This window comes from Pedobacter sp. 22163 (assembly GCF_052045595.1).
Taxonomy (GTDB): domain Bacteria; phylum Bacteroidota; class Bacteroidia; order Sphingobacteriales; family Sphingobacteriaceae; genus Pedobacter.
Genome location: NZ_JBQEPM010000012.1, coordinates 1 through 115,343 on the forward strand (window position 1 = coordinate 1; position 115,343 = coordinate 115,343).

Here is a 115,343-nt window from a genome sequence, read left to right on the forward strand (position 1 = left end):
ATAGTGCTTAGAGTAGCAGCCGTCATTAAAAGTAAAACTAATTATAAAAACAACTATAAAATAGCAGCATAAAACTTGGATTAGTCATAACAATCATTGCGAGAAGGCTTTTTCAGCCGGTGAAGCAATCTTTATGGCAAGGATCACTAGCGTGAAAGATTGCTTCGTCGTTCCTCCTCGCAAAGACGACCTTTCTTTTGAATCTGTTATTGATAGCGTAGTCGAAGGGCTTTCGTTTGCGATTTATGAATCTTAAAAAATCTTCGATCGAATCATGTATTTGATATACAGAAGCCTACAATGTCATAATCCCTTTGATGTTTCCTACTTGCTTATAAACAGCAATCACCTCATCAGCATTTTGCATTGTCTTTTTCACGGTAATTGAAACATATTTTCCTGTTTTTGAAGCTTGCTCAATAAACTCATCATCAGGCAAAATGGCACGTAAGTCTTGTATTTTATCTAATCCGCCAGTGATAATAAATTTAAAATTATAAACACCCGGAAACTGTTCAACACTTTCAAGTTTCTCTTTTAAATTAGCATAAATATCTCCGCTAGCCCCATCAGGGATATCAGTAAACTCAATATCCTTATTATTTTTATTCTCATCCATAACGCAAGCATATCAAATTCTATACCTAAATAACCAGGGTGCAATTCTGACAGACCAAACGTTTATTTTAGTTGAAATACCGCCATTTAAGCGCATTGAAGAGAAGCTTTACCCTAAATCCCCTAAAGGGGACTTCATACCCAAGTTCAGAATGACGAAAGATTAAATAGGCTGTGGGGTTTAAACCCTCAATAGCAGCACAAACCAAATTTACATAAACCTTGGCGAAGCGGATACCGGCCTTGTGGGCAATGCCTTCAGGCGTATGAGCAAAGCAAAGGACTGCCGAAGCCGATTAAATACAGCTGTGGCTTTACCCCTAAATTCCCTAAAGGGGACTTCATACCCAAATTTAATAGCGTGATGGATTCTGAACCAAGTTCAAAATGACGAATGACAAACTAGGCTGTGGGTTTTAAACTCTCAATAGTAGCACAAACCCAATTTATATAAACCTTGGCGAAGCGGATACCGGCCTTGCGGGCAATGCCTGCAGGCGTATGAGCAAAGCAAAGGGCTACAGAACCATAAGAATTACAGCTTTGGCTTTTCTAAAAACCAAAGGAGCAGATCTACCATTGCCATAGTTAGCCTCATAAAAACAAGGTCCTCTTTACCATATAAGATAGATAAGGGCATATAAGTCAATACGGGATAGATTCTGACCACAAAGTGGCTACCAGACCCCAAAATTAATAAGTATAGCTAATAAAACAAATCAGGAATTAGATCAGAATGACGAACAGTTAGGGCGACCGGCTAGGTTTTAAACTAATTACTAACAACTTTGGCAAAAAGCGATAGGAATTGTTATTTTTGAACCTCAAAAAAACAGGAGCCGATTTGGATTATTTAGCAGGATTAAACCCACAACAAAGAGCAGCAGTAGAGAACACAAAAGGACCAGTAATGATTGTTGCGGGTGCGGGTTCTGGCAAAACCAGGGTAATTACCTTTCGTGTAGCCCACCTTATTCAAACCGGTACCGATCCATTTAACATCCTTGTTTTAACCTTTACCAACAAGGCTAGTAAGGATATGCGCGAGCGTATCAGTAAAGTTGTTGGTGCAGAGGCAAAGAACATTTGGATGGGTACTTTTCACTCTGTTTTTGCCAAGATTTTACGTGTAGAGGCCGAGAAAATCGGTTATCCAAGCAATTTTACCATTTACGATACGGATGATAGTAAAAGTGTAATCCGCGCTATTTTGAAAGAAATGCAGCTGGATGATAAATTATATGCAGCGAATTTTGTTTTTAATAGAATTTCATCAGCCAAAAATAATTTAATTTCCTGGGGTGAATACCAGGCTAACGACCAGATACAAGCCGAAGATATCCAGAATAAACGCCCATTAATTGGCCAGATTTACGAAACTTATGCCAAGCGCTGTTTTAGAGCTGGTGCTATGGATTTCGACGATTTACTGTTCAAAACCAATATTTTATTGAAAGAGCATCCTGATGTTTTAAATAAATACCAGCAGAAATTCAGGTACCTGATGGTGGATGAATACCAGGATACCAACTTTTCGCAATATACCATTGTGAAAAAATTGGCAGCAGCTTATCAGAACATTTGCGTGGTGGGTGATGATGCACAGAGTATCTATGCCTTCCGTGGTGCAAACATCCAGAATATTTTAAATTTCGAACGCGATTATCCTGATTTAAAGGTTTATAAATTAGAACAGAATTACCGTTCCACCCAAAATATTGTTGATGCAGCGAGTAGCATCATTGCCAACAACAAAAACCAGCTCGAAAAAAATGTTTTCTCAGAAAATGCAGAAGGGGAAAGAATTAAAGTTTCGCGGGCTTTTACCGACAACGAAGAGGGTAAATTAGTTGCCGAAGCCATTATTCAAGAACGCAGTACCAAAGGCTACCAACACAACGATTTTGCCATTTTGTATCGTACCAATGCGCAAAGCAGGGCTATGGAGGAGGGTTTACGCAAATTAAATATTCCTTACCGGATATATGGGGGTCAATCTTTTTACCAACGCAAAGAGATTAAAGATTTAATTGCGTATTTCCGTTTAACTTTTAATCCGAAGGATGAAGAGGCGATAAAACGTGTAATCAATTACCCTAAACGTGGTATTGGCGATACCTCTATCGACAAAATTATTGTTGCGGCAGACCAGCATGGAAAAACAATGTGGGATGTAATTTCGAATGCACACGAATACGTAGATGGGCGTTTAGCCAATCAATTGAACGATTTTGCCATGATGGTGCAAAGTTTTCAGGCAGAGGCAAAAAAGCTCGATGCTTATGATACGGCCTTGTTTATTGCCCAACATGCAGGTATTTTAAAAGAATTATACACTGATGATAGTGTTGAAGGACGTGCGCGGTATGAAAATATCCAGGAGTTATTAAATGGTATTAAGGAATTTTCAGAACGCGAGGATATTGAAGAAAAAGGTCTGGATATCTTTATGCAGGATGTTGCTCTTTTAACCAACGATGATAAAGATGGTGATAAAAATAAGGATACCGTTTCTTTAATGACGATCCACTCGGCCAAAGGATTAGAGTTTAAAAACGTGTTTATTGTTGGCTTGGAAGAAAATCTGTTTCCATCACAAATGTCGTTAACCAACCGCACTGATCTGGAAGAGGAGCGCCGTTTGTTTTATGTGGCCATTACCCGTGCCGAAGTAAAACTGACACTTACTTATGCCACTTCCCGTTACCGCTGGGGAACGTTAACCAACTGCGAACCAAGCCGTTTCATTAACGAAATCAGTCCGAAATTTTTAGAATTGGATGTAAAACCAGCCAAGTCGAACAGTTTTGAAGGTAATTTCGACGATGACCGCAAAACATGGACCTCGCAGCCGCGTGATTTCTTTAGCAAACCGAAACCGGCGGCCGGCGCAACTACTTCTGCCCCACCTATCCGCCCGAAAACAACATCTTTATTGGCAAAAGCACACGTGCCGACACCTGGCTTTACCCCATCACAACCGCATGAATTTCAAGGCGGCATGGAAGTTGAGCACGAAAAATTCGGTTTCGGAAAAATTATCAGCTTAGAAGGAACCCTGCCTGATGTTAAGGCTACGGTATTCTTCCAGGGCTTAGGCAATAAACAGCTACTGCTTAAGTTTGCGAAACTGATGATTGTGAAATAAACGCAGATTTCCTTTTTGCCACGGAAACGCAGAGGCACGGAAAACAACGAAAATTACTCATCCTGATTCCGATTTACGTCGGGATCAGGATCTTTAATAGATAAAACGTAAAGATGCTGAATCAAGTTCAGCATGCCGAGTGCCATTAAAATACGCCTAACCAGGCGCTTTCAACTTTTAATAAATAGATCGGTCTTCAAGAAATTCTCCAATCTTGAGTGTAATTAATTGCTCACTGTCCAATGATTTAGCTTGTACATTCCATTCATTTGTTATTTCAATAATTTCTACCATACTACCAAATGGAAAAGATTCGCCTTTATTATCAACTGTAATTTTCACCTTTTCCCCTACTTTTGGCGCTTTAAAGAATAATTGATTTCCGACTATACTCAGCCCTTCAATTTTTTCCAAATCTGATAAAAAATATTTTCGATAAGGTGATTGCGGATTTTGTGAAACCAATACAAAAGACTGGCTCTCCATTTCATATTGAACCTGCATTTTATAGAAAAATTTACCCCTTATTTTATCTCCCAGATAAATTTTCTCGCCTTGCGCTGTAAGGCAGCCAGTATAAAAAGATTCTATATCCATAAATTGATTGATAAGATCTGATTTTCCATTTTAAACACCAAATATGGCTTAAACTTTTAGGATTCTTATTGAAAAAGCACAAAATTATCCTTATTATTGAACTCGGTTCTCCCGATTACAAACCATGCAACTTACTAGGTTAGAAATTAAAGGTTTTAAGAGCTTTGGCGATAAAGTGACCATCAATTTTAATGAGGGTGTTACCGCTATTGTTGGGCCGAATGGTTGCGGAAAATCTAATGTAATAGATGCCATGCGCTGGGTTTTAGGCGAACAGAGTACCAAAGCACTTCGTTCAGAAAAGATGGAGAACATCATTTTCAACGGAACAAAAAACCGTAAGCAAGCGCAGCTTGCCGAGGTTTCATTGAGTTTTGATAATACCAAGAACATCCTGCCAACAGCCTATTCACAGGTTACTGTAACCCGTAAACTCTATAGAAATGGCGATAGTGAGTACCGTTTAAATGATGTTCAATGTAGATTAAAGGATATTACCGATCTTTTTTTGGATACCGGAATCGGCTCTGATAGTTATTCGATTATTGAGCTGAAAATGGTTGATGAAATTATTACCAACAAAGAACATAGCCGCCGTTCTTTATTTGAAGAAGCATCAGGAATATCGAAATACAAATTACGTAAAAAACAGACTTTCAGCAAGTTAAAAGATACAGAAGCCGATTTAGAGCGGGTTGAAGATTTACTTTTCGAGATTGAAAAAAACCTTAAAACCTTAGAAAATCAGGCGCGTAAAGCGGAGCGTTATTATAAGTTAAAAGAGCAATACCGCGAGTTGAGCGTTCAGTTGGCAACACATCGTATTGCCTTCTTCCGTACCGACTTAAATGCCTTAGAAACTCAGGAACAAAATCAGCTAGTAAACCGCACCGAACTCAGTACCAAGATAGATACGGGTGAAGCCGAACTGCAAAAGCTTAAACTAGGCAGTATCAGTCAGGAAAAGAACCTTTCTGTACAACAAAAGGCCACAAACGAGTTTGTTTCCAAAATCCGTGCTTACGAGAGTGAGAAAAAAGTAAAGAACGAACAGATGCGTTTTTTACAGGAAAAAGAAACGCGTTTATCTGGTGAGCTCGAAAAAGATAAAAACCAGGTTAACCACATTAAATACAACATTAAACGTTTAAATGAAGAAGTTTTAACAGAAACAGAAGTTTTTAACCGACTTGAATCTGACTTAAAAAGCTTAAAATCTACGCTTGATACTTTACGCGAGCAACAGCAGACCGAGAAAAACAGGATTGATAACCTGATCAAATCGGTTAACGAGTTGCAAAACCAGGTATACCAGTCGCAGAAGGAAATTGATATCTTAAATATTCAAAAAGATGCGCTGGTGCAGGAGACCAACCGAAATGTTGATGATACCGAAACCAAAACATTAGAATTAAAGGCTTTCGATCATGCTTTGGCCGAACTTGATATTCAGGTTAGGGAGAAACAAGCCAATATTAAAAACCTAACGGAAGCTGAAGAACTTTTAAAAGAAAAACTGGCTGCTTCAGAAACCAATCTAAGTTCGAACAAGGAAAAACTGACGGCCGAAAACCGTAAAAAAGATGCCAAACAGAACGAATATAACCTGACCAAATCGCTGGTTGATAGTTTGGAGGGTTTTCCTGAATCGATCCGTTTTTTGAAGAAAAATAATGCTTTTGCTAAAAGTGCCCTGCTCCTTTCTGATATTTTATTCTGTAATGAAGATTACCGCATAGCCATTGAGAATTACCTCGAACCGGTAATGAACCATTATGTGGTTGACCAGTATGCAGATGCAGTACAGGCCATTAACCTTTTAACCGATGCCAGCCGCGGACGGGCAAACTTTTTCATTTTAGAAAACGTACCCGACAAAAACCCAGTTATTGGTACGCATGAAGGCCTGGTTTCAGCACTATCAGTCATTGAAGTTGATAAAAAATACCAACACCTCTGCAATCTGCTTTTGCAAAATGTGTACATCGCAGTAGCTGAGCAAGAAAATTTGTTTAAAGCCACACCAACAGATAGTTTAACCATCCTGGCTAAAAACGGGAAATATGCCCAAACGAAATTCACTTTGGCGGGTGGCTCTGTGGGTTTATTCGAAGGAAAAAGGATTGGTCGTGCTAAGAATTTAGAAAACCTGGCCAAAGAAATTAAAGCTTCAGAATCATTGATTAATCAGTATGAGGCTGCAATTAAAGCTGAAACTGATAACATATTTAACCTGAAAGAAGCTTCAAAAATCAATCAGATCAATGCTTTGCAACAAGAAATGAACCGTTTAAACAACGAACATATTTCTGTGCAAACCCGTCGCGATCAGTACCAGGAGTTTATTACCACCAGCGAAAACCGTAAAACAGATATTGCCCAAAAGATCGTATCAATAGAAAAAGCCTTATCTGAAAAATTGCCGGCATTGGTTCAATTACAAAAAGACCAGCAAGAAGCACATCGTAATTTACAGGAGCAACAACTTAATTATCAGGAAATTGCCGATCAGGTAAATGAAAGTGCGGGCAAATATAACCAAGATAATATCCGTTTCCACCAACAACAAAATAAGTTATCAGGCTTAGAAAAAGACTTAGATTACCGTTTTGTTCAGGAAGAGGCTTTAAATAAGCGCATAGCACAAAACGATAAAGAATTACAGGAAGCACTGTCCCAAATTACGGCAACGTTACAGCACACTGATCTGAACGACGATACGCTTTTAGAGATGTATCAACAACGTGAAGAAATGGAAAAAGGGCTTGCAGAAGCTGAGCAAGCTTATTTCACGAGCAAAGGAAGTATTAACGAGGTTGAAAACGACCTGACCAATATCCGCAAAACCCGCGAAGAAACCGATTTTTTATTAACGGAGATTAAGGATAAAAAGAATGCATTAAAAATCGATCTGAATGCATTAAAAGAACGTTTAGCCGTCGAATTCAATATCGACATCAACGATCTTTTAGAAACAGATACTGAAATTGAAGCTTTAGAAAGTGAGTTCGATCTGCGCCAAAAGGTAGAGCGAATGAAACGTCAGCTTGACGAATTTGGCGCCATTAACTCCATGGCAATGGAGGCCTTTAAAGAAATGGAAGAGCGTTATACTTTTATTCAAAACCAGAAAAAAGACCTTAATGCTGCAAAAACCGATCTTTTACAAACGATTAAAGAGATAGACGATACCGCTAAAGATAAATTTATGCAGGCCTTTACCCAAGCCCGTGAGCATTTTATCGTAGTTTTCCGTTCTTTATTTAACGAAGAAGATAGCTGCGACCTGATTTTATCAGATATCAATAATCCTTTGGAGGCCGATATTGATATTATTGCCCGTCCGAAAGGGAAAAGACCTTTATCAATCAATCAGTTATCCGGTGGAGAAAAAACATTAACGGCTACAGCGCTGTTGTTTTCACTTTATTTATTAAAACCTGCTCCTTTCTGTATCTTCGATGAGGTTGATGCGCCTTTGGATGATACCAACATCGATAAATTCAATAATATTATCCGTAAATTCTCCGATCAATCGCAGTTTATCATCGTATCGCACAATAAACGGACGATCGCCAGCACTGATATTATTTATGGGGTAACCATGGTAGAGCAAGGTGTTTCGAGGGTTGTAGCAGTAGATTTAAGGGAAGTAGCGGCTTAGCTCTGTGTTTTCGTCATTGCGAGGAGGTACGACGAAGCAATCTTTTATTTGCATTTTTTCAATTAGAAAATGAAAGTTACAGCTCTTGGCAGCCTTCGGTCCTGCTGTACACTATAGCCTCACGAAAAGCTCGGGCTGCCGTTTCCATCAGGTTTATAAACGCAATACAGTACTAAAAACAACGTTTTCCCTTCTATAATCTAATAATTAATATCTTTAAGAAAATTTAACGCGATGGTCGTCCTTTCGAGCGGAGTGCAACGAAGTCGAGAAATCTATTCCGATAGATCTCTCTCCCGACTTAACGTCGGGACGATGCTCCAGTCGAGATGACGACCCTAACTTATTACCAAGAAATATGAAAATCCTATATATCCTTCCCTTAGCCATGATGCTAAGCTGCTGTTCATCAGTAAAAAATCAAAATAATCCAACTTCTGGCAAGTTAGATACCCAATTGTTAAAAGACGTTGAAGTATTATCATCAGATGCCTACCAAGGTAGAAAAACCGGAACAAAAGGTGCTGAGATAGCCAGGGCGTATATTATAGAAAGATTTCAAAAATTAGGACTAAAATCCTATCCTCAGCATGTAAACTACGCGCAGGAGTTTACTTTTAATGGACGAGGCAATACAAAAATAAATGGCACCAACATCATCGGATACATTCCAGGCAAAGGAAGCAATGTTATTGTGGTATCTGCCCATTACGACCATTTAGGTGTAGTAAAAGACGAAGTTTTTAATGGTGCTGATGATAATGCATCAGGAACTGCAGGCTTATTAAAAATTGCCACCTATTTTGCGAAAAACAAACCTAACAACACGATCATTTTCGCTTCTTTCGATGCGGAAGAAATGGGTTTACAGGGTGCAAAGGCATTTGTAGGCAATCCACCAGTGCCTATTAATACTATCGCTATTGATTTAAACATGGATATGATCAGCCATAGTGATAAAGGTGAACTCTATGTATGTGGAACTTTTAAATATCCTGATTTAAAGAAACATATAGATACCACTAAAACCAATATCAAATTACTTTTTGGCCACGACGATCCAAAACAAGGTCACGATGATTGGACAAACCAAAGCGACCAAGGTGCATTTAATGCTAAAAATATCCCATTTTTATATTTTGGTGTAGAAGATCACAAAGATTACCACAAAGCCAGCGACGAATATTCTACCATCACCAAGCAATTTTTTAGCAATGCAGCAAGTGCTGTATTAGATGTTGTAAAAAGTATCGACAAACAAACTGGCTTACAACAATTGTTAAAGGATAAAATGATCATGATGGACAATCCAAGAAAATCGGAAAAATTTTAACAAACTAATTGACATAAATCTAAACCTGCCCTATCTGGCAGGTTTTTTTATGTTTTATAAATCTTAAAACAAAAATTATTTATCTGTATATCAAACAATTACAATAAAAACTATAAAAATAGTTTGCAAACTATTTTTATAGTAGTAACTTCATTTAACCAAACTATAAAAATAGTTGCCATGATAAAAGAACTCACAAAAGCAGAAGAACAGATTATGCTCATCCTTTGGGAAATGGGCGAAGCCTTAGTAAAAGACGTTATCGAAAAGATGAACGAACCCAAACCTGCTTACAATACAGTATCTACTGTGATCAGGGTTTTAGAAGGTAAAGGCTTTGTTGATCATAAAGCTATCGGCAATACGCATATCTACTTCCCCATTATAAAAGAAACTGATTATAAACGCTTTGCATTAGATAAGGTAATGAGCAACTATTTCGAAAACTCTTACGAGAGTCTGGTTTCTTTCCTGGTGAAAGAAAAAAGTATGGGTACTGAAGAACTCAATGAAATTATCCAATTGGCAGAGAAACTTAAAAAAGATAAATGATGGGCTGGTTATATTATTTACTCGAAGCAAATCTATATCTTATCCTATTTTATGGGTTTTATAGACTATTCCTCCACAGGGAAACCTTCTACAGACTAAACAGATATTACCTGATTTTCAGCTCAATACTGGCTTTCATAGTTCCATTTTTTCAGCTGGGATATTTAAAGAAGGAGGTAATAATGGAATATACCGGATTTATTCAAATTCAAGAACAGGCACCATTGTTCAATTTAGAAAATATCTGTTTACTACTGTATTCCGTAGTTTCATTATTTTTTATCTTAAAAATAGTTTGGGGATTGCGTTATATCAAAAGATTGACAAAAAATGCAACGAAAAGTAAAGAAAACGGTATTACATTAATTGAGGTTGAGGACTCAAAAATGGCTTTTTCATTCTTTAATTTATTGTTTATTGACCCTGCTATGAGTCAAAGAAACACCATCGTAAAGCATGAAATGGTCCACATTAACCAGATGCACAGCCTTGATATTCTTTTATTTGAGTTGATAAAAACTTCAAGCTGGTTCAATCCAATCACTTATTTCATCAAAGATGATATCAAACTCATCCATGAATATTTAGCCGATGAGGAAACGACACAAAAGGATATCGCTAAATATGAGTATGCACTATTTTTAATCCAAAATTCATATGGAAATCAAGAAGTTATCCTTACCAATCAATTTTTTAATTCATCAATACTGAAAAATAGAATAAGTATGTTAAGCCAAAAAAAATCGGCAAAATGGGCCAGGCTCAAATTGTTATTTATCATTCCACTAGTTGGATCTATGCTGTTCTTGTCTACAACAGCATTTACAAAAGACTATAATACTATCCAATTAGGGCATAAAAAGGAAAGTTTAAGCATTGTTCTTCAGGACACTATTAAGAAAAAGTCTGATAAAAAGAGATTACCCCCACCGCCACCAAAGGAACCATATACAGCCAAAGCCAAAAAAGTTACGGAAATAACGATAAATGAACCCGTTATTAAAAAAGACGACAAAAGAATACCACCTCCTCCACCGGTAGAACCCGGCTCCTTAAAAGCGAAAAAGCTTAGCGTACCAAAAGTAGACCAAGTTCGTTTTGCTCCTCCGAGAGTTAAAAAGGATGGTAAAAAGTTACCTCCACCTGTTGTGAGACAAGATAAAAAGACATTGCCACCGCCACCGCCGCCGATTGAGCCAAAACCAGAAAAAAAAGGGAATGACAATGAGTCAAATACGATTAATCTTGCTCAAGCTACAGGCAATAAGGCAATTAAACGGGATCACACATTATCCTCAGATCAAAAAGATATTAAGGAGGTAGTTGTAAAGGGTTATCCTACTTCATCTAAAAAAGAAAGCACCGGAATAAAAACAATTATTGTATCGCCTGTTAAAGAAGTCACTGTTACAGGCTATCCTTCTAAAAAGCAATAACTACTGCGGTACGTAAACCACATATTTAGTCTCAAAAAAATCTTCCTCAAAATAAGCTGAAAGCGGGTATAATTCTGCTTTCAGTTTTGATTCTTTGATCTCTTCGGCCAAATCGCCTCCTTTTAAATACAAAATCCCATTCGGAATGGCATTTAACGAGTCTTTTTTAAATTTACCCTGTATCCATGGATAAAATTCGCCTAAACGCGTAACCGCTCTCGATACCACAAAATTAAACTTCTCTTTAATCTGCTCAGCTCTTAAATGGTCGGCCCTTAAATTCTCTAAACCTAATGCCGAAGCCACTTCTTTTACCACTTTAATCTTTTTTCCGATAGAGTCTACCAGATAAAATTCTGTTTCAGGAAACAAGATGGCCAATGGAATGCCCGGGAAACCACCACCTGTGCCTACGTCTAAAACCGATTCACCAGCTTTAAAATTACATACTTTAGCTATCCCCAACGAGTGCAATACGTGACGCTCATATAGCTCTTCGATATCCTTTCTCGAAATTACATTAATCTGTGCATTCCAAAAGCTATATAAATCAAACAATTGCGAAAACTGAGCAATCTGTTTTTCACTTAGGTTAGGAAAATATTTTAAAACGATATCGGGCTTTACATCAAGCATATTGTAATTGCTAAAGGATTATTGAATTATTTCCAGTTTACTTTTTTCTTGCCAAACAAGGCTAAAAATCCGTTCAGGGTTAAAAATAGAAACAAAAGTATGTCTAAAATCGGGAACCACCAACGCAAATCGCTATAGTTTAAGCGTTTCAGCAATTTTGGATAGATAAAACACCTGATGATGATGCTTAATCCGAAGATGCCTAAGGCGACATATTGCGCCTCACGGCTAAAAAACATACATGCGGCAAAGAACGCATAAAACAGAAACTGAAAAACAATCTGAAGGCTTAAAATAAACTTGTGCTTCGATTTATAGAACTTTCCAGCACCAAAATGACGTTTTTTCTGCCTCAGGTAACCTCCCCAGGTATTATTGGGTTCGCTCCAAACATGGCTATCGCGGTGTAAACGGATCTCTGTATTGTATTTATTGGCGTGTGCGTTCACGAATAAATCATCATCTCCTGATGGGATATGCATGTGCGCTGCAAAGCCCTTATTTTTGAAAAAAAGTGATTTTTTATAAGCCATATTACGTCCAACTCCCATATAGGGCATGCCTTTTAAGGCGAAAGCCAGGTAATTTACAGCAGTAAAAAAGGTTTCGAACCGGATTAACGCATTTAGCAGACTTCTTTTCTTCATATAGGGCGAGTAGCCCAAAACAATTTCGGTATTTTCATCATCAGGCTGCTGCATATCCATTAACCAATGCGCAGAAGCTGGCGTACAATCTGCATCGGTAAAAACCAACCAATCGTACTTAGCGGCTTTTATACCCATGGTTACCGCGAATTTCTTACCTGCTATAAATTTATCGTTATCTAAAATTTTAACTACTTTCAGGTTATGGTGTTTCTTCTCTAATTGTTCTAAAAACTCCTCTGTACCATCCCAAGAGCGATCGTTAACCACCACAACTTCGAACTCCGGATAATCCTGGCTTAACAATGCAGGCAGATACTGCTCTAAATTTACAATTTCGTTTCGGGCACAAACAATTACACTTACTGGTTTTTGGGCAGATAAAGGAATCTCCTCGATAGCTACATTGGCCAATTTCAAATGAACAAAAAGTACATAGTAAAGCTGAACCAAAAGGCAAAAAGCCAATATCGAGAGCAGAATAATTTCAAGCAGGGCTAATATCACGATGGTAAAATAAATAGGCGCAAATTTCTCATTTTTAATCTGTAAATCACTTTTATGTGGATAAAAAATTAAACAAAAATATGCCCTCAATTTTTGCTATTTTTGGCAGATTTTCGACGAGAAAAAACACATATAAACCGCCTTCCGTCAAAATAAGAATTAGTTTTAATAAAACGTTATTTGACGGTGGTAAGCTCCACCTAACAATTGGAGAAAAATAAATAGAAACAGATGAAATTTAGTTTACAGGCTAACGATCCACTATCTAAAGCCAGAGCCGGAACGGTAACAACTGCTCATGGCGAAATACAAACCCCTATTTTTATGCCTGTGGGCACTGCAGGAACGGTAAAAGCCGTACATCAGCGCGAACTGAAAGACGATATTGATGCAAAAATCATTTTAGGCAATACTTACCACTTATATTTAAGACCCGGGTTGGATATCCTCGAAAAAGCTGGTGGATTACATCAATTTATTGGCTGGGACCGTCCAATTTTAACAGATAGTGGTGGCTACCAGGTGTATTCTTTAAGTAAAGTCCGTAAAATTAAAGAAGAAGGCGTCACTTTCCACTCCCATATCGATGGATCGAAACACCTTTTTACGCCAGAATATGCAATGGATATTCAGCGTACCATAGGTGCCGATATTATTATGGCCTTTGATGAGTGCACGCCATACCCATGCGATTATACTTATGCAGCGCAATCAATTAAAATGACGCACCGCTGGTTAAAACGCTGTTGCACCCGTTTTGATAGTACAGAACCTAAATATGGCTTCGACCAAACCCTTTTTCCTATTGTTCAGGGTTCGGTATATAAAGATTTGCGCATAAAATCGGCAGAATTTATTGCCAGCATGAACCGTGAAGGCAATGCCATTGGTGGTTTATCTGTTGGTGAGCCGGCTGAAGAAATGTATGCCATGACAGAAGTGGTATGTAATATATTACCAGAAGAAAAACCACGTTATTTAATGGGCGTGGGTACACCGATCAATATTTTGGAGAATATTGCACTGGGGATCGATATGTTCGATTGTGTAATGCCAACCAGAAATGCCAGAAATGGCATGCTTTTTACCAGAAATGGGATTATAAACATCAGGAACAAAAAATGGGAGAACGATTTCTCTCCATTGGATGCGGAGAGCGATCTACATGCTGATTTAGTAACCAGTAAAGCATATTTAAGACATTTGGTACATAGTAAGGAGATGCTTGGCGCTCAAATTGCTACCTTGCATAATCTGCATTTTTATCTTTGGCTGGTAAAACAGGCCAGAGAAAAGATCATTGCTGGCGAATTTTACGAATGGAAAAACAAAATGGTTAAAATATTAGGCAATAAGCTATAAAATGAATCTGTTAAAAGGAAGGATAAAAATCATCGATCAGTATATTATCGGGAAATACCTGGGTACATTTATTTATACCCTGGCCATTTTTGTGATCATTATTGTCGTGTTTGATCTATCGGAAAAGATGGATGATTTTATGAAAAGTGGCCTGAGTTTTTGGGGAATCCTCTCTAAATATTACGCAGGCTCTATTCCTTTTTATGTGAATATGCTTTCACCACTGATCAATTTTATTGCGGTAATTTTCTTTACCGCAAAAATGGCCGATCAGACTGAAATTGTACCTATTTTAAGTGGTGGGGTGAGTTTTAACCGCTTTTTATTTCCTTATCTGGTGTCGGCTACGATTATTTTCTCAGCCAATTTACTTTCAAATCTATACATCCTTCCTTATACCAATACCTTAAAAAATAGTTTCGAGAATACGTATGTAAAACGTAATGATCCTTCCACAAAATCAAACATCCATATGAAACTGGATGACAAAACCTATATCTACATTGATAATTTCGACAACAAAACGAATTCAGGATATCGGTTTTCTTTGGATAATTTTAGTGGAGATGTACTCACCAAAAAGATCGTTGCTGAAAATATAAAATGGGATTCGCTTAAACGCAAATGGCAGTTGAACAACTATTCCATACGCAAGATTGAGGGATTGAAAGAAACCATGATTTACGGTAACGGAAAACAAAAAGATACCATTCTGGATATGCGTCCGGATGATTTTTCGGCCTATGACAATGTGGTGCAAAATTTAACTACGAAGGAACTTTCGGATAAGATCAGGAAAGAAAAAATCCGCGGAACGGGCGTAATGAACGATCTTCAGTTTGAAAAATACAAACGTTATCTACATCCGCTTTCAGCCTTTGTACTAACGCTCATTGGCGTAGCCCTATCGTCGCGTAAAGTACGTGGAGGTGTCGGTGTATCGTTAGGTATCGGAATCTTCATCAGCTTCGCTTATATCGTATTTAATCAGTTCACACAGATGTTTTCTACCAAAGGTGGATTACCTCCTTTTGCAGCTGTTATTATGCCTACATTATTCTTTGGCTTATTAGGTTTTTACCTATTAAGAAAAGCACCAAAATAGCGATGGACGTTACCAAAAAGAATTTACTCATCCTTCATCTTACTGTATTTGTTTGGGGTTTTACGGGTGTGCTCGGCAAATTAATTTCTATCGATGCAGTACCTATGGTTTGGTACCGGGTGTTGATTGCCGCAGCTACACTTTTTGCATGGTTTTTAATCACCAAAAAGAACATTAAGATTACTAAAAAACAGTTCATCCAATTCTTTTTAACTGGAGGAATTGTAGCTATTCACTGGATATTTTTCTTTCATGCCATTAAGGTTTCTACTGTTTCGGTAACCTTGGTTTGCCTCTCTTCCTTCACCTTATTTACTGCAATTTTAGAACCACTGATAAAAAAACAGCCGATACAACTGGGCGATATTCTGATCGGTTTACTGATTATTCTAGGAATATATATGATCTTTAAATTTGAAGGCCAGTATACTTTAGGAATTATTTTTGGTTTGCTGGCAGCAGTCGCATCCAGTCTTTTTTCAACTATAAATTCTACATTGGTACAAAAAAGCGAACCTTCCATTATCAGTTTTTATGAGCTTGTTGGTGCACTTTTCTGGATCACGTTATACCGTTTATATGATGGAACACTATTACACACAGCATTCAACTTAAGTACCAAAAACTGGTTCTATCTTATCCTTCTCGGTACACTTTGTACATCCATTGCTTACGTTGCGGGGGTTGCAGTAATGAGAACTTTATCGGCTTTTAGAGTTGCATTAATTACTAATCTGGAACCTGTATACGGAATAGTTTTAGCCTTCGTTTTCTTTCAAAGCAAAGAGCAAATGACAGGTGGATTTTATATTGGTGCAACCATTATCCTGGCTTCTATTTTTCTCTATCCGATCTATAAAAAGAGAAAGAATCAACTGTAAACACAAACGATAGAAATTTAAATTTTCTTTAAAAATTATACCACCCAAACATACGGTTTCAGTCGTACCTATTCACGGAGCTTAATTTTTTTCCAGACAGCTTAATACTTAAATTCTCTCTATTAAATTTCTTGGTAAAGTTTAAATAAAAGCGCAATAAGGAAGCATATCAAAGCTAGTCAACACTACGCTTACATATAATAAAGCCTCCAGATCGGCTTAAATAGAGATACAAAATCATAAGATTCGAAAGCAGCTAACAACCATTCAAAATATCAGGAATCTAATCTCTGAGGTTATACCATATGGTTACACTTAATCACACCGCAAGAACAAAAACGACAGCTTTAAATGAGGAGAATTACAGCTTGGAAAATGCGATCCATCGGGAAGTGACAGATCAAAAATAAGCACTATCCACTGTTAAGCACATCACCTCGAAGATAGAAAGTGCTCATGCAAAAGCATGCCTAAAGCAAAATGAATCACCGTTCAAAATCATTGAGCTGAACTAATATTTTTGAGTCAAAATCCACGAATCATTAGGCGAAATTTTATTATCATCCCTTGCGATTTCAGCCAAACAAAGAAGATACATAGTTCTGGCATTAAAGATCAGACAGAAGCGAACAAAACCTAAATAGACAGCTTTACATTCGATATTACAACACAAGACTAAGACTCAATCTTTAAGCTTGACAAACAATAAATCCAGCACTAAAAAGCTCTCAAATGAGACCAAATAAAAACTTGATTTAAAGGCCGTATTTAGCGTTAATTAAACAATATATAATTGATCAAAACATCAACAATTTTAAACCAGAAATAGCAGTCTAACTGTAAGCTTTTACTTGGATCAATATCACCTTGTTTCAGTAAAAAATACGCACACAAAAGAAGGCCAAAATTGAAGACAAAAATCAGCAAAAATCCACTACAAAACTGAATAGTCAAAGCAGCCAAAACACGCAACAAAAATTTGATTTAAAGCACCAGGAAATAGAACTAAAACAATTAGAAAAAAAGCAAAATCTATGTTCAAAATCGACATCAGATGCAAGGTGTTTTCTATTCAAATTTCATACAACGCTGAGGTGCCAAATCATAAGTAAAGCAGGATGGCTTGTTTAAAATATTCCAACCTTCAGTTCAGAATAATTTTCAACCACAACAAAAACCTGGCAAAGGAGTACAAAAAGATAAGGTATTTTACAGTTAATCAGCATAAAAATATCGGTAAAAATTACAATCAAAACCTAATTTTCAACGTGCTTTTCCTTATGCAACTAAGGAAAAGTGATCAATTTCGGGTTTCCAGAGGATAAAGCTTAAAAGCATAAAAAACCTTACTTAAATACCATTAGACACACTTTTATCGCAAAAACAAAAATTACCATAAAGTGTACCGAAAACACCATTATTCACGAATATCGTCAGGAAATTGCATTATAAGCTCAAATCATTACAGATTTCGGGGTTTAAAACGACAAAAAAACATACATTTTTAATCTCTGAGATCAAATTTACAGCAAGAAATCGAGGTTAAAAACAAGACTTAAAGCTAGATTAAACCCAAAATTTACAGGGACATTACCTGCATTTTAACTGTATCACATTCATCAGAACTAAGTAACAAATACGAAGAGCGAGAAAAAAATCACCAAAATACTCCACAAGCAATCGCTAAAAAATAAAGACATTTTGTCACATTAATCTAATCCAAAATATTTAGATGGATTTTGGATAAGCAATTTATACCATACATTTTGCTTCAAAACATTACAGACAGAACGCAATTTATAAGCAGATTTCTGCATACTGAAAGTCAATTTTAAAGCAGGTAGTCCTAACTAAAATGTTAGCCATTCTTCCAGCATCTAAAGTAAAAAAAATATTAGTGAGCATTATAAAACCTAGCAGCATTTTAAGCTATTTCCTGAGCGCAATCGGATTCTGAAAAACTATACAAAAATTCAAAAAGCCAATAAATTTTTCGAAGAAAATCGATTAATAAGTGTAAATTAAATCAATAAAATTAACGCAATTAAAAATATTGAATGAAGCTTAAATCAGCTATAAAATTCAATAAAAAACAAAGGTAAAATCAACAAATCTAGGATTTATATGAAATTCATTTATATTTAAAAATCAATAACTTAAATAATTTTATATAAATTAAATATTTACAAATATCGGCCCTTACAAATTTTAAAAAACTAAATATTTTAGCAAAGAATTTAGATGAATTTAACAACACCAAACAAAAAACTAATTATCAAGTACTTAAGCATAGTTACTTTAAGTTTCACATCACTATCGGTTTTTGGGCAGATTTTCAGTACTGCTCAAAACCCACTTAGTGTAAAATGGAACTATATTTATTCAGGCGGCTTTAAAATCATCTATCCAGAAGAACTGGAGAAAGAGGCACAAAGAATGGCCAATACCCTACCCTTCATCTACCCCAAAATAGGATTGGGTTTAAGACAGCAAAAAACCGCTATCCCACTCCTACTTCAGAACCGTGGAACCGTGGCAAACGGCTTTGTTCAACTCGCACCCAAGAAGTCTGAATTCTATGCAACCCCACCTCAGTTTTTCGACAGTCAGGATTGGCTAAACAACCTGGCAGTGCATGAACTCAGGCACATTGCACAGTTTGACAAATTGACAGGAACGCAAGCACATCCCTTTCCTGAACTGGTTTACTTCGCCTACTTTGGCGCGGGCATCCCCACCTGGTTTTTCGAAGGTGATGCGGTGGTTAACGAAACTGCCTTGACTAATTCGGGCAGAGGCAGACAGCCCAATTGGATCATGCCATACCGGACTTCAATTTTGGAGGGCAAAAAAATCTCATATAGTAAAGCTTATTTCGGTTCGAACAAAGACGTAACTCCTGGCTACTACCAAACCGGATATTTGATGGTATCGGATATGAAAGAAAAATATGGGCAGTTCATTTCCGACAGCATACTTAGCGACATTAGAAAAAGACCTGTAAGGCTGTACCCCTTTTCGCAGAGCTTAAAAAAATTCACAAAACAGAATTCCAGAACCTACTTTCTTTCTACCCAAAACAAGCTTGCCGAAAAATGGAAAACACAGCAAGAAAAATCTATTACAGAAAGCTATGAAAGTTTAAATAAAAAAACTGATTTGGCAACCGATTATTTCCTTCCTGTTCGGCTAAATAAAAAACAGGTTTTGGCACTAAAAGAAAGCAAAACAGATGCGCGACATTTTGTAATTATTAACGAGGATAAATCAGAGCAAAAGTTATTCGGAATTGGTTATCAGGAACAGCCTTGGTTTAGCTTAAAAAATGATCTTTTGGTTTGGGATGAAATACGCTACGATCCGCGCTACAAACAACGGAGTTACAGCGTAATCTGTTCGTATAATTTTAAGACTAAAAAATTCGATAAATTAAGCAGCAAAAGCAGACTATTCTCTCCCAGCATTTCTAACGATGGAAAGAAAATCATCGCTTCAAAAGTGGAGCTGAACAATCAGTTTAATCTGGTTGAGTTGGATGCAAGCTCGGGAAAAATTTTAAAGACCTACCCTAACCTTGAAAACGAAATCCTGCAGATGCCTTCATTTGATCAATCAGGAAATAAGGTTACTTATATCAGCGTAAATGAAAAAGGAAAAAGTTTATGGTTGATTGACGGAGAAAAAAAAATGCAATTGATTTCTAACAGCAGACAGCAGCTAAGCCGGCCAATCTTTATCAACGACAAAATTGCTTTCAATGCGCACTTTAATGGGATCGATAATATCTACAGTATAGATCCTGATTCAAAAAAAATAAATGCGCTCAGCGCCTCCAAGTATGGAGCCTTTAACCCTAGCGAAACCGCCGATGGAAAAATCATTTTTAACAATTATAAAATCAATGGTTATGAAATAGCCGAGGCCGCATTAACCGAAAAACCAGTTGGCGAAAACAACTTTGTGGATTTCTCGGCAGCTGCAGAAAAGCAGGAAAACGTTAGGAATGTTTTCGACAACATTCCCGACAGTACCTACCAAACCAACCGCTATCATCAGGCTTTAAATCTTTTCAGTTTCCACAGCATTATTCCGGTTATCGACAACGAATATGTTTTCGGTCTGGAGTTGCAATCAAATAATCTACTCAACACAATGGACTTTTACACCGGCGCAAAATACCACCGCGATTTAAAACGTTTTGAGTACACAGCAGACATTAGCTATAAAGCACTTTATCCCGTATTTAGTGTATTGTATCGCAACCGCCCGAAAAGAACCTTCTACAGAGCTAAAAACGCAATACAACAAGGCGATTGGAGAGAGAACTATATCAAGCTTGATGCATCGGTTCCGCTATCGTTCAACATGCGCAATGAGAACTATGCTTTTACCTTAAATGCGGCAACTAGTTTTACGCAAAGATACATGCCGGAAAACATGCCTACCGGTTTTATCCGAGAGCTTAAATTTCCGATGGAATACAACTTTACTTTCAACCACAGTGTGCGCACTACCGAAAGAGATATTGCGCCCAAATGGGCACAAGTATTTAGGGCTACTTACAATCACCAACCCTTCGATAAAAACTTAAACGGAGAAATCTTAGCACTCGAAAGTTTCCTTTACTTTCCTGGATTTGCAAAAAACCATTCTTTTTTAGCGAGCTTCAATTACCAGAAAGCAAGTGGTGTAAACCAATACGCTACTGAGATTGCAACCGTTTACGGCTACAACAATATTTTAGCGAAAAGTAAACTGCAAAACAGTATGCTTTTTAACTACCGTTTCCCTTTTGCTTTTCCCGATTGGGAGTTGGGTCCTTTCGCTTATGTCAGAAATTTTAGGGCAGGTTTATTTTGCCATTACGAGAACATTGGCAAGGGTACAACGTTTAACGATCCGAAAACTTATGGCGTAGAATTAAATACCAGTGTAAACCTTTTGCGCTATCAACCTGTTGTAGATTTAGGAGCAAGATTGGTTTTTGTTAATCAGATTTACAATCAAAATCCGATATTAGAGTTTTCATTTAATTATAGCTTTTAAAACCATGAGCGCAAAAACAATCTCCATCATTATCCTGACTGCATTACTTACCATATTTTTAATGGTGAATACCGAACCTGTTGATTTCGATTTCCTGGTTACCACACTTCCGGTATCTAAACTTCTGGTTATCGGTATTTGCATCATCATCGGTTTTATCATTGGCTTTGTTGTGGGCCGACCAAGGAAAACGATTAGCAGTTATGATGATGAGATCGAAAGGAACCAACCGGTTTCGAATAAAAAGGAGTTGAGTGATGAGGACAGAGATTATATTAGTTAAAGCCAGGATTGAATAGGATTATTAGATTCCAGGATCATGGCGCTTCAGTATTTCAGGATTGGTGTTTCGGCCAGGATTGAATAGGATTATTAGATTTCAGAGATCATAGCGCTTCAGGATTTCAGGATTGGTGTTTCGGGCCAGGATTGAATAGGATTATTAGATTCCAGGATCATAGCGCTTCAGGATTTCAGGATCATAGTTTCGGGCCAGGATTGAATAGGATTATTAGATTCCAGGATCATAGCGCTTCAGGATTTCAGGATCATGGTGTTCCAGTATTATTTTATTTTAGAATTATATAGTTTATCTTAGTTCACAAAAGAATCCCTATTTCTTACAGTAAATTTTAATTTATTAATATGAAATATGGCGATTTAACAGGCCAAATTATTGGCTGTGCAATGAAAGTTCACTCTTTTTTAGGCTCAGGTTTTCAAGAAAAGATTTATCAAAAAGCCTTGGGTATAGAAATGAGGATAGAGAAATTATCCTACAAGGAAGAAATGACGATGAATATTTTTTATCGTGATATAAAAATTGGGTATAGAAGGGTAGATTTTTTTGTTGAAAATACAATTATGTTAGAATTGAAAGCTGTTTCAGAATTAAACGATGCACATCTTGCGCAGGCGATTAACTATCTTGAAGCATATAAACTGCCCGTAGGATTATTGATCAATTTTGGAAGCAGAAGCTTAACTTTTAAAAGAGTTTATAATACGAAGCACCCTGATAACAAGAGTCGTGATTAGTGTGATTTAAGTCTCGACACAAAGAAGATATAGGCAGGATTGATATGATTTGAGAATGGTAAGATTAGGTTGTCGATAAGAAGTGAATTTTATGAGGCCTGATCTTGAAATCCCATCATCTTAAAAATCCTAGCTTATCGCGGTCATGATTTCACCATATAACAACCCACTACCCCCACCATAATGCTGGATAATTTTCAGGCCTGGGCCTAAGACGAGAAGCTTATTTTTCAGTTCAGCTTCTGATTCCTGATCGATTCCATTTCCAAGTAAAACCAAGTCAATGTGTTGTTCTTTACAAATGGAAATGGCTTCTTCATTTTTACAAACACATAAGCCCTTCCATTCGGGCCTGGCATTTAACAAGCGGTTCATTACTGCTGTAATTTCTGTATCCCGGCCAATATAAAGTATAGTAGTTTGCATAATCTTAAGTTAAAATATATCAAAAAAAAAATCGCCATTCCGACTGATACACCGATTTTTCATCGGTGGCAAAGTGGAGAAATACTTGGTCTCTACTCCAAAATTTCTCCTCCAAAGGAGTTCCTTTGGAACTATTTCTGTCGAAATGACGATTCTTTTATATTAATTCAGTTCCATCGGAACATCCATCAATAAAACCTCTGCATCTGCAGTATTGGCTTTAAAACTAATGCTGTCAGTATCCCAAACGCCTAATCCATCTCTTTTGCTCAACACTTGTCCGTTTATGGTTACTTCGCCATTGATTACGAAAGCATAAACACCGTTTCCAGCTTTTTTGATTTTGTATTCCGTTTCAAAGCCTTCATCAAACTTACCTAACGAGAACCAGGCATCCTGGTGAATCCAAACACCGGCATCTTCAGCATTTGGCGATAAAATCTGCTGAAAGTTATTGTGCCTCGCTGCAACATCCAATGTTTGCTGATCGTAACGCGGCGTAACATTTTTCTTGTTAGGGAACAACCAGATCTGCAATAAGTTTAACTGCTCATCTGCATTTGCGTTAAACTCGCTGTGGCTAACACCTGTTCCGGCACTCATTACCTGGATTTCTCCATTTTTAATTACGGCCGAATTACCCATACTATCTTTGTGGGCAATTGCACCAGCCAATGGAATGGTAATAATTTCCATGTTATCGTGTGGGTGCGAGCCAAAGCCCATTCCACCATCCATACTGTCGTCATTTAAAACCCTTAAAACTCCGAAGTGCATCCTTTCTGGATTGTAGTAATTAGCAAAACTGAATGAATGGTGTGCATTTAACCAACCATGATTAGCATGACCGCGGGTGTTTTCTTTGTGCAAAATAAACTGTGACATAAATTTCCTTTCTTGTTTATGATACAAATTTACAGCAGCTATGTTTACCAAACATTGATGTAGGGTAAGAAAGTAGTTGGGAGTCCAGAGTCCTAAGTCTTGGGTCAATCACCGATTGTGCCTTGCCATTACAGCATCGCTGTTAAGCTCCCTTAACGCATCTAATGCCACCCAATTTGCTTTTTTATTGTTTTGTGCTAGAATGTTGTTTGCGGTTTGGATGGCATGCTCATGAAGAAAAACATTTCGCTTGCCAATTTGCCTCAATGCCCAGTTGATTGCCTTTTTAACGAAATTCCGGTTATCGTAAGCTTCTCTTTCGATGACCGGAAGAAAACCCAGAAAAGTTTCGTCGGGTTCTTTCTTGAGATGTACGGCTGCCTCGGCCATCAACACAAAACCGGTTCGTTTTACAAATTCTGCTTTGGCCTGGGCAAACTCGAAGGCCTTCGACTTAAAATAAGGCGTTTTAACGAAAAGATTTCCGCAAGCCTGATCACATATATCCCAGGAACTAAAATCACTCGCCCACGCATTTATTTGCGTTTCTGTCACCTGTTTATGATCGCCGATGATGGTTGCTAAAAGCTGGGCCTCATGAAACCCGGTCTCCCAAAGCAATAAAGACAGTTCCTGATTCTTGCCAATTTGCCTGGCCAGTTTTCTGATACTGGGCAAACGGGTACCAAATGCTTTAGAAGTATCGATCCCAAAATGAGCCATCTTTTTTAGATAATCAGGCTCGCTGATGGATTTTAATTCGGAAAGGACAAAATCTAGATCATTCATTATACGAATTTAGTGTTTTTGAAAGACTTCCGAAGTTTAGGCAACGCGCAGGCCTTTGAAACTTCGGAAGTCAAAAAAAGGCTGCCGTAAACGATGCCTCATACTGCACTATAACATAACCAATCCTTAATACTGTTTCAGCTTTAAGTTTACATCGATCTTTTAAACTTGTTTAAATTTAACCATAACGACCAACTTTTAAAACCCATGCAAAAAAACATCATATGGATGCTATTAGCGTCTTGCCTATTCACATTTTCCTGCAAAAAGAACAAATTAGCTGAAGAGGGGGCCAGCACAACAAACCAAAAGAAAAATATGCTAATGGCCAACACTACCTTAGCCAGCGCTGCCGCAAGCGTAAATGCCTATTCAAACACATCGGCCTACATCAACACTGGTTTTTCATTTTTAAATCCAACACAAATTGATAAAAACCGCCAGGCTATTGGCGGCAGTGCTTACACCGAGGTATATGGCTTTAATGTCCCAGAAGAAAACCGGGTAAGGGGTATAAGATGGAATGAAGACGATGAAACTACATCGATATGGCGCCCACAGGGAATTGCCGGTTTCTCCAGAAATGGTGTACGTTATTTATTGATAAGCTGGTATGCCAAAGATGCTGCAGAGAGCAAAGGATCGAGAATAACCCTTATCGACATCAGCCCAAGTTCGAGTACTTATTTAACGTACAGGCACATTTTACTGGTACAGCCCACAATTCCGGCCGGCACACTTGATTATACACAATATGGTACTTATGCGCCCTTAAATGTACATGCCGGTGGTGTAGCTTACTTTAATGGTAAAGTTTATTTAAGCAGTACAAGTTTGGGATTAAGGGTATTTGATTTAGACAAAATTATTGAAGTAACTACAGGAACAAGCACTGATGATAAGTGTGGCAAAGATGCCAATGGAAATCTTTACGCTTTTAACTACAGATACATCCTTCCACAAATAGGTTATTATAAAATTAACGATGCAAGTCCTTTTTCAACCGTACAGGTAAATTATGAAAACAATCAATTATGGACAGGACAATATTATGCAGGAAGCGCAGATGCATCGATTGTTCCCAAAATATTCGGGTTCCCGATAAACACATCGGGAGAATTGCAGAATTCGGGCATACAGACAGTGATTCCAAAAAACAGTCTGTTTACTTCGGATCATGCGCATGGCATACAAGGCGTTTTTAGAAAAGGAAACAGAACCTGGCTTTCTTGCACAGGATCGCCCAGCGAATCGTACGGATCTACAGCCCGCTTAGCAAGATATACAGATGGTGATACCAATACCGTTAGATACAGATGGCCATACGGCGCTGAATCGTTATATCTTGAAGCACAATATGGATATTTATGGAGTTTAACTGAATTTGAACCCAATGCCGGAGCTCAAAACGGCAGTCAGGTTAACCGTTGTATTTTTGCTGTAGATTTTTCAAAATACGAATAGCAACCATAATCAAACAATAAAAAGGGAGATTTTTCAAGAAATCTCCCTTTTTATTTATCTATTTTTAAGCATGTATTAAGCTAATGCCTGCTCAATATCAGCTAAAATATCGTTGATATGCTCCAAACCAATTGATAAACGGATGGAACCCTGCTCAATACCAACTTCGTTACGTTGTTCTTCGGTAAGTTTGCTGTGTGTACTGGTAGCAGGGTGTGTTGCAATGGAACGGGTATCGGCCAGATTTGCTGAGATAGAGAACATTTGCAAACCATCCATAAACTTACGTGCAGCATCTATACCGCCTTCAACCACAATGGTTACAATACCACCACCCTGTTTCATTTGCTTTTTGGCAATGTCGTACTGCGGGTGCGAGGGTAAAAACGGATACTTTACCAGTTTAATTTTCGGGTGTTTTTCTAAATATTCTGCAACTTTTAAGGCATTTTCGCAATGACGGTCCATACGGATGGCCAAAGTTTCTAAACTTTTAGATAAAATCCATGCGTTAAAAGGCGATAACGCCGGCCCACTGTGACGGGCAAAAGCAATCACATCTGCAATTAAATCTTTGGTCCCTAAAATAACGCCACCCAATACTCTTCCTTGTCCATCAATATATTTGGTAGCCGAATGAATGGAAATGTGCGCACCATATTTAATAGGTTGTTGCAGATACGGCGTAGCAAAGCAATTATCAACAACTAATAATACATTGTGTTTTTTAGCCAGATCGCCCAAAAATTCCAGATCGATAATATCGATACCAGGATTAGATGGCGTTTCTACAAAAATCATTTTGGTATTGGGTTTAATCAAAGCTTCCCAATCCTGTGGTTTGTCTAAATCCGCATAATCGAAAGTTACACCCCAGTTAGAAAAAACGTTGGTTAATAATTGATGTGTAGAACCAAAAACCGATCTGCTCGAAACCAAGTGATCGCCATTTTTTAAAAACGCACCAAATGTGGTAAAAATAGCAGCCATCCCTGTAGCTGTGGCGAAACCATCTTCAGCCCCTTCTAACAGGCACATTTTCTCTATAAACTCTGATGTATTTGGATTTGAATAACGGCTATATACATTCCCTTCCTTTTCGTTAGCAAACAAAGCACGCATTTCTTCTGCATCTTCAAACTTATAACTCGAAGTAAGGTAAATTGGTGATGAATGCTCTTTGTGTAAACTGCGTTCGGTTTGAGTGCGTATAGCTATGGTTTCAAAATTTTCGGATTTCATTGTATTGTAAGATATGAGTATTGAGATGTGAATGCGAGATTTGAGACGTGAGACATAAGATTTGAGACAAGAGATTTTCCCCTCAACCTTAAACCCTACACCTTAAACCTTCACCCTACGCCTTGTTTATTTTATAAGTAAAATTAATTGTTGCAGAGCGGCCTAAAATGTTCGATACGGAGCAATATTTATCGAAAGTCATGGCTAGTGCACGTTCAACTTTTTGAACGCTTAAATCGCCAAATAAATCGAAGTGAATATCGATTACATCAAAAATAGGCGGCATTTCTTCCTCTTTTCTGGTGGCATTTATAGCGATTTTAATATCATCAAGTGGTTCCTTCTGCTTGGTTAATACATTTACCATATCAATGCCGCTGCAGCCACCCAATCCAATCAGTAACATCTCCATCGGCCTGAAACCTTTTCCTTCGCCACCAATGGCAGCTTTTGCATCCAACTCTACAGTAAAACCGCTCTCGTTTTCTGCTTCAAAATTAAATTTACCGCTCTTGCGGATCAGATTTATGTTCATTTTGTATAGTATCAAGTATTGAGTATCTGGTATCAAGCCCTTAAGCCTTCTACTTCCAACCTTCCACCTTAATTTAAATTTATTATTTAATACCTAACATTTTTGCTGTTCAAACGCTATGCGCTATGCGCCCAGCTTAAATACCATAAAATACTAAGTTATTTTCTTCCAGTTCGGGCAATTTAACCGGATGGTCGAAAATTGCAAAAACCGACGAACCGCTACCACTCATTAAAGCGAATGTTGCGCCTGCATCGTATAAACTGGTTTTTATTTGACGAATTTGGGGATACTTTGCGAATACCGATATTTCGAAATCGTTGATAACCTTATTTTTCCATGTTGTTGGATGCAAATGTATAATTTCTTTTAACGATTGCAAAGGTTTTTGCGGTTTTACATGTGCATAAGCATCAACTGTACTCACGTGCACAGGCGGTTTTACCAAAACTTTAAACCAGGCTGACAAATCTATTTCACACTTTTCAAATTCATCACCTTTATTAAATGCATAAACGGGTTTGTTCTCGATAAAAAAAGCACAGTCTGCCCCTAGCTGGCGGGCATAACCTTCCATTTTATCAACAGACATCCCCAAAGTGAATTTCTCATTTAATAATTTGATCAGAAAAGCACAATCTGCCGATCCGCCACCCAAACCTGCACCAACTGGAATGTTTTTCAATAAATTGATCTGCTGCGCCGGAATATCATAATCCATCTTTACCAATTGATAAGCTTTAAAACACAGGTTATCGTTCGGGTCGCCAGGGATATCAATCCCATGAATTTTGCACGAAGTTACCTCAGCATCGGTAATTTCGACCGAATCTTTAATATTGATCGGATAAAAAACGGTTTCGAGGTTGTGATAACCATCAGCACGTTTTTCGGTGATATTTAAGCCTAGATTTATTTTTGCGTTGGGAAAAGATAGCATGTTAGTCCTGAGTCGTGAGTCTTAAGTCGTGAGTCCATGGTGCCGAAACCAGCAGCCGTCTCATTTGCAAACATACAAAAGTGTTTTTACTGGCTTAGGTTTCTTTGCATTTTATGTCTTTAGTCTTTTTGGAGCGCAATAACAGTAATCATGGGATACTTTGTTCCCGTGTTACGCTTTTACGCTTCGCTTCGTCATACCTCCTCGCATCAGGGTAACGCTGCACCCGGGGCTAAGGGGCCAGTTGCTACTTCTATCGGGGTTGATGAAGAAACCGTAAATTACAAACCTGATTGTAGTGGAAAGCCCACAGCGCTGGACTTGAAACGAAAAGCAGGGCAGGTGGCTGCCATTGGCACAGTACATTCATTTCCAAAAAAACAATTATCAGTACAATGTTAGTAAATGCCCAGTGTGTATAAAAATGATTCCGAACAGCTGATAAATTTTAGATATTTGTAGTTAATTAATTATTTACAATTTAAAAGCCCTTAAGGGGTTTGGGGTGTATGAAACAATATTTAGATTTAATGCAGCATGTGCTTGATCATGGCGCTCAAAAGCACGACCGTACCGGCACCGGAACAATAAGTGTTTTTGGTTACCAGATGCGCTTTAACCTTCAGGAAGGTTTCCCGATGGTGACGACAAAGAAACTGCATTTAAAATCTATTATACATGAGTTAATCTGGTTTTTAACCGGCGATACCAATATTAAATACTTAAAAGATAATGGCGTTCGTATCTGGGACGAATGGGCTGACGAAAACGGCAACCTCGGCCCGGTTTATGGTTCTCAGTGGAGAAGCTGGCCAACACCAGATGGGCAACATATTGATCAGATCACCAATATCATCAATACGATAAAGAACAATCCCGATTCGCGCAGGATTATTGTTTCTGCCTGGAACGTTGCTGAAATCGAAAATATGGCTTTGCCCCCTTGTCATGCCTTTTTTCAATTCTATGTGGCTGATGGGAAGTTAAGCTGCCAGTTATATCAGCGCAGTGCCGATATTTTCCTGGGCGTACCTTTTAATATTGCATCTTACGCTTTATTAACCATGATGGTAGCACAGGTGTGCGGCTTAGCAGCCGGAGATTTTATCCATACCCTCGGCGATGCACATTTATACAATAACCATATCGAACAGGCCAACCTACAATTAAGCCGCGAGCCTAAAGCATTGCCAACCATGAAAATCAATCCTGACGTAAAAAGCATTTTTGATTTTAAATTTGAGGACTTTACGCTGGAAAATTATGAAGCGCATCCGCATATTAAAGGAATAGTGGCAGTATAATTGGTTCATTGGTTAATTAGTCATTCGTTCATTAGCCATTAGTTCATTTGTTTGGGTGCAGAATTGAATGCCCTGTTTTAAAAAAATCATCCCTTTAATTTACTTAATCAAGAGAAATCATGAATTATAAATTAGAGGATTTAGAAGTCTATAATTTGTCAGTTAAAACTAAATGCTTATATAAAATATATTGGAAAAAATTTAAACAAGTCTTAACTTGTCGACGCATGCTGGGATCATACTTAGAAATTATGCTTAATGCATTTGCAGACACTAATAAACAAATGACTAATGACTAATGAACTAGAAAGCCCTTCGCTTTCAATTGCCGTAGCTGTAGGCGAGAACTTCGCAATAGGGAAAAACAACCAGCTTTTATGGCACATGCCAGCCGATTTAAAGTTCTTTAAACTAACCACTTCGGGGCACACAGTTGTGATGGGCCGCAAAACCTTCGATTCTGTAGGTAGACCGCTACCTAACCGCAGAAATATTGTAATTACCAGAGATCCCAGTTTAAAAATAGACGGTGTTGAAGTGGTAAATAGTTTAGATGAAGCTTTAGCAATTACCAAGGCAGAAGAAAAACCGGTATTTATTGTGGGTGGTGCTGAAATTTACAGACAGGCTTTGTCAAAAACCACCACACTTTATTTAACCACCATCCACCACAATTTTGATGCAGATACTTTTTTCCCTGAAATTAACCGGAACGAATGGAAATTAATCAGCAGCGAAGCCCACAAAGCCGACGAAAAAAACAAGTACGATTATACTTTTGAGGTTTTAGAAAGGATTTAACTCAAATTAACCGCAAAGAACGCGAAGAATTTCGCAAAGAGCGCAAAGCATCTTATTTACAATTGATTCATGTGAACAGATACTTCTACGTCAGCAATCTAAACCCGATATACGTGGATGCCGATTTTTCATCGGCAGAAACATTAGCGGAACTGAACCAAAGCCAAAAGCTGCTGCACCTGCTTTTCTAATCATTTGGCAACATAACAACATGAGTATTCAGTAAAACGGTTAGCAGGCAAAAAATAAGATTATTGCCTGATAAAAATTAATGTTAATAAATTATCAATTAAGGGGTTCTATAATTTAAAAATTTAATTAGATTTGCCGACTTGTTAAAAAACAGCGAAAGACAAATTATTTTAAACAAACAATGCAAGGAAAAGGTTTTATTAAGTTTATAGCGATAGTATTAGCTATCGTTTGTGCGTACGCACTTTCTTTTACTTTGGTAGCATCCAAGGTAGAAAAAGACGCAAAAAACGCTGCGAAGGGTGATTTGGCCAAAGAAAAGGCTTACTTAGATTCGATGAGTACCGTTAAAGTTTATCCAGTAGTTGGATTTACTTATCAAGAGGTAAAAGCGAAAGAGATTAATTTGGGTTTAGACTTAAAAGGCGGAATGAACGTAACGATGGAGATATCGTTAGCAGAGTTGGTAAAATCATTAGCGGGCAACCCTACTGATGCTAACTTTAACAAAGCAGTTCAGAACGCACAGATCCAGTTAAATGCCGGTGGTAAAGATTACATCAAAATTTTTGTTGATGAATTCGAAAAATTAAGCCCTGGAGTAAAACTTGCAGATTATTTTTCTAACCAGGATAACGCATCTCAGTTAAAACCTAGCGCAAGCAATGGCGATGTTGAATCTTTCTTGGAAAAAGAAGCAACCAGTGCGATCGATCGTTCATTTACAGTTTTACGTTCACGTATTGATGGTTTCGGTGTAGTTAGTCCGAACATGCAAAAACAAGAAGGTAGCAACCGTATCTTAATCGAAATGCCAGGTGTACAAGATAAAGAGCGTATTGCTAAACTTTTACAGGGTTCTGCCGAATTACAATTCTGGCAGGTATACCAGGTACAAGAAGTTGCGCCATTGTTAGAAAACATTAATAAAATTTTAGCTGCAACATTAAAAACTGATGCGCCTGCAACTAAAGATACAACTGCTGCTCCGGCTGCTGGCGGTAAATTAGCTGGCTTAGAAAAAGCTGCTGCTAAAGACACAACGGCTAAAGGTGGTAAACTTGCCGGTTTGGGTAAAAAGGATTCGACTGCGGTTAAAGCTGAATTACTTAAATCTAACCCATTGTATGCTGTTCTTAACCTTCCTATTTACCAAGGCGAAAACGGACAACAACAATTAATGCCAGGTGCAGTTGTTGGTATGTCGCTACAAAAAGATACTGCAAAGGTTAACTCATACCTAAAACTTCCAGAAGTTGCTGCATCTATTCCATCTACGATGAAATTTATGTGGAGTGTTAAACCTAGAGAAGGTTCGAAAATTTTCGAACTATATGCTATTAAAGTAGTAAGTGCTGATGGCAAACCAGATTTAGGTGGTGAAGCAATTAGCGATTCGCGTGCAGATTTTGATCAAAAAGGCAAACCAGAAGTAACCATGTACATGACCAGCGAAGGTTCTGCTAAATGGAAAAAAATTACCGCTGAAGCTGCTGCTGATCCAAACAACAAAAAATCTATTGCAATTGTATTAGATAACCAGGTTTATTCTGCTCCTACCGTACAGAACGAAATTGCTGGTGGTGTTTCATCAATCACTGGTAACTTTACACAAGCCGATACTAAAGATTTATCTAATATCTTAAAAGCTGGTAAATTACCTGCTCCTGCACGTATTGCAGGTAGCTATGTAGTTGGTCCGACTTTAGGTGCACAGGCTATTCACGATGGTTTAATCTCATTTGTAATTGCCTTTATCGTAATCTTAATCTTCATGGCGTTGTATTATCACCGTGCAGGTTGGGTTGCCAACTTTGCATTGTTGATCAACTTATTCTTCATCATTGGTATCTTGGTATCACTTGGTGCAGTATTAACCTTACCTGGTATTGCGGGTATCGTATTAACCATTGGTTTGTCGGTAGATGCAAACATCCTTATTTTTGAGCGTGTACGTGAAGAGCTTGCACATGGCAAGAATACTGCTACTGCAATTAAAGAAGGTTTTAAACATGCAATGCCTTCAATTATCGACTCAAACGTTACCTTATTTATTTTAGGCGCTATCCTTTACGTTTTTGGTAGCGGTCCGGTTCAAGGTTTCGCAACTACATTATGTATCGGTATCCTTTCTTCATTATTTGCAGCTGTAGCCATTTCGAGAGTAGTTTTCGAATCGTTATTAAACCGCAAAATCGATGTAAGTTTCGATAATAGCATTACCCGTAACGCATTTAAAAACATCAGTTTCAACTTCGTTGGCCGTCGTAAAATTTACTACGTAATCTCTACCATCATTATTATTGCTGGTATTGGTATGTACTTCAAAAATGGCGGATTAAACTTAGGTGTAGATTTTAAAGGCGGTAGAACTTATTTGGTTCACTTCGATAAATCGGTTAACACAGAAGATCTAAAAGCTAAGTTAAACCCGGTTTTCGGTAACGAAACACCTGAGGTTAAAACTGCAGGTGAAGATAGCCAGGTAAAAATCACTACTACTTTCCACATCGAAGATCAGGATATTAAAACTGATAAAGTTGTAGAAGATGCTTTAAACAAAGGTTTAGCCGGTTCTAAATATGAAATTGTAAGCTCACAAAAAGTTACGCCTATTATTGCAAGTGATATTGTAAACGGTGCTTTCTATGCAGTATTGATCTCATGTTTATTCATGTTTATCTATATCGTAGTGCGATTCAAAAAATGGCAGTATGGTTTAGGTGCGGTAATCGCATTGTTCCATGATGTGTTAATGGTATTATCTTTCTACACTATTTTAGACGGTATTATGCCATTCTCATTAGAAATCGGTCAGGATTTCATCGCAGCAATTTTAACGGTAATGGGTTACACCATGACGGAGACAGTTGTTGTATTCGACCGTATCCGTGAGAAATTAAAAGAATCTGGTAAAGAAGATTTACACGGTGAAGAGCGAAACAACTTAATCAACTTCGCATTGAACAGTACGTTAAGTCGTACCATCTTAACCTCATTAACTGTATTCTTCGTGTTATTGGTAATCTTTATTTTCGGTGGCGACAGCATCCGCGGATTCATCTTCGCATTGTTAATCGGCCGTATCATTGGTACATATTCATCATTATGTATCTCTACTCCTATCGTAATCGATTTGGGTAGTTCAGCTGAGAAAAAATAAAAGATTAATTTCTTAAAATATAAGCGCTCCGATTTATCGGGGCGTTTTTTTTTTATGCATGCTTTTTTACTACCAAGGCACAAAGTTTTTTTTTGAAAAGCAAGGGCTGTGGTTCTTCGGTTCCGATAGTCCTGCTGTTCGTTTTATTTCGCTGCGCTCCATGTTCACTCCCATCAGGTTTAATTAACTTAAAACAGTGCTAAGAAAACTACAAAACCCGGCTTCGTCATGCCAGCGTTATATCTTTATTATTAAGCAAGAATAACTGCCAAAACCTTATTTTATAAACCTTTTGGCTATCTTTTTGTTACATTAATAATAGATAAACCGATAAGAAAATGGATTTACAACTTCCTAAAAGCGAATACCCTAGAGTAGTTATAGTTGGCGGTGGATTTGGAGGAATTGAGTTAGCTAAACGTTTAAAAAACAAACCCTTTCAGGTGGTTATGCTCGATAAACATAACTACCATACTTTTCAACCCTTACTTTATCAGGTAGCTACTGGAGGTTTAGAAGCCGATTCGATCGCTTTCCCACTAAGAAAGATTTTTAAAGGACAGAAAAATCTCGTTTTCCGGGTAACCAAGGTTACCGAAGTTAATGCAGCAGAAAACTGTTTACAAACCGATATAGGCAGAATTAATTACGATTATCTTGTTATTGCTACAGGTTCTACCAGTAACTTTTTTGGCAATAAAGAAATCGAGGCAAACTCCATGCCAATGAAATCCATCCCAGAGGCACTGGATTTAAGAAGTTTGATTTTACAAAATTTCGAAAAATCACTAATCGAAAAAGATATAGATAAAAAGAGCGCCCTATTAAACTTTGTAGTGGTTGGCGGTGGCCCAACAGGCGTTGAAACCTCTGGAGCTATTGCAGAGCTTAAAAAACATGTGATTCCGAACGATTATCCAGAGATGGATCTAAGCAGGGTAAACATTTACCTGATCGAAAATTCGCCCGAATTATTAGGTGTAATGTCGCCACAGGCACAGAAAAAAGCCAAAGATTTCCTTACCGATATGGGCGTTCAGATCATGAACGAAACAAGGGTAATGAGTTACGACGGACATACCCTTACCTTGCAGGATAAAGCACCAATTTTAACTTCTACCGTTATTTGGAGTGCTGGTGTTAAAGGTGAAGTTTTGGGTGGTTTAGACAAAGCAGAAATTGTTCGTGGTGGCAGATTGAAAACCGATACGCAGAATTTAGTGGTGGGTTATCAAAATGTTTATGCCATTGGAGATGTAGCCGCTATTATTGATGAAGAAACACCTAACGGTCACCCAGGGGTTGCACCAGCTGCCATACAGCAAGGACACCAACTGGCCAAAAACCTGATCAATATCAAAGAAAATAAACCTTTAGAGAAATTTAAATATTTCGATAAAGGCTCAATGGCTACAGTAGGCAGAAACAAAGCCGTAGTAGATATTGGAAAAATTCGTTTTCAAGGCGTTTTTGCATGGTTTACCTGGATGTTTGTACACTTAATGACTTTGGTAGGCTTCAGAAACAAGATTATTGTTTTCGTAAATTGGGTTTGGAGTTATTTCAGTTACGATAGAGGAACCCGTCTAATTATCAGAACCTTTGCAAAAGACCGAAGCGTGGATTATAGAGACGAGGTACCATCAGTAAAGGAACAAGTTAAAGTATCTTAGTCTTTAGTCTTTAGTCTTTAGTCTTTAGTCTTTAGTCTTTAAGCTAACTTTCGATAATAAAAAATTGTTTCCTTTTTCTTCTTTTCTTTGCGAAAAACTTTGCGCATTTTGCGGTTAAACCAAAAATATGAGCCAAAACAACTTCAGATTAGTAGAATGTCCACGCGACGCCATGCAAGGACTACACGATTTTGTTCCAACCGAACTTAAGGCTAAATATTTGAATCTTTTGCTTCAGGTAGGTTTCGATACGCTCGATTTTGGAAGTTTTGTTTCCCCTAAAGCCATTCCACAAATGGCCGATACAGCCGAAGTTTTAGTACAATTGGATTTGAGCAACACGGCAACTAAACTCTTGGCTATTGTAGCCAATTTAAAAGGCGTAGAGAACGCTGTAAAGCATGAAGCTGTCGATTACCTTGGTTTCCCCTTTTCGATCTCAGAAACGTTCCAGCAGCGTAATACCAATTCAAGCATATTGCAATCATTAAACACGGTGGAAGAAATGCTTTCACTTTGCGCTAAAAACAATAAAAAAGCGGTTGTTTACTTGTCGATGGGTTTTGGGAATCCTTATGGCGACGAATGGAATTATGAAATTGTAGAAAAATGGGCTGATGTACTGGTGGGTAAAGGTGTAGTGATTTTATCGTTAGCTGATACTGTAGGTATTTCTACGCCAGAGAAGATAGAAAGCATATTACCAAAACTGATTTCGAAGTTTAAAAATACCGAAATAGGCATCCATCTGCATTCAACCCCTGCCGAACGGTTTGAAAAAATAGAAGCTGCTTATCGTTCAGGTGTAAAACGTATAGATTCTGCTTTAAAAGGTTTTGGGGGCTGCCCAATGGCTGCTGATGACCTCACAGGTAACATTGCTACCGAAGATGTAATTGCATTTTTGAATGCCAAGGGAGAAAATATCAACCTTAATATGAATAAATGGAATGAGGCAATGGCTTTATCAGGAAAGATATTTAGGTAGAGTGTCATGAGTGATCGTCATTGCGAGGCACGAAGCAATCCTACAACTATGGGTGGGAGTAAACAAATTTAGCTCATGCCTAGCGATCGCTTTAAGATTGCTTCGTACCTCGCAATGACGAATCCACTGTGGAGTACTTCGACACAAAGTATTGATTAATCCAACTCGTCATATAAGTCTTTCCAATTTGGGTTCATAGATTCAATCAAATCTATTTTCTGTTGGCGGCTTCCACCTTTAATTCTCTTTTCTTCATCAATCGCTTCTTCAATATCAGAGAAAAACGAGTAATAAACTAACTTGTAGCATTTATATCTTGAAGTGAAACTTTTTGGAAATTCGTCGTTTTTATGTTGCCAAACCCTACTCTGTAAGTCTGAAGTTACTCCAGTATAAAAAACAGTATTAAAAGAATTTGCCATGATATAAACGCATCCTCCTCTTTCCATTATATTTTAGCTGGTATTGGTAATTGTTATGTCGTCATTGCGAGGCACGAAGCAATCTTACTACTATGGGTGGGATAAACCAAATTAGCCCATGCCTGGCGATTGCTTTAAGATTGCTTTGTATGAAATAACGATTTTTCGTTGAATGCGCTGTGCTTTCTGTATCTCCTGGCAAATTATCCCTAAACCTTCTTCACCATTTTAAAATGCTGTATCCCAGCCTCCTCAAATTGCTCTCCCTCTGCTACAAAACCAAATTTAGCATACAAACTCATGGCATCTAACTGCGAGTTCAGGTAAATATAATGTGCATCTTCTGGCAGATCAGATAAAGCCTCGGCAATTAGCGCACGACCTACACCCTGCCCTCTAAAATCTTTTAAAACTGCGAAACGTTCCAGCTTATAACCATTATCCGTTTTACGCCACCTGCAGGCACCGCAAGGCTGGCCATTATTTGTTGCCAGAAAATGTACAGATTCATCTTCATGCTCCCACTCCAATTCCGGCGGGCAATTCTGTTCGTCTACAAATACAATCTTACGGATCGCAAATACTTTATCTAAATCTTCGGGATGGTTAACTTTTTGAACGTGCAGACTCATTATCGTGGTGTTTAAAGTGTTTATTCGATTTTAATTTCGATTCATTTAATGCCTCAGCAACATCAATTGAATGCGAACAATGAATATCGGCCTCTTTTTTGGCAAGTGTGGCAATCGTAACGTAAAATTTATGTAACTGATCCAGTTCTTTTTCGCTCAAATCTTCTATATCAACCATCCGGTTGCTTGCACCCTGCTGCGCAGCAATTAATTCATTTAATTTTAACTGAATGGCCTTACCATCTTTATTCTGTGCTTTCTGAATCAAAAAAACCATCAAAAAGGTGATAATCGTTGTACCTGTGTTAATCACCAACTGCCAGGTTTCAGAATAATCGAAAAGTGGGCCTGTAACCGCCCAAATCACTACGATTGCCGTTGCCGATATAAATGCAGCAGAGCTACCCGTAAATTTGGTTGCCGCGTTGGCAAATTTCTCGAAAAAATTATTTCTTTTGGTATCGTTCTTAGATTTTGCCATTACAATTTGTTTGCTTAAATATAACCATAAAACAAACAAAAGCGCCATAAGTTTTTAAACCCATGGCGCTTTGTAATTATTGAATGATTGATTTTTTGAGTGACTGAATAGACTTTCAATCTTAAAAAATAACCAAAAAATTATAGCTTATCGTTAACGTTGATGCAGTTTAGATCTTCGAAAGCGGTAGTTAAACGTTTCACAAAAGTTTCTTCACCTTTACGTAACCAAACGCGTGGATCGTAATATTTTTTATTTGGTTTATCATCGCCATCAGGATTACCAATCTGACCTTGAAGATAAGCTTCATTCTTTTTGTAATATTCTAAAATACCTTCCCAAAATGCCCACTGCATATCAGTATCGATATTCATTTTAATTGCACCATAAGAAATTGCTTCTCTGATTTCTTCCTGAGTAGAACCAGAACCACCGTGGAATACGAAGTTGATTGGTTTCTCTGCTGTTAAGCTGAATTTTTCTTTGATAAAATCCTGAGAATTTTTCAAAATTACCGGTTGCAATTTTACGTTACCTGGTTTATAAACACCATGTACGTTACCAAAAGCAGCAGCAACTGTAAAACGAGGAGAAACTTTACTCAATTCTTCGTAAGCATAAGCCACTTCGCTAGGTTGGGTATATAATTTAGAGCTATCTACATCGCTATTATCAACACCATCTTCTTCACCACCGGTAACACCAAGTTCGATTTCGATAGTCATGTTCATTTTAGCCATGCGTGCTAAGTATTTAGCAGAAATTTCCATGTTTTCTTCAATCGACTCTTCCGATAAATCCAACATGTGTGATGAAAACAAAGGTTTTCCAGTTTCAGCGAAGAATTTTTCACCGTGGTCTAAAAGTCCATCAATCCAAGGCAATAATTTTTTAGCGGCGTGGTCGGTATGTAAAACCACGGCAACACCATAATGCTCTGCCAATAAATGTACATGTTTAGCTGCCGATACAGCACCTAAAATACATGCTTGCAATTTCTCATTATCTAAAGATTTGCCTGCATAAAACTGTGCACCTCCATTAGATAGTTGAATCATAACAGGCGAATTTACTGCCTTAGCAGTTTCCAATACCGCATTAACCGTATTTGTACCGGTTACGTTAACTGCTGGTAAAGCAAACTGATGTTTTTTAGCCTGCTCAAACAATTCTTGAACGGCATCTCCGTAAATTACGCCTTTGTAGCCTTTTAAACTCATTTCTTGTTAATTTTATTAAGTCCGAAGTTATAAAAAAAAATAACATTCCAAGCTTTTCTAACAACAGAATTATTTGCCTAACAGCAAAATAAGGCCTATTTAGTGTAAAAAACACATTATCCTTAGTGTAAAAAAGACACACCTTTAGAAATAATCAATTCACAATGATCAATTTTACCGAATCACCAAAAACCAATGTACAATGATCAAATGCCAGCATATAATATCAAATGTCAATAATTAATGTTCCGCCATGCGAGTTTTATAATTGTGATTTGATTATTGGTCATTGCGATTTGATCATTGGTAATTCTTTATCTTAATTTTATTTTTCGTTTCTTTGCAATCCAATTCTTCAAAAAATTATATGGCTTGGTTTAAGAGAGAAAAAAAAGGTATCATTACCACAACAGAAGAGAAAAAAGAAGCACCAGATGGTTTGTGGAATAAATGTCCAAATTGTAAAAAACCGCTACATCAGGCAGAACTTCAGGAAAACAAATACGTTTGTCATTACTGCGATTACCACCTGAGAGTAGGCTCAAAAGAATATTTCGAGGTTTTATTTGATAATAACGAGTTTAAAGAGCTGTTTCCTAACTTAACATCAGGCGATCCTTTAAATTTTAACGATAACAAACCTTACACCGATAGAATTAAAGAAAGCCAGGCTAAAACAGGCTTAAAAGATGCTATCCGTGCCGGTGTTGGTAAAATCGAAGGGCAAGACCTCGTAATTGCCTGTATGGATTTTGCTTTTATCGGCGGTTCGATGGGTTCAGTTGTGGGCGAAAAAATTGCAAGATCGATCGATTACAGCATTAAACATAAAGTTCCGTTCCTGATGATTTCAAAATCAGGTGGTGCACGTATGATGGAAGCCGCATTTTCATTAATGCAAATGGCCAAAACATCAGCCAAACTCGCTTTATTAGGTCAGGCTAAAGTTCCATATATCTCTTTATTAACCGATCCAACTACTGGTGGTGTAACTGCATCATACGCCATGTTAGGCGATATTAATATTGCAGAACCAGGTGCACTGATCGGCTTTGCTGGTCCGCGGGTAATTAAAGAAACCATTAAAAAAGATTTACCGAAAGGTTTTCAAACATCAGAATTCGTTCTTGAACACGGTTTCCTCGATTTCATTGTAGATAGAAGAGCCATGAAAGCTAAATTGGGCGCTTTTATTAAAATGATGAACAACTAGTTGGTTCAATAGTTCATTAGCCATTAGTTCACTGGTCTAAGTATCAAAAAAATCATAATATTTAGAAAAGCAGGGCTTGAATAAATCGGTTAATTCAGTCCTGCTTTTCGTTTCAAGTCCTCGCTACACTTCGGGCTTTTCACTTCAATCAGGTTTAGTTAGTGTGTGTTCGCGGTTCTTTTTAGGGGTAACCCACCCAAAGCATTAACACCACCCCGCCCTGCGGGCAGCCCCTCTAATGATAGGAATAAATAACCATATTTTTCCTTAATTTTAAACTAACCAAACCATAAACTAAAATGAAAAAGTTATTCCTATTAATCTCTCTAATCACCGTTACGCTCGCTATACAAGCGCAGGAGAAAAAAGCCAAAGCCCCTTACGATGAAGCCTTAGCCAAAAAGCTTGGTGCCGACAACTACGGCATGAAAATGTATGTTCTGGTTATACTGAAATCAGGTACGAATACCACAGAAACCAAAGCCAAAACAGATAGTTTATTTGCAGGCCACATGGCAAACATGGGCAAAATGGTCGAGATGCAAAAACTCGTAGTTGCTGGCCCGATGGGTAAAAACGATAAAAATTACCGTGGCATTTTCGTTTTAAATACCAAATCGATCGAAGGGGCAAAACAACTACTGGAAAGCGATCCAGCCATAAAAGCTAAATTATTGGAACCAGAATTATACAATTGGTATGGCTCTGCCGCACTAGCAGAGTATCTGCCATTTCACGATAAGATCCAAAAGAGTAGTTTTTAGGGTTGTTTGCCACGGAAGCACTGAAGGCACGGAGAAGTTAATATAGTGAGGTCAGATATTACCATCTGACCTTTTAGTTTAGTCAGCAGTTTTTGTGCTATTTCTTCAGTATATTAAAAGAACCTGCATCCCACATCAGATCTTCATTAAATTTTGGCACCATTTTATGCACTTGAGTCGGGGTCTTATCTCCGGTGGTTATAAATTTCCACGTTTTACCTTGATCAGTACTGATGGCAAGTAATGTTGTCCTTAAAATCATTAAGCCCTCATCGCCACTACTTTTATTTTCTACCGAAATAGCACAATGAAGTTCTTTTCCCGCATGATAAGCTTTTGAGATACCTATTATTTTTTGACTTACCGTTTTTATATTAATAAGTTTACTATGCTCATCGTTAGATTTTAACAGCGTTACAAACTTATTTCTACCACCTCTATATTTAATTTCTGTAGGGTATAAAAAATTAACATAGTTTTCATAATCTTTTTTTAGATAATTATCTATCATCAATTGTGCTGTACGCTTGGCATTTGCAATAACATTCTGTTGAGAGAAGGAAAATTGTCCAACTAGGAGCAACAATAGTAAAGAGACCGTTTTTTTCATCATTTATAAATTTGCTTAAAATATGGAAATATAGCCAAAAAACATATTAATATAATTAAGGAATTCCTCTTCAAAGGTTAATGGCTCACCAACCTCAATCCCTGTCCCAACTATATATCCTCAGCCCTTACAAACCAAGGGTAAAAGATTGCTTCATCGGCTGGAAATGCCTTCTCACAATGACGATCCTATCTACTGCAACATTTCCATTAACATCCTTCAACCCTACTCCTTATTTCATAAATTAGCTTATCAAATAATCAACCCTAACTAATTATGAATAAAAAACTACTCTTTTCAGCGCTATTGCTATGCACATCAACCTGCATATTTGCGCAAGACAAAAAAATAATCGACAATATTGTTAAAGAAGTGAACGAAAACGCTCAATTGGAGAAACTCGCACATGAACTTTTAGATGTTGTAGGGCCACGCTTAGTTGGTTCACCACAAATGAAACAGGCCAATGATTGGGCCGTAAAAAAATATAGCGATTGGGGGATCTCTGCCAAAAATGAAAAATGGGGCGAATGGGCCGGCTGGGAAAGAGGTATTACGCACATCGATTTAATAAGTCCGCGGGTTAGGACCTTAGAAGGTACGCAATTGGCTTGGAGCCCATCTACAAACGGTAAAACCATTAATGCAGAAGCGATTATTCTTCCGCAAATTACAGATTCGGCATCTTTTCAAAAATGGTTGCCAAGTGTAAAAGGTAAAATCGTATTGATTTCGATGAATCAACTATCTGGCCGACCAGAAAAAAACTGGGAAGAATTTGCCACCAAAGATCTGTTCGAGAAATTTAAAAAAGAAAAAGCCGATGCCGCTAAAGCATGGGCAGCCAGCATAGCCAAAACAGGTTTAACAGCAAAAACACTTCCTGTAGCGATAGAAAACGCAGGTGCAGTAGCAGTAGTGATCAATAACTGGTCGCAAGGTTTTGGCGTAGACAAAATTTTTGGTGCAAATACGAAAAAGGTCCCGACTTTAGATTTATCCGTTGAAGATTACGGCTTGGTTTACCGCTTGGCTTTAAATGGCGATAAACCTAAGTTAAGAATCGAAGCAGATGCTAAGCAGCTGGGCGTAGTACCAACCTTTAATACCATAGCCGAAATTAAAGGCACACAGAAACCAAATGAATATGTAATGCTTTCGGCACATTTCGATTCTTGGGATGGCGCGAGCGGCGCCACCGATAATGGTTCTGGTACCATTTTAATGATGGAAGCCATGCGCATTCTAAAAAAAATCTATCCTAACCCTAAACGTACCATTTTGGTTGGCCATTGGGGAAGTGAAGAACAGGGCTTAAATGGATCGAGGGCTTTTGTAGAAGATCATCCGGAGATTGTAAATAATCTTCAGGCTTTATTTAACCAGGATAACGGTACAGGCCGGGTGGTGAATATTGGCGGACAAGGCTTTGCTAAATCGAAAGATTATATTACCCGTTGGTTGGCTGCAGTACCAGATACCATTAAAAATCAGATCAAAACCAATTTTCCCGGCTCGCCTGGTGCGGGAGGATCAGACTTTGCTTCTTTTGTTGCTGCCGGAGCATTGGGTTACTCCCTAAGCTCTACCAGCTGGGATTATGGCACTTACACCTGGCACACCAACCGCGACAGTTACGATAAGTTGGTTTTCGACGAGATTAGAAGCAATGTAATTTTAGCTGCCATTATGGTTTATATGGCCTGCGAAGATCCTGAGAAAACCTCAACTGAAAAAGCAACCGATTTACCTGTAAACGAACGTACCGGAAAGCCAGCAACCTGGCCGGTACAGACTAAATCGAATAGGAAAGGCGGTTTGTAGATAAAGGATTTGAATAAATTTTTTAAGGAGCATTTGGAAACAGGTGCTCTTTTTTTATACACACATCGTCATTTCGAGCTAAGCGCAACGAAGTCGAGAATGCGAAGATTCTGCAAAGCAAAATCTATCGAACTAGATCTCTCCATTCCACTGCGTTCCAGTCGAGATGACGACGCTTTTTATTGACATCTGTTAATTATTCTTGAGGTCGTCACCCTGAATTTATTTCAGGGTCTTATTGCCGGAAAGATGCTGATCCCGAAACTTCGGGACAGCATGACGATCTCACAATATAAATATGCCTATTCCTCTTTCTTCTGAAATTTATAAAACAAATACCCTAAAAAAGGCAGAATCAATACACTCCCTAATAAAAGTGCTAAACCTAAACTATAAATGGTTTTTTCAGGTCCTGCGGTTTCGAGAAGTGAGATGGCATCACCATTCTTTAAGCGGATAAAGTTTGGAAAATGCGCGTAGCTAATAGCCAAAAGGATCATCGTCACCTGAAAGCCAGCTAAAATGCGTAAAACTTTTGTTTTACCTTTAATTAGCAGGTACCATAACAACACAAGAGATAAACTGGCCAAAATAATAGCCGATAAACCGACATTGCTCTTAAAAACCCAATCTGTCAAGGGAATTTTATCACGCTGTGCAGCAATAAACACCATGGCACCAAAAACTACCGCAGCCACATTCATAAATTCCGCCTTTTTAATAAAACGGCGTTTATCATGTGCTTCTTTTGTTTCACCTATGAGGTAAATCGCGGCAAGAAAACCGCAGAGCGCGACCGTAAATAAGCCCACAGCAACAGAAAACCAATTCAACCAACCCGAAATATAAGCTGTATAAAAATCGTTCGCCTGCGTATCGATATGGCCAGAAATCAGGCTTCCGGCAATAATGCCAAGAAACAATGCCGTTAAAAAACTCGAATACCTGAATATGCGGTTATAAAACCATTGCATATCATCTTTAACGGCATCGTAATGACGGAATACAAAGGCGGTGCCCCGTGCAATAATTCCGATGAGCATAATCGCCAATGGAATATGCAAATAAACTGACATGGTGGTATAAATATGCGGGAAACCCACAAAAAGGATTACAATGGCAATAATTAACCACATATGGTTTGCCTCCCAAACAGGACCAATGGCCTGATACATCGTTTTGCGGGTTTTACTCCTGTTTTTTGTTGAAGTAAACAGTTCAATAATCCCTGCACCAAAATCGGCCCCACCCAATAAAAAGTAGAGCAGAATGGCCATGCATAAAAATGTAATTACAACTTGTTCCATCATTTATTTTTTTACCACAGATTTGCACAGATAAACACAGATTTTGATAATTCGACTGCAAGTCTCAAGCTTTCATCCGTGTTCATCCTTTTTATCTGTGGTTAATTAATTATTTTCTTTCTGGTTTATTATAAAGCACAGGAACCATTTTAATCTGACGATAAAGCAAAAACGTTACAATTAGGCTTAAAGAAACGTAAATGGCCGAGAAGATATAAAACGAATAGGCAATACCCGGCATCGGCGTAACGGCATCCTTAGTACGCATAATGCCGTAAATAATCCACGGCTGTCTACCAACCTCAGTTACTACCCAGCCGGCCTCTAAAGCAATGTAACCAAGCGGAATGGCCACAACAAATAATTTCAACAGCCAGCGTTTCTCGGTTAAAGGTTTCTTTTTAAATAAAGTGAAGAAATAAGTTAAGGATACTAAAAGTAGTAGTGTGCCAATTCCAACCATAATCTGGAAAGCATAATGGGTGATGGCTACCGGAGGATGCTCATTTTCAGGAATCTGATCTAAACCCTTTACCTCAGCGCTGAAATCGCCATGCGCCAGAAAACTTAAAGCACCTGGAATTTCGATTGCACCTTTCACGGTTTTATCTTTCTCGTTCACAATTCCGCCAATCAACAGTGGGGCAGGCTTTTCGGTTTTGTACAATGCCTCCATTGCAGCAAGTTTAGCAGGCTGTCTTGTGGCTACATCTTTTGCCGAAATGTCGCCACTTAAAGGCTGCAATAAAGCACCGATACAAGCAAATGTGGCTGCAATTTTAAAGGCTTTTAAATGAAATTCTTTATTTCGGTTTCTCAAGATCATTAAGGCATGTACACCTGCCACTGCAAAGCCTGTAGCGGTAAATGCGGCCAAGCACATGTGCAATGCCTGACTAAACCAAGCTTTATTGAACATGGCCTGTATGGGATCGATATTCAGGTATTGTCCGTTTACAAAATCAAAACCCGCCGGACTGTTCATCCATGCATTTGCGGCAACCACCAAAATTCCGGAGGCTAAACCACTTACCCCTACAACCATCCCGGTAAACCAATGAAACCATTTATTTAACTTATTCCATCCATACAAGAAAAAGCCGAGGGCTATTGCTTCGATAAAAAAGGCTGTTCCCTCCAGCGAAAAAGGCATCCCGAAGATTGGTCCTGCATGATCCATAAACTTTGGCCAGAGCAGGCCTAATTCGAAAGATAACATGGTGCCTGATACCGCGCCAGTAGCGAAGAAGATGGCTACACCTTTACTCCAGGCCTTGGTGAGATTTTTATATACCTCATCGTTTGTTTTAAGCCACTTATAATGCGATACGGCCATAAAGAAAGGCATAACCATGCCGATACAGGAAAAAATGATGTGGAAGCCTAACGATAAGGCCATTTGGGAACGGGCTGCGATAAAATCATCCATGAGCTGTAGATTTTGAATTGTAACAAATATAGTTGTTAAACACTAAAGCCTATGGTAATTCAATGATGTTGAATGGATTATTTTAAATATAGAACGTTTATAAATTGAAAAAAGATTTGGTTGCTCTTAACACATAAATACTAAATATCGCTGTTTGTCATCCTGAGCGGAGTCGAAGGATTAGCCATGGATTAATGCGCTCAAAAATTAACAGCAAAAAAGTTCTTTCCTAATAAATTAGGACAAGATAATAATCACCGCTTATGAGATTGCTTCGTCGGCTGAAAAAGCCTTCTCGCAATGACGAAAATCTTCTAAACCCCTTTCAGCTCGTCATAAGCAGCACCTAAACTCCTTTGAATCCCCTCTCCCTTCCATTCTGTTGCATTTGGAATTGAGCTTGCTTTTAGAATGTCTTCTTTGCTTTTTCCTGCTTTGATTTCTCCGCTCACAAAAGTTAAAAGGTTCTGCAGGTAATTTTGAAAAGCTTTAACATCTGCTTTGTTTCCGGTTACTTTTTCAGGATCCAGGCTATGCCCCCAGATAAACAGGGTATCGTTATCAAATTGAGTTAAAATTTTATCTAATGCAGTAATCCAATTGCCGATGTGTGCGCCGTTTTCCCGATCAATGTAAGGAAACTTACGATTGAATACCAAATCGCCTACATGCGCAATATTTGCATGTTCAAAATGATAAACGGCATCGCCATTGGTATGACCAGAGCCATAATAATAAGCTTTTATGTTCTCATCCCCTACTTTTGCAGTCCATTTTGTTCCAAAAGTAGTGTCAGGCAATAGCTGTTTGTCTAAATTATTTGCTTTCTCCGCCCCTCTTTTCTGGTTAACTAAGGAATTTTGATGTGCCACAACTTTTTCGGCCAACCCTTTAAAGGAGATATTGCCAGCGGTATGGTCGCCATGATGATGTGTATTAATCAGGTATTTGAAAGGTTTTTCGCCTAATTTTTTTAATTCTTCAATCACATGTGGCGCAGAAGTTGGGAACTGGGCATCTACAACAACGAAACCATTGCTCGAATTTAACCATCCTATTGTACCGCCCTGTTCGGTAAATATCCCCACATTATTGCGTAATGGTTTAAAGTTGTAAGCACGCATTAGCGATTGCCGTGCAAAAACATCTGTTTTATAAACTGAAAGCAAGGCCATGGCCAATGCCGAATTTTTGATAAAATTTCTTCTTTCCATTTTGGGATTTAGCTAAAAAACCACAGCAATTGCTGTGGTTTAAATTTAGTCATTTTGTTCGTAAATTATATTCCGACCAATTATATTCCTGAACCTGGTGTTGGTCCGGGTTCGTGTCCTGGCCCTAATGGATTATTTTTCCGTTTATCCTCTTTGTTAAAAAGATTGGTGGTTATTTTCGATGATTTATTTTCATCTAAAGAATCATGATCTCTCACATCTTCTACTTCTTTATCTAGCAAATCGTTCTCAACAACTTTACCTTTTTCCTTATTTGTTTCCATACTATTGTAAATTGATGTATTAAAGAAACAAGTGAAAAATAAGATTGTTTTTGCTTAGTTGTTTTGGGAATGGGTTTATGTATATTAAATCTATATTTGGTTGCTCACCAAACTCCCGATAGGATTTGTCTATTGATTGGTGTGTCACCAACCACGGCATCAAGAATCGAGATTCTTCAACTTCGCTAAGAATGACAAACGAGAAAAAAATTCTGTGTCTTTCGTGTTTCCGTTGCAAAAAAACACTTAGCTTAAAAGTCCACGTTTAACCTCATGAAATGCGGCATAACATAATCTTATTGGTTGTTGCGCTTTAAACCAAAGCATATCTCATAACACAAAGAATTAAATAGCCTCTCCTTAGAAAAACCAATAGTATTAACTAAACATGCTCACTTTTAGCAAATTACAACATTGCTCCTGGAAGTTTTCCCAATTCGTGAATGCAGCCGAAAGAATGAAATCTTCTTTTATGGATTTTGTTGAAATGGTTTGAAGATTCAAACGAAAATGGATTAAGGATAAACTTGTAAATGTGTTTCCTTTCTTCATTTAATTTTTCTTCCTGCTTTGCGTTCTCTAGATTTTGATTGTTTTGGCTCTTTTCCATGACGATATAGATTGTTGAAAACATGGTTAGTTTTCAGGGTTAACAATTTTAATCAGAATGCTTTTTTCAGCTACTCTATGCAATTGTAAAAAAGCTATTTAAAATTTGCTTAACCTTATACCACGGGGAATTTGATAAGGTTTCGTTCTGGAACAACATTAAAATGGCGTGGATTGCCTTTATCTTAATTAAATATAAGTTTTATTTTTGAGTTTTGCAAGAGTTTTTTTGCCTCACCAAAGCCGTAACTATTCAAACGTGATTTTTCATTTTTTTTCATTTCGGAAATCAGGTACAGTGGTTTTAGGCAAGTACAGTCCTGCTCTTCACTTTATCCCCGATGAAGAATCGGGATGTTCGTTCCGATCAGGTTTAGGTGGCGCAGCCTATGATATTATTTTGGGCTGCAGGGGTGCAGAGATTTGTTTTATAAAATTAATTCTTCTTTTTGCGTATGCTATAACCTTAAATAGCAGCACCGACGCCTGTATGTAAACCTGATTGGAGTGTAAAAGCCCACAGTGCAGCGAGGACTTGAAACGGAAAGCAGGGCTAACTTTAAAATGAAATGCTGTCTTTGCTTTTCCAAAAAATGGAAATCAAACTATGTTTATCGCACAAAAAAAGTCCCGATTCTCACCGGGACGCTCCTATTTGGTTAATGATATTTTAAGCTAAAGCATTTTGCTTTACTACCATTTTAACTTTTTCAATTACATAATCTAACTCTTCCTTTGTAGTGTATTTGCTAAATGAGAACCGCACCGAAGGACGGTTTGGATCGGCATTAATACCGTTTAACACATGCGAACCAATATTCGAACCCGAAGAGCAGGCACTGCCACCAGAAGCACAGATACCATTGATGTCTAAATTAAATAACAACATATCAGCCATATCCATCTCTGGGAATGATACATTCAGTACAGTATATAAACTTTTATCGGCATCGGTTTCACCATTAAAAGCAATACCCGGGATTTCGGCGATTAACTGTGCTTTCAGGTAATCTTTTAAGCCCTGAATATAGGCCTGATGCTGATCCATTTCGGCATAAGCAATTTCTAAAGCTTTAGCTAAGCCAACAATACCATATACATTTTCGGTGCCACCACGCATGTTACGCTCTTGTGCCCCACCATAGATCATCGGTGGAATTTTAATATTACTGTTTACATATAAAAAGCCAACACCTTTAGGTCCGTGGAGCTTGTGTGCTGCGCAAACAATAAAATGTGCTTTAAGCTCACGTACGTTATGTGGGTAATGCCCCATGGTTTGAACAGTATCGGCATGGTAAATAGCATTGTATTTCTCGCAGATATCGCCAACTTTAACCATATCGGTTAGTGTTCCCAATTCGTTATTGGCATGCATTAACGAAACAAAAGTACGTTCATTATTTTGAAGCAGTTCTTCTAAATGATTGTAGTCGATATTTCCTTTTTCGTCAATATTAACGAAACTTAATTTATCGATCTCGCCATTTTTAAGCATTGTATTTAAAGTATGCTCAACAGCATGATGTTCTATTTTCGAAGTAATGGCATGTTTAATTCCATAAGCTGAAATTCCGCAACGGATGGCCGTATTATCGGCTTCAGTACCTCCCGAAGTAAAAAACACTTCGGATGGAGATGCATTTAACAAACCAGAAACGGTTTTACGGGCTTTTTCTACCAGCGTTCTCACCTCACGCCCAAGCGCATGAATGGCAGATGGATTACCAAAGTAGTTTTCCATCACGTTTGTCATTTCTGCGATTACTGCTGCATCTAAAGGCGTTGTGGCCGCATTATCTAAATAGACCCTTTTCATTTCTACGAATATTTAATAGTTAGTGTATTGCAAAGATACCTTGCTAGTGGCCATCTCCGTTTAAAATGTTCAGGGTTTAATTGCTTTATTAAACCCTGAACAGGTATGCTTAATCCTGAAATCCTTTTGGGATTAAAGGTGTAGTATTTCTTTAATATCAGAAATAATCTTATTTGCTAAATTCTCGGCAATAGTTTCATTTTCTGCTTCACTGTAAATCCTGATGATCGGTTCAGTGTTAGAACGGCGCAAATGTACCCAAGTTTTATCAAATTCTATCTTCAAACCATCAATTGTACTGTATGGCTGATTTTTATACTTCTCTTCTACCTGTTTCAACAGATTATCAATATCCATTTCTGGCGTAAGGGTAATTTTGTTTTTAGAAATGTGGTATTGCGGATAACTGGCTCTTAATACTGAGATCGATTTGCCAAATTTAGCTAAATGTGTTAAGAATAAGGCAATGCCAACCAAGGCGTCTCTTCCATAATGCGATTCAGGATAGATAATTCCACCGTTTCCTTCGCCACCAATAATGGCATTTGTTGCCTTCATTTTGTTCACTACATTCACCTCTCCTACTGCTGATGCATTGTATTCTGCTCCTGCTTTTTCGGTCACATCGCGTAATGCACGTGTTGATGAAAGGTTCGAAACTGTGTTTCCTGGTGTATTCTTCAATACATAATCGGCAACAGCAACCAAAGTATATTCTTCTCCGAACATGCTCCCATCTTCGTTTACAAAACATAAACGGTCAACATCCGGATCAACAACAATCCCTAAATCGGCATTTTGTTTCTGAACTTCTTTCGATATTTCGGTTAAATTTTCAGGAAGCGGTTCAGGGTTGTGCGGAAAATGCCCGTCTGGTGTACAATATAACTCTATTACCTTACTCACCCCCAAAGCTTTTAACAGCGCAGGGATAAAAATACCGCCGGTTGAATTTACACAGTCGATTACGACTTTAAAATCGGCTTTTTTTATCGCTTCAACATCAACTAACGGTAATGCTAAAACTTTATCAATGTGTTTTTGAAGATAAGTATCATTTTTAATTACTTTACCTAACTTATCTACATCAGCAAAATCAAAATCAGCGCTTTCTGCCAAATCTAAAACTTCTTTTCCGTCAGCATCGCTAATAAATTCACCACTGGCATTTAATAATTTTAAGGCATTCCATTGTTTTGGGTTATGGCTTGCGGTTAAAATGATACCGCCCCCCGCATTTTCATCGGGTACGGCTACTTCTACAGTTGGTGTAGTAGATAAACCTAAATCGATTACCTCAATACCTAAGCCTTGTAAAGTTCCAATAACCAGGTTATTCACCATCTCACCCGAAATACGGGCATCGCGACCTAAAACTATTCTTTTATTGCCTGTTTTTTGTACCACCCAGCTACCAAAGGCAGCTGTAAATTTCACAATATCAAATGGGGTTAAGCCGTCTCCAGCTCTTCCGCCAATGGTTCCTCGTATTCCTGAAATTGATTTTATTAAAGTCACTGTATATAATTTAATTGAGGCTCAAAAATAAGAAAAAAAACAAGATAGCCGCTATTTAGGAGTGTTTGTGCACTTTAATTTACATTGCTTTTATATCTATTTGCACGATCAATTTTCCAGAATTGAGACTATGGCCAAAAACAAACGTGTGTTTAATTGAATACTGTATTCATAATATTCTTGCAACTTTATTGCATAAAAGTACATTCTAACTTTACTAGCGACTGTAAAACCTTATATTTGCATCTTTTTAAGATACAAACGGCTTTTATATGCAACGCAAGTGGTTTCAATATTGGTTTAATTCGCCATATTATCATATTCTTTATCAACAACGAAATGATGCTGAAGCCGAATTTTTCATCGATAAACTTACGGAGTTTTTACACCCGAGGACCGATGCTAAAATGTTGGATATTGCCTGTGGCAAAGGCCGACATTCAATCTATTTAAACAAAAAGGGCTTTGATGTTACCGGAATAGACCTTTCAGAACAAAGCATAAAATACGCCAAGCAATTCGAAAACGACAAATTGCACTTTCTAGTACACGATATGCGCAGGTTATTTTACATCAACTACTTTGATGTGGCCTTGAATCTGTTTACCAGTTTTGGCTATTTCGATACCGAAAAAGACCATGTAAATGCACTTAAAACCTTTCGAAAATGCTTAACAGCTGAGGGGATTTTGGTACTCGATTATTTTAACACCGAAAAAATTATCCGCAACTTAAATCATTGCGAAACAAAATCGCTCGATGGCATAACTTTTAATATCACCAAAAATGTGGTCGACGGAAAAATTATCAAAAAGATAAATTTCGAAGACAAACAAAAGGTATACAATTTTGAAGAACGGGTGCAGGCATTTAGTTTCGGGGATTTTCAGCGCATGCTTACCAAGGCTGGGATGGTTATCGAAAAAACTTTTGGCAGTTATGGCCTAGAAAATTTTGAGGAAAACAGTTCAGACCGGTTAATTTTAATCTGTAAAAAAGCATGATAGAAAGCATACAACAATTTGACGTAGAATTGTTCTTGAAAATCCACCGTGGGCTTTCAAACAGCTTTTTTGATTGGTTGATGCCTTTAATGCGTAACCGTTTCTTTTGGTCGCCCCTTTACCTTTTTATTGTTGTTTTTTGTATTAAACAGTATAAAAAACAAGGTTATTACATTATCGGTATGGTTCTCTTTACCTTCGCCATGGGCGATTTAATTGCATCGAGAGTAGTGAAGCCTTGGGTAGCCCGGGTTAGGCCCTGTAATGATTTAAGTTTGGCGAACGATATTATCCACCGTGTTCCCTGTGGAAGTGGACTGAGCTTTCCGTCTGCACATGCCACTAATCACTTTGCGATTGCCATTTTTTTAATCTGCATTTTGTATAGCCGGTGGAAACCTATTTTGCCTATTGGCATTTTCTGGGCGTTTATCATCAGTTTTGCGCAGGTATATGTTGGTGTTCATTATCCTGTTGACGTAACTAGTGGTGCTTTACTGGGCATTACTATAGGAATTCTTTGTTCTAGAATATTTAAAAAATTACAACCTGATTTTTAACTTATGGAAATCTGGAAACTCTGCGTACTCTTTTTCTGTGCCTTTTTAGGTGGGACAGCTATATTTTTAGTAAAGAGCGATAAATCTAAACTACTGAAACTGATTTTGTCTTTCAGCGGGGCTTATTTATTTGCCATTACAGTTTTACATTTAATTCCTGACGCTTACAGCGGACCCGACAAATGGCAGATTGGTGTTTTCATCCTGATTGGTTTTTTATTACAGATCTTCCTGGAGCAATTTTCAGAAGGTGTAGAACACGGGCACATCCATAAACATCACGACGGACATGTTTTTCCCTTTGGGATTATGATCAGTTTGTGTCTGCATGCTTTTTTAGAGGGGATGCCATTAGCAAAAGAACAGCACAATGAGCTGATTTTCGGAATTTCGCTACACCACATTCCAGCTGCTTTTGCACTGGCCAGCATATTAATGCAAAACCATTATAAGAAAAGCAGTATTATATTTTATCTGATTGTATTTGCCATCATGGCACCTTTGGGCTTTTATGTAAGTGTTGGCTTAAGCAATGGCACTATTGGCGGCATTGATGCGTATTTCAATAAAATTATGGGTATTGTAATTGGTATTTTCTTACATATTTCTACCACCATCTTATTCGAATCGAGTGCCGATCATAAAATCAATACCCGCAAAATGATTGCCGTTTTATTGGGGATTGGTGTAGCATTGATTGGTTTCTTTGCAGGGCATTAACTCAATTGGCAGTTTTTTGTTGGCAGTTTGCAATTAACCGATTTAAACGGTTGATCGATTAACCAATTAATAGCCGTTTTAAACGTTTAATCGTTTATAGTTTTGACCTTTACGACAAAACATCTGTAAATTAGTATATGGATGAGATTGTAAACGAACCTGCTGTAGCCTATCAAAAAAGGCGTTATACCATTGAAGAATACCTGGAGATGGAAAAAGCATCAACAGTGAAGCATGAGTATTTTCAAGGTGAGGTATTTGCAATGTCTGGTGCGACCTTTAATCATAATCTTATATTTTCAAATGTTTTCGGTCCACTTTTCTTTAAATTAAAAGGTTCAAAATGCATTCCTTTTGGAAGTGATATGCGAATGAATATCCCAGAAAATACATTATTTACTTATCCGGATATTTCTATTTACTGTAACGAAATTAAACATTTAAGCGAGGATGAAAGCACTATTCTGCAACCAACAGTAATCATCGAAATCCTATCTCCATCAACCAAAAATTACGACAAAGGGAAAAAATTTAACCTGTACAAAGATATTCCATCATTAAAAGAATACGTTATGATTGATTCAGGTTCTGTATTGGTAGAGGCTTATTATATTAATGATGAACAGCATTGGGTACTCAACAAACATGAAGAGATTTCTGGTACACTAAATCTTATTTCGATGGGATTCGGCGTAGCCTTAACCGATATTTATAACCATGTTTCCTTTAACACTGCAATGTGATTCCGTTTGCAATTTCAATTGGGCAATTTTAAACAATTAACCTTTCGGACAAAATTCAATAAATTTATATATGGACGAAATTGTAAATGAACCAGCTGTAGCTTATCAAAAAAGAAGTTATACTGTTAAAGAATATCTGGAGATGGAAAAAGCATCAACAGTAAAGCACGAGTATTTCCAAGGGGAGGTATTTGCAATGTCTGGCGCTAGTGATAATCATAACGAGATTTTTAGCAATGTTTTCGGAGAAATAGTTCAAAAACTTAAAGGCAAACTCTGCAGGCCGTATGGAAGTGATAAACGAATGAATATTCCTGAGAATACTTTGTTTACCCATCCTGACATATCGATTTATTGTAATGGATTAATACATAGCGATGTTGATGAAGACACCTCAATTTTACCAACTGTGATTATCGAAATCTTGTCTCCTTCAACCAAAAATTATGATAGAGGGAAAAAATTTAACCTGTATAAAGATATTCCTTCATTAAAAGAATACATTATGATCGATTCAGAATCTATTTTGGTTGAAGCTTATTACATTAATGAAGAAAAAAACTGGGTACTCAATAAACACGAAGAGATTTCTGATATGCTAAATCTGGTTTCGATGGGATTCGGCGTAGCCTTAACCGATATTTATAACCATGTTCCCTTTAACGCTGCAATGTGATTCCGCTTGCAATTTCAATTGGGCAATTTAAACCATTAACCTTTCGAACAAAATTCAATAAATTTATATATGGACGAAATTGTAAACGAACCTGCTATAGCTTACCAAAAAAGGCATTATACTATTGAAGAATACCTGGAGATGGAAAAAGCATCAACAGTGAAGCATGAGTATTTTCAGGGCGAGATATTTGCAATGTCTGACGCTGGTGATAATCATAACGAGATTTTTAGCAATATTTTTATTGAAATTGGAAACAAGCTAAAAGGCAACTCATGCAGGCCATATGGAAGTGATAAACGAATGAATATTCCTGAGAATACTTTGTTTACCTATCCTGACATATCGATTTATTGTAATGGATTAATACATAGTGATGTTGATGAAGACACCTCAATTTTACCAACTGTAATAATTGAAATCCTGTCACCTTCAACCAAAAATTATGACAGGGGTAAAAAATTTAACCTGTATAAAGATATTCCATTATTAAAAGAATACATTATGATCGATTCAGAATCTATTTCGGTTGAAGCTTATTACATTAATGAAGAAAAAAACTGGGTGCTCAATCAACACAAGGAGATATCTGACAGACTAACTCTTGTTTCTATGGGTTTTGATATAGCGCTAAGCAATATTTATGATCATGTTCGCTTTAATAAGGAGGAATGTTTGTAGACAAAAATTGAGAAATGTAAACTGAAAATTGCCAACTACCAACTGTTACTTTTTCTCTTTCTTCTTCCCATAACCCCATGGGCAATGCTTACATTTATTCTTGCAGCAATAACCACGTTTTAAATGGTAGGCTTCTGTAAAAACCATTAGCCCACCTTCGTTAAAGTAAAAATCTTCACCTTCTTTTAACATAATTATTGAATGACAGGATTTTGAATGAGTGAATTATAGAATAATTGAATATTAAATGAGAGAATGTTATTAATCGTCTTTTCTTTATCGCCTCATTCAATCATTCTCTAACGCTATCATTCAATCATTTTTTTATCCATTAAGTATTTTAACCTCAAGTTTATCTCTAAAAAAATCTTTAAGCTGTTTACCATCACCATGTAAAGTCCATACTTGTTTTGGTTTAACTTTTTCTATGGTTTCTAAAATTGCATCCCAATCAGCGTGGTCAGAAATATAGAGTGAAATCCCGTTTTGTTGTTGCAGGTTCTTCCATCCAGAGGCAAAGGCGCGTACTACATTAATAGCCTTATGGTAACTGTGAAAAACCATTGGCGGCACAATATAAACCTGGTGCTCTTGATTGTTTTTCATCACCTTTCTATCGTACATTTTGTAATGCCCTACTTTCATTCCGTAATCTTCGTAGATTTTAACAAATGGCATAATACTGTGGTGAACCATAATGTTCTTCGTAGGGCAATGTGCATTGAGCAGTTGGATAATCCGTTGGCTTTTACCTAATGCATAAGAACCAAGCATGATATTCGCATTGGTTTCGTTCAGTTTTTTAATTTCATCAATTGGTGAAGGATGTTTGGTTTCTGGATTAGCAAAGGTACTTTCCGTAATCAACACATCTGCTTCAACAAATTCGAAAGCTTCACAGGTATTATCTGGTTCAATCTTATAATCGCCAGTATAAAGGTATTTTATGCCTTTATACTCCATTAAAACCTGTGCAGAGCCCAAAATATGTCCTGCAGAATAGAAAGTAATCGTAACCTCTTTTATCTTGAATGATTCGTGATAATTTTTGGTAAAAAAATCGACCGCGGCAAATTTGCGGTAGCGGTGTTTCATAAAAGTTGCGGTAGCAGCAGTACAGTACACATTCTGGCTTCCACCAATAGCATGATCGCCATGGGCATGCGAAACCACCGCTTCTTTAACCGGCTGTTGTGGATCGAGGTAAAAATCGCCGTAAACACAATACAAGCCTGTTGGTGTAATGGTAATAAAATCTTCTAAAATCATGATCAGGATGAAAGGATTTAAGGATGTTATGATTTAAGTTGATTAAGCCTTGCCATTCTTAAATTCTTTGGCCGTCTTAAGAAATTCTTGGTGTAAAGCTAAAACCTGTTCAATTATAGATTCTTGCTCATCATTTATGATAAAATGGTTGGCCATTTTCGATTTTTCTTCGTCGCTCAACTGTTTATCCATACGTGCATTAACCTGCTCTGCTGTTACCCCATCTCGCAGCATTACCCGCTTCACTTTGATTTCGTAAGGAGCAGTAACCAGAATATTGGTATCACACATTTTATAAGAGCCACTTTCGAACAACAATGCAGCCTCTTTTAAGGTATATGGCGTATTGGCAGGGATGGTTGCTTCCCAGGCATCAAATGCCCTAAAAACTGCAGGGTGAACCAATGCATTTAATTTTGCAAGCTCTTCTTCGTTATTAAAAACAATGCCAGCGATATGCTTGTTATTTAGGCTTCCATCGTCGAAATAACTTTCTTTCCCGAAAGTAGATTTAATTCCTTCTACCAACAAAGCATCTTTGCACATGATTTCTTTAGCAGCAGTATCAGCATAAAACACAGGAATCCCCAATACCTCAAAAACTTTGCAAGCCGTTGTTTTACCACTGCCAATACCACCTGTTATACCTACTTTATACATTATTTTTCTACTACAAAATCTATTTTGGAAGGCATTACGCTTACCAGTTTACAATAATCAGGAAATTCAGTTATCTTCACCGTTAACTGACGGTGCTTTAAAATTTGCCATTCGTCTACATCAATGGTAGCGGTAATAAAACTTTCGTCAACCTGATCGTAATTGCTTAGCGCGACTAAAAACGTAACTTTAACTTTTTTAGGATAGAGTTTAAGATTGTTGTAATTCCTATTGTTTGTGATTTTTAATGGCACTTCGATAGTCTTCTCCGTAAACTCATCAACAGGTAATCTAACCTCTACAGATGAAGGATAAATGCTAACATTTTTATGGATACTGTGCTGTAAAGCCACCCTTGTAGTGCTGCTGGTCTGTATTTTATCCTGCTTAAGCGTATCGGTAGGCCAGAATTTTATTTTGGCCAGCTCTTCTATAGGTCCGGCCACTTTAACATATTTTGGGTTGAGAATAACCTCACTAGCAATGCCATACTGCTTTTCAAAGCTCAGTTTATCGATCAGTTTTACAGGAACTTTTTTCACTACCCGTTTGGTGAAATCGAAATACAGGGTATCGGGTTTAACAGAAATTACCTTTTGGGTACTTTCTAGCTGTCTGTTGATATTGAAAAGCTGATCGGAAAAAACAATAAAATCTTTGGTATTGAGCTGACTTAAATTAACCGAAACAGAAGGTGGACTGATCCGTAAACGGGCAAAAAGCAATTGCCAACCGGTGCCTTCAACCTGTAAATCTATGGTATCAGACTGTAAGGGATAAAATGCTCTTTTGGTAGGTGTATTTTTAAAAACCAAAACGGTTTTTGCTACATAAATATACTTGTTGTTTAATGCCATAAAAAGCCATGCAGCTATAGCCAGCAGCAAACAGGCCAGTAAGCTAAATACGCGTCTTTTTTCAATCTTCGTTAACCTAATGAAGGGCATATAAAATCTAAATAAAATGATGTAAGGATTTTTTCCAATTACAACAATAGCATCAAATGTAACAAAACTTAATAGCTGCTCAAAAACTTATATGTTAATGATAAATTAATGAAGCGAATTCTTGAGATTATGTTCAGATAACTATATTCGTAGTCCATAATAAAAACCAGCTATGAAAAAAATTATTTTAACGCTCATCACATTAACGCTATTTATTAATGCCATTGCTCAAAAAAGAACAACCGTTTCTTATTTCAAGAAAGGTATGCTTACCGAAAACAAAAGTGATTACGATTATCGGCGGGTAATTCAAGAAACCGATACCCCATCGTTATACAGCTTATTGGAATTCTACCCAGATAATAAAGAGAAAACGGTTGCTACTGTTTCAAAATTCGAACCCAATTTGGTTTATGAGGGGATAATGCAAAGTTATAATAAACAAGGAATCCTTACCTCGAAGGTAAATTTTAAAAAGGGGGCTTTAAATGGTGAATGTATTTACTACTATGATAATGGAAAGCTTAAAAATGTATACCAATATAATGAATGGGATGGAAAAACTAATTTTTTTACAAAGGAGCAAAAAAGATGGATAACCGGAATAGATTCGTTAGGCAATCAATTTATCAAGGATGGTAATGGGTTGTTTAAGAAAACTGACAAAAAAGGTGAGCTAGAAGAAGGAAATTATCGCGATGGCTATAAGGATGGGATCTGGAAAGGAACAGCAAACAAAGCTAGTTATGAAGAAATTTACGACAATGGAATATTTAAATCAGGTACGACTACATTACCTGATGGAAAACAGATAACCTACGATAAAATAGGAACACAGCCTGAGTTTAAGGGAGGAATGGCAGAATTCTACAAGTACTTGGGCAGAAATTACAAATACCCTGCAGATGCCTTAAGAAACCGCATTAGCGGGAAATTATATGTTACGTTTGTTGTAGAAAAAGATGGGTCATTAACAGATTTATCGTTTAAGAACGACCTTGGTTATGGCACGCAGGAGGAGGCGATTAGGGTTTTAAATGAATGTCCTAAATGGAATCCAGGCAAACAACATGGTATGCCTGTTCGGGTAAAATACAACATCAATATAAACCTTGCGCAGCGCTAAACAAAAAAGCCACCCATTGGGTGGCTTTTTTTCATATTTTCCTTTTTAAGGATTAAGCTTTAGGCGCTACAACTGCTTTAGTTGCATCTAAAGAAACTGCTGATTTATCGAAACGGATCTTTACACCACCTTCTACCTCAATTAAAAAAGTTGTTTCATTCATATCGGCAATACGACCGTGAATACCTGCGGTAGTTACGATTTTATCTCCTTTTTTCAATTCTGCAACCAATTTTTTATGGTCTTTAGCTTTTTTAACTTGCGGGCGGATCATGAAAAAGTAGAAAACTACCATGATGAGTACCATTGGTAGGATTGTAGTTAGCATGTTACTACTACCTGCTGCTGCTTGTAATATTACTGTTGATATCATTTCTTATTTATTTGTGTTTTTGTGAATTTTGATCATTATGGATTATTGCCATAAACAATCGAACCAATTTATTTTTTAGCAAGTACCTCTCCTACCAAATGAACAGTAGTTACTGTTGGATTTGCATTTGACGTAACGGTTACTACCTTATCTTGCATCCCCATTTTACCTTCGCTACTAAAAACTACGCTAATTACCCCTTCCTTACCTGGTAAAATAGGTTCGCCTGGTACCTGAGGAACAGTACAGCCACATGTTGCTGTTGCATTTGAAACAATCAGCGGACTCTTACCTGTATTTTTAAGTTTGAAATCGTGCTTAACCTTCTCACCCTGTGTTATTTTACCGAAATCGAAAATATCGCGTTCGAAAACAATAACAGGCGCATCTGCCGGAGCAACTTTAGCTGTTTTTGAAGTATCGTTGCCAACTGAAACAGTTGTGGCGGTTTCGCTGGTTTGATTATTTGCATTACGACATGCTGCAAATGAAAGTACAGCAATAGCCAAGATAAATGTTCTTTTCATTTTTAATCTTCGATTAATCCGCGGCCAATCTTTTTAATGGTATTGTTTTTCTTAAGATCGCCTAAAATTTTGTCTAAAATACCGTTAATAAATGAATTACTCTTCGGTGTACTGTAATCTTTTGATAACTCTAAATATTCGTTGATGGTTACTTTAACCGGAATAGATGGAAAGTTTAACAATTCGCAAATGGCCATTTTCATTAGAATTGTATCCATTAATGCAATACGCTCCGATTCCCAGTTTTTGGTTCTATCGGCAATCATTTCCTGGTATTTTGCATCGTTCTGCAAAGTGTGTACAAAAAGATCCTGAACAAATTTGCTATCTTCAACCCAATCGGCACTGATTTCGGTCAGTTTGTTTTTAAAAGGATCGTCAAAAGTAAAGTTTTTCAAGGTTTTGGCCACCATACCTTTCATCACTTCATGATCTACCTGCCAGTTGATAAATTTCTCTTCGAAAACCTGTAAAATGGCCTGGTTTTTTAAGATGATTTTTCTGAAAATGTATTTGATAATATCCTTTGATGACTCTAAACTTTCGTTTGGATCGGCAAGATAATCGGCATATTCTTTTGATGCTTTTAAGGAATTGTAAACTGTTTTACGGATTTCCGGATCGAAACCCCAGTCTACTTTATATTTTTTAACTGCAGAAACGTACTCGGGATTCTGCTGCATTAAAACGCTAAACTTATTGTGTAGCAATTTCATGTTGGGATTAATATCCTCTGCGGTTTTGATAAACTTATTTGCGCGCTCTGCGGCGTCGTTAGCAGTAAATTCGGTAACTTCTACCATTAAAGATAACATCCAGATGTACATTTCGTACACGCTATCGATGCTCTGCATTAAAGTTTTCAAATCACCTTTAATGTCTTTTTTGTCTGCCATGTGCCAAGCAAAAATATTTTGCAAAGCTTTGATTCTTAAGTGCCTTCTGTTTAACATGAATGTAAGAACGAGTGCGGTTTTTTAAAACCTGTTTTAATAATTATGATTTAATATGACGATTTAATTTTTTTAACATCTGCAATCCGTTTCTCGGCAATGCGGTTTGCAGCAATATTTGTTGATATATTTTCGGTTTTGCTTAACTTAATTACACTGCGTGTAGCATCGTAAATATTCTCTGTAAGCTGTACAGTGCGTTTTTTACCAAAACCCGTTAACTCAGAATAACAAGAAATTAATCCACCGGCATTAATTAAATAATCAGGTGCAAATAAAATCCCTTTCTTCAAAAGTAATTCGCTATCTAAAACCTCATCTTTTAACTGATTGTTTGCTGAACCTGCAATAATTGCAAACTTCATTTTTTCGATAGTTTTGTTGTTCACCGTAGCGCCCATTGCACATGGGGCATAAACATCGGCATCTGTTGTAAAAATTTTATCGGCTTCGATCGGTTTTGCTTTATACTTTCGGGCAACATAGGTTAATTGCTCCTGGTTAATATCACTAATCAAAACTTCGGCGTTTTCTTTTCTTAACAGTGCAACCAAATGCTCACCAACATTTCCGATACCTTGTACTACAATGGTTCTACCAGCAAGCATATCTGTACCGAAAACCTCTTTAACACTTGCTTTAATGCCTAAATAAACACCTTGCGCTGTAAAAGGAGCCGGATTACCAGCACCACCAATTGATTCGGGAACGCCAGTAACATAATTGGTTTCCATACGGATATATTCCATATCGCGTGTATTGGTACCCATTTCTTCTGCTGTAATGAATTCGCCATTTAGGTTTTTAATAAACCTGCCGTAGCTGCGCATTAAAGTTTCTGTTTTATCTTTCCTGGAATCGCCAATAATTACGCCTTTTCCACCACCCAGGTTCAATCCGGTTATCGCTGCCTTGTAAGTCATTCCACGCGATAAACGCAGTGCATCTTCTAAAGCTTCGCCTTCTGTGCTATAACTCCACATGCGTGTTCCGCCTAAAGCAGGCCCTAATGTGGTATCGTGTATAGCAATAATTGCTTTTAAACCTGTATCTGGATCATTGCAAAAAACCAATTTTTTGTGGCCATAGGCACTTAATTGATCTAAAATTGAAAAATCTGACGGAGAATTTGCTGGCATATTGAACGTTCGGCTAACCTGGTGCAAAATTAAAATAAAAAACCATTATTACACGTATTTAACGAAACTATAACAAAATATATTCGATGGAGATGGTTTTTTGAGCTAAACCTGGTTTTAGAAAAGCAGGGTTCGGTGCGTTTGGGTTATGAAAGCCCTGCTATCTCTCCAGGTCCTCGCTCATTCTTCGTTCCAGGCTTTCCATTCTATCAGGTTTATTTAACAATTTCAGCTGTTTTTGGCTACTTACCAACCTCGCGATGGCTTACTGTGACAGATACTGCGTTAGGGATTGTAAGGGTTCAGTACCGATCCTTCATCGGTACCGCAGCGAAGCGGAGCCCTGAAAAGCCCGCCCCCTTGCGCAGCTGGGGTAACGCCCAAATTAGTAAAGCTGTTAATTAGTCCTACAAACTCACAGCCCCAAACCTCGAAGATTGGAAAGAGTGTCATCATTTTTTAAAGCTTAAGCACTAAAAGATAAATATGCGTCATGAAATAACAAAATTAGCTAAGTTTGTATGGAATGAAACATTTAAGCCGATTAAACAAATACTTTCTTAAATATAAATGGTGGATTATTCCCGGAAGTATTTTCGTGGTAATTTCTAATATTTTTGGTGTAGTGCCAGCTCAGGTAATTGGCTATGCAGTTGATCTGATTACCGAAAACATCCAGATTTTCAACCTTTTTTACGGTTTCGACCGCCAGGCCATTATCTATGATATTTTTAGCAGCAACCTCTTATATTTTGGCCTACTGGTTATCGCGCTTTACTTACTGAGGGGGCTTTTTCTGTTCTTTATGCGTCAGACTATTATTTTAATGTCGCGGCATATCGAGTTTGATATGAAAAACGACATTTACCAACATTATCAGGAGCTTAGCCTGGGTTTTTACCGCAGGAATAATACAGGCGACTTAATGAACCGTGCCACAGAAGATGTTAACCGGGTAAGGATGTATGTTGGTCCCGCGATTATGTACACGATTAATACTTTTGTGTTATCGGTACTTATTATCTGGTCGATGTTTGATGTAAATTCCAAACTGGCCATTTATTGCCTTTTGCCACTTCCTTTCTTAGTGGTGATTATCTATTACGTAAACACCTTAATCTTCAAAAAAAGTGGAAAGATACAAGAACGGCTATCAGATCTTTCGAGCTTTGTACAGGAACGTCTCTCGGGGATCCGGATCATCAAATCATATGTTCGCGAAGATTATACCAGAAACATGTTCTCCATCCAGAGTAATGATTATAAAAAAGATTCGATGAGCCTGGTTAAAGTATCGGCACTGTTTTACCCAACCATGCTTTTATTAATTGGCCTGAGTACCATTTTAACCATATATATAGGTGGCATCCAGGTAATGAATGGCAGTATCACAGCAGGGAATATTGCAGAATTTATCATTTACATCAACCAGTTAACCTTTCCGGTAACCATGTTGGGCTGGGTTACTTCTTTAATCCAGCGGGCTGCTGCATCGCAAAAAAGGATAAATGAATTTTTGGATATCCCATCTGATATTCAATCGAAAGAAACTGCAGAAATTGAACTAAGCGGCAATATCAGGTTCGATCAGGTGACTTTTACCTATCCAGATACAGGCATTGAAGCTTTAAAAGAGGTGAGTTTCGAGATTAATAGTGGCGAATTTGTAGCCATTATCGGAAAAACTGGTTCCGGAAAATCGACATTGGCCAATCTGATTATGCGGATGTACGATGTAGAAAATGGTACCATTGATATTGATGGAAAAAATATTAAAGCATTAAACCTTAAAGATTACCGTAGCCAGATTGGCTTTGTACCACAAGAGGTTTTCTTATTTTCTGATACCATAAAGAATAATATTGCCTTTGGTTTAGACGAGGTTACGGATGAAGAAGTGCACACTGCTGCTAGAAATGCCTCAGTTTACACCAATATTATCGATTTTGAAGAAAAATTCGAAACCATGCTGGGCGAACGCGGAATTACACTCTCCGGTGGGCAAAAACAACGGGTTTCTATCGCAAGGGCTTTAATAAAATCACCTAAGATTTTAATATTTGATGATTGTCTTTCGGCCGTTGATACCAAAACAGAGGAAGAAATTTTACAAAATCTGGGCAAAATCATGGCCGGAAAAACAAGTATTTTAATTGCCCACAGGATTTCTACGATTAAAAATGCAGATAAGATTTTAGTGCTGGATAATGGTAAAATCATCGAACAAGGCACACACAATGAATTACTTAGTAAAAATGGAAGCTATACAACGCTTTACAACAACCAACTTTTGGAGGAGGAAACCCGAAGTATTTAAATTGTGTTAAAATTGTATTTTGAACTTTAAATATTTGCTTTATATTTACCGAAACCAAAAACCAACATCAATACCAACCATGGGAGAATTCGACAACAAGGAAAGAGAAGAAGTTTTTTCAAAGAAAGTAAGAGCAGGTAAGAGAACTTATTTCTTCGACGTGAAGGCTACTAGATCGGGTGATTATTATTTAACAGTTACCGAGAGTAAGAAAAGATTAGAAGACGGTGTGTTTGTAAAACATAAAATCTTTTTATACAAAGAAGATTTCGAAAAATTTGCAGAAGGACTAAATGAAACTGTTGATTACATCAAAACTCACCAAGATGTGGTTGAAAAACGTTATGAATATTCTGAAAATGGAGAACATAGCACTAAAGCAAGCGACGATTTTACTTTTTAAGTAATATAATTTCAATAAAAAAGCCTCCTGATTTAATAAATCGTGAGGCTTTTTTGTGTGCTTAAATATTTTATTTTATGCCTCCGCCTGAGAGTACTGCCAACAGCAAAAGAAAATAACTGGCTATTAATACGATGGTAATTACACCCCAAAATTTAAAGAGCGATTTTACATGGGCAATGGCATCATTTAAATTTTCCTGATCGCCGAACAAAACCCCTTGTTTAACTTTGGCCGAAAAGCGCAGCAGCAATAAACTTGGATAAAAAAAGAACAAAGCCAACAACAGGTAAAATATGGTGATACCAGTGGCGCCGATACCGCCCAATGGCCCCAATTGATTGAGCATACCTGGGTTAGCCGTTACCGCAGCCCCTATTCCGAATGAACCTAAGGTTAAAAATGCCGAGATAACAAAACCCACAACCGATAAAAATCTTGCCCATTTACTCATATCGTAAAAATAGCTCCGCATTTCTTCGGTAACAACCAATTTTACTTCCTGGGGCACTTCATTTTCAAAATCTTCCATTTATCTCTATCTATTTTGGGCTAAACTTAGATAAAATATAGATTTGATACAATAGCAAGGGTTTAAATAAAGGTTTTAAAAGCTTATCTTTGCGCGGAATTTTAGGCGGAAGGCGGAAGGCGGAAGGCGGAAGGCGGAAAAGGTAAAATGGTTGATGGAAGATGACCAATACTAAAGTTTGAGAACGAAACACAATGGCTATTGATCATAAGACAATTAACCAATAGCTAAAAACTAAAGAAATAAAGAATAATAAATAATGGCATTACAATGTGGTATAGTTGGTTTACCAAATGTTGGAAAATCGACTCTTTTTAACTGTTTATCAAATGCAAAAGCGCAGGCTGCAAACTTCCCCTTTTGTACTATTGAGCCCAATGTTGGCGTAATTACAGTACCTGATGATAGATTAACCAAACTGGCCGAGTTGGTTAAACCAAACAAAGTGCAACCAAATACAATCGAGATTGTAGATATTGCGGGTTTGGTAAAAGGTGCATCGAAAGGTGAAGGCCTGGGAAATCAGTTTTTAGGAAATATCCGTGCTACCAATGCAATTATTCACGTGCTACGTTGTTTTGATGACGGAAATGTAATTCACGTGGATGGTTCTGTTGATCCGATCCGTGATCGTGAAATTATTGATACTGAGCTACAGCTTAAAGATTTGGATACCGTTGATAAACGTATTCAAAAAGTTGAAAAAATGGCTAAAACAGGTGGCGATAAAGATGCTAAACGTACCTATGAAATTTTAACGGTGGTTAAAGCTCATTTAGAAGCTGGCAAATCAATCCGTACTGCGGCATTGGCTCAAGATGATTTCGATTTTATTGAAGATTTAGGCCTGCTTACGCAAAAACCGGTAATGTATGTTTGTAATGTTGATGAGGCATCTGTAATTAATGGAAATAAGTACGTTGATTTAGTGAAAGCTAATGTTGCTGATGAAAATGCTGAAGTTTTAGTGATCTCTGCTAAAATTGAATCAGAAATTGCTGAACTGGACAGCTACGAAGAGCGTCAGGAATTTTTAGCTGATTTAGGCTTGACTGAATCTGGTGTAAATAAATTAATCCGCGCAGCTTATAAATTATTAAACCTTTATACTTACTTTACCGCTGGTGTACAAGAAGTTAGAGCCTGGACGATTACCAAAGGTTTTACAGCGCCACAAGCTGCCGGTGTAATCCACACTGATTTCGAAAAAGGATTTATCCGCGCTGAGGTAATCAAATACAACGATTTCGTAACCTTAGGTTCTGAAAACGCTTGTAAAGATGCTGGTAAATTGGGCGTTGAAGGAAAAACCTATGTAGTGGAAGATGGCGACATTATGCACTTTAGATTTAATGTATAGTCCCTAAATCCCTAAGGGGACTTTGAAAAAGTATAACAATATAGAGCCACTTGAAAGAGTGGCTTTTTTGTTTGAAGACTTTTTTTTGCCACGGAGACACAGAAAGCACGGATACCTGCTCTATTGTCACACTGAGCGGAGTTAAAGCGCATATAGAAGTGCTTAATTAACCACAGATCATACAGATTAACACAGATAATTAACGATTACAAATCCTGAAATAAATTACCTTCGGTGAGCTCGCTTAAGGTTCGGTTTACTTCGTAGCTTTCCGCTTTGCTACAGGTCAGGATGACGATCGCTGGAGAAGGCACAGAAAAATGGAATTATATTGCTGCGCCCAGCCTAAAATACCAGCAGCTAAATTGCCAATAAACCCGATTAAAATGGAAAGCCCGCAGCGTAGCGAAAACTTGTAATGAAAAGCGGGAAGGACTTTAAAATAAGCTTTTATAACTGCTTTTCAATCAAGAAATATTTTTGCCTCTGAAAAGCACTCGCAGCTCCTCACAATTCTTTTTTTGAGTTTGGTGTCAGAATCGAACTGACTACACTGGTTTTGCAGACCAGCACACATCCATTGTGCATACCAAACGATTATAAATAAAAAAGCCGCTTATTACATCTGTAACAAGCGGCTTTAAATCTTTTTATATTTCTTATCAGATAAATAAAGTCAACCCGTTACTTTTTGAGTAACAAAAACACGAGTTTAAACAATATTTTTCTGTTGTATTTTTCACAGCGTAAAGATAAATATAATTTTTAATTAGCAGGTATTCTTTTTAATAAGAGTTGCCAATTTAAAATTAGGGGTATTAAGAAATTTAAAGATAGATCTCTCTCGGCTTAACGTCGGGACTGCTCTTCAGTTGAGATGACGATTCTCTTCTAAACCTCTAACCCATAAGCGGCCAACTGTACCTTGGTATCTTCGTAATCGGTATGATGAATGCCTTTTAAACCTAAACCTTCAGCAACCTGTACAAAAAGCATACGGTCATCAATATATAAACTCGTTTCTACATCGCTCTGCGAAATATCGATGGCCACCTTAAAAATATCGGCATCGGGTTTACGGAAATGCACAAAACTAGATGAGACAAAGAAATCGACAAATTCGTTCAGTTTAAAAGTATTGATGCGATATTGGTTCAATTCTCTGCCCTCGTTGCTGATTACGGCTACTTTTAGGTTATATTTCTTTTTTAAATCGCAGATCAACTGAATCATTTCTGGATAAGGAAGTGATTTTTTGAACATAAACTCCTTAAAATCATCATAGCTAAAATTCCGTTCTTCGAAGAAAACAATACGCTCCAAATATTCATCAAGGGTTAATTTACCCACTTCATAGGTATCGAAGGTAAGATGATGGCGCTCTTCGAGATCGACCGAGTCGAGGTTAAAAAGTACTGAAGCCTCCCCCCTTGCATGCCTGTCCCAGCCATTGGTTAATAAAACGCCACCGATATCGGTAAAAAGTGTGGTAATTTTCTTTTGCATGATTTAGATTTAGAGTAAAACGCCTTTTAAAATTAATACGGCTACACTGAAATAGATTACAATTCCGGTAACATCTACCATAGTGGCTACAAATGGTGCTGATGAGGTTGCTGGATCGAGTTTCAGTTTTTTCAAAATAATTGGCATCATCGAACCGATTAAACTGCCCCATAATACAATGCCAACAAGGGTAAAAAATATGGTAGCCGCAATTAAAAACCAATGTGGGCCATAGTTGTAAAGGTGCAACTCTTGCCAGGTTACAATGCGGATAAAACCAATTGTGCCTAAAATGATGCCGAGCAAGGCCCCAGAAACAAGCTCCCGGCGCATTACGCGCCACCATTCTGCGATGGTTACTTCACCTAAGGCCATCGCCTGAATAATTAATGTTGAAGCCTGAGAACCACTGTTACCCCCGCTGCTCATAATCAATGGAATAAAAAGCGATAATACTACTGCTTTTTCGAGTTCAATTTCGAAGTGCTGCATGGCTGTTGCGGTTAACATTTCGCCTAAAAAGAGTACAATTAACCATCCTGCACGTTTTTTAACCAGTTTTAGGATTGGGATATCGAGATAAGGTTCATCCAGAGCCTCAGTACCCCCAATTTTGTGCATATCTTCTGTATATTCCTCATTTGCAATCCACAAAATATCATCAACGGTAACAATACCTAAAAGAATGTTATTTTCATCCACTACGGGTAAAGCCACACGGTTATTCATTCTGAAGATATTGATTGCATCTTCTTGGGGATCGTTAGCTTTTAAGGCAATGAAACGTTTATCGGTGAGTTCGCCAATAATTGCTTCAGGATCGGCCAATAAAACCTCACGGATCCTGATATCATCCAACAGTACTCCTTCTTTATCGATCACATATACTACATCAATGGTTTCGGAGTTTTTTCCATAGCGCCTGATGTGCGCCAAAACCCTCGTGATAGACCATTCGGGCTTCACAGCGATGTAATCGGGCGTCATTAAACGGCCAATACTATCTTCTTTGTAGCCTAAAAGTGCAAGCGATTCTTTACGTTCTTCGGGTGGTAAAAGTGTAATCATTTTTTTTACCACATCGCCTTTTAACTCGCTAAAAAGTGCGGTGCGGTCATCTGGCGGCAGATCTTTGATGATCTGATTGAGTTTATTGCCCGAAAGTTTTTTAATGATCCGCTCCTGCGTAGGAAAATCCAGAATCCGAAAAACGTTTACCGCCCTGTTAAGGGATAAGGTTTCGATAAATTTGGCTGCATATTGTGGAAGTTCGTCAATCAGTTCTTCAACATCCGAAATATTCAGTTGATCGAGATATTGCTTTAAAGCCTTATCATTTTCTTTTTCAAGCAGTTCCTGAATCTCTTCCACAACCAATTCTTCCATAAAATACAATCTAATTTATTACATGCCTAAACCTCTATTAACGGTTCGCAAAGGTGCATTTTTATTTCTTAAAAAGCCAACGGTGTACCTTTAAAATTAACCATAAAGGTTTCTTAAATTAAAAATAAAGCGGAACAAACTCAATAAAGCAGCCCGTTGCTTTATGATTTAATCATTTTTTAACATAAAAAATATCTCAACAGCAGGAAGTTAATTTTGATATGAAATTACAGATTAAAAATAGCCTTGTTTTTTTAATGAAATGATTTTGAATTTTCTATATTTGCAGCCTTATGCTCCCGTAGTTCAATGGATAGAATTATGGTTTCCGGTACCATCGATATGAGTTCGAATCTCGTCGGGAGCACCTCACGAGACAAATCAGTTTTTACGCTGTTTGTCTCGTTTTTTATTTTACACAACTCGCTATTAATCAGACATATTAACCCAACACCTTCATTCAATCTAGCTGTTCCATAACCATCCTCATGATACAATAATTTTTTGGAATAAATTGATGCTATAATTTCACGTTTATGGCTATTTCAGCCTTATTCTTTTTTAATTCTTCCGAAAGCCATCATCTTCACCTGTTCTATTACAGGAATAGATTTGTACTTCTTCCTAGGCTTTGATGACTATATCGTCGCTCAATATTTCACCATGAATGCTTTAGGCTGAATTTTTTGATCATGAGTTGAGACTACTACTCAATTTTAAAAGATAGCCTGGGGACAACGCCCCAGGATTATCACCGTGTGCACTCGCCGTTAGTATGAGATCAGGCGGCGTTATACCAAATACGGCACACGAAAGATCATTTTTTTATTATACAGACGATTACTTAACGTAAACTGCTAAGATTACGCCTGGTTAATATTATTAGGTTGTACAGTAGCTTACTTTTCCAACAGTGCAAAAACGCACCACAGGTATGGAGACTGTCCGTGCGAGTCGCCAACATTCCGAGGACGGTCGTAATAATACTGTTTATCATTCTTTTTATTTGTTCCAACGCAAACTTCTGCCACGTCACCTTTTTCGTTAATGTATGGCACCAATGACAGCCAGGCTTTCCGCGCCACAGGAGTATATTCCTGCTTATCTAACCATCCATGTTTTACCCCACTGATGAGCGCATAGGTAAACATCGCCGATCCTGATGTTTCAGCCCAACAGTCTGGCTCGTCAATCAGCTGGTTCCACATTCCGCCTGGTCTTTGGTAATCTTTCAAGCTTTTCATCATGGTTTCATAGCCTTTAAGTATACGCGGACGGTCTTTATTATCTTTGGGTAACAACCGCAACAGTTCTGTCATGCCTGCAGCCATCCAGCCATTGCCGCGGCCCCAGTAAAACGGCACATCAGGGGCATGATAGAAAAGACCGTTAGGCCGCTGTAATTCATCCAGATAAAGCACCATTTCTTTGGCTGCGCGATCGATATATTTTTTATCACCTGTAACTTTGTAGGCCTGGGCCTGAACAATCGTGATCATATACATATCGTCAATCCACAAACGGGTTTGCCACGAAAAACCTTTATCAGCCCATTCCTTCTGCTGTAAACTTGCTTTTTGTGGAACCGTCCATTGGGTATCTGCATACGGCATGCCTAAGTCATAATACTTTTTATCTTTTGTAACCTGATACAATTCCAAAGGCAAGCTGCCAAACATATTCAGATCAACATGGTTCATAATGGGCAATAGTTGCTTTTCCTGGGAAGTTAGTTTTTCAAACCTTTCTTCTAAGCGTAACAAGAGTTCTTTGTCTTTTGTTAATTTAGCATATTTAAGTGCTCCGGTCCAATTGAAAGTTTCCGGATAGCTAATCCATTTCCCCGCGTGGAGCATGTGTTTTTTATCAAGAAAGCGGTAAGCTAAACGTTTTCCCACTTCTTTCGGACCAAATCCCTGAGGAAAATCCTTTAGCAGATTGTTCTGCGCAAACAAGAACTGGAATGAAGTTAAAAGGACTAATAAGGCAATTAATTTTCTACACATAAAAATTTATAATTTGGTTTAAAGTCTTTCATTACAGGAAAATTTTTCCTTTAAAAAAATGTAATCAGAAACCACGTTTAACATGGTTTGATAATAAATATTCCTGCTTAGCGCTTCTCCATTAAAGCAGACCACATGGCCAACACCATCTTCTATCTCTGAAAAAATCAATTTAAAATCAGACGAATAAAGCCAGGAATGCAATGCTGAATCGGATTGATCGATGTGGCATTCTATACTATAAGCCCTGGGAGATAAATCTGTGCAACTTAAGCTGTATGCTACTGGCAATTGCACGATACCATAGCCTAAAAGATCGATCAGAACTTCTACTTTTTTAACTGCTTTTTCGATCATTTTTTCCATACTATCGCCTTTTATCTGCAGTATTATTCCACGGTTAATAACCCGGGTTTTGTTCCAGTTTTGCACCATTATTCCGCTCAATTTCGGAAGCAGGGATTGGCCATAAGTTATAGGTAGTTAAAACATCGTTGTAATAAGGATTGCATTTTTTTACGCGATCGTAAACCAGCCCCAGCCTCATCAAGGTTATCCGTCTTTTTTCTTCAGCGCCCAGCTCGCGCATACGCTCGTCCAAAATGTAATCCATATTTACGTTAGCTGGCAATACAGCCGATGCATTTGATCTGCTGCGTACCAAATTGATATCTGCAGCTGCTTTATCCAGCTGGTTTAGGCCTAAATAAGCTTCGGCCCTTAAAAGATAAGTTTCTGCCAGCCTGAACATATATTGATCGGCATAAGTTCCGCCTGCGCTTGCCTTAAGCAACAGCTGCGATTTATCCTGGAACATGCCATCAGGATGATCGCCCGGGGTGGTTACTTTTGATTGAAAAGCATAGAAATCTCTTCTTGGTACAGTTATACCAGCAGGTGGATTAATGGTAGATATGGTTTGCCCGAAACGTGGGTGCGCAGGATTGGTTACTTTAAATTCGCGCACAAAATTAAAAGGTGCATTCCTAAGGTCGTTATTAAAATCGCTTTGCCAGATCACATCTGAAAAATATTTGGTCGGTATGGCCCAACCGATTCCCCTGCCACCAGTATAATCGCTAATTGGATACAGAAATGGCTGAACACTGCTGCCAGAGAGCCTAAAGTTTAGAAATTGCGGTGCAAAATGTCTTTCCATTTGATAAGAACCGGCAATGCCTGTGGAAACAGCTCCGCCGCCCGGTACATCGGTTTCAAACTGGATTACCCAAAGGCTTTCTTTATTGGTGCCATTTTTTCTATTTTGGTTACCTCTCTGAAAAAGATCCCAATACACATTTTTTGTGGCATCTGATGCTTTAACTCCAAATCTGGTGGTCATAAGGCCAACATTGGGATTACTGATTGCAGCAGACGCAGCATCTGCCGCATTTTGAAACTGCCATGCAGCCAGGTATACTTCTGATAAAAGATGGTACGCTGCAAGGTTGTTTATTTCTCCATCCTGCACCAGGTTAATGGCTGGCAAATTTATAGATGCAAATTTGAGGTCGCTGATGGCCTGCTCCAATACCGCGGTTTTGGGTGCCCTTACATAATCTGTTTTGGGTGATACCACTTCTGTTGTATTTAAGGGTACGCCGCCATATAGATAGGCAAGTGTACGAAAGGCCATACCCCTGAAAAACTTAGCTCTCGCTTCCATAAGTGTTCTATCGGCTGGTGCCAGTTCAGAAGCTGGGATTCGTCCGATAATGGTATTGGATTCTGCAATAATCTTGTATAGTGAAGTCCAGTGGATCAAAGGAATCTCGGTACTCAATGGCGAATAGGCTGCAACCATATTGGTGTGTCTTGTGGTAGCAGGCTGACCATCAAAAACCAGATCGCAACCAAATACATAATCAAAGGGCCTTTGCTCTCCACTGTTATAAAATTCGCTTCTTACCCGGCTATACAGATTATTAACTGCTGCATCAAAATCTTTAACAGTGATGTAGGCATTTGTTGTACTTAAGAAATCGAGCGGTTCTTCGTCCAAAAAAGATTTCTTGCAGGAGAAAAACAGAATGGTAGTTGCAGCTATAATAGTAAAGGTTATCTTTTTCATCGCTTTTAGTTTAAAATGTAACATTAAGACCTACAGAATACCCTTTAAATACAGGCCTTCCGTCGTTGGTTAATCCTTGATTGGTTTCCGGATCCCAACCGTCCCACTTGGTCCACGTAGCCAGGTTTCTTCCACTTACAAATACATTTAGGTTTTGTAGTTTCATACGCTCAATCAGTTTTCCGCTAAATTTATAGGAGAGCGATACATCCTGTAAGCGCACAAAACTTCGGTTTTGAAAAAGTGGCGGATTTAAGGTTGCCGAAACGATAGAACGGGGATATTTGCCATCGGGATGATCTGGCGACCAAAAGTCTATCCCACTGAGGTAATTGTTCCTGATGGAGTTATCATCTCTGAGGAGCCTTGGGGTATTGCCGGCGAGATAAGATTTATCGCCGCCCTGTACTGAATTCAGGAATATACTCAAGGTAAAATTCTTATACTGAAAATTATTCAGCAAACTGATCCTGTAGGCTGGAGCTGATGATCCTAAAACAGTTCTATCGCTGGCGTTGATTGCCCCATCGCCATTTTGATCTACAATGCGGTAGGTTCCCGGAGAATAGCCCGTTGGGATCTGTTCTCCAACCTGCCAAATTCCATTTACCTGGTAGTCGTAAATTACGGCGGTAGGCTGCCCAACGAAAAGGCCACTTTGTGGAAGATCATCTTCAACACCATCGCCATTAAGATCGCCTAACAGTTTAACCACCTTATTCACGTTTCTGGCAAAATTTAAGGCAGAAGTCCATTTAAATTCGTCACTATTGATATTTTTCGAGTTTAAAGAAAGTTCAAGTCCTTTGTTGTTCAGTTGTCCTATATTGGTGAGGATATTACCGAAACCCGTAACCACCGGGATATTTACCGAGTATAGAAGATCGGTTGTTTTGGTATCATAATATTCAATTACACCCGATAGCCTGTTTTTGAAAAGGGTAAATTCCAAACCTAGATTTGCACCTGTTGTACGCTCCCATCTTAAATCTGGATTAGACAACGAATTTACCTGCTGACCAAACTGCGTAGAACCGCCATCACCAAAAACATAAGCAGCACTCACGCCCACATTAGCCAATGAAGAATATCTTGAGGTCTGATTTCCGGCAACGCCGTACCCTACCCTTAATTTAAGGTTATCTACCCAATTAACTTTAAAAAACGACTCTTTCGAAATATCCCAACCTGCAGATATTGATGGAAAAATTCCATATTTGTTATTTTCTGCAAAGCCAGAAAATCCATCTCTCCTAAGCGTACCGGTAAACAGGTACTTACTTTCGTAATTGTAGTTTAAACGGAACATCTGATAATTAAGGGTTTCTTTCCAGGCATTGGATATCGCAAACCGGTTAGTGCCCTGCTGTAAATTATCATAACCAAGGGTCAATCTTGAAAAACCTGTTGCGTAAGCCCTGGTATAGCTGTTATCGCGTTCAATGGCACCATACAATAAAGTTCCGGTAAAGCTGTGTTTGCCAATAATTTTATTATAAGTCAAAAGGTTATCAAAGGTATAATCGTAATAAGTGGTATTTTCTTTTGAAGCCTGCCCGGTAAGGTTAGCATCGTACATGTTTGAAATGTTTTTAAAATCGAGACGGTAATTGTTACCGAAACTTATTTTATAGCTCAAACCTTTAACGGGCAGTTGTACATTACCATAAACATTGGCAAAGAAATAATTGTGGCGGTCGTAATCGTCAGCCTGATAGTTTAACAGCGGATTGGTTACATTCGTATTAAAAGGATTGATTTTCAGATTTCCGTTATTATCCCACGGAAGGATTAAGGGCGACATTAAATTGATATCTACGAAGTTTGGCTCTACCCCGTCCTCATTTACAAAAGTCCCGAACGATTGCAGGCCAATGGTAAGCCAATCTGTTGCTTTGGTTTCAATATTTGCCCTGATGGTTTTTCTTTTGAAAACATCGTTCTTGATAAAACCCGAATTTCTGGTTAAACTGCCCGATAAAAGATAATTAATCTTATCGGTTCCGCCAGAAACACTAAGCTGGTTATCTACAATTGCTCCGGTTTTGGTGGCTTCATCATACCAGCTAAAATCATTGGGCAGCAGGTTTCCCTGCGCATCTTTCATCGATGCATCAACTTTGCTTACCAGATCGAATGCCGGATTTGGTTGTGTAAAATCAGGAGCAAGAAAGGCCTGATCATAATATAAATATTTAATATGATCCAAATATTCATCTCTGGCCATTGGTTTTAAATCGATATTTGGTTTTTGAGTAGCATACTGAGAAGAAAAAGAAATTCTGGTCCTACCAATAGCACCTTTTCTACTGGTAATGAGGATAACACCATTTGCCGCCTGCGCCCCATATACTGCCGTGGCACTTGCATCTTTCAGTACATCTATCGAAGCAATATCATCCGGATTAATCGAAGTTAAGGAACCATTGTATTGTACTCCATCTAAAATAATCAGTACGTTTTGGTTGCCACCCAGCGTATTTTGCCCCCTAATGCTAATACCTGGTGTTGCGCCAGCGCGGTTAACCTGCCCTACATTTAAACCTGGAACCGTTCCCTGCAAAAGGTTTGCCACGTTAGTGGTAGGTGCATTTCTAAAATCATCGAGATTTGCCCTCACTACCGATCCCGTCACATCGGCCTTTTTCTGGGTACCATAACCCACAACCACCACTTCATCAAGGTTAGCTTGTGAAGATTTTAAAACAACATTAATATTTTTAAGATTGCCTACCGTTACCTCCTGTACATCATAACCGATATAAGAAAATAAAAGAATGGTTTGTTCATTGGCTACATTGATCTTATAAACACCATTTTCGTCGGTTACAGCCGTCGTTGCACCATTTTTCACCTTAACAGAAACACCCGGTATCGGCGATTTTGTTTTTTCGTCTATTACCTTGCCCGTTATGCTTATATCGGCCTGACGAACGCGTGCGAACCAAAATTTTTTATTCAGTACCGTCGTTACACCACTTTTATTATTGGCATTTGCTGTTGTTGCAATGGCCAATATCACGACCTGTAAAAAAGTTATAGCTATAATTCTTATGGGTAGAACTTTGTATTTCATATTTGGTTAGATTATTGGATGAGGAAACCTTAGGGTTAAATCGGCATTAGTGGCTAAGCAAAATTTGCAAAGCCGCAAATGTTTCATATTGGTTTCCTGGTATCAAAGTAAAAAAATGCTGGTCACAAAAACTGTTCATTCCTTTGTCGTTTTATCTCAAATTGTTCTTTGTGATTAATGCTTTCGGAAAATGTACCCTGTTAGCCAAACACTATTATTCTCCAACAGGAACCGGAATGTTAACTCCATTTGCAACCGCGGTTCCAAAATTTGGCGAGCCGTCTGCATTCCAGGTCAACTTCTGCATGCGTGGCGTTCTGGATCCATTGGTGGTATTTGCGACACTTCGGGCGTGATAAATAAACCAGTTTTCGCTGTGCAGCACCCCATTTGGGTCGGTATAACTACTGGTGAAAAAACCGTTGTGACCAGGCCCATAAACGCCACTGGCATCGCTTTTAACAAATACCTGCTTTTTATTGATCCAATCGGCAGGTACCATAGGGTCGCCACCATCTTTTAACTGTATCTGCGCCAAACAATAATTATCGCTGCTGTACCTACTGGCAGAATAAATAATAAAAACCGGGCTGTTCGCATCTTTTCTGAGCATAATTGGCCCCTCGTTAACACCTGCACCCAATGAGCCACTTGGTTCGTATTTTTCCCAATTGTTGGTTGGCGATGATATTTTTACCCGATCACTACTGATGGTCCATGGGTTAGCCATCTGTGCGATGTAGATATACTGCTTATACTTAGTGGCCACGTTTTCCCATCCCGACCAAATAAAATAGTTTGTTGTGCCTATGGTTAATACCGAACCATCAATAGCCCATTGATCGCTCAAATCGCTTATTTTCCCTTTAAATGTCCATGTACCGGTGGTAGGGTCGGCATTAGCGTTTTCCAGCACAAACATGCGGTGGGTAACGTCGCCCCCATCATTTGCCGCAAAGTAGAGATACCATTTACCGGAAAGGAAATGTAATTCGGGCGCCCAGATATTAGAAGAATAAGCCGCACCAGCCGGAGGTGTCCACACCACAGTTTCTACTGCTGTAGATAACAATGACATCGATCTGGTTTTTCTAAGTCCGATATTATTGCCGCGTGTATACATAAAAAAATAATAGCCATCTTTTTGGGCAACATAGGGGTCGGCCCTGCTTGCATTGATCAGCGGATTCTGGAAATTCGTATCATGAAAATTAAACATTCCCTGTGTACCGGTTAGCGTGGTGTTTTGCCTTATTTTAGCACCGGGCGTATTGCTTTCGGGATCAATGGCCATTTTCATTCCTGTGGCTTTGTTGGTAAGCGTATATACATTATTACTGCCCGTATAAGTGATAGCCCATTGTTGCGCATCACTACCATCGTCGGTACCTTGCTGTAAAATAGCCCCAGGTGTTGTTGATGGCGATTTTAAACATTTATTGCTGGTGATATTGATCAGTTTGCAATAAGTGGCATCTGTTTTTACCAGCTTCCATTTCTGCCCGTTGTTAGGAAACCATAACCATTGCTGGATGGCGGCATTTTCTGCTGTTGAGTTACCGGTAACTTCGACCACAGGACCATCGGGTAAGGATGACATTCCGCGGATCCGATATATTGCTCCGTCAATCAAGGTACCTAAAGGAGGTGCAGCAGCAATCACATTTAATGCAGCTAGTTTTTCAACGCTGTTTAGGGCGTCATTTCTATCGGCTGATGGGCCTTTCTGGCAAGAACCTGTTAAAACCACAAATGCAGCTGCCAAATGAATCAATAATTTGTTTCTCATAAAAAATACTAAAACTGCAAAGGCATGGTACCGCCGATAGAAGAAATTTGCAGCAAGGTTATTAATTTGGTTAATTTCAAATCAAAGTAAAGGAATGATGCCCGTAAAATTTGTTCATCTTTTTGTCGATATGTCTCAAATCATTTCCCAAAAACAATCCAAACAATTGATAATCAGACCACAACAAAACACCTGTTTAAAACCGGATCATCTGATGCTGAAACATCGATTACACAACAATCCGATTTATATATATTTGATATTAACATGAATATGCGGTTTGTATTATTTTTCTTGTTATGGAGTACATTTTTTGCAGTTTCTACCTGCGGAGGGCAATCTTATTATTTTAAGCAATACCAGGCTGATGATGGGTTGGCACATAATTCTGTAAATACGGTTATACAGGACCATAAAGGCATGATCTGGGTGGGAACCCGCGCTGGTTTAAACCGTTTTGATGGTTATACGTTTAAAACCTTTAAAAACGAAAAAAGCAGATTCGGAAACATCGGCAACAACATTATTGTTAGCCTTGCAGAAGACAAAAAGGGCATGTTGTGGGTGGGTACAGGCCGAGGTATTTTTAAATATGACCCCGTGAAAGAGGTATTTACCCCGCTCACACCTGACTTGAAAAAATACATCAATTCCATTTTAGTAGATCATCAAAACAACCTTTTCTTTTTAGCGAACAGGCAGCTCTTTAAATATGTACAGAAAGATAACAGGGTAATAGACCTTAAAATCAGTGCAGCCTGCATAGCCATTGATGAGCACAGGAACATTGTAATAGGCAATGATGATGGAGAACTGGTAACCTACAATCCTAAGAATGGTTCTAAAACCAGTGTAAAAATAATCGGTCAGAATGTACCTGTAAACTTGCGGTCGATCAGTAAAATATTTCCAACGGGGAATAATAACATACTGGTAGGATGCTTTAAACAGGGCTTAAAAAGCTACAATACCAAAACTGGCGCAATTAAATCATTGATTCTTAAAAACAGCGATAATACCGATATTTATGTACGTGATATTACTGCGGGTGAAAACCACGAATATTGGATTGCAACCGAATCGGGCATTTACATCTACAATTTAGCTACCCATGCCAACATCAACTTGCGCAAACGGCCCGGCGACCCTTATTCTATTCCAGATAATGCCGTGTATACGGTTTGTAAAGATAACGAGGGCGGCATGTGGGCAGGTACTTATTTTGGTGGACTGAGTTATTTTTCGAAAAACAATGCACGGTTTGAAAAATATTATCCGTTACTGGGCACCAATTCCATTTCAGGAAATGCGGTAAGGGAAATCTGTCCCGATAATAAAGGCAATTTGTGGATTGGTACTGAAGATGCCGGCGTGAACAAATTCAACCCAAAAACCGGAATTTTTACCAATTACACGGCCAATGGTAAAGCTGGCAACATATCCTACCCCAACATTCATGGTTTACTTGCCTTGGGCAATAAACTCCTGGTGGGGCCTTTTTTACACGGCATGGAAATAATGGATATAAACACGGGAAAAGTTATAGACCATTTTAAAACCATTGGCGAAGAAAATGAAGAGACTAGCGATTTTGTGCTTTCTATTCACCTTGCTAAAGACAGTACAATTTATGTGGGCACCGGATACAATATGGGATCAGGCCTATTTGTTTTTAATCAAAAGAAAAGAACATTTAAACGGATTAAACAAATCCCTGTAAATTCTTATGTTTACGACATCTGGGAAGATAGGTTTGGTAATATCTGGACGGGTAGCGTATCGAGAGGAGCGTTTTATTACCATCCTAAAACCGGTAAACATGGCAACATCACCTTTGGCGACAAGCTTAACAACAAGAGCGTTCACGAATTTCCGGTATGTGGCATTATTGAAGATAGCAACCATGCCATGTGGTTTACTACTGAAGGCGGTGGCCTGATCAGGCTTAGTCCGGACAGGAAAGTTTTGAAAAAATTCACTACCGAAAATGGTCTGCCTACCAATATTCTGTTCCGTGTGCTCGAAGACAGCTCAAAACATTTGTGGATAAGCTCGCTTAAAGGCCTGATCTGCTTTGATATGCAGACTGAAAAGTTTAAAATCTACACCAAATCAAATGGTTTAATTACCGATCAGTTTAACTTCAGTTCTGCTTATAAAGATCCGAATGGCAGGATGTATTTCGGATCGGTAAGGGGGATGATTTCTTTTAATCCAAAAGATTTTGAACAAAAAGATACCGCACCGCCTACTTTTATCACGGGTTTCCAGATCAATAATAAGGAAGTTCTTCCAAATATTGAAAATAGTCCGCTTAGCAAATCAATTTCCTATACCGATACGATTGTACTTGCACACAACCAGAACAATTTCAGCATCGAATTCGCTACGCTCAACTACTCCTCGCCCGAAGTGACCAGGTATGAATATGTGATGAAAGGCCTAGATCAGGCCACAACCTACCTGAACAACAATAGAAAAGCTTATTTTACAGATTTATCTCCAGGCAGTTATACTTTTCTGGTAAGGGCAAAAAGTAATGTAGAGAGCTGGACAGGAAAAGAGCGCCGCCTTTTTATTAAAATCCTTCCACCATTTTGGAAAAGTATTACGGCATATATTTGTTACCTGTTGATAATCGCAACCGGGCTTTTTCTGGCTATACGCTATTATCACCGTTATATCGAGCGCAAAAACCTCAATAAATTACAGTTATTCGAACACGAAAAGGAAAAAGAGATTTATCAGGCAAAGATCGAATTTTTCACCAATATTGCGCATGAGATACAAACGCCGCTAACCTTAATTTTAGGCCCTGTGGAGATGATGCTAGAGGAGACAAAGGAACAGCCCTTAAAAAGCAGTTTGCTCATGGTCGAAAAAAATGCGAACCGACTGGCCAAACTGACCAATCAATTGCTTGATTTCCGCAAGACAGAAATGCACCAGTTCGGCTTAAATTTTGTAAATACCGATATCAATAACCTGTTAAAAGAACAGGTGAATGCTTTTGAGCAAGAAGCTCAAAAAAGCAAGATCTCGCTTGATCTTGAACTGCCCAAAACGCACATCATTGCATTTGCCGATAGAGAGGCATTGATAAAGATTTTTAACAATTTAATCTCGAATGCGATTAAATATGGAACAAGCAAAGTAATTGTACGGCTCTATACTTCTGGTGAAACAGCAGGCCGTTTTAACGTTACTTTCGCCAATGATGGTAAAGGCATTCCTCAGCAATACCGGGCGCAGATTTTCGAACCGTTTTTCAGGTTATATGGCAAAGATAAACCTGGCACCGGCATTGGGCTTTCGTTGGCAAAATCGTTGGCCGAACTGCATAACGGCTCACTCACGTTATTGGAAGGTGATGCTGACAAAGTGGTTTTTGAACTAATTTTGCCTATACATCAAAAATTTGAATTTAAATTGAGTAGTTGGAAAAAGATAAAATAAACATGACTGACAGCATTTTAATTATTGATGATAATGAAGATATTCTTGAGTTTTTAACGCAGGTATTCGGGAATACCTATAAACTGCATTTGGCAATTAGCGGAGAAGTTGCGCAGGAAATTCTGGATAATGAAATAGTAGATCTTATCATTTCCGATATTATGATGCCCGGGATTGATGGTTTTGAACTTTGCAGGCTGATCAAATCAAACGTAGAATATTGCCACATCCCCATTATCTTATTGACTTCTAAAAACACGTATAAGGCACATATTGAAGGCTTGGAAGTAGGCGCAGATCTTTATATCAAAAAACCATTTTCGCCGCAGCTATTACGTGTTCAGGTGGCAAATCTGCTTCAGAACCGCTTAAAAATTAAAGCCCATTTTGCAAGTGCGCCTTTTGAAGACGTGCGTGTAGTGGCAAACTCGAAAATTGAAGAAGCATTTTTGAAAAGACTGGACGAATATGTGCGTAAAAACATTCAGGATCCTTATCTGGATATCGATCAGCTTGCCGAGCACATGCACATGAGCCGCCCTACCCTTTACCGGAAGATAAAAGCGATTTCTGCCCTATCGCCAAAAGAACTGATTGATGTTACCCGCTTAAAAAAGGCCACTAAGCTGATTGCTCAGAACGAATTCAGCTTTTTTGAGATTGCGAAGATGGTGGGTTACAGCTCTCAAAGCCTGTTCAATAAAAATTTCTTAAGGTATTTTAAAGTGACGCCCCAGGAATATATGAATTCGCTCAGTAAGGATACGAAGGACGAAGAAATTTAAGCAAACCCAAAGATGACCAGATTTAAATCCAGCCATCTTTTTCGATCGAGTGCGGTTAATATTTGAATACTTTTCCCTCTACCATAACCTGCTGACGAGTGGCATCAAAGCTTGCCTTTCCACCGGTACGCACCGCGGCATTGGTCATGATATTGGCGATGGAATGCTGATAACCTGCCTCAACAGGCGCATTAGGCTCTTTTCTGCTTCGGATACACTCCAACCAGTTGCGCATATGGTTAGAGCTCAATATATCGGCACCTGTATTGGCCGATGCTGCTGCAGCTGATGGCGCAGCAAGTTTAATTTCGGGCAATAGGTTCGGCTTCATTTTCATCGCCGCTGCAGCTCTCGCCGTTAAACCTCCATGAGGCGATATGGTATTGGTAATGAGGTTTAATTCTCCCCCATTCGAATAATAGATTTCTGCCGGTCTTTCATCACCGTTATGCATCCTGGAAGTAAATACCACCTGGAAACCTTTAGTCATATCGTCAAGCGGGCCATAATCAAAAACAGCAGTAGTGGTATCCCAATTGCGCCGACCATCTTTCCATTGGTAAATCCCACCGTTTGCGGTAACACTGCGTGGGTGAGAGAGTCCGGTAAACCAATGCACCGTATCAATCTGGTGGCTCATCCATTGGCCGGGCATACCCGAAGAATATGGCCAGAAAAGGCGGTATTCGAGGTATATCCTGGGATCAAAGGCTTCGTATGGCCGGTTCAACAAAAAGCGTTTCCAATCGGTATCCTGCTCTTTCAGCTTAGCTACCAAATCGGGGCGGCGCCAACGGCCAGGCTGATTTACATTCCAGCTCAACTCTACCATGGTAAGATCGCCAAATTTACCCGCTTTGATAAAATCGGCAGCAGCCTGATAATTTTGTCCACTGCGGCGTTGCGAACCAATCTGCAGAATCTGTTTCGAAGACCTTACTGCTTTCAATGCTGCATTGGCATCATCCATGGTTTCGGCAAAAGGTTTTTCGCAATACACATCTTTTTTGTTTTTAACAGCTTCTATGGCGTGCAATGCATGTGCAAAATCTGGCGTACTGATGATTACGGCATCAAGATCTTTCAATGCATAAAGTTCATCATTGTTTTTACAGGAAGTAATGCCATGGCCAATTTTGTTTTTAATGTGTTCAGCACCTAAATCACGGCGGTAATTCCATAGGTCAGAAAGAGCAACAATATCAAAATTAAGTTCTTTGTTATGGTTCAAAAAGCATGGAAACAGCGTATCTTTAAAGCGATCGGAAAAACCAACCACGCCAACCCTAACCCGATCATTGGCACCGATAATATTCGCATAACTCTTGGCCGACATCCCAAAAGTACCTACATAAGTTCCTGCTGCAGCAATTGCCGCTTTTTTTATAAAGTCTCTTCTTGATTCTTCCATCATGCTCATTATTTAAGTATTTTGATTTTAATGTTTCTGTACGAAACACTGTTGCCGTGATCCTGGATCAGGATATGTCCCTTTTTAGCTTCTCCGAAGTTTTTCCATGTTTTATATTTACTTCCAGCCACCAGTTTTCTAAAATCTTCTGACCCGCGCTCATATTCCACTACTTTTACGCCATTTAACCAATGTTCTACATGGCTGTTCGGATAAACACGAATCTCACCACTATTCCATTCGCCAATTGCTTTAATTACCGAAGCAGGTTTGTTTGATGGAATAAGATCATATAAAGAGGCAAGCTTTCGGTTACCGTTTTTGCCCAGTTTAGCATCAGGATGTTTTTCATCATCCAGTACCTGGAACTCAAGGCCAATGCCTGACAGATTGGTTTTTTCTTCTTCAGTTACAAAATATTTTATACCACTATTAGCACCTGCAGTAAGTTTGAAATCGAACTTTAATATAAAGGCCGAATATTCATCCCTGGTTACGATATCGCCGCCCGAACCTTGCTCTTTTCCATTGGATGCCAATACCGTTAAAACTCCATCTTTCATCTCCCAGCCTTTGGCAGGGAACTGTGCTTTAAATATAGCACGCCAACCGTTTGCATCCTTGCCGTTCCACAGCAGCTTATACCCTTGCTTTTTTTCGCTTTTGCTGAGTATATTTTGGGCATAAGTTAGGTTTACGACAAAAATGCCCAATATTAGCATGTAAATTAACCTGTAGTTTTTCATTGAATTTAATTTATAGTTATTTTATGTGTTTAAAGATTTACAGTTATTGGTGTGGCCGCCTAAAGAACAAAAACCACAATAAGTATCATAGCGCTTCATTGGTATCCGCTTGCTGGTTGTCATAGCATTTACAATATGATTTGATTTACGGGTTTATAATTGGTTATCATGCCAAAGTAAGCCAATGGACCTTGTAAAATATGTTCAATTTATTGTTGATTTGTCTCATTTTACCTGATCGAAAACCGAAAGAAAAGAAGAATCGCCGGATAAAATCCCGTTTACAAAAAAACACAGGCAAAAAGGCAAAAACAAACTAAAACATTAAAAATCAACAATTTAAACAAAACAAATAGCTATAAACAGATTAAAAAAAAGTAGGTTGCACCACGGCGATTAGGAATAAAACATTCATTTATGCGCGGCGCTCTAACTTTGGCTTCCCTTTCTCCCTGTGTATAATTGTTTATTTTCGGAAAAATAACCAAATATCAAAAAGACAATTTATACCTTGAAATACATGATCACTTTTCGATTATCTACATTTTTAAAAAAATATGCAAACGGTGTCCAACCAGCAGAAAAAACGAATAAAATAGCCACAAAAAAGTCCTATAGTTTAACAATACAAACTTTGGGCACTTGCCTGGTTTATTTACTGATGAGCTTTTACCTGTTTTCCTGCGGGGTAAAAAAAACACAGACCGAAAATTCCAACACTGATGGCGCTGCGCACCTCTTGCTAAACCCTGCCCTGCCAGGCGATAATCCGGATCCTTCTATCATCAGGGTTGGCAAGGTGTATTACGCCACTTCTACTACAAACGAGTGGGCTCCTTATTTTACTATATATAAATCAACCGACCTTAAAAACTGGAAACTGATCAACCATGTTTTTCCGGATGGATTTAAGGACATGAAAAACCAATGGGGCGAAAATAACTTTTGGGCATCGGAACTGGTCTATGATCAGAAACAGCACCGGATTTATGCCTATTATACAGCGCACAACAGGGAAACAAAAGGTAATCCAGGTTTGCAATGCGGCACAGCCTGGATTGATGCAGATAAAATTGAAAGCGGTAAATTTACCGATAACGGTCCCGTTATTATTGAAGATGAATGTGGCGCAATAGATGCGTTTGAATTACAGCACAATGGCAAAATTTATGCTTTCTGGAAAAACGACGGGAATGGCTGTGGCAAAGAAAGCTGGATCTGGAAACAGGAAATTAACGATAGCCGGACAAAATTACTCGGGCAAAAGAGCAAAGTATTCACCAATAGCCAGCCATGGGAAACCGGATTGGTTGAAGGCGCCTGTTTTTTTACTTTGGGAGAATATGTTTACAGCCTGTATTCTGTTGGTGGCTGCTGTGATGCAAAATGCAATTACAAAACAGGAATTGCCAGAACGAAAGACCTCAACAGTGGTGTGTGGGAGAAATACAGCAACAACCCAATAATGGTGAGTAACGACAAGTGGAATTGCCCCGGCCATGGCACAGTGGTAAAAACTGCAAACAACAGGCTATTTATGCTATACCACGCATTTAACAAAAGTTATGATGTTTTTGTTGGCAGAGAGGGCATTATAGAAGAATTAATTGTTGGTGCTGATGGCTGGCCTGTATTGCATAATGCAACCCTCCCCAACCGTCCTAAAGCCGACCTTAATTTTGTCGACAATTTTGAAAATGATCAAAAACTTGATCTTGCCTGGCAATGGCCCTCCAAATCGGCAAGGCCATCGATGTTTTTTGATAAAGGGTTAAAATTAGCAGCATCTGATGAAAACCATGCACTTGGCACCTTTCTGGGTCAGTACATTAAAACTGTAAATTTTAGCATCAGTGCTGAAATAAAGCCTGATGAAGCAAAAACAGGCATTTGTCTGGGCGGTGCCATTTTTAAAAGCAAGTGGCCTGGCGAACTTGGTGGAATAGGCATTACAGTCTCGAAGGATGGCTTTGCTGTTTTTGACAACTTTGAAGGCGCATATAAGATTCTTAAAACATCAAAAGAAAATTTAGCGGGGCCAGTGCAATTGAAGATGCAGATCAGCAATGATGGGAAACAGATAGAATTTTTCCATAAAAAACAAGGAGCAGAATGGCTTAGTTTTTATCGCACAGATTTTCTGGCAGCCAAGTATGTGCCTTGGGGAATGGGATACAGGGCTGGTATTGTGGTAAAAGGAGATCGTTCGCAAACAGGGACTTTTAACAGCTTTAGATTAATGAATAATTAATGATGCCATTGAAAGCGGAATTATTTTCGGCTTGGAAATGTGTATATTTAAGAATATCGTTAAAACTCAATTATTCTATCACTAACAGACTTAAATATAAAGATCGTCATCTCGACCGAAGCAACGCGGAGCGGAGAGATCTAAAGTTTAAAGATTTCTCCATTGCGCTACCGATTAAAAATCGGCGAGCTTCAGTCGAAAGGACGACCGTTTTTGGCAATCTTATCAATAGTAGCCTGTCGAAGGACTTGCTTAAATATTTCTCTCGCTGGAGCATCCGTGCTGGCTGGGTTTAGTGTGTTATATAGAAGTCAAGTTTTAAAAACTCGACTTCTATAAATTACCAACTACCATTGAATCTGCTGATCCTGATCGGGTATCAATGTATTCAGGTCGCGCTGCATGGATAATGTACCATCTACTTTATATTTTAACCTTTGTCCGGGTACTGTGGTGTAATCCTCAAACTCGTAGGATAAATAAAGCGTGGTATAAATATGTTTCAGGTAGGGAAGTTTTGGGTCCCAGGCTTCATCTCTGGTATAATAAGATTGTGCTGCACCAACTTTAAATTTATTGTTTACGGTATTATCACTCCAGATTTCTAACTTTTTCTTCTGGATATCGATATTCTGATCGGTAAACTTAATAAATACCTTATAGTTTTTGCGGTCCAGGTAATCAATATCCCTGATTCCGGCATACAGAAAAATAGTTTTATCATCCACCACAAAAGTTCGGTGGGTATTAAGGGTTAAGGGCTCAGTATCCCCGTCGAGAAATATTTTATACAAAGTACCACCATATTCGCCAGAATAATCATTAAAGGGCGTAATCCGCAGCATAGCTCTACGATAATATTTTTGTGGATTAGCCTGATAATCATAAGCAGGATCGTTTAAAATCTGTAACGGTAATACCCATTTATCAGATTGATCCAGATCTCCCAAAGTAAAATCGATGGGTACAGTAACCGTGCTCACCCCTGCCGGTACATCTATGGTTTGGGGCATGGTATAATACTTTTTATCCAATTGTTTAAAATACAACTCCTGCCGGTGTCCATACTGCTCCTGATTTAATTTTGCCAGCGTATCAGGGTCTAAACCGAGATGTATGGTGCGGTTTTTTAGATTTGGGGTAGAACCACTGATGATAATCGGAAGGTTAAACCTCACCTTTCCGGTGGCATTATAACGTAAATAACTCCAGCTTACCCCCTGGGCAGTCGGATTTGATTTAAATGATGCCGTTTGAACGAATTGTTCTTCTTTCCATTCATCATTACATGAAACAAAGCATACCGCTGTTGTTATCAATAAAAATAGAATATATATATACTTCTTCATTTTTTGCAGATTATGATTGTTATTCAGGATTTGTCCAGCCCGGATTTTGTGTCAGGTATTTGTTGCGCTTCAATTCATCAAAATGAATTGGCCAAAACCACATTTTGAGCGTAAAAATGGAAGGTAAGGATGGCGTTTCAACCACATTATGGAAAAGGTCTGCCTGCGCTTTAGTGGCATAGGCATTGTAACCATAAACTGGCGCCGACTCTTCCGATTGTGCATCGGTCCAACGGCGCAGATCAAAATAGCGATGCCCTTCGGCAAATAACTCTACCTGGCGTTCTCTCTTCAATTTTATACGAAATCGATTTGGATCAGCATAAACATCTCCCGGATAATCGGCTAACCCGGCACGAATACGGATCGGCTGGATTCCTCTTTTCATTTCAGAAATATTCCTTGAAATTACCTGTGTTTTACTTCCATCCCACGATGGGATGTTATAAGATCCGTTCAGTTCATTTAAGGCTTCTGCATAAATCAGTAATACTTCTGCATAACGGATAGCAGGATCAACCTTTTGCTTCATACGGGTTTGATCATAAGCGGTAACAGCCACATTACTGATATCATCCGGATGCACATATTTTTTAATACCCACCCCTGTACGTGGCCAGTAGGTAGTGTTTTTATAACCATTAGGATCGCCACGGTAGTAGAATATCTGAACATTACTTTTTTCATCTCTTACGCTTTCTGCATTGAGGAGATTCCAGGTAGAACCGTTATACGATACTGAAGCATAAAAGCGGGGTTCGCGCTGAACGAACTGTTTATTTACCCCAACGCCCAAAGGCCCTAATTCGGGGTATTTGGTCAGTTCCGTCTGCGTTACAAAACCCGTTGTGCGGGGCTGGGTATTATAGCGGCCTTCATAACCCTGTCTGCCGGCGTACATGCTGTTCATTCCTGGTATATCGCTACCATCATTCATGGCATAGGCATCTACCTGCTTTTGGGTCATGCCATGCGAATTGTAGCCCTTGCCCTCCAGGCGCGGCAACTGATGCAGTACCAAAACGTTTATGCCTTCGCCCCCCTGGTTTTGGCCATGGGTGAAAATCAGTTCAGGATTTTGATAGGCAGGAACTGTTCCGTTAAACAAAGCACGGTACGACTCATAAGGATCGATATCGCTCCAACCCGAAGGCCAGGCACTATTAGAAAAATTACTGTCAAATGGAGGCGTAACGGTTGCCGGATAAGCAGCATCGCCGGTTGTTTTTTTATAAGCAACGTATAAACGGTATTGGCCCATATCCATTACATCCTTGGCAGCAGCAGCAGCCCTGGCCCATTTGGATTCATCATAGGTTCGGGAAAGTAAGGGTTTCCCATCTTTGGTAACCAGTGCCGCAGCTACATCGGCAGGTGCTTTTCCGTTGGCCAGCGGACTTGCGGCATACAAAAGTATGCGGGCACGGAGCGCTAAAGCTGCACCTTGGGTTGGCCTTGCCAGCTGTTGTATCCCCTGCTGAAGTGAAAGTCCTTTGGCGGCTTCTACCAGTTCGTTCGAGAGGTAAACGGCACATTCTTCATAGGTATTCCGTGGCTGTGCAATTTCATCATACTCTTTGGTGTAATCAATCCCTTCATTGGGTACAATTGGCACCGGGCCATAGGTACGTAACAGTACCCAATAAAAGTAGGCTCTTAAAAAGCGTGCCTGCCCTTTGAGGTTTGCAATTTCCTTTGCTGTAAACTGCTTATTGATATCGATATTATTAATAAATATAGAAGCCTGACGGATGCCTTTATAGGCCACGTTCCATATTTCTTTGCTTTCGCCGTTCAATCCGTTTTCAGTGTATTGTCCGTTTTTCCATCTTTTGTATCCGTCGCTTTCATCGCCGTAATACATATCATCCGCAAAATTAAAGGGCACATATTTTTTACTGCTTACATCCTGCATAAAATTACTACCCAAAAAAGAGTAGGCCTGCGCCAACCATCTGTTTGCATAATCGGTATTGGTAAAAACCTCTTCTGTGGTTAAACGCTCATCAAAGAGGTAATCAGAGTCGAGATATTTTTTACATCCGCCAGCAATTAAAACAATACCTGCGAAAGCTAAAACGATAACCATTTTTTTCATATTCTTCTTTGCTTATAAATTAACTGATACGCCTAATGACATTGTTCTGCTAAGCGGGTAAACTTTTCCTGTTGAACTCCCTAATTCCGGATCCCACAGTTTAAATTTGGTAAATGTGAGCAGGTTGGTGCCAATAAAAAAGAAACGCACATTATTGAGGTGAGCCTTGTTTACCAAGGTTTTAGGCAGCGAATAGCCAATATCCAATGTTTTTAAACGCAGGTAAGAACCATCTCTTAGCCAAAAGGTAGATGCACGGTAGTTATTGGCATTTGGACCATAGGTTAAACGGGGATAATCGGCATTGGGATCTTCATTTTCACCTAACTTCCAGCGGTTGCTATTGGCTACATCACTCAGGATATTTCCCCAATTCTGACCTAAGCTGAACATGTAAACCGACGATCCGTTAATAAAATAAGTAGATTTTCCTACACCCTGAAAATGCACATTGATATCAAGGCCTTTCCAGCTCGCCGAGAGCCCAAATCCGTAGGTAAGATTTGGTCTGGTTGTTGCGCCGATAGCCACAATATCATTATCATCGATAATACCATCGCCGTTAATATCCTTATATTTAATATCGCCCGGCATTACCTCACCGAAGGATTGTTTCGGGCTATTGCGGATATCATCATAATCTTTAAACAGGCCTAAATCCATCAGCCCCCTGGCTTGGTCTACCCGATGGCCTTCCTGCAGTTTGTAAGTATAAATCGTATTTTCTTCATCTCTTTCCAGGATTTCATTTTTGCTATAGGTAACATTGCCGCGTAAGGTGAGATCTACATTGCTTACCTTTTGTTTATAAGTAAAACTGCCATCAAATCCGGCTGCTTTCACCTCGCCCACATTGGCAGAAGGATTATTCTCCAAACCTACGTAGCCGGGCAGAAAATTCCGGCTCATGTAAATTCCATCACGGCGTTCGCGGAAATAATCTACCGAGCCACTAAATTTATCATGGAAGAGTGAATAATCAATCCCCAGATCTTGCTTAGTGGCAATTTCCCAGGTAACATTGGGCGAGGCTACTGAAGAATAACGGATACCTGTCCATGGGTTTGAAGAATCAAAATCACCGAAATTGTATCCTCCTGCAGCCATCTGCTCTAAAGTATAGAGATAAGGAAACCTGATATCACCTAAGTTGTCGTTCCCTGTTTTTCCGTATGAATAACGCACTTTAAACATATCTACCCATCCCAATTTTTTCACGATTGGTTCCTCCCCGATATTCCATGCTCCGGAGATGGCCGGAAAAAATCCGAATCTGTAGTCTTTGTGGAAATTTTCAGAACCTGTGTAACCGAAATTGAAATCAACATAATAGCGCGATTTCCAGTTGTAGTTGGCTCGTCCGGCCAATCCCTGATTCCGTCGTGCAATTCCGTTTTTTAAATCAGAACCGATATTCTGGGTAAATACCTTCGATGCCTGACTATACTTAACCATGGCTCCGAAATTATGTTCGCCTATATTATTGTTATAATGTGTTTCCCATTCAAAGAACTCACGTTTATCGCCGTCGGAACCAGAAGTTTGTGTCATTTTCTGTTCTTCTTTTATGCGTTTAAATACCAGGTTGCCTTCGGTATCGCGGTAACGGTTGGCGCTCCACAGTTCAGGGAATTTGTAGCGTTTGATATAATTATTGTTATAAGTATCATAACCAAAGCGGCCAACAAAACGGAGACCTTTGGTAATGAAATCCAGACCCTGGTTCAGATTTAATGTGGTTTGGATGTTATTGCTCCAGCTTTCGTTATAACCGGTCATGGTACCCTGTACCCAGGGATTAAAGCGATCCATATCATTGTCTGGATTGGTATCGCCATCATCACTTGCAGGGATCTTCCCGTCTGAATATACCAGTGGAGAGGTAATTGCATTGTATCCCATCAGCGCCGTCCATATGGCATCACTGCCCACTCCGGGATCATTTTGTTTCCGTAACGACCCCGAAACACCTACTGTGAGCAAGGTAGATTTGGTGATATCCATATCCACACTCAAACGGTAAGTATATTTATTAAAACTGGCGTTGGTATTGTAGTCTTTCAATGCATCGTCTACCTTATACATGCCCTGCTGGTTCTGGTAGCTTCCCGATAAATAATAACGTGCAGTTTTTCCACCTCCGCTTAAATTGATCATACTACGCTGGCTCTTTGCTGCATCACGCAACACCACATCCATCCAGTTTACATTGGGGAACAGGTCGGGGTCTAAGCCCAGGCGCAGTATTTCGAGTTCTGGTCTCGAAAAAAGAGGTTCCTGATTTCTAACAATTTTTGCCTCATTGGCCATCGACGCATACGCGTAGCCATCCACAAATTCAGGGAGTTTGGTAAGGGTATTGTAAAAGCCTTCTACTTTTGCATTAATATTTACTTTGCCTTCCTTGCCACGTTTGGTTTTGATTAAAATTACACCATTTGCACCTCTGCTCCCATAAATAGCTGTTGCTGAAGCATCTTTTAATACGGAAAAGGATTCCACATCTTCCACATTGATTTCGTTCATATCACGTTCAAAACCATCAATCAATACCAGCGCTGCATTACTGGCTCCGAAAGTAGAAATACTGCGCACCCAAAATTCAGAAATGCTGCCCGGGCGTCCTGAGGTTTGCATGGCCTGGATACCTGGTACCACACCTGCCAGCGCATCTGCTATTGATGTAGAGGGGTTAGATTTAAGCCGGTCTACATTTACAGTTGTAATGGCCCCTGTAATGGATATCTTTTTTTCTGCACCTGTACCGGTAATTACCACCTCGTTTAATACACTGGCATCTGATTCTTTCAGGCTAACATTTACAACACGCTGCTCTTTTACCAATACCTCCTGTTTTTCGTAACCCACATAAGTAAATACCAATGTTTGGTAAGGAGGCATTTTGATACTGAATTTCCCATCACCGTCTGTAATTGCCCCCAGTCCGGGCAGGTTGGCAACAGATATACTTACCCCTGGGATGGGCTGTTTGCCAATATCGGTTACTGTTCCCTTTACTGTTACCTCCTGTGCGAAAACATTAAGGGAGACACCAATCAGCACCATACACGTTAGTAAAATTAATCTCATCATTATATATTTGGTCTTCATCAATTATTCTTCTTTAGCTATTTTGCGGATAAGCCAATTGCCGGTATCACCGATATAAAAACATTTTTTCACATCATCATAGGCAATGGCCTGCGGGTTATTGAAACGGGCTTCGGTACGTAAATCGCCATCGGCATAACCGCTTGTACCATTGTTCCCACGCCCGGCGAATGTACTTACCCTTCCTTGTGGTGTTAAAATGCGTACCGCATGGTTGGCCTTATCGCAGAAATAGAAGTCGTACTGGTCACCTCCCGCTGTTTCATATGCTGGATTTTTAACAAATACCCCCTGTACAGGATTGTTCAAACGTGCATTAGTGCCAATTCCGTCGGCATAACCTGCTGTACCCGCTGCACCACAGATGGTATATGGCGTTTTGAAGGTTTTCTTATCACGATCGTAGTCGGTACGCATGATAAAATGTTTTTCAAACTCGACCAGATAGGCATAATCTCCGGAGGGATGCATCACCATGTAAACGGCCACAGCACTATAAGGATTGGAGAACACCAGTTTATCTTCTTTGGTATTGAAGTCATACCTGCGGATATCGCCCGCTCTAAACCGCGAATAGTACAACTCTCCATTTTGCGGATGAACTATTGTACCGTTTACACCCCGTGCATAAACCTCGATTGCTTTTTTCTGAACAAAATTAGATTCACGGGTGAACAGATAATTGCCATTTTTGGTGTCGCTGGAATGGTTGTGAGAAACAATCATGTCCTGATTTCCGTCCATTCTCCAGTTTAATATCGATACCCTATCGAGATCCGTCCTGAAGTAACTCACATATTGCTTCTCGAAATCAATCAGACGGCAACTGTTTACATCGGCAGAGAAATAGAGGTGGTTATAGTTTTTAGGATCGAAAGTGAGCCACAGTATTCCCTTAAATCCACCACAATCGTTAAAGGGGCCTTCCTTTTCCTCAAAATTAGTTGGCACCTGATAGTATTTACCTAAAAAGGTAGAAACGAGCAGTTTTCTGGTATAAGAAAGCGGTTCTTTTGAGGCACCATGGGCCAATTCCTCATTGTTACCACCGAGAACACTTACTTTTATATCGCCGGCATAGGCCTTTTCGGGAATGATGCAATAAATGGCATTATTTTTTACACCGACAACTTTGGCTGGCTTTCCTCCGATCATCACTTTTATTTTGGAAAGATCGTTTCCGAAATTTTCACCATATATCACCAGGTTATTTCCTACACTTCCGGCTTTAGGGTAAAAATCGCTGACGGTTACGGGCTTAGATGGATCGTAACCAATTTCTTGCGGCAGTTCATCATGTTTACAATGTGTTAAGGAAAGCGCAATCAACCCGAACAGCACCCAACAGATTTGCCAATGCCTGGTTTTAACCTTGTTTTTAATTTTCATATACATATTGCTTTTATCCGGATTTTAGCCGGGTTACACTGAATTTTATTATTTCTTTCCCACGCTGAACACTAACTAATAGTGGTTGTGGCATTGCTGTAAAATTTCGAAATCGCTGGATCGTAATACCCTCAAGCTGACAACATGAAGCAATATTTCCATGGAATGGGCATAGCAATGTCCTTCGGCGTTACAACTGTAGTGCCGATCACGGATCAATAAAGCCCCTTACCTTCTGCAGAAAACATTATTTATCAAGCTGGCAGGCCCACAACATGTTGCAGGATATGCTTACCTCTCTTGTTTAGTCAATGGTGTTTTAGATAAGCTAAATCAGTAAATCGTTTTATTGTTAACAGCAATAATTTTGATCCATTAATAACATCTGATTGGCACTATACTGCAATCTAATGTTCCACTGCATGCAGCGTTATTACTACTAAAATTGGCCTATTTTAGTATTTGCTTACAGGATCAATACGGATTTGTTTTTCTGGTACGAGGAATGTACCTGGAACTGATAAGTATTTATTTGAGCATAGCATCATTTTAGTTTTAATTTCCCTGATTTATTGGTTTTAGATAAATTACTGATTATCAATCGTCTGAAACAAATAATTTGTATCTCATAAAAAAGTATTAAAACTGCAAAAGCATAGTGTTGCTGGTGGAAGAAATTTGCAGTAAGGTTTGTTATTTGGTTAATTGAAATCAAAGTAAAGGAATAGCACCATTATTATCTGTTCAACTTTTTGTCGATTTGTCTCAAATTGTCAAATTGCTATACGCAAAGACTTAAGGTAACTAACTGTAAATTAGCTCCTACTCTTAACAGATAAGCTTCTGAAAACCATTTTAGGCGCTTAAAAACTTACATTAGCCCTTCATCAATGAAACCATAAAAGCTATCAATAGAAACAATAGGTGTTCAAATACATTTATATCGGGCAGCTTCCAATTTATCAACAAATGTATTACTTCGTCTTTTTTCTGCCGGAAACCCGGTTCTTTTCTCCTTTCTCCATTTGAAGATAACCTTCTCTAAAGTATTTTTAACGGAGGAGAAATTAACCAGGTGTGATTAGCGACGTCTTAGAAAGCCAAAAGCAGATAAAGGCGCTCATAATTTTTTAAACCTTTGAACACCAACAATCTCCTACATACCATAGTATTCAGTTTTAAAAAGCATTATCTTTACAAACAATCGAGATATGAATGTAATTGAAAGAAATAATGTAATTGTCAAAGGAGCTGGCGAGAAAGTGATGATGTTCGCACACGGTTTTGGCTGTGATCAGAATATGTGGCGTTTTGTTTATCCTGCTTTTGAGGCTGACTACAAGATTATATTATTTGATCATGTTGGTGCTGGTGGCTCAGATCTTTCTGCTTATTCATACGAGAAATACAATAATCTTAATGGCTACGCCCAAGATATTGTAGAAATTGCAAATACGCTGGATTTTAGAGATATGGTTTTCGTCGGGCATTCGGTGAGCGCAGTCATGGGACTTATTGCAGCAGAAATTGCTCCTGAACTTTTCAAATGCCTCATTCTGGTTAGCCCCTCTCCATCTTACATCAATCAGGATGATTATGTAGGTGGCTTTAACAGAGCAGAAATTGAAGAATTACTCGAATCCCTGGACAACAACCACCTTGGCTGGTCTATGGCCATGGCTCCGGTTATTATGGGAAATCCAAACAGGAAGGAACTTGGGGATGAATTATCCAATAGTTTTTGTAAAACAGATCCTGAAATTGCCAAACATTTTGCCCGTACTACCTTTCTGACAGATAAACGTGACATTTTAGACAAAACAAATGTGCCCGCATTAATTTTGCAATGCAGTAATGATGTGATCGCACCTGTTGAAGTAGGTCACTATATGCACAGGCATATGCCGGGAAGTAAACTTGTTGTTATGGACGCCACAGGCCATTGCCCAAACTTAAGTGCTCCTGAAGAAACAATTGCAAACATGATCAGCTATCTTAATGGATAATAACCATATCACTCACTTATCACCCTTAGCAAAAGATTTTGACGATTTTTTTGAAACCGCACTATGCGGATTTGTGATTACTGATGGGGAGGGAAAAATTGTCCGCGTAAACACCCGCACGGCACAATGGTTAAACAGTACTCCCGATCAATTTCAGGGCAAACGTTTTTCTGATCTCCTAGCCGTTGGAGGTAAGATTTATTTCGAGACCCACCTTTGGCCATTGTTGCGGATGCAAGGGTATTTTGATGAAGTAGCTGTAGAACTTGCCAATTCAGGTCATGGAAAAATGCCCGTTTACATTAACGGCTATGAAAGAAAAGGAGACAATAACCAACCTCTTTTCATGCGGTTTACCTTGTTTAAGGCGTCAGACCGGAGACTGTATGAAGAAAATCTCCAGATTGCAAAACAGCTCGCCGAAGATAAGTTAAACATTGAACAGAAAAACTCCAAGCTCAGGGAACAGTTTATTGCAGTTTTGGGCCATGATCTGCGTAATCCGCTAGGTGGAATTATGAGCGCAGCTCAGCTGCTTGCAAGAACCGATATTAACCAGCGGGAAGAAAGGCTTGTTAATATCATACAATCGGGTTCTAAAAGAATGTATGAGATGATCAACAACATCATGGATTTTGCACATGGCCGTTTAGGTGGAGGCATTCCCGTAAACCCCGTTATTGTTGATCTTGAAGCGCTGCTCAACCAGATAAGTGACGAATTAAAGGTAGCATGGCCTGATAGACATATTGAATCAGATTTCGAAATTGGTGAAACTGTAGAATGCGATCCCTCACGCATCTCTCAGTTAATATCTAACCTGCTCGCGAATGCCATTACCCACGGTTCGACTGAAACCCCTATTGTGTTCAAAGCGTTGGTAAAAGACAACTTTTGGGAGGTTTCCATCTCCAATAACGGAAGCATTCCTGAGAAGGCAATGGCACACATTTTCCACCCATTCCATAGAGAAGGTGCACAATCAAGTCAGAACGGTCTTGGACTGGGATTATACATTGCTTCAGAGATAGCAAAGAGCCATAATGGAACGCTGACTGTCACATCAGACTATCAAAAAACGTGTTTTACATTCCATGCCCCTATTGCCAACCAAAGCCTCCCAGACTAATTACCTAAACTGGTTTAGTTCCGTTAGAAACCTACGTTATTTCAGAGATATGAATGGGCTATTAAAAAACGGCATGTTTCCTTGAAAAATACGAATGAAAATATCTAAAAACCTTATTTACATTAAAACCAACAAATGTAAACCATTTCCGAAACAGGAATAACAGTGGATACCTGCCCTGTGCATAATGCCAGCAGGCGTATGAGCGGATGAGCCTGGCTGTTGCCAAAAAACACAAACACAGCAAGCTTATAAACGCAAAAAGCCACTGATTTACACCAGTGGCCTTATTTCCCAAAACAGTCTCCTGTTTTATTTTGCACTATTTTTTTTCTCGGTAACCTCAGCCCTGATCTCTTGGGCAAGGTTTTTAAGGTCTTGCATTGCCTTACGTACACGTGTACCAGCTGCTCCGTTTCCGCCATCATAAAATTTTGCTACATCAGCCTCAACTGAAGCAATCACTTCTTGTACCTGTTTGAATTTGTCCATAACTGTTTTTTAAAGGGCCAAAGGCCGCTCGTATTAAATAATTTTGTTTTAGGAAACCGTATTCCAGCTCCAAAACTAAACATTTCAATCAAAAAGCGAAAAATAACCCCTGAAAATCGATATTTCAGGATAACTGCTAAACTCAATTGGTCGCTTTGCAACCATCTTTCACTAAAATAAATGTCCGTTCGATGTAGTAATTTAAAAATAGCCTCTATTTAAGCATTCTATATTCTCTACCATAGCGCGTTAATTGATACTTATTTTTAAAATACTTATAATCAAATAGTTAAACCATAAGCATTTTAAAAAAAACAGGCAGATTTCTCTCGATAAATCTGCCTGCTCTAAATTTAGTAGCCAGGGTTTTGATATGCTTTCTTTGCCTCATCAGACATTTGCATGCCATCTATCTGCCCTTGTGGAATTGGACGGAGATAAAGATTCGGAGTAATCGTTCTGGTAACAGTTATTGGTGTATGGTCGCCATATCCTATACCACCAATACTGAAAGTAGTGGATAACTCCGCCCATTTTTGCGTTCTAATGAGATCGAATCTTCTGTATCCTTCCGCATAATATTCACGCGATCGCTCTGCCAAAATATAATTGATATCAATTGTTGCTGGGGTTGCGGCAATCATGGCTGCACTATTGTCGGCTACTTTTGCCACATTACCATTATTATCCCAACGCCATTTTCCGGCACGGGCCCTCACCACATTAATCAGTTCGCGTGCACTTTTACCTGCTTTGGGTGTAGCGCCTTTTACAGCAGCTTCGGCAGCTACGAAGTAAAGTTCAGAAAACTTTGCAATAGGATAAGGCCGGGTACTACCTGCATTTGGCTGACCTAAACCTGTGCCATTATCTGTGCGGTAAGGACCCAGTTTCCAAAGACCCGGATAAACAATTCTGCTTATTCCCGATGGGGAAATCACATAATCTGCCCTTCCTGGCAATGTGCCTGCGCCAACATTACTTGTTCCGGCTCCGCTTGGATAACTCACCGCGCTATTATCAGCATCCAGAAAAGTTAAAACGGCATTTCCGGGAACAATAGACAAGCCATTGGCATTAACCAAAGAGGCAGGGGCTGATTCTGGAGGGTTATATCCTTTAGGCCAATTTCCACGATATACCGTTGTAAAGGTACCATCATAACGCGAATCCAATGTTTTATCGGCAAAAGTATTTTTAAACACTTCAATAGGAGGAGCCATCCGGTTCCATGGCCTGCCAAGGTGTTGCTCGGCTTCACGCTGAACCGAACTGATTCCTCCGCTTCTGATATTGGTGTAATTCCAGGTCATCATCCAACCTGCAAAATTATCAGGTGCCCCACCACTACCAAAGGTTAAACTACCGCCATTAAAACGTTCGCTCGTTTGGGTATGATCAGCATATAACAACATTTCTTTGTTACGATCATTCGATCCTAAATTCACATCGTAATAGGTATCTACCAAACCATAAGATCCAGGACTTTCTATGGCTGCAGTTGAAACATCATAAGCTTGTTGAAAATACCAGTTTGCGTCATGTCCGTCAGGATCAGTACGGTTTGCTGCAGGATAGGTTGGGATATTGTTGGGGTTTTGCAGCCACCAGCCATAAGTTAGGTAGGCTTTTGCCAAATACAGTCGTGCCAAAGTTTTTGTTACCCCTCCCGTAACGCGGGCTGCAACAGGTAAATCGGCAACGGCAGTCAATAAATCAGGAAATACTGCCTTTGTATATACCTCGGGAACTGTATTGCGAACTGATGTTCTTACGGGACTGGTATTGAATTTAAGTTGTCCGGCACCCAAATCGAGTGGTACCCCACCAAAGGTCTGTACCAACAAAAAATAATCAAAGGCGCGGAAGAATCTTGCTTCCGCAACCAATGAAGAGGCAATACCTGCGGCACTGGCATTCTCAATTACGCCACTTGCTGTATTAATATTCGGAAAGGCTTCTCCCCATAATACGCTGCTGGGATAACTTGTAGAAAGTATTGACCCAACACCTGAGCAATCCATATCCTTAAAATTGCCATCAGCATCTTTGCCCCAAGTAGCCTCATCGGTACCGGTAATTAGCGAATTATAATAATAGGCCTGCCCATACATGTTGCGGAGGTGACCGTACATTGCTGTAAGGCCACCATTTACGCCTGTTACGGTTTTAAAGTAATCTGGTGTAAAGACACTGCGGGGTTCTTCTTCAAGAATTTTTTTACAGCCTGAGAAAACGACCATCCCAAGCCAAACGCTCAATGTTATATTTAAATGTATACGTTTCATATCGGTATATTAAAATGTTAAATTAAGACCAGCTACATAGTTACGGGTAGATGGGGTATTGGTACCAATGGTTAAAATTCGCCGCGGATAAACCGATGCTACCGCAGCGTTTTCATCGCCGTATGAATTTGTTTCAGGATCCATGCCCGACTCGCGATGATATGGAGAGAACATCACAAAAGGATTTTGAACGGTTAAGTACATCCGGAGCTTCAATCTGGAATCTTTTAACAAACTCCGATTGAAATCATATCCTAAAGAGATGGTCCGGATTTTTAAGAAAGAAGCATCAAAATAACCTAAAGTACTTCCATACTTAGGGTTATCACCGCCTGCAATACCGCCAGGTTTTGGATACTTTGCTCCTGTATTTTCAGGTGTCCAGTAATCAACTTTAACGTTATTTCTTCTACCAGATAAGAGATTCAGGTATCCGGAAGAACCATATAATGTACTAAGCAAAATTCCACCGTCTTTAAATAATCCTACTACATTAAGGTCAAATCCCTTATAAGCTACTCTGGTATTAAATCCACCTGATAATTTAGGATCCACATCCATGATCTGTCTATCTGCTGCTCCAATCGGTCTTGTTGGTTTGCCGGTTGCATCAAAATCACCTGTGTATTTTACTTTAATCATCCCCACATTACCGCCTGGCTCTAAAACATTCAGATATGGATCTCCGGCCTGCCATAAACCTACTTTTTCAAAATCATAAATGGCATTGATGTTATGGCCCACAAACCAAGCATTTCCTTCGTCTCTGGTTTGGCCTGATGCAAGAGCAACAAGTTTGTTTCGGTTTGCATAAAGGTTAAATCCTACATCCCATGACCAGCCTCCCTTATCGTTAAAAATATTACCGTTAACACTAAGTTCCCACCCTTTATTCTGTGTTTGTCCGATGTTTGCAGTATAACTGCCCACACCAGCGGTAGAAGGTAGTGCAACATCTAATAATATATCTTTGGTGTTGGTTACATAATATTCAAATGTTCCTGTCAGTCTGCTTTTTAGTAAGGAGAAATCGAGGCCATAGTTCCAGGTCTGTGAATATTCCCAGCCTAAATCCGGGCTTGGCAACTTAGAAACATAATATCCAGTGGCATAGTTGTTATCGCCAAAATTGTAAGGGCGCGAACTTAGCAAACCAAGGGTCTGATATGGATTTACAGCTTGATTTGATGTTTGACCGTAACCCACTCTGATCTTCAACCTGTCGATAGCGGTTATCCCTTTCATGAAATTCTCATTCATCAGGTTCCAACCCACAGAAACAGCCGGATAAGTATTCCATTTATGTCCTGGCGCCAAGCGTGATGATGCATCAGATCTGATGGTTGCACTGATCAGATAGCGATTATCATAAGCATACATCACTCTTCCCATGTAAGACATCAGCCCACTTAGGTTGTAATTTCCATTACCGATTGTTAATTCTCCATTGGCCTGGCCAAGATTGTAAAACTGAAAAGCATCAGACGGAATATCACGTGCTGACATGGATGAGGAATTGAACTTATTCTGTTCAGCAGAATATAAGGCAACTACATTGATGTTGTGCTTTTCTGAGAAGGTTCTGTCATAAGTCAATAAATTCTCAAGTGTCCAATGGTAGGTTTGCGAATTGCTAACCCCTGCAGTTGAAACTGTAGTAGCAGTGGCATTTCCAATTCCAACACCAGTATAGTTACCATTATTACTCTGGATAAAATCAAGGCCGAGATTGGTACGGTATTTTAGTCCTTTTACCCATGGAATGCTAATCTCGCTATAAAAAGAGTTATAGGTAGCAAAGCCACGCGTTTCATTAAGCCATTTATCACTGAGACTCTCAGTAAGTTCGCGGGTGTAAATCCACGATTCATCCTGAGGCATTCTGATTGTTCTTTTTAGGCTGCCATCTGCATTGTAAGGATTTGCAATAGGCGAATTGCTAAGGATTCCATAAACGCCGAGTTGATTGCCTTCACTTAAGTTGTAATTGTTATTGGTGGTAAATCCAATCCTTAAGAAACTGGCAATTTGCTGATCCATAGATGCTTTCATTGAATACCGGGTGTACTGTTGAGTTGGGATCAGACTTTGATTCTGATAATAGCCGCCCCCAAAACTGTAGCTGCCAGTAGTAGATCCACCCGATACACCAACATCATGACTGGTTACAACTGCCGATTTATCATAGAATAAATCTTGCCAGTCGGTATTTACGTCGTTAGATTCATCTACGCCATTGGTTGTAAATAATCCAGCTGCCTTGCGCAAGGCAATAAATTCCGGGCCATCCATCATTGGATATTTGGCGAAAAGGGTTTGTAAGCCGGTATATGAATTATAGGATACTTTGGCAGGAGCTCCTTGTTGGCCACGGTTAGTGGTGATCAATATCACTCCATTCGCTCCCCTTGAACCATAAATCGCTGTAGCAGAAGCATCTTTCAAAATATCCAAACTTTTAATGTCGTTGGGATTAATATCACCAATGGAGCCCGGAAATGGAATCCCATCAAGCACCACCAACGGGTCGTTACTGGCTGAAAGTGAACGCTGACCACGGATCAGGATCTGCATGGTTGCACCAGGTTTGGTAGAAGTTTGTGAAATGTTCACCCCCGCTATTCTACCTTGTATAGCCTGTGCCACATTCGGTGCGGGTATTTCACGAACTTTATCGCCCGAGATGTTAGCCACAGAACCAGTTACCGATTCTTTGCGCTGGGTTCCATAACCCACTACTACAACTTGTTCAAGTTCTGCAGCGCTCGGGAGTAATGTCACATTGATTTCGCTTTGATTTCTGACCGGAACCTCGCGACTTGTAAACCCGATGTAAGAAAACACCAGCACCGAATTGCTTGTTGGAACCGCAATACTGAAGTTTCCTGTACCCAGGGTTGTTGTACTGGTTGAGGTTCCCTTGACCAGAATACTTACACCTGGAAGGGGTTTCCCCTGATCATCCACAACACGCCCTTTTACCTGGGTTTGTGCATGTGCAGCAACCACAAAAAGTGCAAAAAAAGCAATCAGTGATAGTTTGGCTAGACATTTGGAAAGTCCTGCACCAGGCTTTACAAAAAACTGTAAAAATTCATTCCTCATAAAAATTTGGTTTATAATGGTTAAAATTCATGCTTCACTTAGTAATGAGCCGACTGCTTATCCTAAAAAATTAGATAATGATTATCCCTAAACAAGAGCAGACAAGCATGATAGAGGTAAAGTTATTCGGTGGGCACAAAAGTGTAAGTGTCAATTGTTCATAAATATGGAATAAATGTTCAAAGGAAGGAATCGACTAAAAACGATTATTAAACGAGGAAAAGATTTTCGACCACAAAATATGAAGCCATCTTATGCAATCGATTGTAAACTAACCAGATGCAATAAAAAAGCCACTTCACAATCTTTAACGACAACAAATATTGAGGGAAACCGCTTTGATTATTTATTTTTTCGAAGCTATAAAAAATTGTAGTACGACCTTTTCAAAAACTCGGAAATTTCGAATGTTGTTGGTGCTATAAGTAAAGATGGCAACCCGTAGCTCAGGGGTGAATTACACTTAATTTTATATTTATAAGAATTTATTGTTGGTTAAATCTTAATAGGATAACCAGGTAATACTTACCCGGGATCCAGAACAAGTTTGCGGCCCGATCTATCATTTGACAGCTGACAAGCGCTTGCCCTGAATCCGAGAAGTACGCTAAACCAAATTTAATTTATTTTTATCCATGCGTCTTATTTTCAGGCGGTTATTTACTCAAAAACAGCTACGAAGCCATCATTCTTTTTGAGGTCGATTTTCAATTCTCCAGAAGCTGATATTTTTATTTCTTTGGCAACAAACCCGTTGTGGCTGTCGTTATTGTTTCCTGAAGAAATAAGTTTACCTGTTTTATTTTTAAGAAAAGTAAGATTTAATGAGAGAGATTTGTCGAGTGGTTCTCCATTCAATCCTGTAACGTACCATTTGGAACCCGATTTTCTGGCTACAACATATAATTTGCCCGGGTATCCATCAATAAATTTTACATCATCCCATTGGGAAGGCAATGCTTTTAAAAAATCTTTAACCTCAACAGGTACATGGCTCATTCCATCCGGTGTTTCGGCGTAGTGCTGTATGCCCGATAAAAAGGCTACTGCTGTAGCCAGTTCAAATGCAGCGGTTGTTCTCCGTTCAATATTGGGGATCTTGTATAAACACATCGGTGTGAAATCCATCGGATCAAACGCATTTCTGATCATGGCACTGGCAACCATGTGTTGAGGCGCTTTGTTGGCCGCATCTTGCCCAAATGTGATCATTTCGTATCCCAGTACGGCTTCTGCAGTCATTAAATTTGGATAAGTTCGCTGCAATCCCCTGGGCAGTGTAGCACCATGAAAATTGACCAACAAATGATGAGCGGCTGCATCGGTTAAAATATCATGGTAGTAAGCAATCATAGACTGTCCGTCGCCACCAAAAAAGTCGATTTTGATGCCTTTAATACCCATATCTTCCAGCCTGCTGAACTCCTTCACCCGTTTCTCATGCGTTAACAGCTTATCTCTCGGTGTAAATTTTACGGTATTCCAATCACCTGCTGAATTATACCAGAGCAACATACCCACATTTTTTTTTCTTGCGTAATCAGCCAAAACCGCTACCGAATCATATCCAATGGTTTCATCCCAGTTTGCATCGATCAAACAATACTGCCAGTTCATATCGGCAGCATAATCAATATATTTTTTCTGAACTGGGTATATCGTTGCCTTATCCTTTTCCAGCACCCAGCTCCATGCGGCTTTTCCAGGTTTTACGAACGATAAATCTTTTAATCTGGATGCAGGGGCAAGATCTGTACCGAGGGTCGATTCCATAATTGTAGCCAGATCGCCTATGGCAATGATCCGCCATGGCGTAATCCATGGAAGCGTAGATTCGGGATAAAGGGCTCCTCCTTTTATTTTTTCAGCTTCTTGCGGAAAATTGATCCGATATTCTCCACCAGGTGATAAACGCTGCAAAGCGGTTCCACAATAATTTCTTTCCAGTCCGGCTTCTGTAAGCATCACCCAGGTATCGCCTGTTTTAAATAAAGCCGGATATACCCACCCGTTAGCACTGGGAGATGGCGTACCTACCGGGATAGCCATATTATAATATACCTCGTAGGAAGGATTGGTATGCTCAAATCCCGTTTGTGCCTCGGCTTTGGCCTGTAACCAGGCCAAGGTACCTTCGGGAAAGTGAAAACTTGTCTGTTCTGACTGTATTTTTCTTAGCGACGAATCTTTTTCGGGAAATTCGTAGCGAAAGGCTGCCCCATCATTAGAAACACGAAAAATAATATTCATTCTTTTACCTGTTGGCGTTTTGGTCGATATCGCCAATTCATTTGCGGTATAGGTAATCGATTTCTTTTTTGCGTTGCGCATTACATAGGCCTCTTTCAATTTTCGCTCCGCAGTACCAACAACTTTTAATGACCTTGTAAAGTCTTCATCTTCTCTGATAATGCCCAGTTTAGAATTTTGTAAGATTGTTTTTTTACTCCTGGTAATGCTGTAGGTTCCCTGAGCGGGATTACAGGTGAGAACAATTTTTCCATCAGGACTGGAAACATCATAGCTTAGTGTTTCCTGCGCATAAATGCAGGTATTTACAAGGGTAAAAATGATAAATAAACGGATAAATTTCATGAGATCTAATTATTTGAGCAGCAGCGTATATAACCTGCCTGCTTTGGTTGGCATATCGTAAACAAAAGTCTTTTTCAATGGATTAGCCGTTAAACGGACTTCGGGTGCTATAATAGGTTCCTGGGTTTCGGCAATGGAATAGAACATATTTGGATTAGTGCCCACTGCATTTTTCAATTCAACAAGGTCGCTTTTCATTTCATTGGGGACCCTTAACCGTAAATTTCCGCCAAGCGTTGATTTAATTACGGCTTTGATTACCTGCCCATTAGACCATTCTAAGCTCAGTACCTCAAAGCCTCCCCTGGCCCTTAAGCCTTTAATGGAACCTTTTTCTTTCCATACATCGGGCAAAGCGGGCAGTAAATGCAATGCCTCATCGGCACTTTGCATCAGCATCTCGGTAATACCGGAGGTACAGCCAAAATTACCATCTATCTGAAAAGGTGGATGGGCATCAAAAAGATTATTATAAGTGCCCCCACCCCCAGGATTAACGCCTAGTGGTGTGAGTTGGTTTTGAATCAGTTGGTAAGCATGATTTCCATCCTGCATCCTTGCCCACCAGTTTATTTTCCAGCCCATACTCCACCCGGTAGATACATCACCTCTTTGAAGCAAGGTATTTTTTGCAGCAGCATAAAGCAAGGGCGTACGGTAGGCAGAAATCTGGTTGGAAGGGAATAAACCATAAAGGTGGGAAATATGGCGGTGTTTATCGTTTGGACTGTCTATATCATCCAGCCATTCCTGTAATTGGCCATGTTTACCAATGTGCATAGGCGATAACTTATTGCGCATCTGCAATAAACTATCGGCAAAAACATTGTCAACTCCAAGTATTTTGGCAGCACGGATAGCGGTAGAAAACACATCGAAAACAATTTGGTTATCCATGGTGGTGCCTGCATCAATAGAGGAGCCTCCATGTGCCGCAGGTGCATTTTCAGGAGAAGTACCTGGATTAACCACCAAATACTTCAGTGTTGGGTGCACCACCAGAAAATCTTTATAAAAAGTTGCTGCATCTTTTAAAACAGGATAGATGCTTTTAAGGTATTTACGATCTCCTCCATAAAGGTAATGTTCCCAAAGGTGCTGACTGGCCCAGCCGCCGCCACCGTTCCAGATTCCCCAGAACGCCCCATCCACTGGGCCGGTGCTTCTCCAGATATCGCTGTTGTGATGCGCCATCCAGCCCCTTGCGCCGTACATGTTTTTAGCCGTGGCCTTGCCCGTTTCTGCCATTTCACCTACCATTTTAAGAAAGGGCTGGTGCAGCTCAGGCAAATTGGTCGGCTCTGCAGGCCAGTAATTCATTTGAGCGTTAATATTAATGGTGTACTTACTGTCCCAGGGTGGGTAAAGCTTATCATTCCAGATGCCCTGTAAATTGGCAGGTTGCCCCTCGGGCTGAGAAGAACTGATTAAGAGATAGCGGCCAAACTGGTAATATAGATTAACAAACTGAAGATCTGTTGTATTCCTGAAATTCATTAACCTTTTGTCTGTTGGTAAGTCTGTACCATCGCTCTCCCCTAAATCAAGCTGAACGCGATTGAAGTATTTATGATAGTTGGTGAGATGAGTGGCCAGAATCTTATCATAAGATTTCGCCGAAGCCTGATCCAGGTACTCCAATGCCCGTTTAGCGGCATTGCCACTGATGTCGTTATAACGGTTAAAATTGGTAGCTATAGAGATGAAAATGGTTACTGCATTGGCATGCTCCACAACAATACTCGAATCGGTAGCTTTTAATGTACCCCCTTCATTGCTAAATCTGCTGATTACATTGTATTTTACAAGTCCTATCACACCTTCATGATCGCTGGTCAACCCTTCCATTACCAGATCTTTAACCGCTGAGGTACTGATTGAAACCTTTTTATGGGGCGTGGTGTAATTTGCGGTAAAAGAAATGCTGGCGGCTTTATTGGCGGTAAGTTTCATTACCACTACGCGGTTACCATGTGTGGCAAAAGCCGTTCGGGTATAGGCTACATCGCCAATGTTATAGCTTGTTTTACTTACAGCGTTTTCGATATCAAGTTCTCTATAGTAGTTTTGATACTTTTCATGCCCAGGAAAAACGAGTTGAAGATTGCCTGCCGGTTGAAAGATCTGTCCGGATGATTTTTTCCCAAACATGATTTTATTGGCCAGATTTTCAGCTTCCTTATGCTTCCCCTGAAAAATGAGTGCGCGGATTTCAGGTAAATGGCTCAAAGTTTCCGGAACATCATTTTGATAGGGACTACCACTCCACAGGCTATGCTCATTGAGTTTTATTACTTCTTTTGCCACGTTACCATAAATCATTGCCCCTAAAAAGCCATTACCAACAGGGAGTGCATTTTCCCAAACAGCACCTGCGGGTTGTTCGTACCAAAGCTTTAGTTTTGATTTTACAGGCACCTGCGCAAATGCCAAAGTGCCTGTAAAAAGGATTAAAATTATTTTACTGATTCTTAGTATCATGTTATAGATATTCATTGACAAAGGGATCTGATTGTTAAATTTCTTAATCGTTATTTTGAAACTGCTCGCAGTACAACAATGCCGTTAAGTTAAGCGCTTTTAACCACAGATGTGCACAGATAAACACGGATTTTCATATCTGTGTACATCCCTTCTATCTGTGGTTAAATTATTTCACTTGTGCCAATGGCTTACTTCATGACATTAGGCATTACCATGCTTGATACTCGTTCATCCGCAGTAGTTTTTCTTGTCCACAGCACCACTCAGCGTTCAAAACCATAGCTCATCCGTTAGTTATTTCTTCACCAACCTCACATAAAATACCCTTGCCGTTGATTTTCCATCTGAAGGTGAAAATTTAACTGAGATCCGTTTTTTGCCTTTTAGCATTTCTGCAGGGATTGGGTATTCCTGGTTGTAGAAGCCTGTTTTTTGTGGCTCCTGGCCCGCATCTACACCTACCAGTTTTTGATCATCAAGATAAATATCAAATTTATCACGGCTGCCACTTGTATGGTAACGAACATTCAGGGCCAGCTGATCTGCACCCGCGGTGTTCATTTCGTAGCTAAAAAAACCATTTCCCGTTGCATTGCGCCAAAATTGATCCAGATAGGATCCGCTGTGGGAATTGTTGTTTTTCATCTGGTGATCTACCTCTGGCTGCTGTTCTCCTGGCGCAACAAAATCTACTGTACGGCTTTCCAACGCAAGTTTTTCATTTTCTACCCGGGTAGCAGAATCGAGGTAAGCTGCATACTGGCCAGGTGTGAGCGCCATCCAGTACATCATGTAACGTGAATCGTGAATGCGGTAAAAAGGCTCCAAAGTAATTTTTTCAGGGTTTTCTATCCGCTCATTCACAAAAGAGAACTTCATCGACTGACCTTTTATTGGCTCGATTTTCTTGCCGATATCGTCAATACGCTCATCAATGAGAATAGGCGCCTTACTAATGGGCAGTTTTTTACCGCTGGCGATATGCCCCCAACGGCTATCGCCAGCTACCAGTCCGTTAAGGGCTTCCGTTCCGGTTTTAGCGCCCAATAAAATCGGTCCGTGCATAATTGCCACATAATCTGGCAAATTGGGCATCCGCTCAACGGTGGTTTTCATGGGCAGACTCAGCTCTACCACATCCCCTTTTTTCCAGTTACGGCCAATTCCCAGATAAGCGTTCGGAAGCAATTTATAGTCGGCTTTTTTACCATTGATTTTCACTTCCATCATTTCCTTGCCAATCCATGATGGCTTTCTGATCATCAACATTAACCGGGCATTTCCATCTGCAACAATCAGCCTGGTTTTTTCCTCATCCGGAAAAGTAGTTTCCTGCCTTATTGTAATGTTTTTTTCTTTCCAGTTGAGTTCAGAGGCAATAAACAGGTTAAGATATAAAGTATCTTTTTGATGGGTGTAAATAAATTCGTTGTACTTGCTGTGGTTCTCCATACCACTGCCCACGCAACACCACATCCCTTCATTCGGTGCCGAATATACGCGGTAGTGCCTTGGCCGGGCGGGCGTAAAATAAACATAGCCACCATGTTCGGGATGTTGAGACGAAAGAATATGGTTATACAGGGCTTTTTCGTAAAAGTCTACGTATCTGGCATCGGGTTTTTCCCTAAAAAGTCCTTCGGTCAGTTTCAGCATATTGTAGGTGTTGCAGGTTTCTGGCCCTTCCACATCATCTACAAAATCAGCACTGGCAGCAGCACTTGGAAAAAATTCCCTACGACTGTTTCCGCCAAATGCCAAAGATCTTTTGCCTGTTACTGTCTCCCAAAAAAACTGACCGGCCTGATCGTAATTCCGTTGATGACTCAGCTCTCCGATCCGCTGGAAACCAACGGCTTTGGGTACCTGGGTATTGGCATGTTTATTATCAAGGTTGTCCTGCCCCTTAGCCATAGGCGTAAGCAATTGTTGATGAGAAAACCGCATCGCTGCGTTCAGGTATTTTTCATTGCCGGTAATCTGATAGGCATCAGCCAATACTTCATTCATCCCACCATGTTCTGTATCTAACATTTGCTGCATCTGTTGCTCATTAAGCTTCGAGGTAATGGCTATCGCCCAATCACAGAATTTTAAAAATACTTCCTTCGCATCTTTACTTTCCCCATAAATCCAGGCATCGCGCAAACCTGCAAAAGTTTTGTGAACATTATACCATGGCACCCAGGCAGATTGATAGGCTTTGAAGTTTCCTTCTTTAAGCTTCATCCAGATCTCCTTACTATTGGGAACGCCTCCAGCATATCCTATTCCCCATTCAGGGTGTGAAGTTGTATTTTTATTCTGGCAGGCTTTCAATGTTGTTACGATTTTTTCCATCCTGCTTTTGCATTCTGGATTACCTGTTGAGGCATAATTAAGTGCAAGCGCACTCAGGTAATGTCCGGCGATATGCCCATCCAGCCCTTCCCAGTTATCATAGCCTTTTTTATCCGTAGGAAACGCTGCCTGCTTAAGGTAAGGGTAAAGCAAACGGTCCACATCATAAGCCAATAGTGTTTTTATGTTAAGGTCTCTGGCATGGTCAAATGGTCCACTAAGTAGTTTTACCTGTTTTAAAGGAAACGAATTGGCATAAAACCCCTCTTGTGCCCCAACATTTCCACAGAAGCCAATATTGAATAGCACAGAAACACATAGGCCGACGAAAAGCTTTTGCAAAAGATCGTATTTTGGTAATGTCAACATATAATTTTATTCAAAAAGGTTTATTTAAATAAAGTAGAGGAGAACTGATAAAGGTTATTCCGCCAAACAGGCCAGGTGTGCCCTCCCGGATATTCGTGATAACTAAAATTGATATTCAGTTCTTTAAATTTATCCATCATTATCTGGCAGTTATTATAGGCAATATCCTCCTTCCCACCCATGGCAATCCACAACTGCTTTAGGTTGGCATTGATTTTTTCACGGTTGTTTTTCATCCCTATATACTGAAGGTCGGCTATCGTATTTTGACGCGGCACAACCCATCCCGAACTAAATACACCCAGGTACGCGAATTTATCGGTGTTGTTAATCCCGGTATATAGCGTGTGCATCCCGCCCATCGATAAACCGGCCAATGCCCTGTTTTGCGCATCGGTTTTGGTGCGGTAAGTACTTTCAACCAATGGAATAATTACTTCTTTCAATTCTGATTCGAAAGTTTTTAACCCGGCTTCGCCAAAGGCAGCTCCACCTACATTTGCACTGGGCATTACAATAATCATCGGTTTGGCTTTTTGAGCAGCAATAAGATTGTCGAGAATCAGATCTGTTTTACCCTGGTTCGCCCAGCCGGTTTCATCTTCTCCCCCTCCATGTAGGATATAAAGTACCGGGTATTTTTCATTTACCTGTGCATCATAAAAAGGCGGTGTGTAAACATAAAGCTGCCTCCATGACCGGGTTACTTTTGAGTAATATTTTTTGATCCGAAGTTCGCCATGTGGAACATCCTTCAACGCATAATAGTCGCCTTTTGAAAAAGGGATTTCAATTCCGCTGGCCATGCGCCCCATGCCGAAATAAGACTTACTTGCCGGATCTGCTACAGGAAGGCCATCAACGATGAGCGAATAATAATGAAATCCTTCACCCAAAGAATCTGTTGTAACGGTCCATCGGCCCTTTTCATTTTTGACCATATCATACTTTCGGCCCAGGTCTACCTGAACACTGTGCGCGTTGGGCGCTAAAAGATTGAAAACAACTTTATGGTCATCGGTAATCTGTGGATAGCCGCCAGAACCGATATTGGTTGAGGCCGGTGCACCCGCTACCGGATATTTTGAAAAAGTAGTGGTATCAACCGGTTTAAATAACAATTGCGAAAACATGTACAATCCATTCTTCCAAACTTTAAAATCGTGAAAACCAGGCTCGATAAAATAGATATGTGGCACCTTGTTTTTAGTCAGATAATCGTGCGTGCGCTTACTGTTGATAATGAGGTTATCACTAGCCCCACAAGAGATAAATAACAATTTGAGCATAGTTGAGGCCTTTTTTGGATCAGGTACAAGCACTTCTGGCATTTTGGTATTTGGTGCTGAAGAAAAGCCAGCTATCCAGGCAAATTTATCCAGATTTCCAAGTCCAAAATTCAAAGCCTGTCCTCCACCCATTGATAAGCCTGCAATCGCCCGGTGTTCGCGGTCTTTATACACGCTAAACTTCCGCTCCACAAAAGGAATAAGATCATTAATTAAATCCTTTTCAAAAGTAGCAAAGGCCTGCACTTTATCCTTGTCCATAATGTTACCGATGGCGCGGTCATCTTTCATGGCTCTACCGTTCGGCATAATTACCACCATAGGTGCCAACTTACCGGCGGCATAAAGATTATCCAGAATCACCTGGGGATTACCTCCATTAAGCCATTCTTTTTCATCACCCCCAATACCATGCAAAAGATATAAAACCGGATATTTTAATTGTTTACTGTAACCTGGCGGCGTATAGACCAATGCTTTACGGTTATTGCCGACAGTTTTTGACGAA

At 39.1% G+C, this 115,343-nt stretch carries 87 protein-coding genes and 1 tRNA gene (1 of these 88 running past the window's edge); 37 read left to right on the top strand and 51 right to left on the bottom strand.

Annotated elements, in window-relative coordinates:
- Nucleotides 1–295: 295 nt before the first annotated feature.
- Nucleotides 296–619: a DUF493 family protein gene (locus ACTJKN_RS24340; protein ID WP_440828260.1), complete on the bottom strand. Its 324-nt coding sequence runs from the start codon at nucleotides 617–619 to the stop codon at nucleotides 296–298.
- Between the two features lie 843 nt (nucleotides 620–1,462).
- On the opposite strand from ACTJKN_RS24340, the gene ACTJKN_RS24345 reads away from it, so the two are divergent.
- A complete protein-coding gene (locus tag ACTJKN_RS24345; RefSeq protein WP_440828380.1) occupies nucleotides 1,463–3,766 on the top strand; it encodes an ATP-dependent helicase in 2,304 nt (767 codons plus the stop codon).
- Nucleotides 3,767–3,943: 177 nt separating this feature from the next.
- Here the strand turns inward: ACTJKN_RS24345 and ACTJKN_RS24350 are convergent, their stop codons facing one another.
- The gene (locus tag ACTJKN_RS24350; RefSeq protein ID WP_440828261.1) at nucleotides 3,944–4,363 is read right to left on the bottom strand and encodes a hypothetical protein; all 420 of its coding nucleotides are present in this window, start codon (nucleotides 4,361–4,363) and stop codon (nucleotides 3,944–3,946) included.
- Between the two features lie 124 nt (nucleotides 4,364–4,487).
- Here ACTJKN_RS24350 and smc point away from each other — a divergent pair, with 124 nt between their 5' ends.
- From smc to ACTJKN_RS24370, 4 genes are all read left to right on the top strand, one after another.
- On the top strand, nucleotides 4,488–8,027 hold the full coding sequence (gene smc, locus ACTJKN_RS24355; protein WP_440828262.1) for a chromosome segregation protein SMC: 3,540 nt from the start codon (nucleotides 4,488–4,490) through the stop codon (nucleotides 8,025–8,027).
- A 358-nt stretch (nucleotides 8,028–8,385) separates the two neighbouring features.
- Complete coding sequence (locus tag ACTJKN_RS24360) at nucleotides 8,386–9,360, top strand: M28 family peptidase (protein ID WP_440828263.1); 975 nt, start codon at nucleotides 8,386–8,388, stop codon at nucleotides 9,358–9,360.
- 180 nt (nucleotides 9,361–9,540) lie between these two features.
- Nucleotides 9,541–9,912 carry a BlaI/MecI/CopY family transcriptional regulator gene (locus ACTJKN_RS24365; protein WP_440828264.1) on the top strand — a complete coding sequence of 124 codons (372 nt, stop codon included), beginning with the start codon at nucleotides 9,541–9,543 and terminating at the stop codon, nucleotides 9,910–9,912.
- Between the two features lie 182 nt (nucleotides 9,913–10,094).
- Entirely contained in the window at nucleotides 10,095–11,348 is a 1,254-nt protein-coding gene (locus tag ACTJKN_RS24370; protein ID WP_440828265.1) for a M56 family metallopeptidase, read from the top strand.
- Here ACTJKN_RS24370 and rsmG read toward each other — a convergent pair whose 3' ends face one another.
- Both rsmG and ACTJKN_RS24380 read right to left on the bottom strand, forming a co-directional pair.
- Nucleotides 11,349–11,984 (bottom strand): 16S rRNA (guanine(527)-N(7))-methyltransferase RsmG, encoded by a 636-nt coding sequence (gene rsmG, locus ACTJKN_RS24375; RefSeq protein ID WP_029276225.1) that lies wholly within the window; start codon nucleotides 11,982–11,984, stop codon nucleotides 11,349–11,351.
- 26 nt (nucleotides 11,985–12,010) lie between these two features.
- Nucleotides 12,011–13,228 (bottom strand): glycosyltransferase, encoded by a 1,218-nt coding sequence (locus tag ACTJKN_RS24380; protein WP_440828266.1) that lies wholly within the window; start codon nucleotides 13,226–13,228, stop codon nucleotides 12,011–12,013.
- A gap of 141 nt (nucleotides 13,229–13,369) precedes the next feature.
- Between ACTJKN_RS24380 and tgt the strand changes: the two genes are divergently transcribed.
- From tgt to ACTJKN_RS24410, 6 genes are all read left to right on the top strand, one after another.
- Nucleotides 13,370–14,500, top strand: coding sequence for a tRNA guanosine(34) transglycosylase Tgt (tgt, locus tag ACTJKN_RS24385; protein ID WP_215126823.1), 1,131 nt, complete (start codon nucleotides 13,370–13,372; stop codon nucleotides 14,498–14,500).
- A 1-nt stretch (nucleotide 14,501) separates the two neighbouring features.
- A complete protein-coding gene (locus ACTJKN_RS24390; protein WP_230145152.1) occupies nucleotides 14,502–15,605 on the top strand; it encodes an LptF/LptG family permease in 1,104 nt (367 codons plus the stop codon).
- A gap of 2 nt (nucleotides 15,606–15,607) precedes the next feature.
- A complete protein-coding gene (locus ACTJKN_RS24395; protein ID WP_440828267.1) occupies nucleotides 15,608–16,486 on the top strand; it encodes a DMT family transporter in 879 nt (292 codons plus the stop codon).
- Between the two features lie 2,241 nt (nucleotides 16,487–18,727).
- The gene (locus tag ACTJKN_RS24400) at nucleotides 18,728–21,532 is read left to right on the top strand and encodes a TolB family protein (RefSeq protein WP_440828268.1); all 2,805 of its coding nucleotides are present in this window, start codon (nucleotides 18,728–18,730) and stop codon (nucleotides 21,530–21,532) included.
- Between the two features lie 4 nt (nucleotides 21,533–21,536).
- Nucleotides 21,537–21,815 (top strand): lipopolysaccharide assembly protein LapA domain-containing protein, encoded by a 279-nt coding sequence (locus tag ACTJKN_RS24405; protein ID WP_131031764.1) that lies wholly within the window; start codon nucleotides 21,537–21,539, stop codon nucleotides 21,813–21,815.
- A 362-nt stretch (nucleotides 21,816–22,177) separates the two neighbouring features.
- Nucleotides 22,178–22,570: a GxxExxY protein gene (locus tag ACTJKN_RS24410; RefSeq protein WP_440828269.1), complete on the top strand. Its 393-nt coding sequence runs from the start codon at nucleotides 22,178–22,180 to the stop codon at nucleotides 22,568–22,570.
- A 129-nt stretch (nucleotides 22,571–22,699) separates the two neighbouring features.
- Here ACTJKN_RS24410 and ACTJKN_RS24415 read toward each other — a convergent pair whose 3' ends face one another.
- The 3 genes from ACTJKN_RS24415 to ACTJKN_RS24425 form a co-directional block, all read right to left on the bottom strand.
- Nucleotides 22,700–22,996: a hypothetical protein gene (locus ACTJKN_RS24415; RefSeq protein ID WP_440828270.1), complete on the bottom strand. Its 297-nt coding sequence runs from the start codon at nucleotides 22,994–22,996 to the stop codon at nucleotides 22,700–22,702.
- Between the two features lie 162 nt (nucleotides 22,997–23,158).
- Nucleotides 23,159–23,881, bottom strand: coding sequence for a pirin family protein (locus tag ACTJKN_RS24420; RefSeq protein ID WP_440828271.1), 723 nt, complete (start codon nucleotides 23,879–23,881; stop codon nucleotides 23,159–23,161).
- Between the two features lie 108 nt (nucleotides 23,882–23,989).
- Nucleotides 23,990–24,670 (bottom strand): DNA alkylation repair protein, encoded by a 681-nt coding sequence (locus tag ACTJKN_RS24425; RefSeq protein ID WP_440828272.1) that lies wholly within the window; start codon nucleotides 24,668–24,670, stop codon nucleotides 23,990–23,992.
- Nucleotides 24,671–24,877: 207 nt separating this feature from the next.
- On the opposite strand from ACTJKN_RS24425, the gene ACTJKN_RS24430 reads away from it, so the two are divergent.
- A complete protein-coding gene (locus ACTJKN_RS24430) occupies nucleotides 24,878–26,134 on the top strand; it encodes a hypothetical protein (protein WP_440828273.1) in 1,257 nt (418 codons plus the stop codon).
- Between the two features lie 75 nt (nucleotides 26,135–26,209).
- Here the strand turns inward: ACTJKN_RS24430 and ACTJKN_RS24435 are convergent, their stop codons facing one another.
- The 3 genes from ACTJKN_RS24435 to ispE form a co-directional block, all read right to left on the bottom strand.
- On the bottom strand, nucleotides 26,210–27,376 hold the full coding sequence (locus ACTJKN_RS24435) for a trans-sulfuration enzyme family protein (RefSeq protein ID WP_426324908.1): 1,167 nt from the start codon (nucleotides 27,374–27,376) through the stop codon (nucleotides 26,210–26,212).
- A 115-nt stretch (nucleotides 27,377–27,491) separates the two neighbouring features.
- Entirely contained in the window at nucleotides 27,492–27,911 is a 420-nt protein-coding gene (locus tag ACTJKN_RS24440; RefSeq protein WP_440828274.1) for an OsmC family protein, read from the bottom strand.
- Between the two features lie 136 nt (nucleotides 27,912–28,047).
- Complete coding sequence (gene ispE / locus ACTJKN_RS24445) at nucleotides 28,048–28,851, bottom strand: 4-(cytidine 5'-diphospho)-2-C-methyl-D-erythritol kinase (RefSeq protein WP_440828275.1); 804 nt, start codon at nucleotides 28,849–28,851, stop codon at nucleotides 28,048–28,050.
- Between the two features lie 150 nt (nucleotides 28,852–29,001).
- Between ispE and ACTJKN_RS24450 the strand changes: the two genes are divergently transcribed.
- From ACTJKN_RS24450 to ACTJKN_RS24475, 6 genes are all read left to right on the top strand, one after another.
- Complete coding sequence (locus ACTJKN_RS24450; protein WP_440828276.1) at nucleotides 29,002–29,253, top strand: hypothetical protein; 252 nt, start codon at nucleotides 29,002–29,004, stop codon at nucleotides 29,251–29,253.
- A 107-nt stretch (nucleotides 29,254–29,360) separates the two neighbouring features.
- A complete protein-coding gene (locus ACTJKN_RS24455; protein WP_440828277.1) occupies nucleotides 29,361–30,155 on the top strand; it encodes a thymidylate synthase in 795 nt (264 codons plus the stop codon).
- Nucleotides 30,156–30,446: 291 nt separating this feature from the next.
- Nucleotides 30,447–30,956, top strand: a complete 510-nt coding sequence (locus ACTJKN_RS24460) for a dihydrofolate reductase (protein WP_440828278.1) — start codon at nucleotides 30,447–30,449, stop codon at nucleotides 30,954–30,956.
- Between the two features lie 373 nt (nucleotides 30,957–31,329).
- Complete coding sequence (secDF, locus tag ACTJKN_RS24465) at nucleotides 31,330–34,311, top strand: protein translocase subunit SecDF (protein ID WP_440828279.1); 2,982 nt, start codon at nucleotides 31,330–31,332, stop codon at nucleotides 34,309–34,311.
- Nucleotides 34,312–34,649: 338 nt separating this feature from the next.
- Nucleotides 34,650–35,984, top strand: coding sequence for an NAD(P)/FAD-dependent oxidoreductase (locus ACTJKN_RS24470; protein ID WP_440828280.1), 1,335 nt, complete (start codon nucleotides 34,650–34,652; stop codon nucleotides 35,982–35,984).
- Nucleotides 35,985–36,111: 127 nt separating this feature from the next.
- Nucleotides 36,112–36,972, top strand: a complete 861-nt coding sequence (locus tag ACTJKN_RS24475; protein WP_440828281.1) for a hydroxymethylglutaryl-CoA lyase — start codon at nucleotides 36,112–36,114, stop codon at nucleotides 36,970–36,972.
- Between the two features lie 155 nt (nucleotides 36,973–37,127).
- On the opposite strand, the gene ACTJKN_RS24480 is transcribed toward ACTJKN_RS24475, so the two are convergent.
- The 4 genes from ACTJKN_RS24480 to fbaA all read right to left on the bottom strand — a co-directional run bounded on the left by ACTJKN_RS24480 (nucleotide 37,128) and on the right by fbaA (nucleotide 39,727).
- The gene (locus ACTJKN_RS24480; protein ID WP_440828282.1) at nucleotides 37,128–37,421 is read right to left on the bottom strand and encodes a GIY-YIG nuclease family protein; all 294 of its coding nucleotides are present in this window, start codon (nucleotides 37,419–37,421) and stop codon (nucleotides 37,128–37,130) included.
- A 182-nt stretch (nucleotides 37,422–37,603) separates the two neighbouring features.
- Entirely contained in the window at nucleotides 37,604–38,026 is a 423-nt protein-coding gene (locus ACTJKN_RS24485; RefSeq protein ID WP_116252822.1) for a GNAT family N-acetyltransferase, read from the bottom strand.
- Complete coding sequence (locus ACTJKN_RS24490) at nucleotides 38,001–38,507, bottom strand: low affinity iron permease family protein (RefSeq protein WP_215131748.1); 507 nt, start codon at nucleotides 38,505–38,507, stop codon at nucleotides 38,001–38,003. The genes ACTJKN_RS24485 and ACTJKN_RS24490 overlap by 26 nt, the downstream gene beginning before the upstream one ends.
- A gap of 140 nt (nucleotides 38,508–38,647) precedes the next feature.
- Nucleotides 38,648–39,727, bottom strand: coding sequence for a class II fructose-bisphosphate aldolase (fbaA, locus tag ACTJKN_RS24495; RefSeq protein ID WP_029276269.1), 1,080 nt, complete (start codon nucleotides 39,725–39,727; stop codon nucleotides 38,648–38,650).
- 367 nt (nucleotides 39,728–40,094) lie between these two features.
- On the opposite strand from fbaA, the gene accD reads away from it, so the two are divergent.
- On the top strand, nucleotides 40,095–40,940 hold the full coding sequence (accD, locus tag ACTJKN_RS24500; RefSeq protein WP_057933455.1) for an acetyl-CoA carboxylase, carboxyltransferase subunit beta: 846 nt from the start codon (nucleotides 40,095–40,097) through the stop codon (nucleotides 40,938–40,940).
- A gap of 299 nt (nucleotides 40,941–41,239) precedes the next feature.
- The gene (locus ACTJKN_RS24505) at nucleotides 41,240–41,704 is read left to right on the top strand and encodes a YciI family protein (RefSeq protein WP_440828283.1); all 465 of its coding nucleotides are present in this window, start codon (nucleotides 41,240–41,242) and stop codon (nucleotides 41,702–41,704) included.
- A gap of 97 nt (nucleotides 41,705–41,801) precedes the next feature.
- Here the strand turns inward: ACTJKN_RS24505 and ACTJKN_RS24510 are convergent, their stop codons facing one another.
- The gene (locus ACTJKN_RS24510; protein ID WP_440828284.1) at nucleotides 41,802–42,317 is read right to left on the bottom strand and encodes a hypothetical protein; all 516 of its coding nucleotides are present in this window, start codon (nucleotides 42,315–42,317) and stop codon (nucleotides 41,802–41,804) included.
- A gap of 273 nt (nucleotides 42,318–42,590) precedes the next feature.
- Between ACTJKN_RS24510 and ACTJKN_RS24515 the strand changes: the two genes are divergently transcribed.
- On the top strand, nucleotides 42,591–44,138 hold the full coding sequence (locus tag ACTJKN_RS24515) for a M20/M25/M40 family metallo-hydrolase (RefSeq protein WP_440828285.1): 1,548 nt from the start codon (nucleotides 42,591–42,593) through the stop codon (nucleotides 44,136–44,138).
- Nucleotides 44,139–44,440: 302 nt separating this feature from the next.
- Here the strand turns inward: ACTJKN_RS24515 and ACTJKN_RS24520 are convergent, their stop codons facing one another.
- The 6 genes from ACTJKN_RS24520 to glmM form a co-directional block, all read right to left on the bottom strand.
- A complete protein-coding gene (locus ACTJKN_RS24520; protein ID WP_440828381.1) occupies nucleotides 44,441–45,445 on the bottom strand; it encodes a cytochrome d ubiquinol oxidase subunit II in 1,005 nt (334 codons plus the stop codon).
- Nucleotides 45,446–45,554: 109 nt separating this feature from the next.
- Nucleotides 45,555–46,874, bottom strand: a complete 1,320-nt coding sequence (locus ACTJKN_RS24525) for a cytochrome ubiquinol oxidase subunit I (protein ID WP_440828286.1) — start codon at nucleotides 46,872–46,874, stop codon at nucleotides 45,555–45,557.
- Between the two features lie 314 nt (nucleotides 46,875–47,188).
- Nucleotides 47,189–48,088, bottom strand: a complete 900-nt coding sequence (locus tag ACTJKN_RS24530) for an MBL fold metallo-hydrolase (RefSeq protein ID WP_440828287.1) — start codon at nucleotides 48,086–48,088, stop codon at nucleotides 47,189–47,191.
- An 80-nt stretch (nucleotides 48,089–48,168) separates the two neighbouring features.
- Nucleotides 48,169–48,372: a hypothetical protein gene (locus ACTJKN_RS24535; RefSeq protein WP_440828288.1), complete on the bottom strand. Its 204-nt coding sequence runs from the start codon at nucleotides 48,370–48,372 to the stop codon at nucleotides 48,169–48,171.
- A gap of 1,279 nt (nucleotides 48,373–49,651) precedes the next feature.
- Nucleotides 49,652–50,800: a cysteine desulfurase family protein gene (locus ACTJKN_RS24540; RefSeq protein ID WP_029275998.1), complete on the bottom strand. Its 1,149-nt coding sequence runs from the start codon at nucleotides 50,798–50,800 to the stop codon at nucleotides 49,652–49,654.
- Nucleotides 50,801–50,932: 132 nt separating this feature from the next.
- Nucleotides 50,933–52,318 carry a phosphoglucosamine mutase gene (gene glmM / locus ACTJKN_RS24545; RefSeq protein ID WP_440828289.1) on the bottom strand — a complete coding sequence of 462 codons (1,386 nt, stop codon included), beginning with the start codon at nucleotides 52,316–52,318 and terminating at the stop codon, nucleotides 50,933–50,935.
- Nucleotides 52,319–52,590: 272 nt separating this feature from the next.
- Between glmM and ACTJKN_RS24550 the strand changes: the two genes are divergently transcribed.
- The 6 genes from ACTJKN_RS24550 (at nucleotide 52,591) to ACTJKN_RS24575 (ending at nucleotide 56,702) form a co-directional block, all read left to right on the top strand.
- Entirely contained in the window at nucleotides 52,591–53,322 is a 732-nt protein-coding gene (locus ACTJKN_RS24550; protein WP_440828290.1) for a class I SAM-dependent methyltransferase, read from the top strand.
- Nucleotides 53,319–53,882 carry a phosphatase PAP2 family protein gene (locus tag ACTJKN_RS24555; protein WP_440828291.1) on the top strand — a complete coding sequence of 188 codons (564 nt, stop codon included), beginning with the start codon at nucleotides 53,319–53,321 and terminating at the stop codon, nucleotides 53,880–53,882. The genes ACTJKN_RS24550 and ACTJKN_RS24555 overlap by 4 nt, the downstream gene beginning before the upstream one ends.
- Nucleotides 53,883–53,885: 3 nt before the next feature.
- On the top strand, nucleotides 53,886–54,602 hold the full coding sequence (locus tag ACTJKN_RS24560; protein ID WP_215132493.1) for a ZIP family metal transporter: 717 nt from the start codon (nucleotides 53,886–53,888) through the stop codon (nucleotides 54,600–54,602).
- Between the two features lie 137 nt (nucleotides 54,603–54,739).
- A complete protein-coding gene (locus ACTJKN_RS24565; protein WP_440828292.1) occupies nucleotides 54,740–55,345 on the top strand; it encodes a Uma2 family endonuclease in 606 nt (201 codons plus the stop codon).
- Between the two features lie 70 nt (nucleotides 55,346–55,415).
- Nucleotides 55,416–56,021: a Uma2 family endonuclease gene (locus tag ACTJKN_RS24570; protein ID WP_440828293.1), complete on the top strand. Its 606-nt coding sequence runs from the start codon at nucleotides 55,416–55,418 to the stop codon at nucleotides 56,019–56,021.
- A 69-nt stretch (nucleotides 56,022–56,090) separates the two neighbouring features.
- A complete protein-coding gene (locus tag ACTJKN_RS24575) occupies nucleotides 56,091–56,702 on the top strand; it encodes a Uma2 family endonuclease (protein WP_440828294.1) in 612 nt (203 codons plus the stop codon).
- A 45-nt stretch (nucleotides 56,703–56,747) separates the two neighbouring features.
- Here the strand turns inward: ACTJKN_RS24575 and ACTJKN_RS24580 are convergent, their stop codons facing one another.
- From ACTJKN_RS24580 to ACTJKN_RS24595, 4 genes are all read right to left on the bottom strand, one after another.
- The gene (locus tag ACTJKN_RS24580) at nucleotides 56,748–56,894 is read right to left on the bottom strand and encodes a DUF5522 domain-containing protein (RefSeq protein ID WP_440828295.1); all 147 of its coding nucleotides are present in this window, start codon (nucleotides 56,892–56,894) and stop codon (nucleotides 56,748–56,750) included.
- Nucleotides 56,895–57,026: 132 nt separating this feature from the next.
- Nucleotides 57,027–57,971, bottom strand: a complete 945-nt coding sequence (locus ACTJKN_RS24585; protein WP_440828296.1) for an exonuclease — start codon at nucleotides 57,969–57,971, stop codon at nucleotides 57,027–57,029.
- 42 nt (nucleotides 57,972–58,013) lie between these two features.
- On the bottom strand, nucleotides 58,014–58,631 hold the full coding sequence (coaE, locus tag ACTJKN_RS24590) for a dephospho-CoA kinase (RefSeq protein ID WP_440828297.1): 618 nt from the start codon (nucleotides 58,629–58,631) through the stop codon (nucleotides 58,014–58,016).
- On the bottom strand, nucleotides 58,631–59,578 hold the full coding sequence (locus ACTJKN_RS24595; RefSeq protein WP_440828298.1) for a CdaR family protein: 948 nt from the start codon (nucleotides 59,576–59,578) through the stop codon (nucleotides 58,631–58,633). Before ACTJKN_RS24595 ends, coaE begins: the two co-directional genes overlap by 1 nt.
- Before the next feature lie 172 nt (nucleotides 59,579–59,750).
- On the opposite strand from ACTJKN_RS24595, the gene ACTJKN_RS24600 reads away from it, so the two are divergent.
- Nucleotides 59,751–60,704 carry an energy transducer TonB gene (locus ACTJKN_RS24600; RefSeq protein WP_440828299.1) on the top strand — a complete coding sequence of 318 codons (954 nt, stop codon included), beginning with the start codon at nucleotides 59,751–59,753 and terminating at the stop codon, nucleotides 60,702–60,704.
- Nucleotides 60,705–60,756: 52 nt separating this feature from the next.
- Here ACTJKN_RS24600 and yajC read toward each other — a convergent pair whose 3' ends face one another.
- The 5 genes from yajC to ACTJKN_RS24625 all read right to left on the bottom strand — a co-directional run bounded on the left by yajC (nucleotide 60,757) and on the right by ACTJKN_RS24625 (nucleotide 64,152).
- A complete protein-coding gene (gene yajC / locus ACTJKN_RS24605) occupies nucleotides 60,757–61,077 on the bottom strand; it encodes a preprotein translocase subunit YajC (RefSeq protein ID WP_440828300.1) in 321 nt (106 codons plus the stop codon).
- 68 nt (nucleotides 61,078–61,145) lie between these two features.
- Complete coding sequence (locus tag ACTJKN_RS24610; RefSeq protein WP_440828301.1) at nucleotides 61,146–61,604, bottom strand: DUF1573 domain-containing protein; 459 nt, start codon at nucleotides 61,602–61,604, stop codon at nucleotides 61,146–61,148.
- Between the two features lie 2 nt (nucleotides 61,605–61,606).
- Nucleotides 61,607–62,557, bottom strand: a complete 951-nt coding sequence (gene nusB, locus ACTJKN_RS24615; protein ID WP_440828302.1) for a transcription antitermination factor NusB — start codon at nucleotides 62,555–62,557, stop codon at nucleotides 61,607–61,609.
- A gap of 50 nt (nucleotides 62,558–62,607) precedes the next feature.
- Nucleotides 62,608–63,696 (bottom strand): Glu/Leu/Phe/Val family dehydrogenase, encoded by a 1,089-nt coding sequence (locus ACTJKN_RS24620; protein ID WP_086547119.1) that lies wholly within the window; start codon nucleotides 63,694–63,696, stop codon nucleotides 62,608–62,610.
- A gap of 285 nt (nucleotides 63,697–63,981) precedes the next feature.
- A complete protein-coding gene (locus tag ACTJKN_RS24625) occupies nucleotides 63,982–64,152 on the bottom strand; it encodes a hypothetical protein (protein ID WP_440828303.1) in 171 nt (56 codons plus the stop codon).
- Nucleotides 64,153–64,222: 70 nt separating this feature from the next.
- Between ACTJKN_RS24625 and ACTJKN_RS24630 the strand changes: the two genes are divergently transcribed.
- Both ACTJKN_RS24630 and ACTJKN_RS24635 read left to right on the top strand, forming a co-directional pair.
- Entirely contained in the window at nucleotides 64,223–66,013 is a 1,791-nt protein-coding gene (locus ACTJKN_RS24630) for an ABC transporter ATP-binding protein (protein ID WP_440828304.1), read from the top strand.
- 79 nt (nucleotides 66,014–66,092) lie between these two features.
- Nucleotides 66,093–66,416: a DUF3276 family protein gene (locus ACTJKN_RS24635; RefSeq protein WP_029275977.1), complete on the top strand. Its 324-nt coding sequence runs from the start codon at nucleotides 66,093–66,095 to the stop codon at nucleotides 66,414–66,416.
- 70 nt (nucleotides 66,417–66,486) lie between these two features.
- On the opposite strand, the gene ACTJKN_RS24640 is transcribed toward ACTJKN_RS24635, so the two are convergent.
- Nucleotides 66,487–66,948: a hypothetical protein gene (locus ACTJKN_RS24640; protein WP_440828305.1), complete on the bottom strand. Its 462-nt coding sequence runs from the start codon at nucleotides 66,946–66,948 to the stop codon at nucleotides 66,487–66,489.
- A 259-nt stretch (nucleotides 66,949–67,207) separates the two neighbouring features.
- Between ACTJKN_RS24640 and ychF the strand changes: the two genes are divergently transcribed.
- Complete coding sequence (gene ychF, locus ACTJKN_RS24645; RefSeq protein WP_029275975.1) at nucleotides 67,208–68,308, top strand: redox-regulated ATPase YchF; 1,101 nt, start codon at nucleotides 67,208–67,210, stop codon at nucleotides 68,306–68,308.
- A gap of 891 nt (nucleotides 68,309–69,199) precedes the next feature.
- Here the strand turns inward: ychF and ACTJKN_RS24650 are convergent.
- Together ACTJKN_RS24650 and mgtE are read right to left on the bottom strand one after the other, a co-directional pair.
- Entirely contained in the window at nucleotides 69,200–69,814 is a 615-nt protein-coding gene (locus tag ACTJKN_RS24650) for an HAD hydrolase-like protein (protein WP_440828306.1), read from the bottom strand.
- 9 nt (nucleotides 69,815–69,823) lie between these two features.
- Nucleotides 69,824–71,200: a magnesium transporter gene (gene mgtE, locus ACTJKN_RS24655; RefSeq protein WP_029275973.1), complete on the bottom strand. Its 1,377-nt coding sequence runs from the start codon at nucleotides 71,198–71,200 to the stop codon at nucleotides 69,824–69,826.
- 295 nt (nucleotides 71,201–71,495) lie between these two features.
- Here mgtE and ACTJKN_RS24660 point away from each other — a divergent pair.
- A tRNA-Arg gene (locus tag ACTJKN_RS24660) sits at nucleotides 71,496–71,567 on the top strand.
- 532 nt (nucleotides 71,568–72,099) lie between these two features.
- Here ACTJKN_RS24660 and ACTJKN_RS24665 read toward each other — a convergent pair.
- From ACTJKN_RS24665 to ACTJKN_RS24685, 5 genes are all read right to left on the bottom strand, one after another.
- Nucleotides 72,100–73,206, bottom strand: coding sequence for a glycoside hydrolase family 88/105 protein (locus tag ACTJKN_RS24665; RefSeq protein ID WP_440828307.1), 1,107 nt, complete (start codon nucleotides 73,204–73,206; stop codon nucleotides 72,100–72,102).
- 18 nt (nucleotides 73,207–73,224) lie between these two features.
- Nucleotides 73,225–73,572, bottom strand: coding sequence for a hypothetical protein (locus ACTJKN_RS24670; protein ID WP_440828308.1), 348 nt, complete (start codon nucleotides 73,570–73,572; stop codon nucleotides 73,225–73,227).
- Between the two features lie 34 nt (nucleotides 73,573–73,606).
- Entirely contained in the window at nucleotides 73,607–75,277 is a 1,671-nt protein-coding gene (locus ACTJKN_RS24675) for a RagB/SusD family nutrient uptake outer membrane protein (protein ID WP_440828309.1), read from the bottom strand.
- A 10-nt stretch (nucleotides 75,278–75,287) separates the two neighbouring features.
- The gene (locus ACTJKN_RS24680; protein ID WP_440828310.1) at nucleotides 75,288–78,353 is read right to left on the bottom strand and encodes a SusC/RagA family TonB-linked outer membrane protein; all 3,066 of its coding nucleotides are present in this window, start codon (nucleotides 78,351–78,353) and stop codon (nucleotides 75,288–75,290) included.
- Between the two features lie 214 nt (nucleotides 78,354–78,567).
- Nucleotides 78,568–80,142 carry a family 43 glycosylhydrolase gene (locus tag ACTJKN_RS24685; RefSeq protein ID WP_440828311.1) on the bottom strand — a complete coding sequence of 525 codons (1,575 nt, stop codon included), beginning with the start codon at nucleotides 80,140–80,142 and terminating at the stop codon, nucleotides 78,568–78,570.
- A gap of 273 nt (nucleotides 80,143–80,415) precedes the next feature.
- Here ACTJKN_RS24685 and ACTJKN_RS24690 point away from each other — a divergent pair, with 273 nt between their 5' ends.
- Together ACTJKN_RS24690 and ACTJKN_RS24695 are read left to right on the top strand one after the other, a co-directional pair.
- A complete protein-coding gene (locus ACTJKN_RS24690; RefSeq protein WP_440828312.1) occupies nucleotides 80,416–83,598 on the top strand; it encodes a ligand-binding sensor domain-containing protein in 3,183 nt (1,060 codons plus the stop codon).
- 2 nt (nucleotides 83,599–83,600) lie between these two features.
- On the top strand, nucleotides 83,601–84,383 hold the full coding sequence (locus ACTJKN_RS24695; RefSeq protein ID WP_440828313.1) for a response regulator: 783 nt from the start codon (nucleotides 83,601–83,603) through the stop codon (nucleotides 84,381–84,383).
- Nucleotides 84,384–84,438: 55 nt separating this feature from the next.
- On the opposite strand, the gene ACTJKN_RS24700 is transcribed toward ACTJKN_RS24695, so the two are convergent.
- Entirely contained in the window at nucleotides 84,439–85,794 is a 1,356-nt protein-coding gene (locus ACTJKN_RS24700; protein WP_440828382.1) for a Gfo/Idh/MocA family protein, read from the bottom strand.
- Between the two features lie 8 nt (nucleotides 85,795–85,802).
- On the bottom strand, nucleotides 85,803–86,540 hold the full coding sequence (locus ACTJKN_RS24705; protein ID WP_440828314.1) for a 3-keto-disaccharide hydrolase: 738 nt from the start codon (nucleotides 86,538–86,540) through the stop codon (nucleotides 85,803–85,805).
- Between the two features lie 520 nt (nucleotides 86,541–87,060).
- Between ACTJKN_RS24705 and ACTJKN_RS24710 the strand changes: the two genes are divergently transcribed.
- Nucleotides 87,061–88,791: a glycoside hydrolase family 43 protein gene (locus ACTJKN_RS24710; RefSeq protein WP_440828315.1), complete on the top strand. Its 1,731-nt coding sequence runs from the start codon at nucleotides 87,061–87,063 to the stop codon at nucleotides 88,789–88,791.
- A 347-nt stretch (nucleotides 88,792–89,138) separates the two neighbouring features.
- Here ACTJKN_RS24710 and ACTJKN_RS24715 read toward each other — a convergent pair whose 3' ends face one another.
- From ACTJKN_RS24715 to ACTJKN_RS24730, 4 genes are read right to left on the bottom strand one after another with little or no spacing between them, the layout of a single operon-like run.
- Entirely contained in the window at nucleotides 89,139–90,140 is a 1,002-nt protein-coding gene (locus tag ACTJKN_RS24715; RefSeq protein WP_440828316.1) for a DUF4973 domain-containing protein, read from the bottom strand.
- A gap of 19 nt (nucleotides 90,141–90,159) precedes the next feature.
- On the bottom strand, nucleotides 90,160–92,238 hold the full coding sequence (locus ACTJKN_RS24720) for a RagB/SusD family nutrient uptake outer membrane protein (RefSeq protein ID WP_440828317.1): 2,079 nt from the start codon (nucleotides 92,236–92,238) through the stop codon (nucleotides 90,160–90,162).
- Between the two features lie 12 nt (nucleotides 92,239–92,250).
- Nucleotides 92,251–95,331 carry a SusC/RagA family TonB-linked outer membrane protein gene (locus ACTJKN_RS24725; protein WP_440828318.1) on the bottom strand — a complete coding sequence of 1,027 codons (3,081 nt, stop codon included), beginning with the start codon at nucleotides 95,329–95,331 and terminating at the stop codon, nucleotides 92,251–92,253.
- Nucleotides 95,332–95,352: 21 nt separating this feature from the next.
- Nucleotides 95,353–96,738 (bottom strand): IPT/TIG domain-containing protein, encoded by a 1,386-nt coding sequence (locus ACTJKN_RS24730; protein ID WP_440828319.1) that lies wholly within the window; start codon nucleotides 96,736–96,738, stop codon nucleotides 95,353–95,355.
- A 1,211-nt stretch (nucleotides 96,739–97,949) separates the two neighbouring features.
- On the opposite strand from ACTJKN_RS24730, the gene ACTJKN_RS24735 reads away from it, so the two are divergent.
- Nucleotides 97,950–98,744, top strand: coding sequence for an alpha/beta fold hydrolase (locus ACTJKN_RS24735; RefSeq protein WP_440828320.1), 795 nt, complete (start codon nucleotides 97,950–97,952; stop codon nucleotides 98,742–98,744).
- Nucleotides 98,737–99,873 (top strand): PAS domain-containing sensor histidine kinase, encoded by a 1,137-nt coding sequence (locus ACTJKN_RS24740; RefSeq protein ID WP_440828321.1) that lies wholly within the window; start codon nucleotides 98,737–98,739, stop codon nucleotides 99,871–99,873. Before ACTJKN_RS24735 ends, ACTJKN_RS24740 begins: the two co-directional genes overlap by 8 nt.
- Nucleotides 99,874–100,185: 312 nt before the next feature.
- On the opposite strand, the gene ACTJKN_RS24745 is transcribed toward ACTJKN_RS24740, so the two are convergent.
- The 7 genes from ACTJKN_RS24745 to ACTJKN_RS24775 form a co-directional block, all read right to left on the bottom strand.
- Complete coding sequence (locus tag ACTJKN_RS24745; RefSeq protein WP_307531229.1) at nucleotides 100,186–100,365, bottom strand: histone H1; 180 nt, start codon at nucleotides 100,363–100,365, stop codon at nucleotides 100,186–100,188.
- Nucleotides 100,366–100,718: 353 nt separating this feature from the next.
- Complete coding sequence (locus ACTJKN_RS24750; RefSeq protein ID WP_440828322.1) at nucleotides 100,719–102,653, bottom strand: RagB/SusD family nutrient uptake outer membrane protein; 1,935 nt, start codon at nucleotides 102,651–102,653, stop codon at nucleotides 100,719–100,721.
- Nucleotides 102,654–102,662: 9 nt separating this feature from the next.
- A complete protein-coding gene (locus tag ACTJKN_RS24755; RefSeq protein ID WP_440828323.1) occupies nucleotides 102,663–105,758 on the bottom strand; it encodes a SusC/RagA family TonB-linked outer membrane protein in 3,096 nt (1,031 codons plus the stop codon).
- Nucleotides 105,759–106,418: 660 nt separating this feature from the next.
- Nucleotides 106,419–108,353 (bottom strand): glycoside hydrolase family 97 catalytic domain-containing protein, encoded by a 1,935-nt coding sequence (locus ACTJKN_RS24760; RefSeq protein WP_440828324.1) that lies wholly within the window; start codon nucleotides 108,351–108,353, stop codon nucleotides 106,419–106,421.
- Nucleotides 108,354–108,362: 9 nt separating this feature from the next.
- Entirely contained in the window at nucleotides 108,363–110,834 is a 2,472-nt protein-coding gene (locus ACTJKN_RS24765; protein ID WP_440828325.1) for a glycoside hydrolase family 95 protein, read from the bottom strand.
- A gap of 297 nt (nucleotides 110,835–111,131) precedes the next feature.
- Nucleotides 111,132–113,546 (bottom strand): beta-L-arabinofuranosidase domain-containing protein, encoded by a 2,415-nt coding sequence (locus ACTJKN_RS24770; RefSeq protein ID WP_440828326.1) that lies wholly within the window; start codon nucleotides 113,544–113,546, stop codon nucleotides 111,132–111,134.
- Between the two features lie 20 nt (nucleotides 113,547–113,566).
- A protein-coding gene (locus ACTJKN_RS24775) for an alpha/beta hydrolase-fold protein (RefSeq protein ID WP_440828327.1) crosses the window boundary here: on the bottom strand, nucleotides 113,567–115,343 show its 3' portion. 167 nt of this gene lie beyond the right edge of the window; the window shows 1,777 of its 1,944 coding nt (coding positions 168–1,944); the start codon falls outside the window, past its right edge; the stop codon is at nucleotides 113,567–113,569.

What these genes read in the sequence shown, in the direction of transcription:
- ACTJKN_RS24440 (WP_440828274.1), bottom strand. Translation starts at nt 27,911, where the DNA reads ATGAACATAAATCTGATCCGCAAGAGCGGTAAATTTAATTTTGAAGCA.
- ACTJKN_RS24520 (WP_440828381.1), bottom strand. Translation starts at nt 45,445, where the DNA reads ATGGAACAAGTTGTAATTACATTTTTATGCATGGCCATTCTGCTCTAC.
- ACTJKN_RS24635 (WP_029275977.1), top strand. Translation starts at nt 66,093, where the DNA reads ATGGGAGAATTCGACAACAAGGAAAGAGAAGAAGTTTTTTCAAAGAAA.
- ACTJKN_RS24530 (WP_440828287.1), bottom strand. Translation starts at nt 48,088, where the DNA reads ATGGAAAGAAGAAATTTTATCAAAAATTCGGCATTGGCCATGGCCTTG.
- ACTJKN_RS24475 (WP_440828281.1), top strand. Translation starts at nt 36,112, where the DNA reads ATGAGCCAAAACAACTTCAGATTAGTAGAATGTCCACGCGACGCCATG.
- ACTJKN_RS24400 (WP_440828268.1), top strand. Translation starts at nt 18,728, where the DNA reads ATGAATTTAACAACACCAAACAAAAAACTAATTATCAAGTACTTAAGC.
- ACTJKN_RS24340 (WP_440828260.1), bottom strand. Translation starts at nt 619, where the DNA reads ATGGATGAGAATAAAAATAATAAGGATATTGAGTTTACTGATATCCCT.
- ACTJKN_RS24715 (WP_440828316.1), bottom strand. Translation starts at nt 90,140, where the DNA reads ATGAAGAAGTATATATATATTCTATTTTTATTGATAACAACAGCGGTA.
- ACTJKN_RS24650 (WP_440828306.1), bottom strand. Translation starts at nt 69,814, where the DNA reads ATGCAAAAGAAAATTACCACACTTTTTACCGATATCGGTGGCGTTTTA.
- ACTJKN_RS24470 (WP_440828280.1), top strand. Translation starts at nt 34,650, where the DNA reads ATGGATTTACAACTTCCTAAAAGCGAATACCCTAGAGTAGTTATAGTT.
- ACTJKN_RS24625 (WP_440828303.1), bottom strand. Translation starts at nt 64,152, where the DNA reads ATGATGACACTCTTTCCAATCTTCGAGGTTTGGGGCTGTGAGTTTGTA.
- ispE (WP_440828275.1), bottom strand. Translation starts at nt 28,851, where the DNA reads ATGCTATCTTTTCCCAACGCAAAAATAAATCTAGGCTTAAATATCACC.
- ACTJKN_RS24705 (WP_440828314.1), bottom strand. Translation starts at nt 86,540, where the DNA reads ATGAAAAACTACAGGTTAATTTACATGCTAATATTGGGCATTTTTGTC.
- ACTJKN_RS24540 (WP_029275998.1), bottom strand. Translation starts at nt 50,800, where the DNA reads ATGAAAAGGGTCTATTTAGATAATGCGGCCACAACGCCTTTAGATGCA.
- ACTJKN_RS24725 (WP_440828318.1), bottom strand. Translation starts at nt 95,331, where the DNA reads ATGATGAGATTAATTTTACTAACGTGTATGGTGCTGATTGGTGTCTCC.
- ACTJKN_RS24730 (WP_440828319.1), bottom strand. Translation starts at nt 96,738, where the DNA reads ATGAAAATTAAAAACAAGGTTAAAACCAGGCATTGGCAAATCTGTTGG.
- ACTJKN_RS24740 (WP_440828321.1), top strand. Translation starts at nt 98,737, where the DNA reads ATGGATAATAACCATATCACTCACTTATCACCCTTAGCAAAAGATTTT.
- ACTJKN_RS24665 (WP_440828307.1), bottom strand. Translation starts at nt 73,206, where the DNA reads ATGTGTAGAAAATTAATTGCCTTATTAGTCCTTTTAACTTCATTCCAG.
- ACTJKN_RS24630 (WP_440828304.1), top strand. Translation starts at nt 64,223, where the DNA reads ATGAAACATTTAAGCCGATTAAACAAATACTTTCTTAAATATAAATGG.
- ACTJKN_RS24640 (WP_440828305.1), bottom strand. Translation starts at nt 66,948, where the DNA reads ATGGAAGATTTTGAAAATGAAGTGCCCCAGGAAGTAAAATTGGTTGTT.
- ACTJKN_RS24755 (WP_440828323.1), bottom strand. Translation starts at nt 105,758, where the DNA reads ATGAGGAATGAATTTTTACAGTTTTTTGTAAAGCCTGGTGCAGGACTT.
- ACTJKN_RS24570 (WP_440828293.1), top strand. Translation starts at nt 55,416, where the DNA reads ATGGACGAAATTGTAAATGAACCAGCTGTAGCTTATCAAAAAAGAAGT.
- ACTJKN_RS24550 (WP_440828290.1), top strand. Translation starts at nt 52,591, where the DNA reads ATGCAACGCAAGTGGTTTCAATATTGGTTTAATTCGCCATATTATCAT.
- fbaA (WP_029276269.1), bottom strand. Translation starts at nt 39,727, where the DNA reads ATGAGTTTAAAAGGCTACAAAGGCGTAATTTACGGAGATGCCGTTCAA.
- ychF (WP_029275975.1), top strand. Translation starts at nt 67,208, where the DNA reads ATGGCATTACAATGTGGTATAGTTGGTTTACCAAATGTTGGAAAATCG.
- ACTJKN_RS24675 (WP_440828309.1), bottom strand. Translation starts at nt 75,277, where the DNA reads ATGAAAAAGATAACCTTTACTATTATAGCTGCAACTACCATTCTGTTT.
- ACTJKN_RS24350 (WP_440828261.1), bottom strand. Translation starts at nt 4,363, where the DNA reads ATGGATATAGAATCTTTTTATACTGGCTGCCTTACAGCGCAAGGCGAG.
- ACTJKN_RS24685 (WP_440828311.1), bottom strand. Translation starts at nt 80,142, where the DNA reads ATGAGAAACAAATTATTGATTCATTTGGCAGCTGCATTTGTGGTTTTA.
- ACTJKN_RS24560 (WP_215132493.1), top strand. Translation starts at nt 53,886, where the DNA reads ATGGAAATCTGGAAACTCTGCGTACTCTTTTTCTGTGCCTTTTTAGGT.
- ACTJKN_RS24395 (WP_440828267.1), top strand. Translation starts at nt 15,608, where the DNA reads ATGGACGTTACCAAAAAGAATTTACTCATCCTTCATCTTACTGTATTT.
- ACTJKN_RS24515 (WP_440828285.1), top strand. Translation starts at nt 42,591, where the DNA reads ATGAATAAAAAACTACTCTTTTCAGCGCTATTGCTATGCACATCAACC.
- ACTJKN_RS24585 (WP_440828296.1), bottom strand. Translation starts at nt 57,971, where the DNA reads ATGATTTTAGAAGATTTTATTACCATTACACCAACAGGCTTGTATTGT.
- smc (WP_440828262.1), top strand. Translation starts at nt 4,488, where the DNA reads ATGCAACTTACTAGGTTAGAAATTAAAGGTTTTAAGAGCTTTGGCGAT.
- ACTJKN_RS24490 (WP_215131748.1), bottom strand. Translation starts at nt 38,507, where the DNA reads ATGGCAAAATCTAAGAACGATACCAAAAGAAATAATTTTTTCGAGAAA.
- secDF (WP_440828279.1), top strand. Translation starts at nt 31,330, where the DNA reads ATGCAAGGAAAAGGTTTTATTAAGTTTATAGCGATAGTATTAGCTATC.
- ACTJKN_RS24700 (WP_440828382.1), bottom strand. Translation starts at nt 85,794, where the DNA reads ATGGAAGAATCAAGAAGAGACTTTATAAAAAAAGCGGCAATTGCTGCA.
- accD (WP_057933455.1), top strand. Translation starts at nt 40,095, where the DNA reads ATGGCTTGGTTTAAGAGAGAAAAAAAAGGTATCATTACCACAACAGAA.
- ACTJKN_RS24415 (WP_440828270.1), bottom strand. Translation starts at nt 22,996, where the DNA reads ATGCAAACTACTATACTTTATATTGGCCGGGATACAGAAATTACAGCA.
- ACTJKN_RS24695 (WP_440828313.1), top strand. Translation starts at nt 83,601, where the DNA reads ATGACTGACAGCATTTTAATTATTGATGATAATGAAGATATTCTTGAG.
- ACTJKN_RS24735 (WP_440828320.1), top strand. Translation starts at nt 97,950, where the DNA reads ATGAATGTAATTGAAAGAAATAATGTAATTGTCAAAGGAGCTGGCGAG.
- ACTJKN_RS24460 (WP_440828278.1), top strand. Translation starts at nt 30,447, where the DNA reads ATGACTAATGAACTAGAAAGCCCTTCGCTTTCAATTGCCGTAGCTGTA.
- ACTJKN_RS24450 (WP_440828276.1), top strand. Translation starts at nt 29,002, where the DNA reads ATGGGATACTTTGTTCCCGTGTTACGCTTTTACGCTTCGCTTCGTCAT.
- ACTJKN_RS24410 (WP_440828269.1), top strand. Translation starts at nt 22,178, where the DNA reads ATGAAATATGGCGATTTAACAGGCCAAATTATTGGCTGTGCAATGAAA.
- ACTJKN_RS24710 (WP_440828315.1), top strand. Translation starts at nt 87,061, where the DNA reads ATGATCACTTTTCGATTATCTACATTTTTAAAAAAATATGCAAACGGT.
- ACTJKN_RS24565 (WP_440828292.1), top strand. Translation starts at nt 54,740, where the DNA reads ATGGATGAGATTGTAAACGAACCTGCTGTAGCCTATCAAAAAAGGCGT.
- ACTJKN_RS24760 (WP_440828324.1), bottom strand. Translation starts at nt 108,353, where the DNA reads ATGAAATTTATCCGTTTATTTATCATTTTTACCCTTGTAAATACCTGC.
- ACTJKN_RS24555 (WP_440828291.1), top strand. Translation starts at nt 53,319, where the DNA reads ATGATAGAAAGCATACAACAATTTGACGTAGAATTGTTCTTGAAAATC.
- rsmG (WP_029276225.1), bottom strand. Translation starts at nt 11,984, where the DNA reads ATGCTTGATGTAAAGCCCGATATCGTTTTAAAATATTTTCCTAACCTA.
- ACTJKN_RS24580 (WP_440828295.1), bottom strand. Translation starts at nt 56,894, where the DNA reads ATGTTAAAAGAAGGTGAAGATTTTTACTTTAACGAAGGTGGGCTAATG.
- ACTJKN_RS24690 (WP_440828312.1), top strand. Translation starts at nt 80,416, where the DNA reads ATGCGGTTTGTATTATTTTTCTTGTTATGGAGTACATTTTTTGCAGTT.
- ACTJKN_RS24420 (WP_440828271.1), bottom strand. Translation starts at nt 23,881, where the DNA reads ATGTCACAGTTTATTTTGCACAAAGAAAACACCCGCGGTCATGCTAAT.
- ACTJKN_RS24535 (WP_440828288.1), bottom strand. Translation starts at nt 48,372, where the DNA reads ATGGAAACAAATAAGGAAAAAGGTAAAGTTGTTGAGAACGATTTGCTA.
- ACTJKN_RS24620 (WP_086547119.1), bottom strand. Translation starts at nt 63,696, where the DNA reads ATGCCAGCAAATTCTCCGTCAGATTTTTCAATTTTAGATCAATTAAGT.
- ACTJKN_RS24505 (WP_440828283.1), top strand. Translation starts at nt 41,240, where the DNA reads ATGAAAAAGTTATTCCTATTAATCTCTCTAATCACCGTTACGCTCGCT.
- ACTJKN_RS24430 (WP_440828273.1), top strand. Translation starts at nt 24,878, where the DNA reads ATGCAAAAAAACATCATATGGATGCTATTAGCGTCTTGCCTATTCACA.
- tgt (WP_215126823.1), top strand. Translation starts at nt 13,370, where the DNA reads ATGAAATTTAGTTTACAGGCTAACGATCCACTATCTAAAGCCAGAGCC.
- ACTJKN_RS24435 (WP_426324908.1), bottom strand. Translation starts at nt 27,376, where the DNA reads ATGAAATCCGAAAATTTTGAAACCATAGCTATACGCACTCAAACCGAA.
- ACTJKN_RS24670 (WP_440828308.1), bottom strand. Translation starts at nt 73,572, where the DNA reads ATGGAAAAAATGATCGAAAAAGCAGTTAAAAAAGTAGAAGTTCTGATC.
- ACTJKN_RS24595 (WP_440828298.1), bottom strand. Translation starts at nt 59,578, where the DNA reads ATGCCCTTCATTAGGTTAACGAAGATTGAAAAAAGACGCGTATTTAGC.
- coaE (WP_440828297.1), bottom strand. Translation starts at nt 58,631, where the DNA reads ATGTATAAAGTAGGTATAACAGGTGGTATTGGCAGTGGTAAAACAACG.
- ACTJKN_RS24360 (WP_440828263.1), top strand. Translation starts at nt 8,386, where the DNA reads ATGAAAATCCTATATATCCTTCCCTTAGCCATGATGCTAAGCTGCTGT.
- ACTJKN_RS24525 (WP_440828286.1), bottom strand. Translation starts at nt 46,874, where the DNA reads ATGGATGATTTTATCGCAGCCCGTTCCCAAATGGCCTTATCGTTAGGC.
- ACTJKN_RS24610 (WP_440828301.1), bottom strand. Translation starts at nt 61,604, where the DNA reads ATGAAAAGAACATTTATCTTGGCTATTGCTGTACTTTCATTTGCAGCA.
- ACTJKN_RS24390 (WP_230145152.1), top strand. Translation starts at nt 14,502, where the DNA reads ATGAATCTGTTAAAAGGAAGGATAAAAATCATCGATCAGTATATTATC.
- ACTJKN_RS24720 (WP_440828317.1), bottom strand. Translation starts at nt 92,238, where the DNA reads ATGAAAAAAATGGTTATCGTTTTAGCTTTCGCAGGTATTGTTTTAATT.
- ACTJKN_RS24365 (WP_440828264.1), top strand. Translation starts at nt 9,541, where the DNA reads ATGATAAAAGAACTCACAAAAGCAGAAGAACAGATTATGCTCATCCTT.
- ACTJKN_RS24405 (WP_131031764.1), top strand. Translation starts at nt 21,537, where the DNA reads ATGAGCGCAAAAACAATCTCCATCATTATCCTGACTGCATTACTTACC.
- ACTJKN_RS24455 (WP_440828277.1), top strand. Translation starts at nt 29,361, where the DNA reads ATGAAACAATATTTAGATTTAATGCAGCATGTGCTTGATCATGGCGCT.
- ACTJKN_RS24480 (WP_440828282.1), bottom strand. Translation starts at nt 37,421, where the DNA reads ATGGAAAGAGGAGGATGCGTTTATATCATGGCAAATTCTTTTAATACT.
- ACTJKN_RS24510 (WP_440828284.1), bottom strand. Translation starts at nt 42,317, where the DNA reads ATGATGAAAAAAACGGTCTCTTTACTATTGTTGCTCCTAGTTGGACAA.
- ACTJKN_RS24750 (WP_440828322.1), bottom strand. Translation starts at nt 102,653, where the DNA reads ATGAAACGTATACATTTAAATATAACATTGAGCGTTTGGCTTGGGATG.
- ACTJKN_RS24745 (WP_307531229.1), bottom strand. Translation starts at nt 100,365, where the DNA reads ATGGACAAATTCAAACAGGTACAAGAAGTGATTGCTTCAGTTGAGGCT.
- ACTJKN_RS24485 (WP_116252822.1), bottom strand. Translation starts at nt 38,026, where the DNA reads ATGAGTCTGCACGTTCAAAAAGTTAACCATCCCGAAGATTTAGATAAA.
- ACTJKN_RS24765 (WP_440828325.1), bottom strand. Translation starts at nt 110,834, where the DNA reads ATGATACTAAGAATCAGTAAAATAATTTTAATCCTTTTTACAGGCACT.
- ACTJKN_RS24370 (WP_440828265.1), top strand. Translation starts at nt 10,095, where the DNA reads ATGGAATATACCGGATTTATTCAAATTCAAGAACAGGCACCATTGTTC.
- mgtE (WP_029275973.1), bottom strand. Translation starts at nt 71,200, where the DNA reads ATGGAAGAATTGGTTGTGGAAGAGATTCAGGAACTGCTTGAAAAAGAA.
- yajC (WP_440828300.1), bottom strand. Translation starts at nt 61,077, where the DNA reads ATGATATCAACAGTAATATTACAAGCAGCAGCAGGTAGTAGTAACATG.
- ACTJKN_RS24575 (WP_440828294.1), top strand. Translation starts at nt 56,091, where the DNA reads ATGGACGAAATTGTAAACGAACCTGCTATAGCTTACCAAAAAAGGCAT.
- ACTJKN_RS24770 (WP_440828326.1), bottom strand. Translation starts at nt 113,546, where the DNA reads ATGTTGACATTACCAAAATACGATCTTTTGCAAAAGCTTTTCGTCGGC.
- ACTJKN_RS24680 (WP_440828310.1), bottom strand. Translation starts at nt 78,353, where the DNA reads ATGAAATACAAAGTTCTACCCATAAGAATTATAGCTATAACTTTTTTA.
- nusB (WP_440828302.1), bottom strand. Translation starts at nt 62,557, where the DNA reads ATGTTAAACAGAAGGCACTTAAGAATCAAAGCTTTGCAAAATATTTTT.
- ACTJKN_RS24600 (WP_440828299.1), top strand. Translation starts at nt 59,751, where the DNA reads ATGAAAAAAATTATTTTAACGCTCATCACATTAACGCTATTTATTAAT.
- ACTJKN_RS24425 (WP_440828272.1), bottom strand. Translation starts at nt 24,670, where the DNA reads ATGAATGATCTAGATTTTGTCCTTTCCGAATTAAAATCCATCAGCGAG.